This is a genomic window from Nocardia nova, assembly GCF_002933465.1.
Classification (GTDB): domain Bacteria; phylum Actinomycetota; class Actinomycetes; order Mycobacteriales; family Mycobacteriaceae; genus Nocardia; species Nocardia nova_B.
The window spans coordinates 1-107,184 of the sequence record NZ_PSZE01000022.1 but is presented as its reverse complement, the minus strand read 5'-3'; the positions used below and the strand labels follow the sequence as shown (position 1 = coordinate 107,184).

The 107,184-nt window shown below is 68.1% G+C and carries 100 protein-coding genes and 4 pseudogenes; 60 read left to right on the top strand and 44 right to left on the bottom strand.

The genetic code is table 11. From position 1 onward, the window contains the following. From C5E41_RS23670 to C5E41_RS34070, 7 genes are all read left to right on the top strand, one after another. Window positions 1–930: CPBP family glutamic-type intramembrane protease (locus C5E41_RS23670; protein WP_219823234.1), on the top strand; the 930-nt coding region annotated here is incomplete at its 5' end. 324 nt (window positions 931–1,254) lie between these two features. Next, window positions 1,255–1,800, top strand: coding sequence for an excalibur calcium-binding domain-containing protein (locus C5E41_RS34535; protein ID WP_258081202.1), 546 nt, complete (start codon window positions 1,255–1,257; stop codon window positions 1,798–1,800). Between the two features lie 304 nt (window positions 1,801–2,104). Then, window positions 2,105–2,326: a hypothetical protein gene (locus tag C5E41_RS34075; RefSeq protein WP_181063390.1), complete on the top strand. Its 222-nt coding sequence runs from the start codon at window positions 2,105–2,107 to the stop codon at window positions 2,324–2,326. Window positions 2,327–2,894: 568 nt separating this feature from the next. Beyond that, a complete protein-coding gene (locus tag C5E41_RS23650) occupies window positions 2,895–4,007 on the top strand; it encodes a fatty acid desaturase family protein (RefSeq protein ID WP_258081201.1) in 1,113 nt (370 codons plus the stop codon). A 408-nt stretch (window positions 4,008–4,415) separates the two neighbouring features. Beyond that, entirely contained in the window at window positions 4,416–4,859 is a 444-nt protein-coding gene (locus C5E41_RS23640; protein ID WP_104377971.1) for a PPOX class F420-dependent oxidoreductase, read from the top strand. A gap of 22 nt (window positions 4,860–4,881) precedes the next feature. Beyond that, complete coding sequence (locus tag C5E41_RS23635; protein WP_104377951.1) at window positions 4,882–5,808, top strand: haloalkane dehalogenase; 927 nt, start codon at window positions 4,882–4,884, stop codon at window positions 5,806–5,808. Window positions 5,809–6,060: 252 nt separating this feature from the next. Next, the gene (locus C5E41_RS34070; RefSeq protein WP_181063393.1) at window positions 6,061–6,345 is read left to right on the top strand and encodes a hypothetical protein; all 285 of its coding nucleotides are present in this window, start codon (window positions 6,061–6,063) and stop codon (window positions 6,343–6,345) included. Window positions 6,346–6,381: 36 nt separating this feature from the next. Here the strand turns inward: C5E41_RS34070 and C5E41_RS23630 are convergent. After that, window positions 6,382–6,502: pseudogene (locus C5E41_RS23630) on the bottom strand (VOC family protein); the annotation flags it as partial. A gap of 140 nt (window positions 6,503–6,642) precedes the next feature. Between C5E41_RS23630 and C5E41_RS23625 the strand changes: the two are divergent. Next, entirely contained in the window at window positions 6,643–8,007 is a 1,365-nt protein-coding gene (locus C5E41_RS23625; RefSeq protein ID WP_104377950.1) for a CYTH and CHAD domain-containing protein, read from the top strand. A gap of 6 nt (window positions 8,008–8,013) precedes the next feature. Here C5E41_RS23625 and pip read toward each other — a convergent pair whose 3' ends face one another. The 3 genes from pip to C5E41_RS23610 form a co-directional block, all read right to left on the bottom strand. Continuing rightward, window positions 8,014–8,973 carry a prolyl aminopeptidase gene (gene pip / locus C5E41_RS23620; RefSeq protein ID WP_104377949.1) on the bottom strand — a complete coding sequence of 320 codons (960 nt, stop codon included), beginning with the start codon at window positions 8,971–8,973 and terminating at the stop codon, window positions 8,014–8,016. A gap of 42 nt (window positions 8,974–9,015) precedes the next feature. Next, window positions 9,016–9,354: a hypothetical protein gene (locus tag C5E41_RS23615; protein ID WP_104377948.1), complete on the bottom strand. Its 339-nt coding sequence runs from the start codon at window positions 9,352–9,354 to the stop codon at window positions 9,016–9,018. An 85-nt stretch (window positions 9,355–9,439) separates the two neighbouring features. Then, window positions 9,440–10,624, bottom strand: a complete 1,185-nt coding sequence (locus tag C5E41_RS23610; protein WP_104377947.1) for a citrate synthase — start codon at window positions 10,622–10,624, stop codon at window positions 9,440–9,442. Between the two features lie 54 nt (window positions 10,625–10,678). Between C5E41_RS23610 and C5E41_RS23605 the strand changes: the two genes are divergently transcribed. After that, entirely contained in the window at window positions 10,679–11,767 is a 1,089-nt protein-coding gene (locus C5E41_RS23605) for a DUF2332 domain-containing protein (protein ID WP_104377946.1), read from the top strand. A 68-nt stretch (window positions 11,768–11,835) separates the two neighbouring features. Here the strand turns inward: C5E41_RS23605 and C5E41_RS23600 are convergent, their stop codons facing one another. Further along, window positions 11,836–13,266: an FAD-dependent oxidoreductase gene (locus C5E41_RS23600; RefSeq protein ID WP_181063388.1), complete on the bottom strand. Its 1,431-nt coding sequence runs from the start codon at window positions 13,264–13,266 to the stop codon at window positions 11,836–11,838. Window positions 13,267–13,681: 415 nt separating this feature from the next. Continuing rightward, window positions 13,682–14,974: a glycosyltransferase gene (locus C5E41_RS23595; RefSeq protein WP_104377944.1), complete on the bottom strand. Its 1,293-nt coding sequence runs from the start codon at window positions 14,972–14,974 to the stop codon at window positions 13,682–13,684. A 91-nt stretch (window positions 14,975–15,065) separates the two neighbouring features. Between C5E41_RS23595 and C5E41_RS23590 the strand changes: the two genes are divergently transcribed. Then, on the top strand, window positions 15,066–15,704 hold the full coding sequence (locus C5E41_RS23590) for a TetR/AcrR family transcriptional regulator (protein ID WP_104377943.1): 639 nt from the start codon (window positions 15,066–15,068) through the stop codon (window positions 15,702–15,704). A 157-nt stretch (window positions 15,705–15,861) separates the two neighbouring features. Beyond that, window positions 15,862–16,968, top strand: coding sequence for a 4Fe-4S binding protein (locus C5E41_RS23585; protein ID WP_146097656.1), 1,107 nt, complete (start codon window positions 15,862–15,864; stop codon window positions 16,966–16,968). A 6-nt stretch (window positions 16,969–16,974) separates the two neighbouring features. Here the strand turns inward: C5E41_RS23585 and C5E41_RS23580 are convergent, their stop codons facing one another. Further along, complete coding sequence (locus C5E41_RS23580) at window positions 16,975–17,601, bottom strand: DedA family protein (RefSeq protein WP_104377942.1); 627 nt, start codon at window positions 17,599–17,601, stop codon at window positions 16,975–16,977. Window positions 17,602–17,655: 54 nt separating this feature from the next. Next, on the bottom strand, window positions 17,656–19,395 hold the full coding sequence (locus C5E41_RS23575) for a hypothetical protein (RefSeq protein ID WP_258081200.1): 1,740 nt from the start codon (window positions 19,393–19,395) through the stop codon (window positions 17,656–17,658). 279 nt (window positions 19,396–19,674) lie between these two features. On the opposite strand from C5E41_RS23575, the gene C5E41_RS23570 reads away from it, so the two are divergent. Together C5E41_RS23570 and fmdA are read left to right on the top strand one after the other, a co-directional pair. After that, complete coding sequence (locus C5E41_RS23570; RefSeq protein ID WP_104377940.1) at window positions 19,675–19,950, top strand: FmdB family zinc ribbon protein; 276 nt, start codon at window positions 19,675–19,677, stop codon at window positions 19,948–19,950. A 17-nt stretch (window positions 19,951–19,967) separates the two neighbouring features. Next, window positions 19,968–21,221, top strand: a complete 1,254-nt coding sequence (fmdA, locus tag C5E41_RS23565) for a formamidase (protein ID WP_104377939.1) — start codon at window positions 19,968–19,970, stop codon at window positions 21,219–21,221. 27 nt (window positions 21,222–21,248) lie between these two features. On the opposite strand, the gene C5E41_RS23560 is transcribed toward fmdA, so the two are convergent. Next, entirely contained in the window at window positions 21,249–21,713 is a 465-nt protein-coding gene (locus C5E41_RS23560) for a MarR family winged helix-turn-helix transcriptional regulator (protein ID WP_104377938.1), read from the bottom strand. A gap of 63 nt (window positions 21,714–21,776) precedes the next feature. Between C5E41_RS23560 and C5E41_RS23555 the strand changes: the two genes are divergently transcribed. Next, window positions 21,777–22,868: a substrate-binding domain-containing protein gene (locus C5E41_RS23555; protein WP_104377937.1), complete on the top strand. Its 1,092-nt coding sequence runs from the start codon at window positions 21,777–21,779 to the stop codon at window positions 22,866–22,868. A 91-nt stretch (window positions 22,869–22,959) separates the two neighbouring features. On the opposite strand, the gene C5E41_RS23550 is transcribed toward C5E41_RS23555, so the two are convergent. Then, on the bottom strand, window positions 22,960–24,678 hold the full coding sequence (locus C5E41_RS23550; protein ID WP_219823232.1) for a purine-cytosine permease family protein: 1,719 nt from the start codon (window positions 24,676–24,678) through the stop codon (window positions 22,960–22,962). Between the two features lie 424 nt (window positions 24,679–25,102). On the opposite strand from C5E41_RS23550, the pseudogene C5E41_RS35310 reads away from it, so the two are divergent. Continuing rightward, window positions 25,103–25,351, top strand: a pseudogene (locus C5E41_RS35310) (amidohydrolase); the annotation flags it as partial. 85 nt (window positions 25,352–25,436) lie between these two features. On the opposite strand, the gene C5E41_RS23540 reads toward C5E41_RS35310, so the two are convergent. The 4 genes from C5E41_RS23540 to C5E41_RS23525 form a co-directional block, all read right to left on the bottom strand. Then, a complete protein-coding gene (locus C5E41_RS23540) occupies window positions 25,437–26,657 on the bottom strand; it encodes a cytochrome P450 (RefSeq protein ID WP_104377936.1) in 1,221 nt (406 codons plus the stop codon). 40 nt (window positions 26,658–26,697) lie between these two features. After that, window positions 26,698–28,161: an aldehyde dehydrogenase family protein gene (locus tag C5E41_RS23535; protein ID WP_104377935.1), complete on the bottom strand. Its 1,464-nt coding sequence runs from the start codon at window positions 28,159–28,161 to the stop codon at window positions 26,698–26,700. A gap of 23 nt (window positions 28,162–28,184) precedes the next feature. Continuing rightward, window positions 28,185–29,045, bottom strand: a complete 861-nt coding sequence (locus C5E41_RS23530) for a mycofactocin-coupled SDR family oxidoreductase (RefSeq protein WP_104377934.1) — start codon at window positions 29,043–29,045, stop codon at window positions 28,185–28,187. A gap of 116 nt (window positions 29,046–29,161) precedes the next feature. Further along, the gene (locus tag C5E41_RS23525) at window positions 29,162–29,350 is read right to left on the bottom strand and encodes a ferredoxin (protein WP_104377933.1); all 189 of its coding nucleotides are present in this window, start codon (window positions 29,348–29,350) and stop codon (window positions 29,162–29,164) included. A 407-nt stretch (window positions 29,351–29,757) separates the two neighbouring features. On the opposite strand from C5E41_RS23525, the gene C5E41_RS23520 reads away from it, so the two are divergent. Both C5E41_RS23520 and C5E41_RS35305 read left to right on the top strand, forming a co-directional pair. Next, window positions 29,758–30,411: a TetR/AcrR family transcriptional regulator gene (locus C5E41_RS23520; protein ID WP_258081199.1), complete on the top strand. Its 654-nt coding sequence runs from the start codon at window positions 29,758–29,760 to the stop codon at window positions 30,409–30,411. Next, window positions 30,402–30,631: pseudogene (locus C5E41_RS35305) on the top strand (transposase); the annotation flags it as partial. The gene C5E41_RS23520 and the pseudogene C5E41_RS35305, both read left to right, overlap by 10 nt. A 50-nt stretch (window positions 30,632–30,681) precedes the next feature. On the opposite strand, the gene C5E41_RS23515 reads toward C5E41_RS35305, so the two are convergent. After that, window positions 30,682–31,188, bottom strand: a complete 507-nt coding sequence (locus C5E41_RS23515) for a DUF6194 family protein (RefSeq protein WP_104377970.1) — start codon at window positions 31,186–31,188, stop codon at window positions 30,682–30,684. On the opposite strand from C5E41_RS23515, the gene C5E41_RS33415 reads away from it, so the two are divergent. After that, a complete protein-coding gene (locus C5E41_RS33415) occupies window positions 31,189–31,416 on the top strand; it encodes a hypothetical protein (protein ID WP_146097654.1) in 228 nt (75 codons plus the stop codon). Window positions 31,417–31,560: 144 nt separating this feature from the next. On the opposite strand, the gene C5E41_RS23510 is transcribed toward C5E41_RS33415, so the two are convergent. Together C5E41_RS23510 and C5E41_RS23505 are read right to left on the bottom strand one after the other, a co-directional pair. After that, window positions 31,561–31,980 carry a group I truncated hemoglobin gene (locus C5E41_RS23510; protein WP_104377931.1) on the bottom strand — a complete coding sequence of 140 codons (420 nt, stop codon included), beginning with the start codon at window positions 31,978–31,980 and terminating at the stop codon, window positions 31,561–31,563. A 161-nt stretch (window positions 31,981–32,141) separates the two neighbouring features. Further along, entirely contained in the window at window positions 32,142–32,921 is a 780-nt protein-coding gene (locus C5E41_RS23505; protein ID WP_104377930.1) for an NADPH-dependent F420 reductase, read from the bottom strand. A 90-nt stretch (window positions 32,922–33,011) separates the two neighbouring features. On the opposite strand from C5E41_RS23505, the gene C5E41_RS23500 reads away from it, so the two are divergent. The 4 genes from C5E41_RS23500 (at window position 33,012) to C5E41_RS23485 (ending at window position 37,230) form a co-directional block, all read left to right on the top strand. Next, window positions 33,012–33,425, top strand: a complete 414-nt coding sequence (locus C5E41_RS23500) for a winged helix-turn-helix transcriptional regulator (protein WP_104377929.1) — start codon at window positions 33,012–33,014, stop codon at window positions 33,423–33,425. Between the two features lie 63 nt (window positions 33,426–33,488). After that, window positions 33,489–34,589: a glycine cleavage system aminomethyltransferase GcvT gene (gene gcvT / locus C5E41_RS23495; RefSeq protein WP_104377928.1), complete on the top strand. Its 1,101-nt coding sequence runs from the start codon at window positions 33,489–33,491 to the stop codon at window positions 34,587–34,589. A 248-nt stretch (window positions 34,590–34,837) separates the two neighbouring features. After that, window positions 34,838–35,938: a branched-chain amino acid aminotransferase gene (locus tag C5E41_RS23490; RefSeq protein WP_104377927.1), complete on the top strand. Its 1,101-nt coding sequence runs from the start codon at window positions 34,838–34,840 to the stop codon at window positions 35,936–35,938. A gap of 311 nt (window positions 35,939–36,249) precedes the next feature. Continuing rightward, window positions 36,250–37,230 (top strand): formylglycine-generating enzyme family protein, encoded by a 981-nt coding sequence (locus C5E41_RS23485; protein WP_104377926.1) that lies wholly within the window; start codon window positions 36,250–36,252, stop codon window positions 37,228–37,230. Window positions 37,231–37,425: 195 nt separating this feature from the next. Here C5E41_RS23485 and C5E41_RS23480 read toward each other — a convergent pair whose 3' ends face one another. The 6 genes and pseudogenes from C5E41_RS23480 to C5E41_RS23455 all read right to left on the bottom strand — a co-directional run bounded on the left by C5E41_RS23480 (window position 37,426) and on the right by C5E41_RS23455 (window position 42,052). Beyond that, window positions 37,426–38,034 carry a TetR/AcrR family transcriptional regulator gene (locus tag C5E41_RS23480; protein ID WP_104377925.1) on the bottom strand — a complete coding sequence of 203 codons (609 nt, stop codon included), beginning with the start codon at window positions 38,032–38,034 and terminating at the stop codon, window positions 37,426–37,428. A 120-nt stretch (window positions 38,035–38,154) separates the two neighbouring features. After that, window positions 38,155–38,888 (bottom strand): annotated as a pseudogene (locus C5E41_RS23475) (ABC transporter ATP-binding protein). Then, window positions 38,885–39,592, bottom strand: a complete 708-nt coding sequence (locus C5E41_RS23470) for an FtsX-like permease family protein (RefSeq protein WP_104377924.1) — start codon at window positions 39,590–39,592, stop codon at window positions 38,885–38,887. Before C5E41_RS23470 ends, C5E41_RS23475 begins: the two are co-directional and overlap by 4 nt. Window positions 39,593–39,777: 185 nt before the next feature. Next, window positions 39,778–40,491 carry an MBL fold metallo-hydrolase gene (locus C5E41_RS23465; protein ID WP_104377923.1) on the bottom strand — a complete coding sequence of 238 codons (714 nt, stop codon included), beginning with the start codon at window positions 40,489–40,491 and terminating at the stop codon, window positions 39,778–39,780. Between the two features lie 104 nt (window positions 40,492–40,595). Next, window positions 40,596–41,567, bottom strand: coding sequence for a carbohydrate kinase family protein (locus C5E41_RS23460; protein ID WP_104377922.1), 972 nt, complete (start codon window positions 41,565–41,567; stop codon window positions 40,596–40,598). A 134-nt stretch (window positions 41,568–41,701) separates the two neighbouring features. After that, window positions 41,702–42,052: a HesB/IscA family protein gene (locus tag C5E41_RS23455; protein ID WP_062966281.1), complete on the bottom strand. Its 351-nt coding sequence runs from the start codon at window positions 42,050–42,052 to the stop codon at window positions 41,702–41,704. A 313-nt stretch (window positions 42,053–42,365) separates the two neighbouring features. Between C5E41_RS23455 and C5E41_RS23450 the strand changes: the two genes are divergently transcribed. The 6 genes from C5E41_RS23450 to C5E41_RS23425 all read left to right on the top strand — a co-directional run bounded on the left by C5E41_RS23450 (window position 42,366) and on the right by C5E41_RS23425 (window position 50,432). Then, complete coding sequence (locus C5E41_RS23450) at window positions 42,366–43,034, top strand: DUF3043 domain-containing protein (protein WP_063027507.1); 669 nt, start codon at window positions 42,366–42,368, stop codon at window positions 43,032–43,034. A 224-nt stretch (window positions 43,035–43,258) separates the two neighbouring features. Further along, window positions 43,259–45,046 (top strand): nicotinate-nucleotide--dimethylbenzimidazole phosphoribosyltransferase, encoded by a 1,788-nt coding sequence (cobT, locus tag C5E41_RS23445; RefSeq protein ID WP_104377968.1) that lies wholly within the window; start codon window positions 43,259–43,261, stop codon window positions 45,044–45,046. Between the two features lie 298 nt (window positions 45,047–45,344). Beyond that, window positions 45,345–46,085 carry an adenosylcobinamide-GDP ribazoletransferase gene (locus tag C5E41_RS23440; protein ID WP_104377967.1) on the top strand — a complete coding sequence of 247 codons (741 nt, stop codon included), beginning with the start codon at window positions 45,345–45,347 and terminating at the stop codon, window positions 46,083–46,085. Between the two features lie 520 nt (window positions 46,086–46,605). Continuing rightward, window positions 46,606–47,646, top strand: coding sequence for an ATP-grasp domain-containing protein (locus tag C5E41_RS23435; protein WP_439956381.1), 1,041 nt, complete (start codon window positions 46,606–46,608; stop codon window positions 47,644–47,646). A 38-nt stretch (window positions 47,647–47,684) separates the two neighbouring features. Continuing rightward, window positions 47,685–49,688, top strand: a complete 2,004-nt coding sequence (locus C5E41_RS23430; RefSeq protein ID WP_104377921.1) for a hypothetical protein — start codon at window positions 47,685–47,687, stop codon at window positions 49,686–49,688. Window positions 49,689–49,709: 21 nt separating this feature from the next. Then, window positions 49,710–50,432: a maleylpyruvate isomerase N-terminal domain-containing protein gene (locus C5E41_RS23425; protein WP_104377920.1), complete on the top strand. Its 723-nt coding sequence runs from the start codon at window positions 49,710–49,712 to the stop codon at window positions 50,430–50,432. 169 nt (window positions 50,433–50,601) lie between these two features. On the opposite strand, the gene C5E41_RS23420 is transcribed toward C5E41_RS23425, so the two are convergent. From C5E41_RS23420 to asnB, 4 genes are all read right to left on the bottom strand, one after another. Beyond that, the gene (locus C5E41_RS23420; protein WP_104377919.1) at window positions 50,602–52,368 is read right to left on the bottom strand and encodes a purple acid phosphatase family protein; all 1,767 of its coding nucleotides are present in this window, start codon (window positions 52,366–52,368) and stop codon (window positions 50,602–50,604) included. Window positions 52,369–52,550: 182 nt separating this feature from the next. Further along, window positions 52,551–52,820 carry a DUF2277 family protein gene (locus C5E41_RS23415; protein ID WP_104377918.1) on the bottom strand — a complete coding sequence of 90 codons (270 nt, stop codon included), beginning with the start codon at window positions 52,818–52,820 and terminating at the stop codon, window positions 52,551–52,553. A gap of 52 nt (window positions 52,821–52,872) precedes the next feature. Continuing rightward, a complete protein-coding gene (locus C5E41_RS23410; protein WP_104377917.1) occupies window positions 52,873–53,223 on the bottom strand; it encodes a hypothetical protein in 351 nt (116 codons plus the stop codon). 259 nt (window positions 53,224–53,482) lie between these two features. Next, complete coding sequence (asnB, locus tag C5E41_RS23405; protein ID WP_104377965.1) at window positions 53,483–55,408, bottom strand: asparagine synthase (glutamine-hydrolyzing); 1,926 nt, start codon at window positions 55,406–55,408, stop codon at window positions 53,483–53,485. Between the two features lie 457 nt (window positions 55,409–55,865). Here asnB and ctaC point away from each other — a divergent pair, with 457 nt between their 5' ends. After that, a complete protein-coding gene (gene ctaC, locus C5E41_RS23400; RefSeq protein WP_104377916.1) occupies window positions 55,866–56,864 on the top strand; it encodes an aa3-type cytochrome oxidase subunit II in 999 nt (332 codons plus the stop codon). 18 nt (window positions 56,865–56,882) lie between these two features. After that, window positions 56,883–57,299 carry a cytochrome c oxidase subunit 4 gene (locus C5E41_RS23395; RefSeq protein ID WP_030514776.1) on the top strand — a complete coding sequence of 139 codons (417 nt, stop codon included), beginning with the start codon at window positions 56,883–56,885 and terminating at the stop codon, window positions 57,297–57,299. Window positions 57,300–57,427: 128 nt separating this feature from the next. Here C5E41_RS23395 and C5E41_RS23390 read toward each other — a convergent pair whose 3' ends face one another. Then, window positions 57,428–58,711 carry an FAD-binding oxidoreductase gene (locus C5E41_RS23390; RefSeq protein ID WP_104377915.1) on the bottom strand — a complete coding sequence of 428 codons (1,284 nt, stop codon included), beginning with the start codon at window positions 58,709–58,711 and terminating at the stop codon, window positions 57,428–57,430. Window positions 58,712–58,739: 28 nt separating this feature from the next. Continuing rightward, window positions 58,740–59,651, bottom strand: a complete 912-nt coding sequence (locus tag C5E41_RS23385) for a CPBP family intramembrane glutamic endopeptidase (protein WP_181063385.1) — start codon at window positions 59,649–59,651, stop codon at window positions 58,740–58,742. Window positions 59,652–59,953: 302 nt separating this feature from the next. On the opposite strand from C5E41_RS23385, the gene C5E41_RS23380 reads away from it, so the two are divergent. Beyond that, entirely contained in the window at window positions 59,954–60,721 is a 768-nt protein-coding gene (locus tag C5E41_RS23380) for an SDR family oxidoreductase (protein WP_104377913.1), read from the top strand. 72 nt (window positions 60,722–60,793) lie between these two features. Here C5E41_RS23380 and C5E41_RS23375 read toward each other — a convergent pair whose 3' ends face one another. Continuing rightward, a complete protein-coding gene (locus C5E41_RS23375) occupies window positions 60,794–61,267 on the bottom strand; it encodes a PASTA domain-containing protein (protein ID WP_181063384.1) in 474 nt (157 codons plus the stop codon). Between the two features lie 206 nt (window positions 61,268–61,473). Beyond that, window positions 61,474–62,355, bottom strand: coding sequence for an IclR family transcriptional regulator (locus C5E41_RS35780; RefSeq protein ID WP_308706040.1), 882 nt, complete (start codon window positions 62,353–62,355; stop codon window positions 61,474–61,476). 416 nt (window positions 62,356–62,771) lie between these two features. Between C5E41_RS35780 and cysD the strand changes: the two genes are divergently transcribed. Genes cysD through C5E41_RS23345 form a run of 5 tightly spaced genes read left to right on the top strand, consistent with a single transcriptional unit; the run spans window position 62,772 to window position 68,862 of the window. Next, window positions 62,772–63,716 carry a sulfate adenylyltransferase subunit CysD gene (cysD, locus tag C5E41_RS23365; protein WP_258081204.1) on the top strand — a complete coding sequence of 315 codons (945 nt, stop codon included), beginning with the start codon at window positions 62,772–62,774 and terminating at the stop codon, window positions 63,714–63,716. Next, the gene (gene cysC, locus C5E41_RS23360; RefSeq protein ID WP_104377911.1) at window positions 63,716–65,605 is read left to right on the top strand and encodes an adenylyl-sulfate kinase; all 1,890 of its coding nucleotides are present in this window, start codon (window positions 63,716–63,718) and stop codon (window positions 65,603–65,605) included. The genes cysD and cysC overlap by 1 nt, the downstream gene beginning before the upstream one ends. Before the next feature lie 35 nt (window positions 65,606–65,640). Beyond that, on the top strand, window positions 65,641–66,879 hold the full coding sequence (locus C5E41_RS23355) for a hypothetical protein (protein ID WP_258081198.1): 1,239 nt from the start codon (window positions 65,641–65,643) through the stop codon (window positions 66,877–66,879). After that, window positions 66,876–67,667: an SDR family oxidoreductase gene (locus C5E41_RS23350; protein WP_104377910.1), complete on the top strand. Its 792-nt coding sequence runs from the start codon at window positions 66,876–66,878 to the stop codon at window positions 67,665–67,667. Before C5E41_RS23355 ends, C5E41_RS23350 begins: the two co-directional genes overlap by 4 nt. Window positions 67,668–67,725: 58 nt before the next feature. Next, window positions 67,726–68,862, top strand: coding sequence for a sulfotransferase family protein (locus C5E41_RS23345; protein ID WP_104377909.1), 1,137 nt, complete (start codon window positions 67,726–67,728; stop codon window positions 68,860–68,862). Between the two features lie 100 nt (window positions 68,863–68,962). On the opposite strand, the gene C5E41_RS23340 is transcribed toward C5E41_RS23345, so the two are convergent. Beyond that, window positions 68,963–69,628 carry a TetR family transcriptional regulator gene (locus C5E41_RS23340; protein WP_104377908.1) on the bottom strand — a complete coding sequence of 222 codons (666 nt, stop codon included), beginning with the start codon at window positions 69,626–69,628 and terminating at the stop codon, window positions 68,963–68,965. A gap of 139 nt (window positions 69,629–69,767) precedes the next feature. On the opposite strand from C5E41_RS23340, the gene C5E41_RS23335 reads away from it, so the two are divergent. From C5E41_RS23335 to C5E41_RS36015, 3 genes are all read left to right on the top strand, one after another. Continuing rightward, window positions 69,768–70,919 carry an acyl-CoA dehydrogenase family protein gene (locus C5E41_RS23335; RefSeq protein WP_104377907.1) on the top strand — a complete coding sequence of 384 codons (1,152 nt, stop codon included), beginning with the start codon at window positions 69,768–69,770 and terminating at the stop codon, window positions 70,917–70,919. Between the two features lie 25 nt (window positions 70,920–70,944). Continuing rightward, window positions 70,945–71,703, top strand: a complete 759-nt coding sequence (gene fabG, locus C5E41_RS23330) for a 3-oxoacyl-ACP reductase FabG (RefSeq protein ID WP_104377906.1) — start codon at window positions 70,945–70,947, stop codon at window positions 71,701–71,703. 133 nt (window positions 71,704–71,836) lie between these two features. Beyond that, window positions 71,837–72,151 (top strand): transposase, encoded by a 315-nt coding sequence (locus C5E41_RS36015; RefSeq protein ID WP_104377905.1) that lies wholly within the window; start codon window positions 71,837–71,839, stop codon window positions 72,149–72,151. 20 nt (window positions 72,152–72,171) lie between these two features. On the opposite strand, the gene trpD is transcribed toward C5E41_RS36015, so the two are convergent. Together trpD and C5E41_RS23315 are read right to left on the bottom strand one after the other, a co-directional pair. Then, the gene (gene trpD / locus C5E41_RS23320; protein ID WP_104377904.1) at window positions 72,172–73,224 is read right to left on the bottom strand and encodes an anthranilate phosphoribosyltransferase; all 1,053 of its coding nucleotides are present in this window, start codon (window positions 73,222–73,224) and stop codon (window positions 72,172–72,174) included. A 246-nt stretch (window positions 73,225–73,470) separates the two neighbouring features. Next, a complete protein-coding gene (locus C5E41_RS23315; RefSeq protein ID WP_104377903.1) occupies window positions 73,471–73,905 on the bottom strand; it encodes a hypothetical protein in 435 nt (144 codons plus the stop codon). Between the two features lie 209 nt (window positions 73,906–74,114). On the opposite strand from C5E41_RS23315, the gene ctaE reads away from it, so the two are divergent. From ctaE to C5E41_RS23290, 5 genes are all read left to right on the top strand, one after another. Continuing rightward, entirely contained in the window at window positions 74,115–74,726 is a 612-nt protein-coding gene (gene ctaE / locus C5E41_RS23310; protein ID WP_104377961.1) for an aa3-type cytochrome oxidase subunit III, read from the top strand. An 81-nt stretch (window positions 74,727–74,807) separates the two neighbouring features. Next, window positions 74,808–75,686 carry a cytochrome bc1 complex diheme cytochrome c subunit gene (gene qcrC / locus C5E41_RS23305; RefSeq protein WP_104377902.1) on the top strand — a complete coding sequence of 293 codons (879 nt, stop codon included), beginning with the start codon at window positions 74,808–74,810 and terminating at the stop codon, window positions 75,684–75,686. Beyond that, window positions 75,683–76,855 carry a cytochrome bc1 complex Rieske iron-sulfur subunit gene (gene qcrA / locus C5E41_RS23300; protein WP_104377960.1) on the top strand — a complete coding sequence of 391 codons (1,173 nt, stop codon included), beginning with the start codon at window positions 75,683–75,685 and terminating at the stop codon, window positions 76,853–76,855. Before qcrC ends, qcrA begins: the two co-directional genes overlap by 4 nt. Continuing rightward, window positions 76,852–78,477, top strand: coding sequence for a cytochrome bc1 complex cytochrome b subunit (gene qcrB, locus C5E41_RS23295; RefSeq protein ID WP_104377901.1), 1,626 nt, complete (start codon window positions 76,852–76,854; stop codon window positions 78,475–78,477). The genes qcrA and qcrB overlap by 4 nt, the downstream gene beginning before the upstream one ends. A 195-nt stretch (window positions 78,478–78,672) precedes the next feature. Next, complete coding sequence (locus C5E41_RS23290) at window positions 78,673–78,948, top strand: Lrp/AsnC family transcriptional regulator (protein ID WP_036500227.1); 276 nt, start codon at window positions 78,673–78,675, stop codon at window positions 78,946–78,948. A gap of 122 nt (window positions 78,949–79,070) precedes the next feature. Here C5E41_RS23290 and C5E41_RS23285 read toward each other — a convergent pair whose 3' ends face one another. Beyond that, window positions 79,071–80,906 (bottom strand): DEDD exonuclease domain-containing protein, encoded by a 1,836-nt coding sequence (locus C5E41_RS23285; protein WP_104377900.1) that lies wholly within the window; start codon window positions 80,904–80,906, stop codon window positions 79,071–79,073. 551 nt (window positions 80,907–81,457) lie between these two features. On the opposite strand from C5E41_RS23285, the gene C5E41_RS23280 reads away from it, so the two are divergent. From C5E41_RS23280 to C5E41_RS23235, 10 genes are all read left to right on the top strand, one after another. After that, a complete protein-coding gene (locus tag C5E41_RS23280) occupies window positions 81,458–82,051 on the top strand; it encodes a C40 family peptidase (RefSeq protein ID WP_104377899.1) in 594 nt (197 codons plus the stop codon). 198 nt (window positions 82,052–82,249) lie between these two features. Further along, the gene (locus tag C5E41_RS23275) at window positions 82,250–83,347 is read left to right on the top strand and encodes an NlpC/P60 family protein (RefSeq protein WP_084491868.1); all 1,098 of its coding nucleotides are present in this window, start codon (window positions 82,250–82,252) and stop codon (window positions 83,345–83,347) included. Window positions 83,348–83,400: 53 nt separating this feature from the next. Then, on the top strand, window positions 83,401–84,402 hold the full coding sequence (locus C5E41_RS23270) for a hypothetical protein (protein WP_104377898.1): 1,002 nt from the start codon (window positions 83,401–83,403) through the stop codon (window positions 84,400–84,402). 168 nt (window positions 84,403–84,570) lie between these two features. After that, window positions 84,571–85,743 (top strand): glycosyltransferase family 4 protein, encoded by a 1,173-nt coding sequence (locus C5E41_RS23265; RefSeq protein ID WP_104377897.1) that lies wholly within the window; start codon window positions 84,571–84,573, stop codon window positions 85,741–85,743. A gap of 123 nt (window positions 85,744–85,866) precedes the next feature. Continuing rightward, window positions 85,867–86,250, top strand: coding sequence for a polyketide cyclase / dehydrase and lipid transport (locus C5E41_RS23260; protein ID WP_063030938.1), 384 nt, complete (start codon window positions 85,867–85,869; stop codon window positions 86,248–86,250). Between the two features lie 23 nt (window positions 86,251–86,273). Next, complete coding sequence (locus tag C5E41_RS23255) at window positions 86,274–86,711, top strand: SRPBCC family protein (RefSeq protein ID WP_104377959.1); 438 nt, start codon at window positions 86,274–86,276, stop codon at window positions 86,709–86,711. 47 nt (window positions 86,712–86,758) lie between these two features. Then, window positions 86,759–88,009, top strand: coding sequence for an ArsA family ATPase (locus C5E41_RS23250; RefSeq protein ID WP_104377958.1), 1,251 nt, complete (start codon window positions 86,759–86,761; stop codon window positions 88,007–88,009). After that, on the top strand, window positions 88,006–88,818 hold the full coding sequence (locus tag C5E41_RS34065; RefSeq protein WP_181063383.1) for a hypothetical protein: 813 nt from the start codon (window positions 88,006–88,008) through the stop codon (window positions 88,816–88,818). Before C5E41_RS23250 ends, C5E41_RS34065 begins: the two co-directional genes overlap by 4 nt. Continuing rightward, window positions 88,815–89,846 carry an ROK family protein gene (locus C5E41_RS23240; RefSeq protein WP_104377896.1) on the top strand — a complete coding sequence of 344 codons (1,032 nt, stop codon included), beginning with the start codon at window positions 88,815–88,817 and terminating at the stop codon, window positions 89,844–89,846. The genes C5E41_RS34065 and C5E41_RS23240 overlap by 4 nt, the downstream gene beginning before the upstream one ends. A 324-nt stretch (window positions 89,847–90,170) precedes the next feature. After that, window positions 90,171–90,896, top strand: coding sequence for a lysophospholipid acyltransferase family protein (locus C5E41_RS23235; protein WP_104377895.1), 726 nt, complete (start codon window positions 90,171–90,173; stop codon window positions 90,894–90,896). 97 nt (window positions 90,897–90,993) lie between these two features. Here C5E41_RS23235 and C5E41_RS23230 read toward each other — a convergent pair whose 3' ends face one another. Further along, window positions 90,994–91,509 (bottom strand): polyadenylate-specific 3'-exoribonuclease AS, encoded by a 516-nt coding sequence (locus tag C5E41_RS23230; protein WP_104377894.1) that lies wholly within the window; start codon window positions 91,507–91,509, stop codon window positions 90,994–90,996. 170 nt (window positions 91,510–91,679) lie between these two features. Here C5E41_RS23230 and C5E41_RS23225 point away from each other — a divergent pair, with 170 nt between their 5' ends. The 3 genes from C5E41_RS23225 (at window position 91,680) to C5E41_RS23215 (ending at window position 93,933) form a co-directional block, all read left to right on the top strand. Next, window positions 91,680–93,065 carry a class II 3-deoxy-7-phosphoheptulonate synthase gene (locus C5E41_RS23225; RefSeq protein ID WP_104377893.1) on the top strand — a complete coding sequence of 462 codons (1,386 nt, stop codon included), beginning with the start codon at window positions 91,680–91,682 and terminating at the stop codon, window positions 93,063–93,065. Between the two features lie 13 nt (window positions 93,066–93,078). Then, a complete protein-coding gene (locus C5E41_RS23220) occupies window positions 93,079–93,471 on the top strand; it encodes a hypothetical protein (RefSeq protein ID WP_104377892.1) in 393 nt (130 codons plus the stop codon). Window positions 93,472–93,618: 147 nt separating this feature from the next. Beyond that, complete coding sequence (locus C5E41_RS23215) at window positions 93,619–93,933, top strand: hypothetical protein (protein WP_146097653.1); 315 nt, start codon at window positions 93,619–93,621, stop codon at window positions 93,931–93,933. A 7-nt stretch (window positions 93,934–93,940) separates the two neighbouring features. Here the strand turns inward: C5E41_RS23215 and pknB are convergent, their stop codons facing one another. Continuing rightward, window positions 93,941–95,923, bottom strand: coding sequence for a Stk1 family PASTA domain-containing Ser/Thr kinase (gene pknB, locus C5E41_RS23210; protein WP_104377891.1), 1,983 nt, complete (start codon window positions 95,921–95,923; stop codon window positions 93,941–93,943). Window positions 95,924–96,059: 136 nt separating this feature from the next. On the opposite strand from pknB, the gene C5E41_RS23205 reads away from it, so the two are divergent. Next, window positions 96,060–96,428, top strand: a complete 369-nt coding sequence (locus tag C5E41_RS23205; RefSeq protein WP_063017302.1) for an Rv2175c family DNA-binding protein — start codon at window positions 96,060–96,062, stop codon at window positions 96,426–96,428. 343 nt (window positions 96,429–96,771) lie between these two features. On the opposite strand, the gene C5E41_RS23200 is transcribed toward C5E41_RS23205, so the two are convergent. From C5E41_RS23200 to C5E41_RS23185, 4 genes are all read right to left on the bottom strand, one after another. Then, entirely contained in the window at window positions 96,772–98,016 is a 1,245-nt protein-coding gene (locus C5E41_RS23200) for a phytoene/squalene synthase family protein (RefSeq protein WP_104377890.1), read from the bottom strand. Beyond that, window positions 98,013–99,644 carry an alpha-(1->6)-mannopyranosyltransferase A gene (locus C5E41_RS23195; protein ID WP_258081196.1) on the bottom strand — a complete coding sequence of 544 codons (1,632 nt, stop codon included), beginning with the start codon at window positions 99,642–99,644 and terminating at the stop codon, window positions 98,013–98,015. Before C5E41_RS23195 ends, C5E41_RS23200 begins: the two co-directional genes overlap by 4 nt. A 68-nt stretch (window positions 99,645–99,712) precedes the next feature. Beyond that, window positions 99,713–101,290: a phytoene desaturase family protein gene (gene crtI, locus C5E41_RS23190; protein ID WP_104377889.1), complete on the bottom strand. Its 1,578-nt coding sequence runs from the start codon at window positions 101,288–101,290 to the stop codon at window positions 99,713–99,715. After that, complete coding sequence (locus C5E41_RS23185) at window positions 101,287–102,411, bottom strand: polyprenyl synthetase family protein (RefSeq protein WP_104377888.1); 1,125 nt, start codon at window positions 102,409–102,411, stop codon at window positions 101,287–101,289. Before C5E41_RS23185 ends, crtI begins: the two co-directional genes overlap by 4 nt. A 365-nt stretch (window positions 102,412–102,776) precedes the next feature. On the opposite strand from C5E41_RS23185, the gene C5E41_RS23180 reads away from it, so the two are divergent. Continuing rightward, complete coding sequence (locus C5E41_RS23180) at window positions 102,777–103,769, top strand: methylenetetrahydrofolate reductase (protein WP_104377956.1); 993 nt, start codon at window positions 102,777–102,779, stop codon at window positions 103,767–103,769. Window positions 103,770–103,919: 150 nt separating this feature from the next. Further along, window positions 103,920–104,627: a hypothetical protein gene (locus C5E41_RS23175; RefSeq protein ID WP_104377887.1), complete on the top strand. Its 708-nt coding sequence runs from the start codon at window positions 103,920–103,922 to the stop codon at window positions 104,625–104,627. On the opposite strand, the gene C5E41_RS23170 is transcribed toward C5E41_RS23175, so the two are convergent. From C5E41_RS23170 to C5E41_RS23160, 3 genes are all read right to left on the bottom strand, one after another. After that, complete coding sequence (locus C5E41_RS23170) at window positions 104,611–105,834, bottom strand: glycosyltransferase (protein WP_258081194.1); 1,224 nt, start codon at window positions 105,832–105,834, stop codon at window positions 104,611–104,613. The genes C5E41_RS23175 and C5E41_RS23170 overlap by 17 nt on opposite strands. Window positions 105,835–105,903: 69 nt before the next feature. Continuing rightward, window positions 105,904–106,644 carry an LppM family (lipo)protein gene (locus C5E41_RS23165; protein WP_258081193.1) on the bottom strand — a complete coding sequence of 247 codons (741 nt, stop codon included), beginning with the start codon at window positions 106,642–106,644 and terminating at the stop codon, window positions 105,904–105,906. Window positions 106,645–106,735: 91 nt separating this feature from the next. Next, a partial coding sequence (locus C5E41_RS23160; RefSeq protein ID WP_146097652.1) for a carotenoid biosynthesis protein occupies window positions 106,736–107,184 on the bottom strand: 449 nt, incomplete at its 5' end.

Sequence of the window (107,184 nt, the reverse complement as noted above, 5' to 3'; positions counted from 1 at the left end):
CCACCCCTACGACCAGGAACAACAGTGGAAAAGCTGGGCAGACCAGCGGCTACCCCACGCCCGGGAACGGTTGTCTGCACGCCGCAGGCGCGCAGACAAACCCACAGACCCTGTCGGTGGATCGAGGTTCAGTTCTTCGCTCTGGCGTATGCGCTGACGTGGGTGGTGTGGCTGCCCATGCTTCTCGCGCCCGACCGGCTGCAAGTTCTGCACTACGTGGGTAGCCTCGGCCCTCTGGTCGCGGCCTTCGTCATGCGATCGCGCACCGGTGGCGCACCGGCGGTACGGGAGCTGCTGAACCAGATGGGCCGCTGGCGAGTGCCGTTGCGCTGGTGGCTGTTCGCGATCGGGTTCCCGCTGGCCCTGTTCGCCGTGGGTGCGCTGGTGTCGGCGCTGCTCGGCGACCCGGTCGAGTGGTCGCGCTTTCTCGGGTCCAAGGAATACGCCGACGTCGGGATCTGGCTTGTCGCAATCGAGATCGCGTTCTTCGGCTACGGCGAGGAAACGGGGTGGCGCGGCTACGCCATCCCCAGCCTGGAAGATGCCGGCTGGACCTCCTACGGGGCGACCACACTGTTCGCCGTCGCGTGGGCGGGCTGGCATCTGCCGTTGTTCTTCTACCCGCACGGACTGGCGACGATGGGCCTGCTGATGATCCCCGGCTGGCTGATCAGCATCCTGTTCGGCGCTTACCTGACCACCTTCCTGTTCAACAATGCCCGCGCCAGCATCCTGATCGTCGCGGTCTTCCACGGCATGGTCGACATCGTCTCCATCTCCCGCGCCGCCACCCTCATCGCCGTCAACGCGGGGCTCATCGCCGCCGCGGTACTCGTAGCCATCCGCTACTCGCCAACCCTGCGAATCTCCGCTGCCGCGCAATCACCGAGTGCCACCGTCGACGGCCACGACTCACATCCACGCCGGTAGGCCGCGCTGCCGTAGCGTCCGGACATTGCTCCGGCTTCGCACCCGCGCACAGTGACCCGCCCCGGTCGATGAGTCGCTTCTGCGCGACTTCGAGCCTCCGGCCACTCGGCATGCTGCGTACAACGACACGCAGGTGCGTCCACCGGACCTCGGATGGTGACTTTATCTGCGGTTCAAGGACTTACGCCCACTGCCGGGAAACTCGCTTCAGGGCAACGATCGAATCATCGGCCCTTCCAACCCCTTCGGGCGACGCCGCTGAGTTGCCTGCACGGGTTCGGTTGGTACATCTGCCGATCCCGCAGCGGCAGAAAGGAAACGTTCGTGCAAGCAATCGTGTCGATACTGACGATCGTCTGGATCGCGATGGTCGTCATCGCGGGCATCGGACTCATCAGAGGCCACCTCGACTGGGCACGCCTGCACGGCCGGAAGGCGGCAGGCGTCCTGCTCGCCGCTTCGCTGCCGGTTTTGGTCCTGATCGGGTTGCTCGCTCCGAAAGACTCCGGCAAGACCACAACCCCGGCGATATCCCACATTCCGGTCACGACCGAATCCGCAACCGCGACGTCGGCCGCATCCGCATCGACTGCCCCCACTGCCACAACAGCGGTGACTACGACTACGGCCAATGTTCCGTTTCAACCGCCGGCATCGCCCCCGCCGCCATCGACTGTGCCGGCCCCCGCCCCAGCGCCGGCCTTCGTACCTGCGCCCGCGGGGGCCGAGCCGCCCGCCGCTCCACCCTCCGAGGTGTACTACCCCAACTGCGCGGCAGCGCGCGCTGCCGGTGCCGCGCCCATTCTGCGTGGCCAGCCTGGCTACCGACCAGGGCTGGACCGCGACAACGACGGCATCGCCTGCGAGTGAGAAGGGTATCCGAAAGCAATTTCATGACTTCTCAACGCATATCGCCGAGATGAGCGGTTACCCGCCCGCACGACCCGGTTTCACTGCCCTCGCCACGGTGCACGCGGGACTGGGTATCTGCTCCCGGCCCAACTGCCCTGGGCCGGGAGCACCGCCCTGTCGAAGCTGCCGTGAATGATTCGGCTGCCGGCGTGCCCCACGGCGGCACCTGCACGGGCGGCCCGCGTCTCGCGCGTGCCGCCCCGTCAGCGAGCCGGCCGGAAAGACAAGAGATGCATGCTTCGCGCCGCCGGTGTGGATCCCGGTGAATTCGTTGTTTGGCAGTCCGAATCCCGGGAATACGGGCGCAATGGGAACTGCCTGCAAGTATGTGATCGGTCTCGTCGAATCGACGGGGACCGCTCGAGCAGCCGACTTCGACATCGAGGGCATCGTCAGCAATCTGCATGCCTTGGTCGACGACTGGGACTTCAGCATCATCGACCGTCCTCTGTTCTGGGGCATCGTCGCCAGCTACCAACGGTGATACCGGTCTCCTGAGGGCCCCTCGGCCGGGTGACGCTTTCAACACGCAGCGACGCGCCGGACGCTGTGCACATGGGCGAAACATATACGGTCGTACCGCACTTCCGCCGCCACCTCGACGCGCTGCGGGGTTCCTAGCGCCGATCGGGCTATGACTGGTTGTCGGCCAGGTCGGCGGGTGATCGGTGTCCGCAAATGGCCGCACAAGGTGATCGACGACCACGAAGGTGGCGCTGGCACGCTCGCGGGGGGTTCGAGCGGTGGTGGTCGAACTCGTTTACCCAATGCTGTGCCGCCTTCGTGTGTGAGTCGTTGCGCGCGGCGGTAAGTCGACCGGTCGCTCGGTCCGAGGCTTCAGCTGGAATACCTACCTGCGGTGACGCTCGGTATCACCCCACAGTCTGATGCCATGCCATACCTGGGGATGACATGAAACGAGAAGTCGGCCAATAGCTTCGGTGTATCGACACTGTCACCCGCCCCACCGTGCAACGCACCGGACCGATCGACATAGGTCGGGACCGAGAGCGGGCGAGGTGGCATCCGTGCCTCAGCTCCCAGGAAGAACCATGACCACACCAGCATTGGTCCCACTGCCCTCCCCACAATCATCACGGCGCACCGGCGGCGATGGTGATTACGCCCGCCTGTTACGCCGAATCTCCGACGCGGGCTTGATGAATCGGCGTCCCGTCTACTACGCCATCCGGCTCGGCCTCGTCGGGATTGCGTTCGTAGCCGGTTGGGTGGCGCTCGTGCTCGTCGGCGACTCGTGGTGGACCCTTCTGGTCGCGGCGTTCATGGCCGTGACCTTCGCTCAGGTTGCGCTCGTCATGCATGACGTCGCCCACCGTCAGGTGTTCCGGCTCCGTCGCCCGACCGAGATCATGGGCCGAGTCGTCGGTAATGCCGGGATCGGACTGGCGTACGGGTGGTGGCAGGACAAGCACACCCGGCATCACGCCAATCCGAATCATGAGGAGCTGGATCCTGATGTCGCGCCGGACATTCTGGTGTGGTCGCAGCGGCAGGCGCGGGCCAGTCGTGGGTTGCCTCGGCTGATCGGGCGGGCGCAGGCATTCCTGTTCTTCCCGCTGCTGATGTTGGAGGGGCTGAATTTGCATGTGGCCGGGGTGCGTGCGCTCCGGAGCCGGGCGGTCAAGCATCGCGTACTGGAGGGGGCGCTCCTGTTCGGCCACTTCGCTGCCTATCTGAGCGCACTGTTCGCAATTCTGCCCGCCGACAAGGCGTTCGCGTTTCTCGCTGTGCACCAAGCGCTGTTCGGTCTCTACATGGGGTGCATCTTCGCCCCGAATCACAAGGGCATGCCGACCTTCACCGGCGGCGACCGCCCCGACTACTTGCGTCGGCAGGTGCTGACGTCACGCAATGTGCGCGGTGGTGCGCTGACCGATCTCGCCCTCGGTGGGCTCAACTATCAGATCGAGCACCACTTGTTCCCGAGCATGCCGACGCCGAATCTGCGACATGCGCAAGTGATCGTCCGCGATTACTGTGCCGAGATCGGCGTGCCGTATCACGAAACGGGCCTGATCGCCTCGTACCGCGAGGCGCTGCGGCACCTGCACCACGCCGGTGCGCCGCTGCGCGCCGGCGATCCATATATGGGTCAGGATGAACCGACCTCCGGCCGCCGGGCAGCGAGCGTAGGCCGGGTCTGATCCGAGTATCAGCCGACTGTCCGCTCCTCGTGCCAGATCGCGAATACGCGGCGGGTGTCCCGTGGCCGCGGCGCCGGTCGGCGAGCCCGGCAGAAGCTCGGCCCCGGCCGGATAGCCGGCTCGACGGCTCGCCGCATCAAAGGGATCGTGCCGCGTCCGGGATGGTTGACGCCCATCCCGGGTTGATCATCAACCGATGTGCGAGTGGCTGGTTCGTGCAAACCTCGCGAGTTTTGCGATTTCGGGCTGTTGCGTTTGGTTTGCACGAAGAATTCGGCCCCGACGCCGGTCGACACCGCGCGGGGCGAGTTGCAGCCTGACTTCGCGAACTCGGCGCCATTCGCGCTATTCAGCGGGCGCACAATGGGGCGTGCGAGGATCGGAGTACCCAACACCATGGGAGACGTGATGACCACACTGGAACAAGCGGTGGAACTCGGTCGCGCCGAGAAGGGCCTCGCCGTCGTCTCCACCCTCAGAGCCGACCAGAGCATCCAGTCCACACTGGTCAACGTGGGACTGTTGGCTCATCCTTCGACGGGCGAGCCGGTCCTGGGCTTCGTCACGTACGGCAAGGTGAAACTCGCCAATCTCCGCGCCCGCCCCCAGGTGAGCGCGACGTTCCGGCAAGGCTGGGCATGGGCGACAGTGGAGGGGCGCGCTCAGATCGTGGGTCCCGACGATCCGCAGCCGTGGATCGACGCCGAGGGACTGCGACGGCTTCTGCGTGATGTGTTCACGGCCGCCGGCGGTGAGCACGACGCCTGGGACGAATACGACCGCGTGATGGCGGCGGAGCGGCGTGCGGTGGTCCTGGTCGAACCGACTCGGGTGTACAGCAACGGCGGCTAGTTTCGACGAAAGAGATTGGGCCATGCGGATACTGAGAACGCCCGACGAACGCTTCACAGGGCTGCCCGACTTTCCGTTCGAACCGTATTACGTCGAGGTGCCCGCGGGTGACGGGACCACGCTGCGGGTGCACTATCTGGATGAGGGCCCGGCCGACGGCGAGGTCGTGCTGCTGTTGCACGGTGAACCGTCGTGGTCGTACCTGTATCGGCGGATGATCCCGGTGCTGGTGGCGGCCGGGCTGCGCGCGATCGCGATCGACCTCGTCGGCTTCGGCCGCAGCGACAAGCCGGCCGACCGCGCGGACTACACCTATCAAGCACACGTCGACTGGACCTGGGCGGCGATCGAAGCCATCGGCCTCGACCGGATCACCCTCGTATGCCAGGACTGGGGTGGGTTGATCGGGCTGCGCCTGGTCGGTGAACATCCCGATCGTTTCGCGCGCGTGGTCGCCGCGAATACCTTCTTGCCGACCGGTGACCGCCATCCCGGCGACGCGTTCCTCGCATGGCAGCGCTTCAGCCAGGACACACCCGACTTCCGAGCGGGGAAGATCGTCAACGGCGCGTGCCTGACCGACCTCTCTCCCGAGGTGATCGCCGCCTACGACGCGCCCTTCCCCGACGACACCTACAAGCAGGGCGCCCGCCAGTTCCCGCTCCTGGTGCCGACCAGTCCCGAGGATCCTGCCGCCCCCGCGAACCGGGCCGCGTGGGCAGTCCTGGAGACGTTCGAGCGGCCGTTCCTGTGTGCCTTCTCGGACTCGGACCCGATCACGCGCGGCGGGGACAAGGTGCTGCGCTCGAAAATCCCTGGCGCCGCAGCGCAGTCACCGGTGACCATCACTTCGGCCGGGCATTTCCTCCAGGAGGACAAAGGCGAAGAACTCGCTGCAGTCATCGTCGACTTCATCCGCGCGACTCCACCGGACGAGTCACCCGCTTGATGCGGCGGGATCGGTGACCTCACTCTGACGTCGGCGCGGAGCAAGCGGCCGGCGAGAGTCATGCGCCACCAGTCGAACTCTGAGCGTGGGCCATGACGCGCATGATGGGACCGTGGCTGCGCGGCAGGGTCGGCGGCGTGGCTCGAAGAGCTCCGGACGTGGATCCGCCCATCCTGCGTCGCGAAACCAACCGCTGTATATCTGTCTCTGCTTCCATCGACCTTGCAGTGGGTTTCCAGGCAACTCGACTCGGTGTCGCCGATACCGTGGCCGCTGTGGATCGGCGGGTTGTTCCCGGTCTACGTGACTGTTGTGTCGGTGCTGTTCTGGTTCCTGCGTGGGTCGGTGTGGCCGGTGCAATGCGCGACCCTGGGATTCGTATTGGCCTGGGCGGCAACGAGTGCGGGAGTATCCGGGCGCAGCGAAACCTGGCTCAAAGGCGCATGCCTGAAAGCACTGAAATGGTGGGCGGGCATTTTCGTGCCGGTGGGTCTGCTCAATCTCGCCTTCACGGTCATGAACAAATCTCCCGCATAACGCCGGATACTCGGCCCGGCCCATCGTGACGGGGCCGGTGGCGTGGAGCCAGATCGCGGCGCCGATGCCGGGCTGGGCCACGGATGCGAGATCGGTGCCGGGGGTGATGTCGCGGAGTGCGCACGTTCGTCTCGAAGACGACGGCGTGCGGTGGGCCCGGCCTGACCGAGAGTGAGCAGGCGCCCGCGTCGCGGATCCTGGGGAGCATGATCCGTTCCCTGCGCGAGGACAACCAGGGCGAATAGGTCGTTTCGCTGTAACGCGACTGAAATCGCTCATTCGTGGTAGCCGGAACATATGGCCACACACGTGAACGAAAGGGAACGGAAGTACCAGTTGCCGATCACGGGTGGGGTGCCGCTCGATGATGTGCCCGGTATGACTCTGGACCCGCTGACCGACGAGCAGGTGCTCGACGCTGTTTACCATGACACCGCGGATCTGCGGTTGGCGCACAAGGGAATTACGCTTCGGCGCCGGACCGGTGGGGACGATGCGGGGTGGCATCTGAAGTTGCCGCTGGGGGAGGACACCCGTGAGGAAATTCAGGTCCCGCTGGGGCGAGGGGGTAAATCGGCGCCGGAGGAACTGACCGACATGCTGACGGGCATCACCAGGGGGCAACCGCTCGCGCCGGTGGCGCATGTCCGGACGAAACGGCGGAAATGGCGGCTGCTGGACGAGGCGGGCCGAGTCGCGGCCGAGGTCGTCGCGGACAGCGTGTCCGGTCAGACGCTCGGTGAGTCGTCGTCGGTGATGTCGTGGGAGGAGATCGAGGTCGAGTTGGCCGGCGGTGGTCCGGATGTGTTCGACAGCGTCGAGAAGAGATTGGGCAAGCCATCGGATGCGCCGCCGAAGGCGCTGCGCGTCCTCGGTGTCCGTAGCGAGCGGCGTCCGCCCGAGCCGGGCGTGCAGGGCTATATGCGCGAGCAGGCGGACAAGATGCTCGAGCAGGACGTCCTGATCCGGCGCCGCACCCCAGACTCGATACACCAGATGCGGGTGGCCGGACGCCGACTGCGCAGCATCTTGCAGGCGTTCAAAGGCTCGCGAGATCTGCGCAACGAGCTGAAGTGGCTCTCCGGGGTGCTCGGAGACATGCGGGACCTCGAGGTTCTGCACGACCACCTCGTCGCGGAGGTCAGGGCCTTACCGGACGAACTGGTGATCGGCGAGGTACGCCGACGGCTGACCGAGTCCTTCTTCCCGCGCCGGTCGGCGGCCCGTGCCGACGTGCTCGAGGCACTGAACAGCGAACGGTACTTCGCGCTGCTGGACTGCATCGAAACCAGCCACCGACTGCCGCTGAAGCGCACGAAGGCCAAGGCGCTGCGCAAGACGCGCCGCCGTGTCGACCGCGCCTTCGACAACATCGGCCGGCTCGGTACCGATCGCGGCCTGCACGAGGTGCGGAAGGCGGCGAAACGTACCCGCTACGCGGCCGAGGCGACCGGCAAGAAGAAGCTGGCCCGCCGCATGAAGAAGTTGCAGAAATCCCTCGGTGTCCACCAGGACGCGGTCGTTGCCCGCGCCGAAGTACGCACCCTCGGCGTCCAGGCGCACCTGGCGGGGGAGAACGCTTTCACCTACGGCTTGCTGTACGGCAGGGAGGTACAGCGCGCCGAGAAGGTGCGGCAATCGCTGCGGCTCGGAGAGCGATAGGCGAACCTACCCGCCGTCGGGTTGCGCGAAGCGGGCGCTGGCCCGGGCGATCGCGTCGCTCATGGCGGGGCTACCGGTATGGCCGGAGTCGTCGATGACGTGCAGGCGAGCGTCCGGCCAGACCTTCGCGAGTTCCCAGGCGGTTTCGAGCGGCGCGCTGAGGTCGAGGCGGCCGTGGATCAGGTCGCCGGGGATCCCCGTCAACCGCCCGGCCTCGCGGAGCAGCACACCTTCGTCGAGCCACGCCGCGTGCGCGAAGTAGTGCGTGCAGATGCGGACGAAGGTGAGCATCGCGGTGTCCGGCTTCGCGCTGTATTGCCCTGGGCGGCCGAGTGATTCGTGTGCGATCACCGCGTCCTCCCAGCGGCACCACTCGATCGCGGCCTCGCGGCGCACCGCCGGATCCGGGTGTTCCAGGAGTTGCCGGTAGCCCTCGACCAGGTCGCCGTCGCCGGGCAGGCCGGCCCGGAATCGTTCCCATTCGGCGGGCAGCAGCGGTGCGACACCCCGGTACAGCCAATCGATTTCGCGGCGGCGGGTCGTGGTGACGCCGACCAGCACGATTCCTGTGACCCGCTCCGGATACCGCTCGGCGTAGGCGAGGATGAGCGTCGAACCCCAGGAGCCGCCGTACATCAGCCAGCGGTCGATGCCGAGATGGGTGCGCAGCCGCTCCATATCCGCGATCAGGTGCTCGGTGGTGTTCACGGCCATGTCGGTGTCCGGGTCGGCGGCGCTCGGAAGGCTTCGGCCGCACCCGCGCTGATCGAACTGGACGATCCGGAAGATGTTCGGGTCGAACGACTTTCGTGGTCCCGGAGTGCTGCCGCTGCCCGGCCCGCCGTGCACCACGAGCACCGGCCGCCCCGTGGGGTTGCCGCTGGTGCACCAGTACACCTGATTGCCCTGGTCGACCTCGAGCAGGCCGTCGGCGTACGGGTCGATCGGGGGAAAGGAGGTCGGCACGGTTGCCGAGGTTAGCGGAACAGGGGTGACGGCGTCGACGACTCAATCGGGGATCAGGGCATACACCTGCACGAGGAATTCCTGGGTCGCCCCGGAAGGGTCGGCGATGTAGAAACCGCGGCGGGACAACGACTTCCGCTCCAGCGGCATGCGGGTTCTGCCGCCGGAGACGATGTTGGAGAGTACGCGCTGGTCGTAGTTGGCTCGGACGTCGACCATCACACTGAACTTGATCACTTCGGTGCCGGGGCCTGTCCGCCAGAGCAGTTCTTCCGCTTCCGGCGGCACGGTCGCGAACGAGAAGTTGTCACTCGATCGCGCCTTCTGATTGCGCCGAGGCTGTGGATCCGATCGGACCTCGGCGACCAAGACCTCTCGCATCGCTGCCCTCCCTGTATGTCTTGCGCCGCTTCGGGGTGTCATCGAATCTTAGCGGTTACAGCTGTCCGATCCCCGGTTCGTGATGTCATCGGTGTCGCGGGACGGCGCGGGGGCGGATGAGCGTTCCGGATTCGTACTCTTCCATCGCGTGGGCCAGCCATCCCGCCGTTCGCGCGATGGCGAAGATGATTTCGCCCGCGCCGGGAATCATGTCGAACACCGTGGCGAGAACGCCGAGTCCGAAGTCGCTGTTGATCGCGGGCAAGCGCCGGTGCCGTAGCTCCGCCGAAATCGCCTCGGCCACAGGGAGAGCCGGGTGATCCGGTGCGATCGTGCGGATCGCATCCACCAGGTATGTGCCGCGCGCGTCGCCGGATCGGTAGACCGCGTGGCCGGCGCCGGGAATGCGTTCACCGCGGCGCAGACGCTCGTCCAGCGCCTTGGGTACGGCGCCGGGATCGGTGGTCTCGGCGAGCATCCGCTCCACCGCCAGTGAGGCGCCGCCGTGCATCGGACCGCCGAGAACTCCGAGGCCGCAGCCGACCACGGCGTAGGGGTCGGCATGCGCCGAGGCCGCGATCCGGGCCGCGAATGTGGAGGACGCCAGCTCGTGATCGGCCAGCAGAACCATTGCGGCGCCGAGTATGTGCAATCGGCCGTCATCGGCAGGCGCGGTGGCGGACAGCCGTGACCACAGCATCGCGGCAGCGGATCGTCCGACCGGGATGGACAGCTGGGGCAGGGCCTCGATCATGCTGGCGATCATGGCGCGCGCGATGGTGACGACGGTCGCGCGGTCGCGGTGGAAACGCAGGGGTTCGCTGACGGCCAAGGTGGTCACGATGAGTTGCAGCCGGTCGATCGGCAGCAGGCCGTCGGGCAGGCCGGCCTGGGTGGCGCGTGCTGCCGCCACCGCCTCTTCGGAGGATTCCCAGGGGCCGCTGTCGGTGAGGTCGCCGTCCCACAACCATTCGGCGACGGCCTCGAAGGTGTGCGAGGCGGCCAGGCCGACGGCGTCGCGACCGCGAAAATACGGCCGGTCGGCGCCCAGGGTCGTGATGCGGGAGGCGATGTCGATCTCGGTCGGCGCGGGTTTGCGGCGTGGTTTGCCCCGCCGGGCCAGTTTCTCGATCTCGGCCGGATCGAACAGGCTGCGCCGCCGGACCGGGTCGTAGCGGCGTTTCAGCACGCCACGGCTGACGTAGGCGTAGAGGGTCGCGGGCTTCACCCCGAGCCGTTCGGTGGCGTCGGCGGTGTCTATCCACTCCATGGGTTGACCATAATCAATATTGATTACGGTGGGGAAGGGGCGCACAGTTCACTCATGCACCTGGTATCGCAATTCGAGCTGCAGGCCAAGGCGTGCGACAAGCTCGGTTCACCGCTGTACGGCTCCCTGCTGCGCGATATCGCGCGCGATATCGACGATCGAGGACCCTGCGCCGCGGTTCTGGAGGGCTACGAGACCATCGACGTCGATTCCGCGGTGCCGTTGCGCTTGCTGGCCGGCGTGCACGCATTGGTATTGTCCGGCGCCGCAGCCGATCTCGCGCCCTTCTACCCAAGCTCGGGCGCTTCGGTGCGGGCCCACGATCTCGCCGGCGCATGGGCGCCGTTCCGGCAGGTCGTGGCGGAACGGGCCGAGTGGATTCGGGACTGGCTGACTCGTCCGCCGCAGACCAACGAGGTCGGCCGGGCCGTTCCGCTGCTGGCCGGGTTGCTCGCGGCCGTCGATGCGACTCCGCTGCCGATCCGGTTGTTCGAATTGGGCGCCAGCGGCGGACTCAACCTGCGCGCCGACCACTTCCGTTGGGACAGTGGCGATATCGGCTGGGGACAGCAGGATTCACCGGTCACGATCGCGGACGCGTGGCGAGGACCGGTCCCGCAGTGGCTGGCCGAGGCCGTGCGACGCCATCCGCGGCTCACGGTCGTCGAGCGGCGCGGGTGCGATCCGACGCCGCTGGATCCCTTGTCGCCGCGCGACGCACTCGCGTTGCGCGCATATGTCTGGCCGGATCAGCAGGCTCGTGCGGCCCGCCTCGACGGGGCGTTGCGACTGGCGGAGAAGATTCCCGTGGAGATTGCCGTGACCGGCGCCCGCGACTTCCTCGCCGGCATCGAAGTGGAGCCCGGCGCGCTGACCGTCGTCTGGCATTCGGTGATGCGCCAATACGTGCGCAAGGACGAATGGCAGGCGGTGACCGCCGAGCTGAACCGGCTGGCCGCGGCCTCGCGTGCCGACGCCGGATTCGCCTGGGTCGCTTTCGAACCCCAGAACAACTCCGACGACCGCAACGGGTTCCGGCTCACCGTCCGGATCGGTGCGAACGAGCCGGTGATACTCGCCCGTGCGATGCCGCACGGCGTTCCGGCGTTCACCTATCCGCTCGACGAGCCCGGCAACACTTAGCCGTCTGCCCGCTTCCCGGCTGCACCCCTCCGGCAGCCGGGCCAGCGGAAACCTCTGACGCCAGTATCTCAGTCCACGAACGGGTTTCGCACGGAATGGTTGGCGTGGATCACGTCCGCCGGATCCCAGCGATCCTTTGCCGCGACCAGCCGAGGCAGGTCGGCGCCGAACAGGTGTTTCGGCGCCGTTGCGCTTTCGGTGAAACTGCTGATGTCACGGTCGAAACGCACGGGGGCGACGGCGGCCGTCAGTGCGCGGAAGCCGCTCGTGGCCGCTTCGGCCGCATCCGGGGTGGGGACTACGGCGACAGCGAACAACAGTGCTGTGGATCCGAGGGTGGGGCTCGCCTCGGTGCGGTCGAGGGCGCCGCCGAGGTGGCGCAGTTCGACCGAGGTCAGGGTGTCGGCGGGGCCTTCGGTGACGGCGGTGACGACGGCGTCCACCACGTCTGCGGGCAGTGTGCGGAGGAGCGCGCTGCAGCCGAGGGCCGGGACGGGAGTCGGCGGATCCATATGCAGTCCGGCGAGCGCCGACGGCGCGACCACGTCGAAAGTGTCGATGAGAGGCGATAATTCACGCAGCGGCGCGAGCAGATCGTGTGCCGTCGCCGCGTCGGCTTGCACCACGGCCTCGATGATCGCGAAAGTTCGCCCTGCGAACATCGGTGGCACCTCGGGTGCATCGGGGAAGCGGAGGACGCGTGCCACCGACGTCACCGTCTCCGGTGCGGTCGCGGTCCATGTCGTCCAAGCGTGGAAGATGTCGCGGGTCGATTCGACCGGCCAGAACAAGGCGCCGGCGACCACATCACCGATGGCGTGCAGGCGCAGCGTGAGGGCGGTGATCACGGCGATATCGGCGCCGGCGAGGACGGAATCGAACAGGTCGTCGCCTGCTCGGACGCGGCGGATCACGCCGTCGGCGGTGACGAGTTCGAGCTCGAGCACCGAGGCTCGGGAGGGTCCGTGCGAGCGGGCGAACCAGCCCAGGCCGCCGCCCAGCACGAGACCGACCACGCCGACGTCGGCGGAGAAACCGCCGATCGGCACGAGTCCGGCAGCTGCCGCGGCAGCCGTGAGGTCGGCGCAGCGAGCCCCGGCGTCGACATGCGCGATGCGTGCGTCGGCGTCGATCTCGACCCGGTCGAGTGCGCCGGTGCGCAACAGGATCGTGCGTGCGAGGTCGCCCAGCGGGGTGGCGTTGTGGCCGATGGACTGCGGTGCGACGCGCAGTCCGAGTGCGGCGGCGGCGCGGACGGTGAGTGCCACATCGTCGGTGGTCGCGGCGGTCACCACGGCGATCGGTCGTTGATCGGCCAGCAGTTGCCATGCGGCGCGGGCCTCATCCCAGTCGGCGTCACTGGGGCGAATGAGGGCGCCGGTCAGTGCCGTCGCGAGATCGTCGAGGCCGCGAAAGATGGTCGGCAACTCATCGTTTCGATCGCCGACAACGCCGGGTCTGCTGTTCGCGTGGCGGAGGGTTTCGTGCGGAAGGGTCATGGTTTCTCCTTGTCGCGTGGGCTGTTGCGGCCCGATACGGGTGCGACGGATCGTCCGATCTGCGGGAAGTGCAGGTCGGATGAAGCGAAAAATGATGTGTTCGAACAGAATTGGCCTTGTGAGGCAATGCGAGATACACGGTGCCATCGCGATGATCGGTTCGTCACGCTCGCCGGAACTCCGGAAGCGGGAGAACAGGATCGGAAAAGCTTGGGCCAGCAGCAGTTGCGGCCGTGTGAACCGTTTGCGATACACAGCCCGGATACCTGGGCGTCGAGCGACCGGATCCGGCTTCGGAGGCTGAGTGCACCGGCCGCACACCGACTCCTGGCTACCAGGTCCGCGCCGCCGCGGTCGCCATGGCCCGCGAACTCGAGCGCCGCCACTCCGACCTGGTCACCGAGGTTCGGTAGCTCTATGCCCGAGTGGCGGTTCGCACTGCCTCGGTGATGATCTCGTGCACGGCCCCGGGACCGGGGGATCGGCGGATCGCGTCGCCGATTGCCTCGGCACGCAGGCGATAACGCTCGTCGGTCAGCACGGTGCGGACCGCGCCGGCGACCTTGTCCGGTGCAGGGTTGTCGGTGCGCAGGTCGATGCCGACTCCGGACCATGCCACCCGCGCGCTGACCTCGGTCTTGTCCTCGGTGCGGCCCGCGACCACGATCGGCACTCCGTGTTCGAGCGCATAGTGCACGCCGCCGTAGCCCCCGTTGGTGACGAAGACGTCGGTATGTGGCAGCAATCGGTCGTAGGGAAGGAACTCCGCGACACGCACATTGGCGGGCAGGTCGTCCGGCAGCGTGTCGACCGGCCGCCCGCCGGTGCTGACGACGACGATGACGTCGTCACCGGCGAGTGCGCGCAGCGTGGGCTCGATCAGAGTCCATTCACCGGTAGCGACCGTGCCCTGTGTCACGTGCACGACGCGGCGGCCCGCGAGATCGTCCCACCACTCCGGCACCGGGATCGCCGACGGCCGCGACCGGGCCACCGGCCCGACGAAATGCACGGTGTCGGGCAGGCCGCGACGCGAATACTCGAATTCGGAGACGGTGAACTGCACGATGTGGTCGGCTCCGGCCGGCCAGTCGAGGAAGAACCGCGGTAGTGCGCGCCCGGTCTCCGCCCGCGCGATCTCGTTCGCGAAGCGCTGCACAGGAGCGAACACGACCCTCTCGGCGCCGAGGGTGAGTACCGCGTTGCGCAGACGTCCCAGCGGTCCGCGCATCGGTGTGATCCCGAGACCGAACGGTGCGACATCCGGATGCTTCAGCGCGAGGGGCAGAATCCCGAGGTTGACCAACAGTGGTCGTTGCGCGCGTGGAATACCGCTGAGGACCGCGGCGGCGGCGAACATCGACTCGGCCAGAACGGCATCCGTGGACTCGGCGGCGATGGCCTCCCGGACTGCTCGCAGCTGGGCGGGTACCGGGCGGAGGAAGATTTCGATCATGTCGTATCGAATCCCCGCGGGGCCCGACAGCCCGCGACGGCCGGGGAAGGCGGCATCGATATCGCGGTCGTCGTAGTCGGCCTCCGGCGGAAGTGGCAGGAAATCGGCGCCGGTGGCGAGGACGTCGTCGCGGAAGCGGGTACCGGTGAGGAACCGCACGCGGTCGCCCGCGGTGACGAGCGCCTCCGCGATGGACAGCAGGGGCACGACGTGGCTGCGCACGGGTGTGGCGGCCAGGAGAACGGAGGTCATGGGCAGGTCTTCCGACGTGTGAAGCGAAGTAAGATTGGTGACACCGAGAAAGTATTCACTACCTTGCAAGGGTAGTCAATTAGGAATTGAGATGAGTGACAAGACCGCCACCCGGACCTATCGATCCACCCTGCGCAGTGAACAGGCCGCGGCGACCCGCCGGCGCGTGCTCGACGCCGCGGCGACCTGCTTCGTGGAGCGCGGCTACAGCGGCACGTCGCTGTCCGATATCGGCTCGCGCGCCGGAGTCTCGACCGAAACCGTGAAGGCCAACGGCCCCAAGCGCAATCTGCTGCTGGGTGCCTTCGAGCAGGCGTTCGCGGGCGAGGAGGGGGAGGCGCCGGTCTCCGACAGCGATGCCGCGGTCGAGGTCAACGCCATCGCCGACCACGACGCCTTCCTGCGGGCGGCCGCGAGGTTCGTTGCCGCGGCCAACGCTCGCACCAGCGTGCTGTGGACGGAGTTCCTGAGCGCCGCCAACGCCGATGCCGCCGTCGCCGAGGCGCTGGCCGGACTGCTGACGCGCCGCAAACAGGACTACCGCGCGGTGGTCGGCATGTTGCTCGAACGCGGAATCGCCCGGGACGAGGTCGATCCCGAGACCGCGGCCGACGAACTGTCCTTCCTCTGGTCGCCCGAAAGTCATCAGCAGCTCGTCCTGCAGGGCGGATGGAGTATGCAACGCTACGAAGAGTGGCTCGTCGCCGCGGTCCGGCGTCAACTGGGCTGAGAGCCGAAAGCCGTTGCTCTGCAGTGATCTTCGACGTCTCCGCCCCGGTTGCGATTCGGTAACGTCTGCGGCCGAAGCGGATATCGGCGATGAATTCCGGTCATCGGATTCGTCTCTCTCTTCGAGGCCATATGTCTCGTGGAGATAGGAGGGCGCGATGTCGTCGACTGACCGGGAGCCGACCGAGGCGGGGCGCTACGCGGAGCATCCGACCGTGAAACACCTTGCCGCACAGGCGAGAAAGGCGCCGGATCCGGTGCTGAGCGCCGCGCGGCTGCGGGAGATCTGCCTCGCCGCCGGAGCCGACGATGTGGGCTTCGTGTCCGTCGACGACCCGAGGGTGTCGGAGGAGCGCGAGCCCGCGCGCGGCATCCTGCCCTCGGCCCGTACCTTCGTGGCCTTCTGTATCCGGATGAACCGCGACAATCTGCGCAGTCCGATGCGCAGCCTCGCCAACGCCGAGTTCAACCATGCCGACGATGAGACGAACGTGGTGTCGCGGCGCATCACCCGAGCCCTCGAGGAGGCCGGATACCGCGCGGTCTATCCGGCGCCCGGATATCCGATGGAGGTCGAACAGTTTCCGGGGCGGGTCTGGGTGCTCGCGCACAAGGTGGTGGCCGAGGCGGCGGGCTTGGGAGTCATGGGAATTCACCGCAACGTCATTCATCCGAAGTTCGGTAATTTCATTCTGCTCGGCACCGTGGTGACCGACGCGGTGGTCGACGAGCCGAGTGCGGCGCTGGAATTCAATCCGTGCCTCGAATGTAAGTTGTGCGTCTCCGCGTGCCCGGTCGGCGCGATCACCAACGACGGTGGTTTCGATTTCCAGGCCTGCTACACCCACAACTATCGCGAGTTCATGGGCGGCTTCACCGACTGGGCCGAAACCGTCGCCGACAGCGCCGACCGCGACGACTACCGCGAGCGGGTGACCAGGGGTGAATCGTTCTCGATGTGGCAGAGCCTGTCGTTCAAACCCAACTACAAGGCCGGCTACTGCATGGCCGTATGCCCGGCCGGCGAAGACGTGATCGGCGCCTTCCTCGACGACCGGAAAACGCATCTCGACGAGGTGGTGCGCCCGTTGCAGAACAAAGCGGAAACCGTCTACGTATTGCCGGGATCCGCGGCCGAAGAACACGTCACGCGCAGGTTCCCCAACAAGACGCCGAAGCCGGTCGGCAACGGGTTCGGCGACGAGGTCAACGATCTGCTCGATCAGATCGGGCCGCGCCCGCGCCGGGGCGCTACGCCGCAGTGACCTCGGCTACGAGCGTTTGCGCAGTTGCCCGAGCAGCGGCAACAGCGACACCACGACGATGACCGCGACCGCGGGCAGCAGATACTTGTCGACGTTCGGCACCGACGCCCCGAGCCAGTAACCCAGCAGGACCAAACTCTGCGACCACATGATCGCGCCGACGATCTGCCACAGCGTGAACGTGCGCGTGGGCACGTCGAGCACCCCGGCCACCGGGCTGATGACCGTCCGGACCATCGGCACGAAGCGGCCGATCACGATCGCCCGGCGCGCGCCGTACCGGTCGAGCCAGCGTTCGCCGCGGGCCACGACGGTGTGCAATCGGGAGTTCGATGTGCGGTGCAGGACGGCTCGCCCGCCGTGCTTGCCGAAGGCGTACCCGGCCTGCGCGCCGGCGATCGAACCTACTGCGGCGCAGAGCAGTACCTGCCACAGGATGAGGTGGGGACCGGAATGGGTCCCGCCCGCGCACAGCATGCCGGCGGGGAAGATCAAGGTGTCGCCCGGAAGGAAGAACCCCACCACCAGCAGCCCCGACTCGGCGAAGGTTCCGGCCAGTACGGCCAGCGCCCCGAAGTTCGCCAGCAGCGAGGACCCACTCGTCGGGTTGAGTGCGGTCCACGTGCCGGTCACGGGACAACCGTAGCGGTTTGCCGGATTCGGGGCCGGAAACAGGCGTCCGCCACTCTAGGAAGCGTTCCCCTCCCGCCTGCGCTCGACCGTCTGACCTGGTCGTAGCACCGTTCCGCAGTCACCGGTCTGCTGGTAGTCGGACAACAGGTGCGGAAGGACCTCGCTCGAGTACCGGCGCAGTTGCCCGAGTTGCTTATCGCCGCGCACCACGTCCTTGCGGACCCAGTCCTCGTCCGGACTGGAGAGGTTCTGAGACTGCTGAATCCGGTAGTAGTCGCGGTCCATACGCGGATCGACGGTCAGTCCGTTCCGCATCCAGACCCCGTGGGTGTGGACGAACGTCGGCTTCAGATTCTCGAATACGTAGTCGGCCAACCCGATGTCGGCCTCGCCCGCGTAGATGTCCGCGATCTGCGCATCGGCGAGTCCCGCCATATCGATCAGCCGCAGTCGAGAGGTCAGCGCGCTTCCTCCCATGTCGGGGGCGAGCAACGTGCCCTGCCGCAGGTCGAGGATGTCGGCGTAGCCGTTGAAGTATCGACCGAAGCGAAAGGCTATCCAGCACAATGGGATATCCGAATCGGCACGGTACGACTCGGCGGCGTCCGCCAGGGCGACACCGGAGGGGATCATGGCGGCCACCAGCGTCAGCGCGACGAGGGTCCGGCCCCGGGTGCGCAGCCGAGCCAGAACCTCGGTCGCCGAGAGCACGACGACGAGCGCGGCGAGCGCCCACACCGGAGTGGCGAACCGGAACTGCCCCATCCAATCCGGTTGCAGCACGCAGTAGCCGGTTATCGCCAGCGTCAGCGGAACCAGCAGGGCGACAAGGCCGTTACGGATTCTGCTGGGGCCGGCCAGGGCGAGCCCGACCACACCGACGGCCGCGACCACCGCGGGCGCGCCCGCGTACTGCACCAGGTCGCCTGCCCTGGTGAGGTCGTGCGCGGTCGGCATCGCCTGATTCTTGGCGACCGCCGTATTCGCGACGAACCGGCCGAACTCGCTGACCCGCCACACCAGGTATGCCCCGAACGGAATCGCGAACGCAGCACCGGAGTACAGCACATGACGAAGTGCGATAGGCCAGGTGGCACGGCGAACCAGGATCACCGAGACCAGCGGGTACGCCGCGAGGTAGATCAGGCCGTCGGGCCGGGTCAGCGCAGCGAACGCCGCTATCGCACCGGCCGTCACGGCCACCGCGGGTGTCCACAACCGCTCGTCCAGCACCGCCAGGAACAGGTGGACGGCCAGAGCGCATGCCGCCAGCGCGAACAGCGAGTTCTCCAGGCCGGAAAAGCACCAGATCACGAACGACGGAATCGCGGCGAGCACGGCGCCGGTGACGAATGTCACCACCGCGGGCCATCGCGACACCCGCCGCGCGGCGACGTAGCAGCAGAGGAGGATCCCGGCGCAGCACAGTGCCGCGATCGCCTTGGGATAGAAGACGAAGTCCGGGATGCCGAACAGGGCGCCGGAGTCGAACAAGCCGCACCATTTGCCCAGCACCAGCACCGCGAGCCAGGTGGGATCGGAGAATCCCTCGACGGGTTGCGCGCCGGGTTGCAGTACCGGGCCCGCACCCTCGGCGACACTGCGCGCGTAGGCGAACGTGATTCCGGCGTCGTCGACCAGCCAGATGCCGTACCGCGTCGCCTGCCATACCAGTAACAGCACGCCGCTCGTCACCGCGGCCGCCGCGCCCCACCATGATCGCCCGCGACGCTGCCGCGGGTTCTCCCGCTGCCCACCGGAGGTTTCCGGCCGCGCTGTTACTACCTCAACCATTCACCAGAACCCATACTCGAAAGATTCGCCAAGGGGCGCAACAGCTTTTGCGCCCCTCGCGAGTCCATCTACAGACGTCGGTCGATCTTGAATCCGGGTGTGGACAGCTGTCAATCCGGCGAGACCGGCCAGGGGTGGGGAGGGGCGCGTGCCGGGTGCTCGCCATTGCGCGCCGTCATCGAAACGAGAAGTTCACGCACGACCAATGAACCGGTAACACCCGGAACCGTAGATTCTGTCCAGAAAATATTTCATCTGAAAGCAATGGGAGGTGGGTCCATGCCGCTGTATCAGTTCAGCTGTCGCGGATGCGGGCTGTTCGACCGGTCCTACCGCATGGCCGAGGTGCCCGCGAGCGTGGCGTGCCCGCGGTGTGCGCAGACGGCGGTGCGGCGCCCCGGGGGTGGGTTCGTGCGGCGTTCGGCCGCCGTCCGGATGCTCGACGCGACCGCGCGCACCGCATCCGAGCCGGCCGTCGTCGGCGCCGTACCGCAGCGCCGGACTTCTCGCCCGACGACCGCCGACCCCCGCCATCGTCGCCTGCCGCGTCCCTGATCGAAAGCAGAACCGCCATGCCCGAGCTGATCTTTCCCCTCGACTCCAGCAAGAAGTTCACCGAACAAACGCTGGTCGGCCACAACCGGTGGCACCCCGACATCCCGGCGGTCGCGACCGTCAAGCCGGGCGACGAATTCCGCGTCCACGTCCGCGAATGGTTCGACGGCGCCATCGTCAACGACGACTCCGCCGCCGACATCCTCGACGCCCCGCTCAGTACCGTGCACTGCCTGTCCGGTCCGTTCGCGATCGAGGGGGCACAGCCGGGCGACCTGCTGATCGTCGACATCCTCGACATCGGGCCCATTCCGCAGGAGGACTCCGGGCCGCTGGCCGGGCAGGGCTGGGGATACACCGGGATCTTCGCCACCGACAACGGCGGCGGCTTTCTCACCGAGCAGTTTCCCGATGCCTACAAGGCGATCTGGGATTTCAGCGGCCACACGGCCACCTCCCGGCACATCCCGGGCGTCAGCTTCACCGGCATTCAGCATCCCGGCCTGATGGGCACCGCGCCGTCGGCGGCATTGCTCTCGTCGTGGAATGCTCGCGAGGCCGCGCTGATCGCCACCGACCCCGCGCGGGTGCCGCCCCTGGCGCTGCCGCCGCTGCCGCGCGATGCCGTGCTCGGTTCGCTGACCGGCGCCGACTTCGACCGGGTCGCCGCCGAGGCCGCGCGCACCGCCCCGCCGCGCGAGAACGGCGGTAACCAGGACATCAAGAATTTCACCCGGGGCAGCCGGGTGTTCTATCCGGTGTTCGTCGAGGGCGCGAACCTGTCGGTGGGCGACCTGCACTTCTCCCAGGGCGACGGTGAGATCACCTTCTGCGGGGCGATCGAGATGGGCGGCTACATCGATCTGCGGGTGGACCTGATCAAAGACGGGATGAGCCGTTACGGCGTCACCGAGAACGCGATCTTCCTGCCCGGCAACGAGGGACCGGTCTATTCGGAATACCTGGCCTTCTCCGGCACGTCGGTGACGCTCGACGGTGAGCAGCGGTATCTGGATTCGCAATTGGCGTTCCAGCGTGCCTGTCTGCACGCGATCGACTATCTCAGCTCGTTCGGCTACAGCCGCGAGCAGGCGTATCTGATCCTCGGGGCCGCGCCGATCGAAGGCCGGTTCTCCGGAGTGGTCGACATCCCGAATGCCTGTGCGACGGTGTACATCCCGACCGCGATCTTCGATTTCCCGGTCACCCCCACGGCGTCCGGGCCGGTCGCCGTCGACCCCGGCCCCGGCGTGCCGCATGCCGCACGCTGACGGCCGGTGAACGACAGGCGGGGTCGGTCAACCGGTGGGCCGGGACGCGCCGATCGCCGCGTCGGGGTGCTCGGCCCGCAGGAATTCGAGTACTGTCGTGAGCTCGCCGATCAGCTGTGGCCGGGCGCCGGGGATCGTCTCGAGGGCGGTGCCCTCGAGGCTCCGCCGCATCTTCTGATAGGCGAGAGTCCCACGGCGCGTGCGGGATACGAGCACGCGGCGGCGATCGAGCGGATCCACCTTGCGTTGCACCAGATTGTCCGACACCATCGCGTCGATCAGCCGGGTGAGGCTGGCGCCGGTCAGCGGGGTGAGTTCGGACAGCTCCGACATCGACAGGCCGGACCCGCCGTACAGCGCCGCCAGCACGTGCCAGCGGGCGACGGTCGGCTCACCGAGCCGCGCCGTGATCGCCTCGTCGAGCTGCTGTGATGCGCGTCGTAACAGGCGCGCGAATTCTTCCAGTGCGTCCCCTGCGCTGCTACCGTCCATTGGGGACGAGTATACAGCGCCGTATGGGTAATTTTCAGATGAAAATATACGGTGGTGGTTGCGATGCCGTACGGGCAATCGGCACGTGCTCGCCGGCCGACCGTGGATATCGCCCTCGTGGTGCCACTCAGTGGTCCGGCGGGCATGTTCGGGCCGTCGTGTGAAGCGTGCGCCGCCCTCGCCGCCGCCGATCTCGATGCCGCGGGCGGGATTCTGGACCGGCCGGTGCGGCTGCATGCCGTCGACGCCGGTGCTCCGCTGCCGGTGCTGGCCGCTCGCGTGCGGCGCTTGGTGAGTTCCGGTGCGGTCGACGCGGTGGTCGGCTGGCATCTGTCGGATGCCCGGCGCGCGATCACCCCGCATACGGCGGGACGGGTTCCCTATATCTACACGACGTTCTATGAGGGTGGGGAGGATGCGGCCGGGGTGTACATGGTCGGGGAGACGCCCGATCGGCAGTTGTTCCCCGCACTGCGATGGCTGCGCGCCGAATCTGGCATCCGGCGCTGGTGCATCGTCGGCAACGACTACGTCTGGCCGCGCGAGACCGCCCGTGTGACAAAGGATTTCGCGTCTCTACTCGGAATCGAGGTGGTCGGTTCGGCATTCGTGCCACTCGGTGGGCGGGAGTTTCGTGGTGTTCTCGACACGATCCGGACCTCGTCCGCGGAGGGGGTGCTCATGCTGATGGTCGGCGCCGACGCCGCGGCGTTCAATCGCGCCTACGGCCGTGCCGGCCTGGATCGCGACCGCATCCGGCTCGCCATGATGATCGGCGAGGATGTGCTGTATGCCAGCGGTGCGGCAGGTACGCGCGGCCTGTTCACGGCGTGCGGATATCTCGAGGGTGTCGCGTCGGCGCCGTCGATGGAGTTCGGCGCCCGATATGAGCGGCTGTTCGGTGCGGAGGCGCCGACGTTGAACAACATCGGCGAATCCTGTTACGAGGGAATGCTTCTGCTGGCCGCGCTGGCCGAACGGGCGGGCAGCCTCGCGGTGGGTGCCATCGAGCGTGCCGCCGCCCGGGTCAGCTATCAGGGCCCGCGCGGCGAGGTACGGGTTCGTGGTGCGCACACGACGCAGCCGGTGTATCTCGCCGACGTGGATGCGCTCGACTTCGGGCTGCTGGCGGACCTGACACCGCGAGGCTGGTAGTCCGGGCGCCGGGGATCGAGGTTCGACAGCCTCGATCGCCGGCGTTTCCGACCACACGCGGACGTTTCCTATTCCTCTGTCGCTGCGGGGATTACAGCGCGGGTGTGGATTGCCGCAAGCCGAGGTCGGCGGAGGTGGCCACCGGATCCTGATGGGTGGCCGACTGGCACTGCTCGTGGCAGCCCTTGGTGAGCGTGCATGTCAGCGAGGACACTGTGCCGCCGTGGAAGGGGCAGTCGTGCACCATGTCGGGAAGTTCGTAGCGCTTGCCGTCGACGATGTCGAGCAGCGTCTGCCCGGCCCACAGCGGTTCCCGCTCGATCTCCTCGCGCAGCGGATTCTTGCGTGCCAGATAGTATTTGCCCTTCGTGGCGACCGCGATGACCGGGGCGAGCACCATCGCGACCGCCAGCGCGAGGTACGGCGACCAGGCCTGGCAGAACTCGCCGAACGCGCCGAAGAACGCGGCGATCGAGACCGCCGAAGCCACCAGCATCGAGACGAAGCCCACCGGATTGATCGCGTACAGATACGCCCGCTTGAACTCCACGTACGGCGGGCTGATCTTCAGCAGTCCCTTGTTGATCACCAGATCCGCGACGATAGCGCCGATCCAGGCGATGGCCACATTCGAGTAGAAGCCGAGGATCGTGTTGAGCAGCGAGAACATATTGCACAGCATCAGTGTCAGCGCGATCGCGATGTGCAGCGCCAGCCACACCACCCGGCCCGGATGGATGTGCAGGGCCCGGCTGAAGAAGTTCGACCACGACAGCGAACCCGAATAGGCGTTGGTGACGTTGATCTTCACCTGCGACAGCAGCACCATCACCGTCGCGACGCCCAGCGCGACGCCGTGGTTGTGCAGGACCGAACCGTAACCGCCCAGGAACTGCTCGATCGGTTCGGTCGCGCGGGTGAACCCGACCTGGTCGACCACGTAGAAGGCCAGGAAGGCGCCCGAAATCTGTTTGGCCGCACCGAGAATCACCCATCCCGGGCCTGCCAGCAGCACCGCCGACCGCCATTTCAGCGGCGGGGTCTCGGACTTCTCCGGCATGAACCGCAGATAGTCCACCTGTTCACCGATCTGCGCGATCAGCGACAACGCGACGCCGGCTCCCGCACCGACGGCGATCGCGCCGACCCGTTGGCTGCCGCCGTCGCCGGTCCAGGACAGGAAGCCGTCGGCCCCGTGCGGGTCGGCGATCAGAATCATCGCGATCGGCGCGACGAACAGCACCAGCCACAGCGGCTGGGTCCACACCTGGAACTTCGCCAGCGCCGACATCCCGTACAGCACAAGGGGAATGATGAGGACCGAGCCCAGGATGTAGCCGATCGGCAAGGGTATGTGGAAGGTCAGCTTCATCGCCTGCGCCATGATGGCGCCCTCGAGCGCGAAGAAGATGAAACAGAAGCTGGCGTAGATCAGGCTGGTGAGCGTGGATCCGAAGTAGCCGAAACCCGCGCCGCGGGTCAGTAGGTCCATGTCCACGTTGTATTTCGCGGCGTAATACGCGATCGGGATGCCGGTGAGGAAGATCGTGGCCGCCGCGACCAGAATCGCGACGATCGCGCTGGCGCTGCCGTGGCTGACCGCGATGGACGCGCCGATGGAATAGTCGGCGAGATAAGCGATTCCGCCGAGGGCGGCGACCCCGCACGCCATCGGCGTCCAGCGGCGGAAGGTGCGCGGGGCGTAACGCAGCGAATAGTCCTCGATGTTGTCCTTGGCGGCCCACGTCTGGAAGCGGTTCCATCGCGTCGGTGGAACACCGGAGGCCGGCGGTGTCGGGGAAGTGTTCATCGTCAGATCTCCTTGCAACGAACGCTGCGACGCTTCGGAACTCTGTCGACCGCACTGTCCTACGTCATCCGATCAGCAGCAAAACTCAAGGTAGGAGAGCTGATTCCGTTTGACAACATTCAAATGAATATTTTTCGAACGGGCAATCTGTTGGTTACAAGCGGGCCCGGCGCCGTCCTCGCGCGCACTGTCGCTCGATCCTGGCGCGCGACACCGTCTGCGCAGGTGCGGCCTGGATTTCATTGCCGCCGTGCTCAATCCGAGCGTTCGGGCCACCATGCCGCCCGGCAGGCGGTTACGCGGGCCTGGGTTGCCCGCACGGTAATGAGAGCGATCGAGGGCGGCAAAGGATTCAGGGCGGTTTCGAGTGGGTGCGCGAGGCCGGCCGGGCACCACGAGGGCCTGCCGGTTCCCGGGCGATTCGCTGACCGGCGGGTACCGTGCCGACGATATCCGTGGGTGGCAGGAGGAGTTCTACCGCGACTTGCACGCCCATCCGGAGCTGTCGCATCGAGAACATCGCACGGCCGGACTGATCGCGGAGAAGTTGCGGTCGCTGGGTTACGAGGTGCACGAGGGGATCGGCGGAACGGGAGTCGTCGCAATCCTGCGCAACGGTGACGGGCCGGGGGTGCTGCTGCGCGCCGACATCGACGCGCTGCCGGTACGTGAGGCGGACGGAAGCACTGGTCGTGGCCGCGTTGGCATGGTTGGGACGGTAGGTCACGGCCGGACGGCGACCTCAGTTGTCCGCGGTGTCAGGCCGGATCCCATTCGAGCGGTAGGGAAGTCAGGCCGAGCTGGCCGCCGGTCTCGGTCAATTCCGCGTCCGGCGCCAGACGGTAGTCGGGGACACGCTTGTGCCACTCTTCGATCGCGATGCGCAGTTCTCGCCGGGCCAAATGGGAGCCCAGGCAGCGGTGCGGACCGGCACCGAAGCCGATGTGGTTGTTCGCGGTGCGATGGATGTCGACCTTGGTCGGGTCGTGGAACGCGGCCTCGTCCCGGGTCGCGGCGCTGAGCGGAAAGCCCACGATATCGCCGGCTTTGATCGGGCAACCCTCGAGAACAGTGTCCTGCATGGCTTTTCGAGCCGGCACGACAATGGCGTAGGCGCGGACGAACTCTTCTACCGCGGTAGGAATGATTTGGGGGTCGGCGACGATGGCGGCCCGGTCTTCGGGATGGGTCGCCAAATGCCAGAACGACCAGCCCAGAGTGACGGATACGGTGTCGAGCCCGGCCATGAACATCAGCAGGCAGAAGGCCAGGAGATCCTGGTCGGACACCGGCTTGTCGTCGATCCGGAAGGTCAACGCCTTACTGACGATATCGTCGCGAGGCTCCTCCCGGCGCTCGGCGATGATCGTGGCGAAACGCCCCATCACGGCCATCATCGCGGCGCCCTGCTCCTGCCGAAGCCGGTCGACGTCGTCGTTGGTGTTGTGCAGGATGGCGTGCACCCACTCCATGAACTGGCCGAGTTCGTCGACGGGCAGACCCATCAGTTCGAGGAAGATCGTAGTCGGGTACTTCTGGGCGAACTCGGTCATCAGATCGGCCTTGCCGGTGCCCTTGGCGAGAATCGCCTCGATCAGATCGACTGCGCGGGCACGCACCTTGTCCTCGAGGGCGTCGGTCACCTTGGGCGAGAACAGTGGAGCGAGCTGCTTGCGCCACTGTCGGTGTTCCTCACCGTCGAGCATCTCCGGAATCCACCTGAACGCCGGCTCCGGATCCAGCGGGGTGACAACACTATTGGAGTAGATTGCTGGATTCTGCAACACCTCGAGGATGCCCTCGTAGCTGAGCACGGTCCACCAGCCGGGGCCGAATTCGTTGCGGTAGATCGGAGACTCTTCCCGCAGTTCGTCGTAGGTGGCGAACCAGGTGCCGGCGGGCTTGTTGTCGGTGTAGTTGAAGTTGTGCACCGGGCATGTGGCGTTGGCGCCGACCTGGCTGCTGCCGATCTGTGTCATCGAATGTCCTTGTGGGAGAAGTTGTTCGGTCTGAGAAGGGCTACCGCGCACTCCAGGTCACGGCTTTGGTCTGTAGATACTCTTCGAGGCCGGCCGCACCCCATTCACGACCCAGGCCACTCTGCTTGTAGCCCCCGAAGGGCACATGCGGTGTGACACCGCCGCCACCGCCGTTGATGTTCACCATGCCGGTGCGGATGCGTTTGGCGATGCGGTACGCCCGCGCCGGGTCCGCGGCGTAGACCCCACCCGCCAGTCCGTAATCGCTCTCGTTGGCCAGGCGCACCGCGTGGTCGTCGTCGTCGAACGGAATGATGACACCGACCGGGCCGAAGAATTCCTTCTGCGCGATCTCCATGGAGTTCTCTGCGTCCACGAACAGGGTCGGTTCGACGAAGAACCCCTTGTCCAGTCCGGCGGGCCGGCCGCCACCGAATGCGATACGCGCGCCCTGCTCGACTCCCGTGGCGATCAAGGCCTCGACCTTGGCACGCTGAGCTTCGCTGATCAGCGGCCCCATCCCGATGCCAGGGTCCGCAGGATCGCCGACGGTGAGCTGTCCCAGGCCGCCGGTGACGATGGCAACGAGTTCGTCGTACCGCGAACGGTGTACGAAGGTGCGGGTCAGCAATGCGCACCCTTGGCCCGCGTGGGTGACCATGTTGATGATCACCGATTCCGCCGCCGCGGCCAGATCGGCGTCCTCACAGATGATGTTGGCGGACTTGCCGCCAAGTTCGAGAACCACCTTCTTCAGCGTCGGCGCGGCCTGCTCATACACGAGTCGTCCCACGGTGTCCGAACCGGTGAAGCTGACCAGATCCACCTTCGGATTCGTGGTCAGCTCCTTGCTGGCCTCTGGATCGCCGGTGACGATATTGAGCACCCCCGGCGGCAGGCCGGCCTCCTCGGCCGCGGTGCCCAGTACGAATGCCTCGAGCGGTGTGGCAGGCGCGGGTTTGAGCACGACGGTGCAGCCGGCGGCGAGCGCGGGGGCGACCTTCATCAGGTTGAGGAACAACGGAAAGTTGTAGGCCGAGATCAGGGCAGCGACGCCTGCCGGTTCGCGCAGGACGACGCCCTGAGCGATGCCCTGGCCGATGGTGGGCTGCGCCGCGCGCTCGAACTCGAATCCGGGCAGGATCCGTTCGGCCATATCCCGTAGATGCTGCAGCGGAATCCCCACCTGCAGGTACTCCGCCAGCATTCGGGTGGAGCCGGCTTCGGCGATACTGAGATCGACGAGTTCTGCGCGCCGCTGCTCCAAAGCGTCGGAAAAACGCAGTAAAACCTGCGCACGATCGCGGGGGGACATAGTCGGCCACGGGCCTTCGTCGAAGGCCCGCCGCGCGGCCTCGATCGCCCGCCGGACGTCTGTCACGGTGCCCTGCGGAACGCGGCCGATGACTTGCTCGGTGGCGGGGTTTATCACGGCGGTGACCTCGTCGCCGTCGCTGTCGACCCAGGCGCCGTCGATGTAGAACTGGGAAGTAGTGATTGTCACGGTGTTCTCCGGAGTCGGTGAGGTCAGAAGGTTGGCTGCTGGAGGCGGTGGCGGACGTAGCCGCCGGAATCGACTCGCATCTGCATGCCGGTGACGTAGCGCGAGGCGTCCGACAGCAGGAACAGCACCATGTCGGCGATGTCCTCGGGTTCGACGAACGGCACCCCCATGCCCGACATCGCAGGGAAGGCGGGCATGGCGTCCTCGCGGGTGGGCTTCTCCAGATCCGGCCGGAACTGTCGGTACATGACGTCGCTGTTGAGCATGTCGGTGTTGCAGTTAGTGGGATGCACCGCGTTGGCTCGAATTCCCTTGGGCCCTACCCAGATTGCGAGATCGTTGATGAATGACGCGATCATCCGCTTGGCGAGGGTGTAGCCGCCTCCACCGGCTCCCATGGCGGGGTTGTCGGTCGCGCCGGGAAGCAGTGCGGCCAAACTGCCGGTGGCGACGATCGACGCGCCCTCACGCAAATGCGGCAGGGCGGCCTCGACGGTATTGACCACGCCGACGAAATCCACCGTGAACGCGTCCATGAACGCTTGCGGGTCAGGTGTGCCCAGCGGGCAGATGCCGGCTTGAGCGACAACCCCATCCAGCCGGCCGAATTCGGCGACGCCCCGCTCCACCGCCGCGAAAACCGCTCGGCGGTCGCGGACGTCCGCAGTTACCGACACCATCTTCGCGCCGGCGCTCTGAACGAGGCGGGCCGTTTCGTCGAGGTCCTCAGGGGTGGCCAGCGCATAGTCGTTGGTCTTGATGTCTTCGCAGAGGTCGAGGCCGATGATGTTGGCACCCTCGTTGGCCAGGCACACCGCGTGCGCCCGTCCCTGCCCACGCGCGGCACCGGTGATGAAGACGACTTTGTCTTGCAGAACAGCCATTGGAGCGAACTTTCTATTCGGATCCGGAGACGGTTTGTCTCGGATGTATGTCCATCGGGCACAAGTGGGTCGCTTGCACGAGCGTCGTGATATCCACCATGTGCCTGGCGCTCAAATCAGTGAACGGAGATCGCCCGCTCGGGACATGCAGCGATGCCGGCGGCGATGTTCTCGTCGAGGGGCTCGCTCACTTCGCGGTCGATCGGCAGGGCGTAGCCGTCATCGTCGATGTCGAAAACATCCGGCGATACCGCGAAACAGCGAGCATGTCCTGAGCATTTGGCGGTGTCGATGGTGAGTTTCATCAGGTGATTACCTCGGGTCGTGTATCGAAAGGTCGTGAGTCAGAGGGACTCGTAGGTCCGTCGATCGCCGTCTCGCCGGTGCGCAATCCCGGGTGGGATGGCCTGCGTCAATTGAGATCATTTGCGCGTTGTAGTCTCAATTGATGAGACTTCGCGGGATTGAGAGTAGCATCACCTCTCGAGGGTGTCGAGATGTAGCTCACAATTAATAATTGGTTAGATCATTCACTGAGGTGAGCCGATTGTGCGCGGCGGTCTGCTGCCGGTTGCGAGGAGGAGTTCGGATGTCGGGGTGTGACACGGGCACGGGCCACGCTGGTGAACGAGGTCTGGATTCGGGTGTTCGGGGTCGGTTGATTCGTGCTGCTGATGAGGAGATGCGGGTTCGGGGTACGGCGGTGGTTCCGATGGCTGCGGTGGCTGCGCGGGCGGGGGTGTCGCGGGCGACGGCGTTTCGGCAGTTGGGTGGGGCGGGGGAGATGGTGGTGCAGGTGGGGCTGTTGCGGGCGCAGCGGCATGTGGAGCGGGCGCAGGCGCGGATGGCCGAGCAGGATGATGTGTTCTCCAAGATCGAGGACGTGCTGGTGTATGCGGCGCGTGAGTTGCCGCGGGATCCGGTGATCGCGGCGTTGATCGCTCAGCATTCGGCCTCGGCGCGTCATCCTGATACTCAGCGGGTGACCGCGACGGTGTCGGGTCCGGTTCTGTTGGCCGGTCAGCGGGCTGGTGTGATTCGGTCCGATGTTCCGGTCGCGGATTTGATCGAGTTCTTGACCGAGCAGACCTACCTGGCCGCCGAAGACCCCAAACGTTCGGAAGAAGCCGCGCGGTTGCGATTCCGGCGCTTCGTCATGCCGGCATTGCAGCCCCAATGGCCGGTGGTGGGGACCGAGGAGCTCGGGACGGCACTCGAGGCGGCGTCGGATGCGATAGCCGCGGCCGGCCGGGCAGTTGCGCGGATCCGCGGCTCGGTGTCGGCCGGAGTATCGGCCGACACCGACAGTGCCGTTCCTCTGCTGGGCGGGAATGGGGTCGGTGATCATGGCCACGGGGCGAAATGACGATCGGCAACCGTGCCGCGTTGGAGGGCATTCTGTTCGTGACGCGTACGGGAATCGGTTGGAACCGGTTGCCGACCGGGTTGTTCGGGGCTTCGGGGGCGACGTTGCTGGCGGCGGTTGGCCGAGTGGCGGGGAAGCGGGAGTGCGGCAGCAGTTGCACGAGAATCTGCTTGTCGAGTTGCGTGCGGCCGGGAAGCTGGAGCTGTCGTCGGTGCTGGTCGTGGCCGCGTTGGCATGGTTGGGACGGTAGGTCACGGCCGGCCGGCGACCTCAGTTGTCCGCGTGTGATTCTCGGCGCTGGTATCGGCTGCGGGCGAGGTGATGGGCCGAGCGCAGGAGGTCGGCGACGGCGGTGGCGGTTCGCGGGCCCGGGTTCACGACGGCGAGCCAGGCCTGTGCGCCGTAGACGGGGTGAGGGAACAGGGTGTCGGCGATGCTCGGGTCGGCCGGGTTCGCGGCGTGGTCGTGCGGGGTGTGGCCGGTCCGCTCGATGAATGCCTCTTTGCCCGCGAAGATGTTGAGGCGGAACGTGTTCGGGCGGTCCAGGCGGGATGATCCGTCGTCCGGATAGTCCTTGGTGACGATGGTGGCGAAGGGTTGGGCGCGGGGCACCACGCCGTCGGGGGCGTAATAGAAGAAGGTGTCGCCCCAGCTGATTTCGGGGGTGCCGTCGCCGGGCCGGGGGCTCAGCGTCAGGACGCCGCCGAGGTTTTCGACGACCTGGTCGTGCCCGGTCGGGCCGGAGCGCGCGGTGCGCGGGTGTACGCGCCGGAGGATGTGCGCGATGCGCGGATCGCCCACCAGCTCCGGCTCGCCGGATATCGCATTCCGGCGCTGCGCGATCTGCTGTCCGCCCTGCGGGCCTTTCGAGGTGGTGACGTGTCGGCCGCACTCGCCGCGCGGGAGGCCGAGATCGACACCCGCTCCTGGGCTTTGTTCGAGGCGGCCGCCCTGCTGTTCCGGATCGTCTCCCCGTCCGGCGACGACTCTTTCGAGATCGGATGAACGGCCGTCGGCGCTGTGTCTCGTTTCCGCGGTCGGCCAGGGGCGTCTGCGGTGAATACCCGGTCTCGCTCGGCCGCCGCCGATCCTGTGCGCGGGGCAGGAGCGGGCGGCGGCCGATCCGGCGCGGTCACCCGTGAGCGCAGCTCACGACACGGGTGCGTCGGAGGCGATCTCCGGTGCCAAAGGTGCGATGGCGCCGATGATTTCGCCGACGGTCGGCTCCGGAACTCCGGCGCCCGTCAGGGCGTCGGTGAGGTGGCCGGCGACGAGGTTGAAGTGGTGCATGGTGATGCCGCGGCCCTGGTGAACCTGTTTCATCGGGGCGCCGGTGTACGGTTCGGGGCCGCCGAGGGCGGCGGCGAAGAATTCCACCTGGCGCCCTTTCAACCTCGACATGTTGGTGCCGGTGAAGAAGCCGGCGAGATCCTCGTCGGCGAGGACGCGGACATAGAAGTCCTCGACGACGGTTTCCAATGCTTCGTGCCCGCCGATCTGCTCGTAGATGGATGGGGCGGGCGCGGGCGGGGCCGCGGACGATTTCGAGAAAAGTGACGAGATTCGCATGAAAACAGGAAATCAGCGGCGTGTTTCACCTCCGTTAGTTGTGTGTCGCCGACGGGTTGCCCTGTGTAGAAAGGCGGTTGCTCCGATCTCACCTCCGCCGCGGCCGGGCTGCGAGGTTTCTCTCGCTGCGGTGACGAGCAAGCGGGCCGCGGCGCAACGAACTACGGGGTGGGCATGGCCGGCACCGCCCGGCTGGGGTCCACGCCGGAGAAGGCCAGCGAGATGACGAAACCGGCGGCCTCCTCCAGTTGACGTGCGCGGTCCAGACCGCCCAGCACCACCGGTGCGGCGCCGACATCGCGCACCAGCTGTTCGGTGGTGCGCAGGGCGGCCGGGTCGTCGCCGCAGATCGTGACCGAGGGCGGTCGGTGCGCGGTTCCGATATCGGCGGTTGCGGGGGCTTCGGTTGCGGCCCACTGTTCGCTGGGGAACAGGTGGAACGCCTTCACCACGTGGGCCCCCGGCGCGAGTTCGGCCACGCGCTGCGCATGCGAGGTGCCGGGTGGCAGGCGCAGCACGCCGACCCCGTGGTCGATCGCATTGGTCGCGTCGATGACGGTGAGACCCGACAGCGCACCACCGGGTGCGCCCACCGCGCGCAGAACCTCCTCGACTCCGGTGTAGGCCACCGCCAGTAAAACCGCCTCCGCATCGGCCCGCGCCTCGGCGCCGGTGCTTGCCGTGGATTCGGCTGCTGCCTGCGCGCCTGCGCCGCCCGCGATGTTCGCGGGGTTCGGCGTCGCCGGGGTATGCGGGACGGCCTTTCCGCCCGCCGCGATCTCCGTCAACGGCACGCCCCGCACGTCGGCGCCGAGGCGCCGCGCGAGCGCCTCGGCCTTGTCCGCCGAGCGCCCCGCCACCGTGATCTCGTGTCCGGCGCGCGCCCACCGGCGGCCTAATGCCTCGGCCAGGGTGCCGGTGCCGAGAATCGTGATTCGCATCGTGTGCTCCTTCGAGTTGTCGATCCGGCGCTACGGTAGGACGGCCGATACGCACCGATCGGTGCGCGACGGATAGGTGATCATCACGGGATGAGCGGTTACGACGAGCATGCGGGTGAACTGGTCGCCGATTGCCGGTTGCGCGCGGCCACAGACCTTTTCGCGCATACCTGGGATCCGGTGGTGCTGGTCGGACTGCTCGGCGGGACGCGCCGGCGCAGCGAATTGCGGGCCGAGATCGGCGGCATCAGCGACAAGGCGCTCACCGAGGCCCTGCACCGGCTGCTCGGCCGCGGGCTGATCGAGCGTCACCGCTACGCCCAGGCTCCACCGCGGGTCGAATACGCGTTGACGCCGCTCGGGCTGAGCCTCGTCGAGGGCCCGATGCGAGCGCTCGGCGAGTGGGTGGAGGAGCACGGGGACGCACTGCTGGAGGCGGACCCGCTCGCCGAGTTCGACAGAGGCGAGCACGGCAGACCCGCCGCCACCCGCGGCGCACAGTGACCGACCCGACACAGCCGCCCGGGCGCGAACCGCGAGCCGCCGGCGCTCGATAAGCTCCCCGGGGTGACCGACGAGACGCTGCAGCAGGGCCCCATCCACGCCGTCCACGCGGAGCTGGGCGCGACCTTCGCCCCGTTCGGGGGGTGGGAGATGCCGGTGCAGTACGCGGGCACCGTCGCCGAGCACACCGCGGTACGGACCACCGTCGGTGTTTTCGACGTGAGCCACCTCGGTAAGGCGACCGTGCGCGGCGCGGGGGCGGCGGCGTTCGTGAATGCGGCGCTGACCAACGATCTCGGCCGCGTCGGGCCCGGGAAGGCGCAGTACACGCTGTGCTGCACCGAGCACGGCGGGGTGATCGACGATCTGATCGCCTACTACGTCTCCGACGACGAGATCTTCCTGGTGCCGAATGCGGCCAATACCGCCGCGGTGGTGGCGGAATTGCGCAAGGCCGCGCCGGAGGGCATCATGATCACCGACGAGCACCGCGAGTACGCGGTCTTCGCGGTACAGGGTCCGAGATCGGCGGAAGTGCTTGCCGCGCTGGGGCTTCCGACCGATATGGAGTACATGGCGTTCGCCGATGCCGAGTGGGACGGCCGTCCGGTGCGCGTCTGCCGAACCGGATACACCGGTGAGCACGGCTATGAACTGCTGCCGCGCTGGGCCGACGCCGAGGCGGTTTTCCGCGCTGTGGTGGCCCGGGTCGAAGCGGCGGGCGGGCAGCCGGCCGGACTGGGTGCGCGCGACACGCTGCGCACCGAGATGGGCTATCCGCTGCACGGCCACGAACTGTCGCTGGAGATTTCGCCGGTGCAGGCCCGCGCGGGCTGGGCGGTCGGCTGGAAGAAGCCGGAGTTCTGGGGCAAAGCGGCTCTGACGCAGGAGAAGTCGGCGGGCCCGCGGCGAATCCTGTTGGGGCTCAAAGCGCTCGATCGCGGTGTGCTGCGCCAGGGGCAGACGGTGCTTCGTGGTGAGGAGGCCGTCGGTGAGACCACCTCGGGCACCTTCTCGCCGAGTCTCAAGGTCGGCATCGCCTTGGCATTGCTGGATACCGAGGCCGGGCTGGAGCCGGGGGACGAGGTCGAGGTCGATGTGCGCGGCCGCCGGTTGCGCGCCGAGGTGGTGCGCCCGCCGTTCGTGACGCCGCACACTTCCTGAACGGCGGTCGCGGACCTCCTGCGTGTGTCGGAAATCATCACGCGTCCGGAGTGGAGGGGCCGGCAAGTCCGCTGCACGAAGGGGGGAAGCAGCTCTCTCGAAGGGGCCGTTGCGAGACAAATGACTCGCATCGGACGCCGTCGAGGGGGGACTATGCCGCGATTGCCGGGATCCGTGATCGCTGCCCGGCCGATCGCCACGCAGGTCCGAGCATCGGTGTCGACGACCGCAGTTCTAGTATCGAGGCCATGACAGTCGCTGCACAGTTCACTCGTACCCCGCATCCCGCCCCTGTTCCGGCGGATCGGCGCACGGAGATTCTGGCGGCGCCCGGGTTCGGTCGCTACTTCACCGACCACATGGTGTCGATCGACTACCTCGACGGGCAGTGGACCAATGCGCGGGTCGAACCGTACGGGCCGTTGTCGATGGATCCGGCGACGATGGTGTTCCACTACGGTCAGGCCATCTTCGAGGGTCTCAAGGCGTATCGGCAGGCCGACGGCAGTATCGCCACCTTCCGCATCGATGCCAACGCGGCGCGGTTCCAGCGGTCGGCCCGGCGGCTGGCGATGGCGGAGCTGCCGGAGGAGTTGTTCATCGAATCGGTGCGCCAGCTGCTCGAGGTCGACGCGGACTGGGTGCCCGCGGCCGGTGGCGAGGAGTCGCTGTATCTGCGGCCGTTCATGTTCGCCACCGAGGCGGGCCTGGGCGTGAAGCCCGCCTCCGGCTACAAGTACCTGCTGCTGGGTTCGCCTGCGGGAGCGTATTTTCCGCGTGGCGTGAAGCCGGTGCGGGTGTGGCTGTCCACCGAATACGTGCGCGCCGCCCCCGGCGGCACCGGTGAGGCGAAGGTCGCCGGCAACTATGCGTCCTCGCTGCTGGCGCAGCAGCAGGCCACCGACAAGGGCTGCGACCAGGTCGTGTGGCTCGATGCCTGCGAGCGCAAGTACGTCGAGGAGATGGGCACCAACAACCTGTTCTTCGTCTACGGTTCCGGTTCCGAGGCCCGGTTGGTGACCCCGGAACTGTCTGGGTCGCTGCTGCCGGGCATCACCCGCGACAGCCTGCTGACCCTCGCCGCCGACTCCGGTTATCCGGTCGAGGAACGCAAGGTGTCGGTCGAGGAATGGCGCGACGGCGCCGAATCCGGCGACATCACCGAGGTTTTCGCGTGCGGTACCGCCGCGGTCGTCACCCCGGTCGGCTGGGTGCAGTCCGCCGAGGGCGAATTCGAGATCGGCGGCGGTGAGCCCGGCGAGGTCACGATGGCGCTACGCGACACGCTGACCGGAATTCAGCGGGGCACGTTCGCCGACAACCACGGCTGGTTGCGCACCCTGGCGTGAGCCGGGAGAAGAACGGGCTGGGGCGCGGGGCCTTTCGGCACGCGCCGCAGGCGTGCACCGGAACCGGTGCGCGAGCGGCCCGCGCGGCAGGTCAGCTGCTCATGTGAGCGGTTGCCGTGCCGCGTGTGCGACACGTTCGCGGCTGTGTGCCGCATCCGCCGAGGGTGAATTCGATGTCCCTCCGCCCGAGCCGTCCGAAACAGTTGCCGAATACTGCCCCCCACGGGGTGAACGGCGCTGTACCGTCGGCTCAGCGAACGTTCGGCTACCGCTGCCGGCGTTGACGTTCGGACAGTGAGGGAGAGGTAGTCATGCCACATCGCACCGACTCCGGCACCCACCACGCCTGCTGTGCACCCTCCGCGGAAAAGAACGCCGAGCCGACCGGGCACGATGACATCGCCGGTCACTCGGCCGAGGGAGACCACCGCCGCGACTTCGAGCTCGCCCTGGTCGCCCTTCCCGGCGGCACCTTCACCATGGGAGACGAGAGCCGCTGGGCCTACCCCGGCGACGGGGAGGGGCCGTGCCACCCGGTCACCGTCGACGCCTTCGCCATCGGCCGGTACGCGGTGACCAATGCCGACTTCGCCGCGTTCGTGGCCGACACCGGCTACCGCACCGACGCCGAGAAATACGGCTGGTCGTTCGTCTTCGCCGGTGTGCTGCCGCCGGATATGCCGCCCACTCGCGCGGTGGTCAACGCCCCGTGGTGGCGGCAGGTGGAGGGCGCGGACTGGGCTCATCCGTTCGGGCCCGACTCCGACGTCGGCACCCTGGCCGACCATCCCGTGGTCCACGTCTCCTGGGAGGACGCCCGAGCCTTCTGCACGTGGTCGGGCACGCGGTTGCCCACCGAGGCCGAATGGGAGTACGCCGCCCGCGCCGGATCCACCGGCCCGTTTCCCTGGGGTGAGGACTTCGAGCCGGACGGGCAGCGGCGGATGAATGTGTTCACCGGTGAATTCCCCCGCACGGCCCCCGGCGCGCATCTCGGCACGATGCCCGTGAACGCGTACGCGCCCAACGGTTTCGGGCTCTACAACACCACCGGGAATGTGTGGGAGTGGTGTTCGGACTACTTCTCGCCGGACTACTACCGGCACAGTCCCGAAGCGAATCCCACCGGACCCGATCTCGGCCGCGACCGGGTGATGCGGGGCGGATCGTATCTGTGCCATCTGTCCTACTGCCGCCGCTACCGGGTCTCGGCGCGACAGGGCAGCGAGCCGGTCTCCTCGACGGGGAATCTGGGCTTCCGGGTGGTGGCGGAGAACGCGGCCACGCGCTGAAGCGTTCGCCGTTTCGCCGCACTACCCGCTCGCAACCCGGCCACCGTGGACTGGGCGGTCGCCGCGCCCAGGACAGATCGACGATGCCGCGGATGAAGAGGGCGCCGAAGACCAGCAGTACACCGATCGACAGCAACCGGGTATGGCCGATCATCCAGATCTCGGCCGCGTCGGGCCTCAGTGGCCGAGCAGGAACTACGCGCCGTCGGGTGTGTGCGTGCCGGCCGCCGCGTGATGGAGATACGGAGTCAGTAGCTCTCGGACGCGCGCCGCCACCGTGTCGACGGGGGCGTGGTTTTCGACCATGCGCGAGGCGGTGAGGACGACGGCGTTGATCAGTTCGGCGGTCGTCGCCGGATCTAGTGCGCCGAGTTCGGTCAGCGCGGCGATCAGCGGCGTGCGGAGTTCGTCGTGGGTGGCGCGGCCCTGGGCGGCGAGGGCATCGGGCGCGATATGGGTCGAAAGCCCTTGTACCACCGCGTGTTCGCCCTCGTCGACCAGTTCGAGGTTGACCAGCGCATAGGTCAAGACCTTGGCGCCGGGGTCGTCGGCCGCGGCCATGCGCTCGGTGATCCGTGCGCTCCAGCGGGGTAGCGCATCGGCCAGTACCGCCTCGAACAGTTCGTCTCGTGAGCCGAAATACTGATAGACGCTGGGCCGGGCCAGACCGGCGCGGGCAGCCACCTCGACGAGTGTGGGTGCCGCACCGGTCTGTTCGGAGAGGAGCGCGCGCGCGGCGTCGAGGAGGGCACGCCGCTGCGCCTGCCGGTGTTCCGCGACCGTCGCCGCCTGAATCCTCGGCACGAAACCTCCTTCTCGCCGCGGCCGGGAAGGTGTTTCACCCGGCCGGGCCGCATCCGACCCTGTGCGACAGTGCTATCACATCCTGTCGCGGTCACACTCGGTCGCGGTGTGCCGTGACCTTCAGCGCTCGGGGGTGAGGCGGCCGTCGACCATGTGCAGGACGCGGTCGCAGCGGTCGAGGATGTCGTGGTCGTGGGTGACCATGACGGTGGCGACCGCCGCCGCGCGGGTTTCGCGGGCCAGCAGTTCCACCACCTCCGCGCTGCGGGCGCGATCCAGAGCGGCGGTCGGCTCGTCGACCAGCAGGACTCGCGGCGAGCCCATCAGCGCGCGAGCGATGCCGACGCGCTGGCGCTCACCGCCGGACAGTTGCTCCGGTCGCCGATTCGCCTTCTCGCCCATGCCGATCGCGCCGAGCAACTCCCGCGGATCGCGGCGGGCGCCGGTGAGGCGGGCGACGAGGCGCAGCTGATCGGCGGCCGTCAGCGCGGGCAGGAGGTTGCCCGATTGGAAGACGAAACCGATGTGGCGCAGCCGGAATCGGGTGCGCTCCCGCGCGCTCAGGGAGGTGAGATCGGTGCCGCCGATGCGAACACGTCCGGTATCCGGGTGGTGAGACCGCCCGCCACGGCGAGCAGGCTCGATTTGCCCGAGCCGGAGGGGCCGATGATCGCGACGAATTCCCCAGGCGTGACCGACAGGTGCACGCCGTCCAGCGCGGTCACCGTATCGGCGCCGTCGCCGAGGGCGAGGGTTACGCCGTCGAGTTCGAGTCCCGTATTCGAGCCGGAAAGGTTGGCGCCGCGCGTATTCGCTTGTGTCGCAGTGCCTTTGCGTGTGGTGAAGCTGCTCATCGGTTGGCTCCCAAGGCCGCGAGGGGATCGATTCTGGTGACACGCACGATGGCGGCGGCCGCGCCCAGCACACCGAGCAACACCAGCAGCCCGGCTCCGGTGGCGATGGCCGCGGGATCGAGGGTGAACGGCATGCCGTGAATGAATCGGCTGCCGCCGACGGCGATCAGCACCCCGATGGCGGTCGCGCCGACCAGCACCACCACGGCCTGAGTCAGTCCGTCCGCGAGCAGGAACCGCGTCGGCGCGCCGATCGCCCGCAACACCGCCTTGTCGAGGGCGGTCGCGCTCACGACGATGCCGTCCGGTCGATCCAGTCCTGCGCCCTTCGCCGGTTCCGGGGCCAGGAACGACTGCGGTTCGACGCCGAAGAGCGCGAAGTCGACCGCGACTCCACCGCTGGTCTTGGCGTTGACCAGCGTATTGCCGAAGGGGGCGGCATCGGCCACGCCCGGCTGGGATCGCCACGCCGCCACCTGTGCGGTGTCGATCGTGCTGCGGGTGAATGCCGAGTCGGTCTTCGTGCCGTGCGCGAAGGCGAAGGCGTCGACCGGCAGGGCGCGCAGGCCGGAGACACCGTCGTCGACCAGTCCGGACGACAGCCCGGACAGCATCACGGTCAGGATCGAGATGAGCGCGACCACGCCGCCCATCAGGCCGAATCTCACTCGCGCGTACCACAGTTCGCGCAGTGCCAGGAACATGACAACACTCCTCACGGCTGCCGCCGGGCGGACCGGCGGCGAGACAGCACCGTCTTTCTGACGGCGCGTCGGTAAGATGCCAACGCAGCGTCGGCAAAAGTTCCGCCCGGGGTGGTGAACCGCCCAGGAAATGCGAAAAGCCCTCTCGCGCAAGGCGAAAGGGCTTGGAGGATGGAGGCGGTCGCTCAGCCGGGCATGAGCATATGCCACTGTTCCAGGGTGGTCGGGCGCATGACGTAGTTGTTCTCGCGCACCGACGACAGGGCCGCGCTGGGTTCTTCCGAGTACCAGTGGCCGGGGTAGACGACCGGGTCGCCGGACAGCTCGGCCAGGTGGCGCAGGCTGCGGAACATGGCGTCGGAATCCCCGCCGGGGAAGTCGGTGCGGCCGCAGCCGTCCACGAACAGAGTGTCACCGGCGACGAGCCGGTTCTCGAACAGGAAGCACTGGCTGCCCGGCGTGTGGCCGGGGGTGTGCAGGAATTCGATCTCGACGCCACCGACGGCGAGGGTGTCGCCGTGGTCGTGTCCGGTCAGCTCGCTCGGGGCGATACCGGTGACGTTGGCGACCCAGGACAGTTCCTCGTGGTTCACGTGCACCGGAACCTGTACCCGCTCGAGCAGTTCCTTCACCCCGCGCAGGGTGAAACCCATCATCGCGCCGCCGACGTGGTCGGGATGATGATGAGTTGCCAGCACACCGGTCAGCCGCAGGCCGTCGGCCTCGGCGATATCGACCAGATCACTCGCCGCGTACGCGGGATCCACCACCACACATTCGCCGGACTCGCGATCGCCGATCAGATACGAGAAGTTCCGCATCTGGGTGGCAATCGGATCGCCGACGGCCCAGTCCCGGCCCGCCAGCAGCTGACGAAAATACAAACGATCGGATCCCATACGCACACCCTATTGTTCGCCGGCGAACTCCGCGCATCCGGACGCAATGTTGTGAATCGTCACGGCCGCCGGCCGCCGGATGACTCGGTCTCTCGGGCCGGCGCTCAGTTCAGCAGCGCGCCGAGTTCGTCCGCGGCCTCCGGGCCGTACGCGCCGCGCAACCGCCGCAATGCGTCGTCGCGGTCGAGCGACCACTCCTGGGTGCCCACGGTTTCCAGCACCAGCACCGCGGTCAGCGAACCCAGCTGGGCCGAGCGCTGCAGGCTGAGTCCGGCGGTGTGCCCGGTGAGGAAGCCGGCCCGGAACGCGTCGCCGACGCCGGTCGGGTCGACCTGCGAAAGTTCCGGCACCACTTCGACATTCACCTCGACACCGTCACTGTCGACGATCAGCGCGCCCTTGGCGCCGAGGGTGGTGACGCGAATGCCGACCCGGCGGCCGATCTCCTCGGGGGACAGCCCGGTCTTCTGCAGCAGCAGGCCCCACTCGTACTCGTTGGTGAAAAGGTATGTGGCGCCGTCGATCAGGGCGAGCGCTTGGTCGCCGTCGAGGCGGGCCAGTTGCTGCGAGGGGTCCGCGGCGAACGGGATGCCGAGCTTGCGGCACTCCTCGGTGTGGCGCAGCATCGCGTCGGGATCGTTCGCGCCCACCAAAACCAGGTCCAGCGAACGGTTTTCGGCCACCTCGGCGATCGAGATGTCGCGGGCCTCGCTCATCGCGCCGGGATAGAACGACGCGATCTGGGCCATGGTCTCGTCGGTCGTGCAGACGAAGCGCGCGGTGTGCGCGGTCTCGGAGATCCGCACCGCCGAGCAGTCCACGCCGTGGCGCTCCAGCCAGTCGCGGTACTCACCGAAGTCGGGGCCGACCGCGCCGACCAGCAGCGGGTTCCCGCTCAGCAGACCCATCGCGTACGCGATGTTGCCGCCGACACCGCCTCGGCGAATCACCAGATCGTCGACCAGAAAACTCAACGACACGTGCTGCAACTGATCGGCAAGCAGGACGTCGGAGAATTTCCCCGGAAAACGCATCAAATGGTCGGTCGCGATGGAAGCGGACACAGCGATGGTCACGAAGCCCGGTCCTTGTCTGTCGAGGGCGGAGTCTGTCGAGGGCGGAGTCTGTCGAGGACGGAATCAGCCTTACCGTACCGTGTGCACGACACGACGCGGAATCTCCGCAGAGATTCCGCGCCGGGAGCAGATCGTCAGTTGAAGCTGTCGCCGCAGGCGCAGGAGCCGGTGGCGTTCGGGTTGTCGATCGTGAAGCCCTGCTTCTCGATCGTGTCGACGAAGTCGATGGACGCACCCTGGACATAGGGGGCGCTCATCCGGTCGACGGCCAGCGTGACCCCGCCGAACTCGGCGGTCAGGTCGCCGTCGAGAGTGCGATCGTCGAAGAACAGCTGGTACCGCAGACCCGCGCAACCGCCCGGCTGCACCGCGATGCGCAGCGCCAGATCGTCGCGGCCCTCCTGGTCCAGCAGCGCCTTCGCCTTGGACGCGGCGGCGTCGGTCAGGATCACACCGTGGGTGGTGGTCTCGTTCTGCACAGTCATGAAGTCTCCTCGCAGACCCTCGTTACCCGTGAACGTTGTTTCCGTGAACAGCGCACGGCTCGGTAGCTGTCAACGCCACGTCGCGGGTGGCTATTCCAATCTTGCCACTGCGCGCGCCGCCGTGGGCCCCTCGGCCCCGGAATTGCCGGGTCGACGGCGCTCGAACGTGCGAATCGCCACACCCGCGGGGCGTGTCGCGGGGTACAGACCGGCCGGTCGGAGCCAGTTTGCCGGTATGGGTGGTATGACCGATCACACAGGCCAGTGGAGACCGTATTTCCAGGCCGGTATGCCATCCAATAGCCTGGTCGGCGTGAAGTTCCTGCGCCGTGGCGATGCCAGCACCACCGACGACCACGTCGACGACACGTCGGCCGCGACCGACGATGACACGGCCACAGCAGCGCAGCGGCCCGCACCGACCGCCGGCAAGGGGCGCCCGACACCCAGACGCCGCGACGTCGAGGGCAGGCGCCGCGGGCCGGTCGCGCCCGCGCCGCTGACCGCCAAGGAGGCCCGCGCCCGGCGCAAGGCCACCCGGGGCAACCGCGAGGAACGCAAGGTCGCCTCGGCCGAACGCCGGGCCGCCGCCGCCGATCGCCGCGCCCGGATGCTCGCCGGTGAGGACAAATATCTGCTGCCGCGCGACCGCGGCCCGGTTCGTGCCTACGTCCGGGACCTGGTCGACGCCCGCCGCAATCTGGTCGGACTGTTCATGCCGCTGGCGCTGGTGCTGATCCTGACCATGTTCCTCACCCCGCAGGTGCAGGCCTACGTCACCCTCGCGATGATCGTGATGATGCTGTTCATGGTCGCCGAGGGCTTCGTGATCGGACGCCTGATCAACAAGCGGGTGCAGGAGCGCTACCCCGACGACACCACCTCGAGCTGGTCGCTGGGCTGGTATGCCTTTGTCCGGGCCTCCCAGATCCGCCGCATGCGTGCCCCGAAGCCGCGGGTGTCGCCCGGCGACGCGGTCTGAGTTCGGGAATCCGGCGCCGGTCGGCACGATCGTTCTCCGCACGGGCAGCCGTATGTCCGGTCGGCGGGGCGGTTGCTGTGTGCTTCCGGTCGACTGCCGCCGCGAGTGTGCCCAACAGCGGCGCTGCGCGGATCGAACTCGGCCGTTGCGGGGCCCTGGGCTCGGAGAGGCCGGGCCTCGGGTGGGCGGCGGTCGGGGTGCGGGCCGATTGGTACCGTGCTGACGTGGTGAACGATGCTGCGGGCGGCCGAGGGCTGCGGACGCTGGTGCTCGGTGGGGCGCGCTCGGGGAAATCCGCCTATGCCGAGGAGGTGGCCGGCCACAGCGGACCGGTGCGCTACGTCGCGACCGCGGTTCCCGATCCCGCCGACGCCGACTTCGCCGATCGTATTGCCGCCCATCGCGTTCGGCGCCCCGGTACCTGGCATGTGGTGGAGGGCGATCCGATCACCGTGCTCGGTGACTCGGCGCCGGTGACGTTGATCGACGACCTCGGCACCTGGTTGACCGCCCGCATCGACGCGCGCGCGGCCTGGGATTCGCCGCGCGGAACCGTCGGCCCCGATATCGATGCGCTGGTCGCGGCGGTGACCGGCTATGCGGACCGCTTGCTGATCGTGAGCCCGGAGGTAGGACTGGGTGTGGTTCCGGCGACCGCGTCGGGACGACTGTTCCAGGACGAGATCGGAACGCTGAATCAGCGGCTCGCGGCGGTGTGCGACGAGGTCGTGCTGGTTGTCGCCGGGGTGCCGGTCGTGCTGAAGGGGGCGGGTGCTTCGACCGGAAGCGGTATCGCGGCGGCTTCCGCGGCGGCGGAAAAAGCGTTGTCAGCCGGTCACGACGCGGACGGCGGCGGTTCGACGGCCTCGGGCGCAGGAGCTACCGCCGTCGGCTCGGTGGCGGGTTCGACCCCGCGCGGCCTCGCCGAATTCGACGGCACCACACCGGCATTCGGTCCGGTCGCCGCTCCCGATGCGCGGGTGCGGGCCGAGGCCGAGCAGCGGCAGCTGCAATTGACCAAACCGGCGGGTGCGCTCGGACGGTTGGAGACGCTGGGGAACTGGGTGGCGGCGTGCCAGGGGCAGTGCCCGCCGCAACAGTTCCGGCGCGCCCGGGTCGTGGTGTTCGCGGGAGACCACGGTGTGGCGCGACACGGCGTTTCGGCGTATCCCAGTGAGGTGACCGCGCAGATGGTCGCCAACTTCCTGGCCGGTGGGGCGGCGGTGAACGCGCTGGCGCGCCTGGCCGATGCGACCGTGCGAGTGGTGGACATCGCGGTGGACGCCGACACCGATCCGTCGGTCTCGGCACACAAGATTCGCCGCGCCAGCGGAGCCATCGATCGCGAGGACGCCCTCACCGAAGCCGAGTTGTACGCCGCGCTGGCCGCGGGGCGAGCGATCGCCGACGAGGAGATCGACAGCGGAGCCGACCTGCTGATCGCCGGCGATATGGGGATCGGAAACACCACGCCGGCAACCGTTCTCATCGCCACGCTCACCGATACCGAGCCGGTGGTGGCGATCGGCCGCGGCACCGGCGTCGACGATGCCGGATGGATGCGCAAGGCCTCCGCGATCCGGGACGCCATGTGGCGCGCGCGTCCGCACCGGCAGGACCCGTTCGCGCTGCTGCGGATCGCCGGTGGCGCGGATTTCGCCGCCACCGCGGGCTATCTCGCGCAGGCCGCCGCACGGCGCACGCCGGTGATTCTCGACGGTGTGGTGGTCACCGCCGCGGCGCTCATCGCCGAAATGCTCGCCCCCGGTGCGAAGCGGTGGTGGGTGGCCGGGCATCGGTCCACCGAGCCGGCGCACCCGCTGGCCCTCGCTAAACTCGATCTGGAGCCGCTGGTCGAGCTGAACATGCGGCTCGGTGAAGGCTCCGGTGCGGTGAGCGCGCTGCCGCTGCTGCGCGCGGCCATCGCCGCGCTGTCGGAGATGTCGACGTTCGGTGAGGCAGGGGTGAGCACCGCCGAATCCGATTCGGCCGCACCGGAAGTCGTGTCCTGAACGAGGGGCGTGGACCGGATCGCCCGGCCCGCACCGTGTGGCCGGGTCGCCGGATGGCCAATGTCCGCGGCGCCTCCGCGCGCGCGGAACTGCGGTCCTCACCTCGTCGAGCCCGCCCCGGGCCCCGCTGCGGTGTGCCGGACCACACCGCCGGCCCGCTGAGCACGCACCGGAAGGCCGGTCGGATCGGGTATTTCGCCGATCACCCGCGCGCGGGGTGTCGTGATCTTTCGGCGGCACTGCGCGCAGCATCGAGAGGTGCGTCCTGCGGCATCGCCGAATCGAGGTTCCGGCCGTGATCGCGGCGGCTCGTCTCGCGATCTCGTGGTTGACGGTGCTGCCGGTGCGCGGACCCGAGACGGTCGACCGCAGGGCGGCGGCGGGGGCCATCGCGGCGGCACCCGTGGTCGGAGCAGTGCTGGGTGCGGGCGCCGCCGGACTGCTGTGGATATTGACTTGGGCCGGAATGGATTTCGCGCTGGCGGGGCTGATCACCGTCGGTGCGCTGGGGCTGGCGACCCGAGGGATGCATCTGGACGGGCTGGCCGATACCGCGGACGGGCTCGGCAGTTACGGGCCGCCCGAACGTGCCCGGGAAATCATGAAGAGCGGCGGGGCGGGGCCCTTCGGGGTGGCCGCGTTGATTTTCGCCATCGGCGTGCAGGCGCTGTCGTTCGCCGCGCTCGCCGAGCACGGCCGCTGGTTCGCGGTCGGGCTCGCGGTGGCCGTCGGGCGGGTTGCGGTCGTCCTCGCCTGCCGCGGATACGCACCTGCTCCCGGCGCCGGATTCGGTGCGCTGGTGGCGCGCACGCAGTCGGTGGTGACACTGGCGGTCTGGACTCTCACCGCGCTCGTCGCAGGCGTCTTCGCCGCGCCCGCGTCGTGGCTCGGGCCGGTCGCGGTCGCCGTGGCTCTGGCGGCCGTGGCTCTGCTGGTGTGGCATTGTGTGCGGCGTTTCGGCGGGCTCAACGGTGATGTGCTCGGTGCCGCCGTCGAGGTGACCGTCGCGGTCACCGCCGCGGTGCTGTCACTGTCCTGAGTTCGAGCCGAACTGTCCATCGGCCGTACCGTTTTCTCCGTCTCCGGAGGCCGACGGCCGGCGAGAACGATTGTGTGTCAATAACGCAACGGCCTTGCCCCGGTTTGGGAATAAGGCATCGGGGTATCCGTGGGCAATGACGGTAATAGAGCGAATCGCCGTTGTTGCCGCCCGTCGACGATGCCGAGCGCACGCGCGGCGATACCGGAGCCCGCCGAATTCGCAGCCCCCGGTATCGAGCGCAGGACCACCGCGCGATAAGACGACCTCGCGATCGACGAACGGTGCACCGAGGTCGAAGAGGGGAGCAGGTTTGTCGATTTCATCCCGTGAATCGAAGCGCAGGAACCCGGACAAGGGCTATGTCGCCCTGCTGGGTTGGAGTCTGAACGCGGTCGAAGCGGTGGACCGATTCGACCGGCGTTATGTCGTGGTAGCTCCGGAGTGGGCGGAGAAATACTGCACTGAACACGAAATCCCTTATCTCTGCTGGAATTTCGAGCGACTCAACGACCGGTCGATGGAAATCGCGGAGACCCTGAAGGAGATGGGCGTCGACGTCGCCATCCCGATCTTCGAGGAGACCGTGGAATGGGCGGGTGCGATCAACTCGGTGCTGCTGGACAATCCGCGGCTGCTCGGCCAGGCCATGCTGCTGCGCGACAAGTCGCTGATGAAGCGGCGCGCGCAACTGGGCGGTATCCGGGTGGGCATCTTCGAGGAGGCACACGAGCGTGACGACGTCATCCGGTTCCTCAAACGCGTCAACCAGACCCTGCTCAAACTCGACGGCGATCCGAACGATCCGATCCATATCAAGGCCTTCGACAAGGCCGGCTGCCTCGGTCACCGTGTGATCCGCACCCCCGACGAGATCGACGCCATCCCCGACGAGGAGTTCCCGGTCCTGATGGAATCCCATTTGGACGGCTGGGAATTCGCGGTCGAAGCGTGGATCCACGACGGCAAGATCCGATTCCTCAACATCTCAGAATACGTGCGGCTCGGCTACTCCGTCTTCGTCCCCGCGACACCGGAACTGGAAAAGTACCGGCCGGAGATCATCCGGCAGGTCGAAAAGCTGATCAAGACCTTCGATATCGAATTCGGGTTCGTCCATCCGGAGTATTTCGTTACCAGCGACGGTGAGATGTACTTCGGCGAGGTCGCCTATCGCCCGCCCGGGTTCAAGGTCTTCGAATTGCTCGAGCGCGCATACGGATTCAACGCCTATCACGCGCTGGTACTTGCATTCGATCCGAAGACCACCGAGGAGGAGATCGTGGCGTTCTTCCCTCGCGAAGTGGTAGACGCGAAAGGACATGCCGGTTCGTTCGGCGTCTACCCGCGGCGGCGGGTGGTCAGCCGATTGTCGATCCCGGAGGAGACGGAAGACCACGAGTATTTCGAAACCCACGAACTCACCGCCCCACTGTCGGAAAAGGTCACCAAGCGAACCGCATTCGGCAATCACTGGGGTCTGCTGTACTTCTTCGGCGATGACCCGTACGCTCTGCGGGACCTGCTGAAGCGACAGGAAGAACTCGACTTCTACGTATGAATCCTTCTCGGCAGGAATGGATCACGGGAGGGTCCTGATTGACTTCACTCGGCAGCGACGACGACACTCTGGACATACGTCTCGCCACGCTGGACGAAGCCACGCGAATTCTGGGCGCCACCAGCGATTTCGGTAAGCAGGTGAAGCTGTCCAGGGTGCTGGGTGCGCTGCGGCGGGTGCTGCTGCTGCCCGGCGGCTGCGCGGCGGTGCGGGCGCGGGCGAGCGGTCTCGAGGCGGCCGGGCTGTTCCTGGGCACCGACTGGGCGCATCCGGAGATCCTGATCCCCGCGTTGAGTGTGGGCTCCCTGCGCAGCGCCAACGCCGACACGGTGGTACTGGAGGCGGCGAGCGATCTGCGCCTGCTGGCGGTCGCCAAGGGCGAGTTCCCACATCCGTCGGTGAGCGCGGAGCAGGCGCTGGGGCATCTGTCGCAGGTGCTGGCGGTGAACCTGCGCCTGCTGTTCACCCCGCCCGGCGAGGCCGAACGCGAACGGCAGGGGCGGATGGCGCGGGTCTCGCGGGAGCTGCTGCATCACCTGGTGGAGGAAATCGGCTACGAGAAGGTGCTCGAGCATCTGGTCGACGAGATCTGGCGGATTCTGCGCCAGCGCCCCATCCAGGTCGAGCAGGTGAAGCGGATGATCACGCAGATCGCCGTCGCCCGCAGCAATCCCGATATCGATCTCGGCGGCACCGGGCTGGGTGCGGACCGGCTGATCAGCAGCCTCTACGGCACGACCGACGCCTGCCGGGAGGATCCGGGCGTCGAGGTCTACCGTACGCGCCTGGACAGTATGGACGACAGCGCATTGCAGTACGAGGCAACGGGTTTCGCGCGCTCGATGCACGACACCGGACTGGTGTCGCCGTATCACGCGGTCCTGCTGCGGTTTCTGCTGAGCAAGGGGGAATATCTGCTCGGTGAGGCGCTGGGCCTGTCCAGTACCGGGCGCGACAGCCTGCTGTGCTACCACGAACTCGTGCGCAACCTGATCGAGGAGGCCGTGCACGTCGAGACCGCGCAGGGCATCTACGGGCTCGCGCTGCTGCTGGAGCGGGGAATTCTGTATCAACCGCCGGTCGCGCCCGCGCTGTGGCGGCAGCTCGCGCTGCCGGTATCGCCGCGCTCGCGGGAGCGGCTGCACGAGGTGTTCGGGCCGGTGCCGGACGCACGGGCGCGGTTGCTGTCGGGGATGTTGTCGATTCTGGGCCTGCCGCTCGGCGTGGGCCAGGGCGACAATCCGACCTGTCAGTCGGCGCGCGCCCTGTCGATGTGGGCCTACAACGATCCCGACTATCTGTTGCAGACCGTGGCGTGGGCGGCCCGCGACGACGAGATCGTCATGCATTTCGAGGGGCAGGCGATCTCCTCGAAGGAGGCCGGGGCCGGGGTCGCGACCTCCCTGCCGATGGACCTGGACCCGGTATCGCTGCTGGTCGTTCCGCATCTCGATCGGATCTACGCCGAAATGGGGCGGCGCTGCGCCGGCCGCGAGGGCGATCCCCATCGATGGATCAATCCCGAATTCCACGGCTGGTGGTCCGGGCGCGGATTCCGCATCAATGTCGACGTCGAGACCGGGCGGCTGATCGACGTCGACGAATTCCTGCGGCACTTCTATGCCAGCTACCACCCCTTCTACAACGGCAATCAGCCGCTGATCCACCCGCAGCCCGCCGGCATCGCGGTGACCGACAGCGCAGCCCGGTTCGTCGGCTGGCATGCGATCACCATCCTGCGGGTCAGCCTCGATCCGCAGGACACCATGCGCGTCTACTTCTACAACCCGAACAACGACAGCGGCCAGGACTGGGGCGACGGCGTGGTCGTCGGCACGGCCGGGCACGGGGAGCGGTTCGGTGAGGGGTCGCTGCCGTTCGAGCAGTTCGCGTCGCGGCTCTACATCTTCCATTTCGACCCCCTCGAACGCGGCGAACCGGCCGCGGTGGAGCGTTCCGAACTGGATCGGGTCGTCGGCTACATCCACCGCAGCTGGGGTGCGGACCGGTTACCGGAGATCGTCAGCGATGCGCCGTCGTGACGCGGCGGATAAGTTGTGTGCATGGACGATTCACGGTGGCGAGCGGCACTCGTGGCCGAGGGCGATGCGATCGCGGCGATACCAGTGGAAGCGTACGGGGCGCCGGTGGCGGCCTGTCCCGGATGGGATGTGGCGCGGCTGATCTCCCATGTGGGCCAGGTACATCGGTGGGCGGTGGGATTCCTGCGCGGTGAGGATGCGCCGGTGCCGCGCCCCGGCCCGGACAATCTGTCGGACTGGTACCGCGAGAGCCGCGATCTGTTGCTGCGGCAACTGGACGGGATGGATCTCGACGCCGAGGTCGACACCTTCATCGGACGTCGGCCGGTGAGGTTCTGGCTCCGGCGCCAGGCCCATGAAGCGGCGATGCACCGCTGGGATGCCCAGGATGCGGTGCGGCCGGGAGCGGCGGCGCCGTTCGACGCCGAATTCGCCGCGGACGGTATCGACGAATGGCTGCACGTTTTCGTGCCGCGATTCCTCGCGCGGGTGGAGGTTCCCGACGACCTCGCCGATGCCGCACTGCACGTGCGTTGCACCGACGTCGAGGTCGCGCCGTGGACGCTGCGATTGACCCGGCCGCAGCCGACGATCGAATCCTGCGCCGCTTCTGCCGGTACCACCTTGTCCGGGACCGCCGCGGATCTCCTTCTCACCGTGTGGCATCGCGCGCCGGCGACAACGCCCGCGGCCACCGATGCCGAGCTCGGACGCCGGGTGCTGGACCTCGTGCACGTCACGTAGCCGTCGGACCGCGCTGGATACGTCGTTCGCCGGCGGGCTGGTGACCGTGCGGGAAGGCTTTTCGCGTGACCGATGCGGCTAGGAACGCGCGGGCAGAGCCGCGGGGCGGACAGGCGCCGAACGGTCACGCAACCGCCGGGTGATCATCGTGTCGCGGGTCCGCGGGCGGTCAGTTGTCGGAGCGGGGGCGGGTGAGGATGAAGGTGTCCACCGGTTTCAGCGTGTCGGTGACGGCGTAGTAGGTGGCCGTCATGGTGGTGTGGCCGCCGGGGGAGCCGGGGTTCACGTCGAAAGCGCAGAAACCGTAGGGATGTTCGGGGTCCTTGAAGGCCGACCAGGGCGCCTGCTCCATCACGTAGACCGGCGTCTTCTTACCCGTGGCAGCGTCGACGGCGCCGACACCGGTGATCACCCGGCACTGCTGTCCGGGGAAGAACAGCCCGTTCGAGGGGACGGAGGTTCCGCCGCCGCCGATCACGAGATGCACTGTGCCCTTGGAGGTGTCGATGATCTCGGGTGCGGTCGCGGTGGCGGGGGTGACCGCTTCCAGGACCGGTTTCGGGGTGAGGGTGTCACTGCCGAGGACACCACGAACGGGATGTGAACGCTCGTAATGGTGTTCGTGGCCGCACAGCACCAGATCGACCTGGTAGCGGTCGAACAGCGGCAGCCACTCCTGGCGGATCCCCAGGTCGGCGCCGTTGGCCTTGTCGGCCGAGGAGATCGCGGTCTGGTGCATGAACACGACGATCCAGTCGATGGCGCGGTCGGCCCGGGCGGTGGCCAATTCCTTGTCGAGCCATCGCTTCTGGGCGCCGCCGGAGTAGCCGTGCACGTAGGAGTTGCCGCCGTCCTGCAGGCAGATGTCGTCGTTGGCCACCGCGATCACCCGGACCGCGCCGACCGTGAAGGCGTACCAGAGCCCGCGCGCGAGATCCTCGGCCCCGCTGTCGGGCACGGTGAAATACGTTTGGAATGCCTCGTAACCGATCGGACCGTTGCCGCGTTCGTTCTCGTGATTGCCGGGCGCCGGCATCCACGGTCGGTGGCGAGCCGAGCGAGAATTGTTGGCCCACCAGTCGTTCCAGGTGCGGATCCGGTCGCTGGCGAGATTGGCGTAGCACAGGTCGCCGTTGACGAGATTGAACAGCGGGGCGAGATGTTCGATCCCCGCGGTGACATCTCCGGCGACGGGGGAGCCGAGGTTGTCGTTGACGTAGCGGCCGTTGTCCAGTTTGCCGAGCGTCGGGGTGCCCTGATCGCCGAAACTGGTGAAGCGAAACGCGGCCCGGCCCGCCGGTGCGGTGCGATGGGTGCCTAATTCCGGGGTGGCGCCCTCGTGTCCGACTGCGTAGATGTAGTCGGTGTCCGGCGTGAGCCCGGTGAGTACGGCGTGATGGGCATACACCTCCGTGCCCGAGGCGGCGTCCCGGTAGATCCGGGTCTGCGCTTGCGCGGTCGCGCCGAAACCCGTTGTGGCCGTGCCGAATCGCACCACCGGGTTGTGCACCGAGCCCGGGCTCTGCCAGCTCACCACGGCCTCGCGCGCGGCGTCGGCGCCGAACTGCAGGTGCAACCCCGTCACCGGTGGTGCCGCTACCCGGGCCGGCCCGATCGCCAGTTCCGGCGATAGCGGCCAGAATCGCCCGCCGCTGCCGGTCGACGATCCGTCGCCGTGCAATGCCGCCGTCGTCCCCGCGCCCACGGCCAGCCCGGCGATCGCCGCCGCCCCCGACGCGCCGAACAGCCACCGCCGGCTCACCCCGCGCGATCGGTCGGGGCGAGCGCCGTCACCCGCTGGTCCGCCTAACGGATCGGCGGCTTCCAGCCCGGCGGTGACATCGCGGTGGGGACCGCCACCCGGCGTCGAACCAGGCCCAGCCCCGGCACTACCCGCCTGCTCCGATACCGGCTCCGACGCATCCCGCTCGTCCATACCTCCAGCCAACCGTGCGCGGGTTCAGAAAACCCCACGCCACGGCGAACACCGGGTGAATCACGAGCCGGAGCCATCGAGCACTTGCTGGTGCCGATGGGCACCGGCCGCCGGTCGGCTCGCCCGGACTCCTGCCTTATGACAGTGAGCGGCGAACCGGTAATACCGCGCGCGAGCCGTGCTCAGGCGCGTGCGGCGATGCGCGCTTGCACCTGCGGGCGCCGCAGCGGCGGAACCGACTTCGGCGGGACCTTGCGCTCGGGCAAGGCCGCCAGCAGCCGAGTGGTCGCCGCGGCGATCTCGGCTACGGCCTCCTCGACCGCGGGGCGGGTGGCCTCGGAAATGCTGCTGAGACCACCCACCTTACGGACGTACTGCAACGCGGCCGCGTCGATTTCCTCGGGTGTCGCGGCAGGGTCCAAGCCGCGCAACGCGGTGATGTTTCGGCACATGCCTACGAGGGTAGGCCGCGTGCCGGTTGCGATCGAGCCGTGTGATACCGGCTCAGGCGGCGCTGCCGCTCGAGAACGGCGAATAGCCGTAGCCGTAGCCATACCCGTAACCACCTGTCCACGGGCTGTACCACCCGGGATAGACGCCGCCGTAGCCTCCGCGCGGCCCACCCCAGCCGGGCATTCCCCAGCCGCCGTGATGGCCCCAGCCATGATGCCCCCAGCCGTGGACGAACTGGATATCCGTTCCGGGTGCCCGGACTTCCTGGGACTGGGCCGGGGCCGCCGCCGGATCGGCGAGAGCGGGGGCGGCGGCCACGATCGGGGCCGCCGCGATGGCGACCGTGATCACGGTGCGTGACGTGCGGGTGCGGATCTTCGAGAGCAGTTTGTGTCGAACCATCGGGATTCCTTGTGTACGTGTCTCGGTATGTACGTGTCTGGTATGTACGTGTCTCGGTCATATCCGTCCACGGCTCGATCCGAGCCGTTCAACTTGCTTGACGCCGTTTAATGTACCGCTATCTAACGGTACGTTCAAGACCGTCGAAAAGATGACGTGACGTCGATGCACGCGTGTGCAAGGAATCGCTCCGGTCAGGGCGATCGCCGCACCGCCGGGCCGTGATCGGCCGCGGTGCGACGCCGCCTCGGGGTAACGGCTAGAGCCGCACGGGGTAGGTGGGCTCCTGAATATCGGGCTTGATCCGGTCCTCGACGAAGATGCCGTGCCAGATCATGAACACCAGCAGCGTCCACAGGCGACGGCTGTGGTCGCCGTTGCCGGCGCGGTGTGCCTGCAGCATCGCCGTGATCGCGGACTTGTCCAGCAGATGGTCGGTCTGCGATTCGGCGATCTGGGTGGCGGCCCAGTCGTAGAGCTCGGGGCCGCGCAGCCAGTGCCGCAGCGGCACCGGGAAGCCCAGCTTCGGCCGGTGCAGCACATGCGGGGGGACGATCGTCTCGAGTGCGCGACGCAGCGCGTACTTGGTGGTCTCCTTGGTGATCTTCTGCTGATACGGGATCCGCTCGGCGACCGCGAACACCTCGGGGTCCAGGAACGGCACCCGCAGCTCCAGCGAATTGGCCATGGTCATCTTGTCGGCCTTGACCAGGATGTCGCCGCGCAGCCAGGTGAACAGGTCCAGATGCTGCATGCGTGCCACCGGATCCCAGCCGCGTGAGCGCGCGTAGATCGGGGCCGTCACATCCTGATGGGTCCATTCCGGACGGAATTCGCGCAGCACCGATCGCAGCTGGGCGTCGTTGAAGCTACGGGCGTTGCCGTAATAGCGCTGCTCGAGCGGCAGCGAACCGCGATGCAGCAGGCTCTTTCCGCGCGTCCCGTCCGGAATCCGGTCCGAGAGCTTGCCGGCCAGCCGCCGCACACCCTTCGGCAGGTATTCGAAGGGCTTGAGCGACAAGGGTTCCCGATAGATCGTGTAGCCGCCGAACAGCTCGTCGGAACCCTCACCGGAGAGCACCACCTTGACGTGCTTGCGGGCCTCCTGCGCCACGAAATACAGCGGCACCAGCGCCGGGTCGGCCACCGGGTCGTCGAGGTACCAGACGATCTCCGGGATCGCGCCGGCGAACTCCTCGGGGCTGACGGTGCGGATGAAATGTTTCGCGCCGATCGCCTCCGCGGTCTCGGCAGCCACGTCGGCCTCCGAATACCCCTCCCGCTCGAACGCGGAGGTGAAGGTGAGCAGATTCGGGTTGTGCCGGATCGCCAGCGCCGCGATCGCGGTGGAGTCGATGCCACCGGACAGGAAGGCACCGACGGTGACGTCCGCGCGCATGTGCTTGGCGACCGAATCCTCGAGCACCGCCGCGATCTCGCGGTAGCGGGCCTCCTCCGAGCCGGCCGCGAACGGGCGCACCCGGAAGTTCGGCTCGAAGTAGCGGGTCACTTCCGGCGTGGCGCCGGGGCGCAGCGTGGCGTAGCAGCCCGATTCCAGGCGGCGGATGTTCGCGTGCAGCGATTCCGGCTCCGGCACGTACTGCAGCACCGTGTAGTGCTCGAGCGCGCGCGGGTCCAGTGCGTCCGACAGATTCAGTGCGGGCAGCAGTTCCAGCAGGCTCTTCTTCTCGCTGGCATAGGCGGTGCCGCCCGGGCCGGTGGCCACAAACAGCGGCTTGATGCCGAACGGGTCGCGGGCCAGCACCAGCTCCTGGGTTTCGGTGTCCCAGATGGCGAAGGCGAACATGCCGCGCAGCTTGGAGAATGCCGCGGTGCCCCAGTGGTGATAGGCCGCGACGATCGCCTCACCGTCGCCCTCGGTCGCGAACCGCGCACCGAATTCGTCGCTCAGCTGCGCGCGCAACTCCAGATAGTTGTAGATCTCACCGTTGAACGCCAGCGCATAACGCTGCGAGTTCTCCGGCGGACCCCAGCGCAGCGGCTGATGCGAATGCTCGATGTCGATGATCGACAGGCGGTTGAAGCCCAGGATGATGTGTTCGTCGTGCCAGGTGCCGCGCTCGTCCGGGCCGCGATGGCGCCCGCACTGCAAGGCGTCGTACACCTGCTGTACGACGGAGTCGGTGGCCACATCGGCGGTCAGAAATCCCAGCAGTCCACACACTGCGTCGAGAACCTCGTTTCCGGATCGGGTACGCGGAGAACATTCGAAACCAGTCCCCGAGTATGCCGCACCGGGGCCCGGCTCGTCGCCTCGCTGGGCGGCGGTCGCGCTCGCCTGGGATTTCGCGCCCGCGCGCGTGTGCGGCCCCACCGATCGGCCGGGGGATCGCACCCGGTGGCCGGTGTGTCGAAAGCGACCCGGGCACAACGCGGGAGGCGGTTTGGTCTACGCTGCGTAGTACTCGGGAACTCTCGTGGTCGGCCGTGCGTTCGGTGCGGCTCGCGGAAGGCTCCCGAACGTGCTGAAAACGCGCCGCCCGGCATCCGGGTGGCGCCGTGTCGGATGGACGACCAGGAAGGCGTTGAGCGTGGCGCACAAGGCGAGCGAAGCGATAGGGGCACGACCCGCCCGGGTACGGCGGGGCCGCATCCTTCGGCGGGCCGGGCTGGCGGTGTCCATGGGGATCACCGTGATGCTCGTCTCGGGCTGCTCGATCGACAATCCCGTGCTTCGGTTCGGCTGGCCCACGGGTGTGACCCCGCAGGCGACCCGGATGCGGGAACTGTGGACGTGGTCGGTCGTCGCCGCCCTGGCGATGGGTGTGCTGGTCTGGGGTCTGACCTTCTGGACCGTGACCTTCCACCGCAAGAAGAAGACCTCCCCGGAGTTCCCGCGGCAGACCGGGTACAACGTGCCGCTGGAGTTGACCTACACCGCGATTCCGTTCGTGATCATCGCGGTGCTGTTCTACTTCACCGTGGTCGTGCAGAACTACGTGCACGAGAAGACCTCGAATCCGGATGTGGTCGTCGACGTGACCGCGTTCCAGTGGAACTGGAAGTTCGGTTACCAGAAGGTCGTCGGTCAGAACGGCCAGGTCTACGAGGGTGTCGACCAGACCCGTCAGGCGCTCAACGAGCAGATCCAGGCCGAGTACAAGGAGCGCACCGCCGACGGCCACCCGCAGCCGGGTCCGGTGCACGGCCTGCCCGCCAACGACATCTCCTACCTGCACTACGACAAGGTCGAGACCGTCGGCTCGTCCAACGAGATCCCGGTGCTGGTGCTGCCGACCAACAAGGTCGTGGAATTCCAGCTGGCCTCCGCCGACGTCATCCACTCCTTCTGGGTGCCGGAGTTCCTGTTCAAGCGCGACGTGATGCCGAACCCGAAGGAAAACCACTCCGACAACACCTTCCAGATCACCAAGATCGAGCACGAGGGCGCTTTCGTCGGCCGCTGCGCGGAGATGTGCGGTACTTTCCACTCGATGATGAACTTCGAAGTGCGCGCCGTGACGCCGGACAAGTTCGACAAGTACATCGCCGCCCGCGAAGCGGGTAAGACCAATGCCGAGGCCCTGTCGAGCATCGGCGAGTCGCCGGTCGCGACGACCACGCACCCGTTCGACACCCGTCGCACCGCGCGTGAAGCCAGCCAGGCCGAGAGCAAGTAAGAAGGGTACGGAACTGACATGAAGGTCGAAGCACGCATCTTCGAGCTGCTCACGGTGTTCTTCATCATCGTGGCGGTCGTCTACGGATTCTTCACCGGCCAGTCCCGCACCGGCGTCGAGTGGGCGGGTACCACCGCCATCGTGCTGACCGCCGGACTGACGCTGATCGTCGGCACCTATTTCCGCTTCGTGGCGCGCCGCTTGGACCTGCGTCCCGAGGACTACGAAGAGGCCGAAATCGTCGACGGCGCCGGCGACCTGGGCTTCTTCTCGCCGGGCAGCTTCTGGCCCATCCTGCTGGCCGGTTCCGCCTCGGTCACCGCGCTCGGCTTCGCGTTCTTCCAGTACTGGCTGATCGGCCTGGGCGTGCTCTGCATCCTGGCCTCGGTCGCCGGCCTGGTGTTCGAGTACCACGTGGGACCCGAGAAGCACTGAGCATCCAACGCTCGAGCGCCCCGGCTTCGGCCGGGGCGCTTCGTCGTTGAGGGAGTTGTCCCGAGATATCGCCGGAAAAGCCGAACGCCCCGACATGTCTGCCGGGGCGTTCGGTCTTCGCAACGAGTTCAGTCCGGGGTGTGGTAGCGGCGGGCGCGTTCGGAGCGGCAGATGTCGTCGATGCCGGAGGTGATGTCGCGCAACAGTTCCGGGGCGCCGGAGCGGCCGGAGTAGGTGCCGGTGGGACGCAGCCGGCAGGTGAAGGTGATGAAGCCGTGGTCCTCCCCGGCGGACTCGTGCAGATACGGAGACCGCACGCCGTAGGTCATGGCGGAGATGACCGTGATGGCGCCGCTGCGTTCGCGATGCTCGACGAACAGGTCGTGCAAGCGGTGGAAGACGGTGCTGTAGCTGCTCATGGGCGCGAAGACCGCCACCCGGTAGGCGGGGCCGCGCTCGGAGGAGCTGATCACCGTGTCGGCGAGGTATTCGGCGTCGCGCAGGGTGAGGACCTTGGGGGCGAACATCAGCGCACCGGCGGCGGCGTTGCGCACCGGCATACCGGCGCGGCCACCGGCGGCCGAGGCGATGGCGCCCAACGACTTTCGCGCCCGCGCACCCAGTTCGCGGCGGGCCCGCAGCGAGGGGGTGGCGGTGGTGGGGTGCAGACTCGACCACTGGCCGAAGCGGACCGTGCCGAGCTGGATGTTCCCGGTGCCGACCGGACGCGAGACGCGCAGCGGGGCCGTGTCGACCCAGCGGCCGACCTGCAGCAGGGCATCGCCGGGTCGGGTGATCTCGGCGTGCGAATGTTCGACGAAGGTGTCGAAGTCGAGGAAGCGGTGCGCGTCGGAGGTGAGCCAGGTGTGGTCCTTGTCGACCTCGATGGCTTGCAGCGTCAGCGCCGTGATGATGCCGGTGCGCCCGGCCCCGCCGAGGATGCGGCGGAATCGGTCGGCGTGGTGGGTGCGCCCGCAGGTGCCGAATCTGCCCTCGGGGTCCACGTATTCGAGGGCGACCACGTTGTCGCTGAACATGCCGTAGCGGTGCGAGGCCGCGCTGAGGCCGCCGACCGCGGCGAAACCGCCGGCGGTGATCTCGCGGTGGTCGCCGACGATCGGCAGGCCCAGGCCGTGTGCGGCCAGGGTGCGATCGATATCGGACAGTCGTGCGCCGGCCTGCACGCGCACCAGCCGCGCATCGGCGTCCACCGCCTGCACCCGGTTCATCCGCCGCAGCGACATCACGATGCGACGGTCGGGCGGGGCCGGTTCGTCGTCGAGCTGCTCGCTGGTGTGGTCGCCGCCGCGCACGGTCAGCGGTTGCGGTCGTGAATCCCGCACTGTGCGAACGACATCCGCGGTGTCGCGGGGCAGATATTCCTCCGGCAGAGCAGCGAGCGTGGTACTCATGGCCTCAAAGCTAACCACAGTAGCGGCGCTACGTCTGCACCGAAGTTCGCAGTGCAGGTGCGGGGGTTCTCGCTACCGGTGCGAAGACGAACAATGCGGCCGCGACGGCCGCCCACAGGATCCACCCGGTGACGCCGGAACCTGTCAGCAGCGTATGCGGTTGCTCGTCGGGGGAGGTCGATTTCAGCGCGCCGAACACCACGACCCCGGCGTTCCAGGCGGCGTGGCCGACCGCGGCCGGCCAGATGCTTCCGGAACGCAGCCGCAGCCAGCCCAGCACCGCGCCGAAGGTCACGCAGAACGGGATGTAGGCCAGGGCGGACCAGGCGCCGATATCGGTGAAGCCGTAGCCGAGCAGAGTCAGCGGTGCGTGCCACAGCGCCCAGATCACTCCGGTGGCGATCAATGCCACGGGGGTGCCGAAGCGGGAGATCACATGGGGCAGCAGCCATCCGCGCCAGCCGATCTCCTCGCCGAGAGTCAGCGGGACGGCCCCGACGATCATGGTGGTCAGCGACTCGATGATCATGGCGACGACCAGATTGGTGCCGACGGTGCTCAGGTCGAAGTGGAACCAGCCGAGCGCGGCGCTGATCTCGTAGGCGATCCACGCGACCATCGGAACGCCGAACCAGGCGGCCACGATGAGCCGGGCGGTACGTGCGGGCGAGGGACCCAGACCCAGGCCGATGTCGGCGGCGAAGCCCGATGCGGGCGGGAGTCCAGGTGCCGCGGGTCGGGCGAGCAGTGGCTGATGTTGTCGCCACCGGACCACCAAAACGGCCACCGTTGGCGCGAACATCATCAGCGCCGCGCCGTCGTGGAGCCACGGTATGGACTCCAGCCCCTTCCCGTCGATCCAGGGAATCGACGCGAGCACCCATGCGAGTGCGTACGCCACCACGATGTAGGTGGCGATATCCGAACGCCGAGCAACCATATGTCCGTCCTTGCGATTGAATCCGATGCCGATCGGGATCGGCCGCCACCGGTCTCGGCATTCGGCGCCCCCGGATACTTCGACGCGGTCGAAGTGAGATCGGTTCCCGCGCAAGTCCTGTGCGGCGAACGGGGCTTGGCCTTGCGCTGAACCCGCGAGAATCCGTCGATAGGGTGCCGACCCGATCGGCATTCTGTCGGCCTCCCGCACTCGATCATGGGCCGTGGTCCGCCGCTGCGGAGGTGATGGTCATCGGCTCTCTGGTGCTTGCCCAGCCGCCGGGTGCGGGGTTGGGTAGGGGAATGAGCACAGTGCTGGTAACCGGTGGGACAGGCGCGCTCGGGCGGCACATCGTGGATCGGCTGCGGGAACGGGGCCACGACGTGCGGGTGCTGTCGCGGCGCCCGGGTGCGGGGACGCATGTGGGGGATCTGACGACCGGTGCCGGGGTGCGTGACGCTGCCGAGGGGGCGGAGTCGATCGTGCACGCGGCTTCGGATTTCCGGCGGTTCGGTAAACCCGATATCGAGCAGACCCGGAACCTGCTCGCGGCCGCCGGGGGAGCGCGGCATCTGATCTATGTCTCGATCGTCGGCATCGACCGCATCCCCTTCGGCTACTACCGCAACAAACTCGCCTGCGAACAACTGATCGCCGACAGCGGTGTGCCGTACACGATTCAGCGCGCCACCCAGTTCCACGACCTCATCGCCGCGGTCCTGTCCGGGGTGCAGAAGCTCCCGATTGTGCCGCTGCCCTTGGATTTCCGTTTCCAGCCGGTCGCCACCGATGATGTGGCCACCCGCCTCACCGACCTGGTAGAAGAGCAACCACGCATGCGCGCAGACGATTTCGGCGGCCCACAGGTTCTCACGCTGAAGGAGCTGACGAAGATCTGGCAGCAACACCACGGTCGCCCGCGCCGCACGGTGCCCCTTCCGCTACCCGGCACGATCGCCCGCGCCTTCCGCGCCGGTTTCAACACCTGCCCCGACCACGCCGACGGCACCCGCACGTGGGCGGAGTATGTGGCCGCGGATCCGAGCCCCAGCTACCGGCTGCGTGGTTGATCCCCGGGGGACCAGCGCTCGAGCAGGCCTCCGGCAAACTCCCTTGCGCGACCGTAACGCGATACCTGTGGTTCAGCAGGGACTCTGCCCGCCGACCTCGCCGGTGCTCAGCTCGACCGTGGTGCCGGTGGGGACCGAGGCGCCCGCGTCGGGATTCTGAGTGGTGATCACGCACTGGCCGCCGCCCGGGCCGCGGCCGGTGGCGCCGGTGATGTGTGCGTGCAGGCCCGCGGCGGTGAGGAGTTGGTCGGCGAGGGCCGGGCGGTCGCCGCGGACATCGGGAACGCTGACCGTGCCGGCCGCGGGGGAGGTGGTCGTGCGGGCGGGCTGTGTCGAGTTCGCGGCATTCGGTGCGTCGGTGGCGTCGGTGGACTCTGCGGTGGCGGCCGACGTGGTCGCGCCGGTGGTAGACGTTGCGGGCGTGGCGGTTTCGGAATCGCAGCCGGACAGTGCCGCGGTCAGTGCGAGTGCGGCGATCGAAATCCGCAGGGGGAGAACGGCACGGCGGTGGTGGTTGGAACGGCGTGGGAAGGTTGTGGTCGGCACATCCCGACCGTAGTTGCTGCCGCGTCGGTGCGCGCGGACTGGTTGTGACATGGTGACGCCAGGATGGGCCGGCGCCTCCCTCGACGGCATTCGTCGGCCCTGAATCGAGGTGCCGGTGGCCGCCGAGATGATGGGAACCGTCGGTGCCGAGCAGGCCGCTGTTGCGTTTGTTGGATGGGCGGCATAACTGTGTGCACGGCGGTCGGTCAGGTGCCGGTGGTGGTTCGGGTGATCTTTTCGGCGGTGCCGGTGATCGCGGTGCCGAGGTCGGTGAGGTGCTGGGCGGACAGGCGGGTGTCGGGGCAGGCGACTACGGCGGCGATGACGCGGTCGCCCGCGAAGATCGGGGCGGCGACGGTGACTACGGCGTTTTCGGCGCCGAGTTCGTCGGGGAGGTAGTCGATGGTGATCAGGTCGGTGATCATGCTGCCCAGGCGGTTGCGGAGTGGATCGGTGACGGGGGAATTGCGCAGGGCGGCAAGGGCTTCGAGTACCGGTGCGGATTCGTCGGCGAGGCGTTCGACGGAATAGCCGCGGTCGCGCACGGCGTCGAGGACCGCGAGCAGGCGTTCGCGATGGGCGGGGTCGGCGTGGTCGATCCAGGCGGTGCGTTCGGAAGCCGGTGCCCAGGCGATGAATTCACGGGCCACCGGCGGTGCCACGGGCAGGCGGCGGCCCTGCCGGATCCACGGCACCGACGGGGTGCCGGCGACCTCGGTGATGATGATCGAACCGTCGTCGCGCTCAGCCAGGAAAACCGGAAAGCCCTGTTCGGCGACGAATTCCCGCAGCAGGTCGACAGCCAGGCGGCGCAGCGGGAACGCCGCCTCCGCGCGCCGTGCGACAGCGAGCAGCCCCATCCCGAGACCGTAGTTGCCGTCGAGATCGCGCACCGTCCAGCCGTCGGTCGTGAGCTGGGTCAGCACCGCATGTGCCGTCGCCCTCGACAGTCCGGTCTCGCGCACGATCCGCGCCAGCGACAAGTGCTCGGCGGGCCGGCGCGACAGCAGGTCGATCACCCGCACCACGCGATGCGTGGGTGGTGAACCCGCGGAGGCGGCAGCAGCGACCTCGGTGCTCTCGGACATCGCGCCCTTTCTGGTCGATAGATGCGGTGACTGGTCACACCGGTCCGCACCGCCGCTCACCGTACCGGTCGCCGCAGGCGTGGTGCTTCGAGTGCGGTGGTCCTTCGAGCGCAGTAGTCCTTCGAGCGCGGTGGTCCTTCGAGCGCAGTGGCGTGGTTCGGTGCCTTCGTCGGTGCGGATTCACGATGCAGCGACTTCGCACCGGTATGGCGGCCAGGTGCGGCGGCTGCGAAACCCGCGCCTCGTCAACAACCCCTTGACCGACAACCCCTTGACCCCGACAACCCCTTGACCCCGACAACCCCTTGACCGACGCGCAGCTGTCCGCTTATCGTCGGTGTCACAATATCGAACAATAGCGTCGAATATTCGACATTGCAACCCCGAGGTGGTCGAGAATTCGGCTCGTGGATGCGATGCGATGCGATGCGATCGATGCGGACAAGGCGAATGTGATGCGGACGGGATACGAGCTGTCGCATCTGTCGGCCCTCGAGGCCGAATCGGTGCACATCTTCCGAGAGGTGGCGGCCACCTTCGAACGACCGGTGCTGCTGTTCTCCGGCGGCAAGGATTCGGCGGTGATGCTGGAGCTGGCGCGTAAGGCGTTCTGGCCGGCGGCGCTGCCGTTCGCGCTGCTGCACGTCGACACCGGGCACAACTTCGACGAGGTGATCGACTTCCGCGATCGCACGGCCGCCAGGCTCGGTGCGCGGCTGCTGGTGGCGCGGGTGCAGGACGATATCGACGCCGGGCGGGTGACCGAACGCCCGGGTGAGAGCCGGAATCGGTTGCAGACCACCACATTGCTGCGCGCGATCGCCGAACACCGCTTCGACGCGGTATTCGGCGGCGCGCGCCGCGACGAGGAGAAGGCGCGCGCCAAGGAACGGGTCTTCAGTTTCCGCGACGAATTCGGCGCCTGGGAGCCGCGGGCGCAGCGCCCGGAGGTGTGGAACCTCTACAACGGCAAACACCGTGCGGGCCAGCATATTCGGGTGTTCCCGCTGTCGAACTGGACCGAACTCGACATCTGGGAGTACATCGACCGCGAGGCGGTGGAACTGCCGCCGTTGTACTACGCGCACCGCCGTCCGGTGTTCCGCCGCGACGGAATGCTGCTGGCCGCCAATCCTTTCCTGACTTCGGGGCCGGACGAACCGGTGTTCGAGACGACGGTGCGGTTCCGCACCGTCGGCGACGCCACCTGCACCGGATGTATCGAGAGCGAGGCCGGCGATCCGGCGGCCGTGATCGCCGAAACCGCGATCACCCGGCTCACCGAACGCGGGGCCACCCGCGCCGACGACCGCATCTCCGAATCCGGGATGGAAGACCGCAAGCGGGAGGGCTACTTCTGATGAGTCGCAATCTGTTACGTCTCGCGACGGCCGGCAGTGTCGACGACGGCAAGTCCACCCTCATCGGCCGCCTGCTCTACGACTCCAAGAGCCTGTTCTCCGATCAGCTGGCCGCCGTCGAACGCGCCAGCGCCCAACGTGGTGATGCCGCGACGGATCTGGCGCTGGTGACCGACGGCCTGCGCGCCGAGCGGGAACAGGGCATCACCATCGACGTGGCCTACCGCTACTTCACCACGCCGCGCCGCAAGTTCATCATCGCCGACACCCCGGGCCACGTGCAGTACACGCGGAATATGGTGACCGGCGCCTCCACGGCCGATCTGGCGTTGATCCTGGTCGATGCCCGCAAGGGCGTGGTCGAGCAGACCCGCCGGCACGCGTTCCTGGCCTCGCTGCTCGGGGTGCCGCACCTGGTGGTGTGCGTGAACAAGATGGATCTGGTGGACTGGTCGGCCGCGCGATTCGACGAGATCCGCGAGGAATTCGCCGATTTCGCGGCGAAACTGACCGTCGGCGATCTGAGTTTCGTGCCGGTCTCGGCGCTGCACGGCGACAATGTGGTCACCGATTCCGCGCATACGCCGTGGTATGCGGGCCCGCCGCTGCTGAGCCACCTGGAACAGGTGCATATCGCCTCGGACCGCAATCTGATCGACGCGCGGCTGCCGGTGCAGTACGTGATCCGCCCGCATGCCGCCGGAGGGGCCGGCGGGGCCGGCCATCGTACCTATGCCGGAACCATCGCCGGCGGCATCTTCAAACCCGGCGACGAGGTGGTCGTGCTGCCGTCCGGGCGCTCGTCGCGGGTCGCGCGGATCTGGGGGCCGGGCGGGGTGAAGGTCGACGAGGGGTTCACCGGGATGGCGGTCTCACTGGAACTCGACGACGAGGTCGATGTCGGGCGCGGAGATATGCTGGCCCGCCCGGGAAATCGGCCGCATATCGCCGATGAGGTCGACGCCATGGTGTGCTGGTTCTCCGAGACCACCGAACTGCGGCCCGGTGCGCGCTATGCGATCCGCACCGCCGCCCAGACCACCCGCGTCCAGGTCCACGACCTCGACTACCGGCTCGACGTCAACACCTTGCACCGGGTCACCGACGCGAATGCGTTGGCGCTCAACGACATCGGCCGACTCACGCTGCGCGGCCAGCGTCCGCTGATGGTCGACAGTTACCGCGACAATCGCCGCACCGGCAGTTTCATCCTGATCGACGAGGACACCGACCAGACCGTGGCCGCCGGTATGATTTTGGCCCGCGATACCGGACCGGATTCGGTGCCCGACGCCTCGGCCGCACCGGCGGTGGTGCGCGAGGACGTCGTCTGGCACGGCTCGTCGGTGGGGCGCGGCCAGCGTCCGCACGCCGGTGCGACGGTGTGGTTGACCGGTCTGTCCGGCTCCGGAAAGTCCACGATCGCCGTGGAATTGGAGCGCCAGCTGGTAGCCGCCGGCCGCCCGGCCTATCGGCTCGACGGCGACAATCTGCGGCACGGGCTCAACGCCGACCTCGGCTTCACCGACGAGGACCGGCGCGAGAACATCCGCCGGGTGGCCCAGGTCGCCTCGTTGTTCGCCGACGCCGGTCTGTTCGCCATCGTCTCGGTGATCAGCCCGTTCGCCGACCAGCGTGAGCAAGCGCGCCGGGTGCACGCCGCGAGCGGCCTGGACTTCCACGAGATCTTCGTCGACACCCCGCTGGAGGTGTGCGAACGCCGGGATCCGAAGGGGTTGTACGCCAAGGCCCGTGCGGGCCGGCTGCCGGATTTCACCGGTATCGACTCACCCTACGAACGTCCCGAACACGCCGAGCTCGTGCTCACCCCCGACCACGGCTCACCCGCCGACATCGCCGCGCTGATCCGCCGCGAACTGAGACTGTGAACCGCAGTTCTGCCCGCACAACACGCTAGGACGACATGAGTACATCGACAGGATCGTCACCGGGAACCGAAACCGCCGCCGGAAACGGAATTCCGGGCGGCGAACTGCTCACCGAACCGTTCACCGCGGCGATCGCCGAGGCCGAGAAGCTGATCGCGGCAGCGGATTTCATCCACGACGAGCAGGACCTCGCCGAGGGATACGCCTACCTCGCGGGCAGTATCGCCGCCTGCCTGCAGCTGTCGGGCACGCACGGCACCAGCCACCCGTACTTCGTCAGCTCTACGGGTCCGCACGCGAAAATGGGCCTGGACAACCCGGATACGCTCTACTACCACGCCAGCATCGAGCCGGGTGCGGAGTACCTGATCACCGGCGTTCGCGGCAGTACCGTCGACCTCAGCTTCCAGGTGCTGCGCGGTGATTACACCGCCACCGACGTGCCCAACGGTGACGACGCCTTCGACGACCGCCGCCTGCGGATCGCCGCGGACGGCAGCTATCGGCTGCGCTTCGGCCCGCCGAAAGCCGATGCCGGGCAGAACTACTTCGCGCTCGGCGAGGGTGCTTCACTGCTCGCGGTGCGCGAGGTCTACGGCGACTGGAACGCGGAGACGAAGGGCAGTATCCGGATCGAGCGTCTCGACACCGTCGGGACCGCGCCCGCCGAACCCGGTGTCGACCAGTTGCGCAAGCGGTATCGCGCCGCGGCGCGGGCGTTGGTGCAGCGCATCCACACCTGGTTCAACTTCCCCAAATGGTTCTACCTCGATCTGCCGGTGAACACCCTCACCGAACCGCGGCTCACCCCGGGCGGGCTCAGCACGCAGTACTCCTCGGTCGGTCATTTCGATCTCGACGACGACCAGGCGCTGGTGATCACGGTGCCGAAATCCCACGCGCCGTATCAGGGGTTCCAGCTCGGTAGTCGCTGGTACATCTCGCTCGACTACGTCAACCACCAGACCAGCCTCAACAGCGCTCAGGCCCAGGTCGATCCCGACGGGATGATCCGCATGGTGGTCTCGGCTCGCAACCCGGGCATCACCAATTGGATCGAGACCACCGGGCGCCGCCGCGGCATCCTGCAGTTCCGGTGGCAGCGCGTCGCCCGCGAGATGACCGCCGCGGATGGGCCGCAGTTCGCCCTCGTGCCGTTCGACGAGGTGGCGGCGCAACTGCCGCACTACGAACTCAACCGCATCGACGAGGCGGGCTGGCGAGCGCGCATCGCCGACCGCCAACGCGGTTTCGCCGATCGGATGCTCGGATGAGCGACGGAACGGGTCTGCTGGCCGACAAGGTGGTCGTGATCAGCGGTGTGGGCCCCGGACTGGGCCGCTCGCTGTGCGTCCAGGCGGCCGCGGCCGGCGCGAAGGTGGTGCTGGCCGCGCGCACCGAATCGCGGCTGCGGGAGGTGGCCGACGAGATCGACGGCGCCGGCGGGACGAGCCTGATCGTGCCGACCGACATCACCGACGACGCCGCGGTGGCGAATCTGGTCGAGCGCACGGTCGCGACCTTCGGCCGGGTCGACGCGCTGATCAACAACGCGTTCGCGATGCCGTCGATGAAATCGCTGGCGCGCACGGACTTTCAGCAGATCAGCGACAGCCTGGAGTTGACCGTTCTCGGCACGCTGCGAGCGACCCAGGCCTTCACCGATGAACTGGCCAAGACCCGCGGCGCGGTGGTCATGATCAATTCATCGGTGCTGCGGCATTCCGAGCCGCGCTACGGCAGTTACAAGGTTGCCAAGTCGGCGCTGCTGGCGATGTCGCAGACGCTGGCAACAGAACTGGGCGCCAAGGGGATTCGGGTCAACAGTGTGGCGCCCGGCTATATCTGGGCCGATCGGTTGAAGTGGTATTTCGGGGAGGTCGCCAAGAAATACGGCATCACGGTCGAGCAGGTGTACGAGCAGACCGCCTCCCGATCGGATCTCAAACGTCTGCCCGAACCGGACGAGATCGCCAGGGCCGTGGTCTTTCTCGCCTCCGAGTGGGCCAGTGCCATCACCGGCCAGACCCTCGACGTCAACTGCGGCGAATACCACGCTTGAGTTTGCCGCGCCGCCCTTCGCATTCAGTGCCGCCCTTCGCATTCAGTAAGGACAATTCATGACTGCACGCACGAATGTCGGTACCGTCGCCGATCTCCATGCTTCGGCCACCAAGTTCTGCGGCCTCACCGATTTCGGCGACGACGACTACACCGAGGCGCTCGGTGTGCTGCTCGACTCCTATCAGCGCGACGCCGACCTCACCGAACTCGGTTCCAAGATGAACCGCTACTTCCTGCGCGGCGCATTGGTCGCGCGGGCGCTGAGCGAGGCGTCCTGGAAGGCCAATCCCGGGTACGCCCAGACCGCGATCGAGCGGCCGATCTTCGTCACCGGCCTGCCCCGCACCGGCACCACCGCGCTGCATCGGCTGCTGGCCGCCGACCCGCGGCATCAGGCGCTCGAGATGTGGCTGACCGAACTGCCGCAGCCGCGCCCGCCGCGGGAGACATGGGCCGACAATCCGGTGTTCCAGCAGATCGACGCCGGTTTCGCGCAGCATCACATCGAGAATCCGGAATTCATGGGCCTGCATTACATGAGTGCCGCCGAAGTCGAGGAATGCTGGCAGTTGCTGCGTCAGACGGTGAAGTCCATCGCCTACGAATCGCTGGCGTATCTGCCGACCTATTCGCAGTGGTTGCAGCAGCAGGACTGGACCAACGCCTATCAGCGGCACAAGCGCAATCTGCAGCTGATCGGCCTGGGTGACACGCGCGGCTGGGTGCTGAAGAACCCCAGCCACCTGTTCGCGCTGGACGCGCTGATGGAGGTCTACCCCGATGCGCTGATCATCCAGACCCACCGCGACCCGGTGACCATCGTCGGTTCGTCGTGCAGCCTGTCCGAACAGGCCACCAAGGGCTGGTCGAACATCTTCGTCGGTGAGACGATCGGCCGTTCCCAGCTCGAACTCTGGTCGCGGGGCCTGCGCGAATTCAATTCCGTGCGTGCGCGATACAACCCCGATCAGTTCCTCGACGTCCAGTTCGAGGATCTACGGGCGGATCCGTTCGGTACCGTCGAGAGGATCTATTCGACGTTCGGGCTGGATTACACCGAGCCGGCCCGGAACGCGATGCAGGCGCTCGACGAGGAGAGCAAATCGGGCGACCGCAAGCCCGCGCACACGTATGCGCTGGCCGACTACGGATTGACCGAGGACGAGGTGAGGTCGGTCTTCGCGGACCTCTGAGACGGTGGTACAGCGGACGGACCGGCACGGATCACCACTACCGTGCCGGTCCGTGGTGTTGTTCGGACGAATCCCGTAGCTCTCACCGGCGGGGGCCGGCTCAGCCCTCGGCCGATTTCTCCCGGCGCCGGGCGCGCCGCTGTTCGATCGCGGCGAAGCGCAGCTCCAGCCCCGCGACGAACGATTCCAGCGCCAATTCGAAACTCTCCGAGTCGATTTCGTCGGCCTTGGCGCGCAGTAGATGGGCCTGCTCCAGGTGCGGGTAGCGATCGCGGTAGACCTGCACGTCGTCGACGAAGCCGCGGGAGAACGAGCCGATGGTGGAACCCATCACCACATAGCGGGTGGCCGCTCCGATCATCGTGGCCTGGCGGGGCGGCCAGCCGGCGCCGACCAAGCCGCCGTGTACCGCGTCGGCGGCGCGTAGATTCTCGTCGCGGTTTCCGGGGCCGGAGGCGAGGTACGGCACGAAGTTGGGGTGGCGGACCAGGGCGGCGCGATACGAGCGCGCCCACGACATCAGCCCCGTCCGCCAGTCGGCGGTCTCGAAGGCCGAGGCGTCCACATGGGACATGATGCGGGCGGCGATATCGTCGAGCAGATCGTCCTTGGTGGGGTAGTGGCCGTACAGCGAGGGCGCCTGAACGCCCAGCTCGGCGGCCAGTTTCCGCATCGAGAGTTCGGGCAGTCCGTCGCGGTCGATCAATTCCAGTGCCGTCTCGCGGATGCGTTCGCGACTCAGTAGCGGTACCCGTGGCCGAGGCATCCTCGCCACCTCCTTCGCCGCGAAACCGGACCGTGCCGAGTCAACCTACAGGTTGGGCACCGGGGTCTTGAACATCCGAACACTGTTAGTTTATCCTAGCGGTAGATACCTAACAACGTTCGGTTAGGAGATGTCCGTCATGGACCTGCAACTCGGCGATGCCCACCGCGAGCTGCGCGAGGTTGCCCGCGCCTGGGTCGACAAGGAGGTCGTGCCCTACGCCGCGGCCTGGGACCGCGCCGAATCGGTGGATACCGCGATCGTGCGCAAGCTCGGCGACATGGGCTTTCTCGGTATCGAGATCCCGGAGGAGTACGGCGGCTCCGGTGGTGACGCGCTGTCGTACTGCCTGCTGCTCGAGGAGCTCGGTCGTGGCGACAGCTCGGTGCGCGGCATCGTGTCGGTCTCGCTCGGCCTGGTGGGGAAATCGATCACGAGCTACGGCAGTGAACAGCAGAAGCGGGACTGGCTGCCACGCTTGTGCGCGGGGGAGTCGCTGGGCTGCTTCGGCCTCACCGAACCGGGCACCGGGTCCGACGCGGCGAATCTGACCACCCGTGCCGTCCGCGACGGCGAGGACTGGTTGCTCTCCGGCACCAAGATGTTCATCACCAACGGCACCTGGGCCGATGTCGCGCTGATCTTCGCCCGCACCGGCGAACCGGGGCCCAAAGGGGTCACCGCGTTCCTCGTGCCCACCGACACAACGGGTTTCGGCCGCACCGAGATCAAGGGCAAACTCGGTCTGCGCGGACAAGCGACCGCGGAAATCGTGCTCGACGGGGTGCGGGTGCCGGATGCGGCGCGACTCGGCGGCGAGGGGCAGGGGTTCCGGATCGCGATGGCCGCCCTCGACAAGGGGCGTATGGGCGTGGCCGCGGGATGTGTCGGGGTCGCCCGCGCCTGCCTCGAGGCCGCCGTGCGCTATGCCGGGGAACGCGAACAATTCGGTAAACCGATCGCCTCCTACCAGCTGGTGCAGGAGTTGATCGCCGATATCGCCGTCGATGTGGAGGCCGCGCGGCTGTTGGCCTGGCGGGTCGCCGACCTGGTCGATCGCGGCGAACCGTTCGGCACCGAGGCGTCGGTGGCGAAGCTGTTCGCCAGTGAGGCCGCGGTGAAGGCGGCGAACAACGCCATCCAGGTATTCGGCGGGTACGGGTACATCGACGAATACCCGGTGTCGAAGTATCTGCGCGACGCGCGGGTGCTCACCCTCTACGAAGGCACCAGCCAGATCCAGAAACTACTCATCGGACGCGCCCTCACCGGCGTGAACGCCTTCGTGTGACAACCGATTTCGAGGAGAGAATTCGATGACAGATCAGCGCAGAGTGGCCGTGGTGACCGGGGCCGCCCGGGGCATCGGTGCGGCCACCGCGGCCCGCCTGGCCGCCGATGGGGCGGCCGTGGCCATCGCCGACCTCGACGAGAATGCCTGCAAGGCAACGGCGGACGAGATCGTCGCGGCCGGTGGAGTGGCCGTCCCGCTGGCCTGCGATGTCACCGACGAGGCGGGCGTCGACGCCGCCTTCGATCGGGTCGCCGCGGAGCTGGGATCGCTCGACATCCTGGTCAACAACGCCGGCGTGCTGCGCGACAACCTGCTGTTCAAGATGTCGGCCGACGACTGGGACACCGTGATGTCGGTCCACCTGCGCGGCGCGTTCCTGTGTTCCCGTGCGGCACAACGGCATATGGTCGCCCGCCGCTACGGCAAGATCGTCAACACCTCCAGCGTCTCGGCGCTCGGCAACCGCGGACAGGCGAACTACTCGGCCGCCAAGATGGGCATTCAGGGACTCACCCGCACCCTGGCCATCGAGCTGGGCCCCTACGGCATCAACGTCAACGCCGTCGCGCCGGGCTTCATCGTCACCGAGATGACCGCCGCCACCGCGGCCCGCGTCGGCGTGTCGGTCGAGCAGTGGCAGGCGAAATCGGCCGAGATCACTCCGGTGCGCCGGGTCGGACGCCCCGAGGACATCGCGAACACCGTGGCCTTCCTCGCCTCCGACGAGGCGTCCTTCATCACCGGCCAGACCATTTACGTCGACGGCGGCCGTCGGCTCTGAAACCCCCTCCGGGAGTCTCAATGAAGTTGTCAAGCCATCATGCGCAGAACCAGCGTCACCGAGGACCACGGCACCTTCCGCGGCACGGTCCGCGCATTCGTCGAGTGCAGTCGGGTCCCGAGCCCTTGCCGGAATCGACACCGAGGTCGGCGTCGATCTGGGGCCGCGTGCGTGCGTTTGCCGTACTGACGGGACACAGATCACCTCACCGAGGTTTCTACGCCGGGCCGAGCCTGGACTACGACATGCTCAGCGGGAGTCGTCCAGGAAGCAGCCCGGCAGCTCGAATCGTGCGCGAGCCCGCCGACGGGTGGCGAAATGTGATGCGCGGGCGCGCGATTCCCGTGCGGACTGGTTGCAGAAGCGGTCCAGTGAAGTTATCCGCGATAACCGAGCGGTGTATGTCGAGGACCTCTGCGTGAACGGCCGAGTCGCCCGGTCGGCGTGACCGGGCGTTGCTGTCCCGGTTCAGTCCCCGAGTTCGTTGCTCACTTTCACCCAGCGGTCGAGCAGTTGGGTCGCCGCTCCGGTGTCGACCGAGGCGGCCGCCCGTTCCAAGGCCGGGCGCAGTAGCTCGTGGATATCGGTGCGGGCGGTCTCGGGGGTCAGCTCGAAGGCGACGATCGCGGCGGCGGAGTTGAGCAGGACGGCGTCGCGGACGGGCCCCGGGGCGCCGTGGAACATGTCGCGGGCGATCGCGGCGTTGACCGTCGCATCGCCGCCGCGCAGCGCCGCCGGATCCACGCGGGGGATGCCCAGGCGCGTCGGATCGATGACGGTCTCGTACTTTTCACCCGCGGAGACGACCCAAACATCGGTGGTGTCGGCGGTGGTGATCTCGTCGAGGCCGTCATTACCGCGCACCACCAGCGCATTGGCGCCCCGTTCGGCGAACGCCCCCGCGATCACCGGGACGAGCTCGGGGAAGGCGCATCCGATCAGGCCCGCGCTCGGCTGCGCCGGATTGGTCAGCGGGCCCAGCACGTTGAAGACCGTCGGAATGCCGATCTCCTTGCGCGCCGGACCGGCGAACCGCAGCGCCGGATGAAACAGCGGGGCGAAGCAGAAGCCGATGCCCACCTCGCGCACACACTGAGCCACCGACTCCGGGCTCAACGCGATCCGCACACCCAGCGCCTCGAGCACGTCCGCGCCGCCGCTCTTCGACGACGCCGCCCGATTACCGTGCTTCACCACCGGAATGCCCGCCGCGGACACCACGATCGAGGACATCGTGGAGATATTGACCGTGCCGGAGCGGTCGCCGCCGGTGCCGACGATGTCGACCGCGCCCATACCGAGCGACACCCGCCGGGCATGGCTCAACATGCCGGTCGCCAGTCCGGACAGCTCGATCGCGGTGGGGCCCTTCATCTTGATGGCCACGCCGAAGGCCGCGATCTGCGCCTGGGTGGCGTTGTCGGAGAAAATCTCGTCGATCGCCCACGCCGCCTCCTCCGCGGTCAGATCGACCCCGTCGGTCAGGGCACCGAGAATCTCGGGCCAGCTGCGCGCGCTCATCACATCTCCCGTTCGCGATCGGACACCCGCATCGCTCGTCCACGCGGGCGTGGGGGCCGTCGGATCGTCGTCGGCCGCCCGGCTAGCAGCCTAATCGGCGGAGGCAATTTCTTTGTGCTCGGCGTCTTTCCCGCGAGCGGCGCCGGCCCGGTGCGGGCGGGCATGCGTACGCGCGGCGGAAGGAGACGGCAGAAGAGACTACGGAGGACAGAGACTACGGAGGACAGAGACTACGGAGGACAGAGACTACGGAGAACTCGGCCCGGCCCCGCTCGGCTGAAGTGCGTCCCAGCCCACCGCCGTGCCTTCGTGCCGCTGTGCCAATCCGGCCATCCGCGACCGCTCTTGCGAGCAGTGCAGCGCATCGAGGACCTGCACCCGCTGTAATACCAATTCGGTATGACTGCCGTTCGCAAAGGCCTCGGACGCCGCGACGGGGGAGTAGCCGTCCTGGGCGGCGATGGCCACGACCTCGTCCCGGGCCGCCGCCGGGATACGCAGATGATGACGCAGCAGGGCCTGCTCCTCGGCGCGCCAGCCGGTCGCGCGCGCGAGTGCGCTCGAGCAGGCTTCGGCATCGTCGAAACTGGACACGACGACCATCAGATCCGTTCGTGCCGGATCCAATTCCGCCGCCGCACCCCGGCCCGACAGGCGCTGCCACACCGATCGAATTCCCATTCCATCCGCCTTCCTCCGTGCTTCGACGCAGCATCGCATATCCGGGATTTCCGCTGGTCACCATGGTCGCATCGGCGCTCGACCTGCGGGTTCACCGGACACGCCGAACCGGGCCCCAGACCCGCACGCGCGCTGACGATTCCGAGTCCGACACCCCGAATTCGCACCCGGCTACGCCTGTCGTACTACGACGAGTCATACTTACCGGCGTGACGACCGCAGTAGGGACCCCAGGATCGGCCATTACTCAGCGTGTGCATTCGCTGAACCGGCCCAACATGGTCAGCGTCGGAACCATCATCTGGCTGTCGAGCGAGCTGATGTTCTTCGCCGGCCTCTTCGCCATGTACTTCGTCGCTCGTGCCCAGGCTCATGGCAACTGGCCGCCGGAACCGACCGAGCTGAATCTCAAGCTCGCCGTGCCGGTCACGGCCGTGCTGATCGCTTCCTCGTTCACCTGCCAGATGGGTGTGTTCTCGGCCGAGCGCGGCGATGTCTTCGGCCTGCGCCGCTGGTACCTGCTCACCTTCCTCATGGGCGCGTTCTTCGTGGCCGGTCAGGGCACCGAGTACCACGCGCTCTACCAAGAGGGCACCACCATCTCGAGCAGCATCTACGGCTCGGTGTTCTTCATCACCACCGGCTTCCATGGTCTGCACGTCATCGGCGGTCTCATCGCGTTCATCTTCCTGCTGATTCGCACCAAGGTCAGTAAGTTCACGCCCGCCCAGGCCACCGCGGCCATCGTGGTCTCCTACTACTGGCACTTCGTCGACATCGTCTGGATCGGGCTGTTCGCCACGATCTACTTCGTCCGCTAGCCGGGCGGCGGCCGTCACGCGCGGTCCGCGACAAATACACACTTTGCACAAGTCGGTTCCGTCTACTCCAAAGGGACACAGATGAGTTCATCTCCCCCGTCAGCGCCAGATCCCACGAGCGGGATCGGCAGCGCTGAGAACAACCAGGCCATCAAGACCCGCAAGCAGCGCCGGATGCGCCGCAAGCTCGCCGGCGGTCTGGTTCTTCTGATGGGCCTCGTCGGAGCCGGCTTCGCGGCATCGGCGCTCACCCCGCACGCACAGGTCGCGACGGCCAACGAGGATCAGTCCGCGCTGATCCGCGAGGGTAAGCAGATCTATGAGACCTCCTGCATCACCTGCCACGGCGCCAACCTGCAGGGTGTGCAGGACCGCGGCCCCAGCCTGATCGGTGTCGGCGAGGCGGCGGTCTACTTCCAGGTGTCCACCGGCCGCATGCCCGCCGCGGGTAACGGCGCGCAGATCCAGCGCAAGCCCCCGAAGTTCGACGCCCGCCAGACCGACGCGCTGGGCGCGTACGTGGCGGCCAACGGCGGCGGCCCGACCGTGGTCCGCGACCCGAACGGCGAGATCGCGCAGGATTCCCTCATCAAGGGAGCCGACCTGGGACGCGGTGGCGAGTTGTTCCGCCTCAACTGCGCGTCCTGCCACAACTTCACCGGTAAGGGCGGTGCGCTGTCCTCCGGCAAGTTCGCGCCGCCGCTGGAGCCGGCCAGCTCGCAGCAGATCTACACCGCGATGCTCACCGGCCCGCAGAATATGCCGAAATTCTCCGACCGGCAGCTGTCTCCGGAGGAGAAGCGTGACATCGTGGCCTATGTGAAGGACCGCACCGAGACCAAGCCGGAGGCCGGATACGGCCTGGGCGGTTTCGGTCCCGCGACCGAGGCCATCGCCATCTGGGTCGCCGGCATCATCGTGCTGGTCGGCGCCGCGATGTGGATCGGATCGCGATCATGAGCGAACAGGAGCGAAACGAGATGAGCCGGCCTGAGGATGGCGGCGGTAAGGGCGTGAACCTGAACCCCACCGAGGAGCAGCTCGACGCGATGTCGACCGCCGAGCTGGTCGAACTCGGTACCGCGCGCGACGGTGTCGACGTCGTCTACCGCGCTCCGCGCTGGCCGGTTCCGGGCACACGCGCGGAGAAGCGGGCCGAGCGCCACGTGACGTTCTGGTTCGCCATCTCCGCCCTGGCGGCGGCCGGGCTGATCGGCGTCTACCTCTTCTGGCCCTGGGAATACAAGGGCCGCAACGAGGACGGCAACGGCCTGTACTCGCTGGCCACGCCGCTCTACGGCCTGCTGCTGGGTATCGCGGTGCTGGCCATCGGCGTCGCCGCGGTCATCATCCGCAAGAAGTTCGTCCCGAACGAGATCTCCATCCAGACCCGCCACGACGGTCCCTCCGACGAGGTCGACCGGCGGACCCTGGGCGCGCAGCTGTCGGACGCGCTGGAGACCTCGACGCTGGGTCGTCGCAAGATGATCACCCGTACCGCCGGACTGGGCGTGGGTGTGCTGGGTATCGGCGCACTGTTCCTGTTCGTCGGCGGCATGATCAAGAACCCGTGGGCCAAGGGCATGAAGTCCCCGCTGTGGGTGTCGGGCTGGACTCCGGACTACCCGGGCCAGACCATCTACCTGCGCAAGGACACGGGCCGGCCCGAGGACATCGTGCTGGTGCGGCCGGAAGACCTCGACGCCGGTGCCATGGAGACCGTGTTTCCCTGGAAAGAGGAGTGGCGCGGCAACGAGGAGGAGACCCTCCAGTCGCTGCGCGGCATCCGCAACGCGGTCATGTTGATCCGCCTGCGCCCCGAGGACGGGCAGAAGGCGATCAAGCGCAAGGGCCAGGAGAGCTTCAACTTCGGTGACTACTGGGCGTACTCGAAGATCTGCACTCACCTGGGCTGCCCGACCTCGCTGTTCGAGCAGCAGACCAACCGGATTCTGTGCCCGTGCCATCAGTCGCAGTTCTCGGCGACCGAGTGGGGTAAGCCGATCTTCGGTCCCGCCGCCCGCGCGCTGCCGCAGCTGCCCATCACCGTCAACACCGACGGCTACCTGGTCGCCAACGGCGACTTCATCGAGCCGCTCGGTCCGGCCTTCTGGGAGCGTCGTTCATGAGTCCGAGCAAAGTGGTCGCACAGGCCAACGAGATGGACGAGCGGTATCGTGCCGCGGCGTTCGTGAAACGGTCGATCAACAAGGTCTTCCCGACCCACTGGTCGTTCCTGCTGGGTGAGATCGCGCTCTACGCCTTCATCATCCTGATCCTGTCGGGTATCTACCTGACGCTGTTCTTCGATCCGTCGATGAGCGAGGTCGTCTACCACGGCGCCTACCAGCCGCTGCGCGGCGTAACCATGTCGCGGGCGTACGAGACGGCGTTGAACATCTCCTTCGAGGTGCGCGGCGGTCTGTTCGTCCGCCAGGTGCACCACTGGGCGGCGCTGCTGTTCGCGTGCTCGATCATCATCCATCTGTTCCGCATCTTCTTCACCGGTGCGTTCCGCAAGCCGCGTGAGGCGAACTGGGTGATCGGCTCGTTGCTGCTGATCCTGGCGATGTTCGAGGGCTTCTTCGGCTACTCGCTGCCCGACGACCTGCTGTCGGGTACCGGTCTGCGGGCCGCCTTCGGTGGTATCACCATGGGCATTCCGCTGGTCGGCACCTGGATGCACTGGCTGATCTTCGGCGGTGACTTCCCGGGCACGATCATCATCCCGCGCCTGTACATCGCGCACGTGCTGCTCTTCCCGGGCATCATGCTGGCGCTGATCGCGGCGCACGTGGCGATCGTCTGGTACCAGAAGCACACCCAGTTCCCCGGGCCGGGCCGCACCGAGAACAACGTGGTCGGTGCCCGCATCGTGCCGGTGTTCGCCGCCGACCAGGGCGCGTTCTTCATGTTCACCCTGGGCGTGCTCGCCGTCATGGGTGGTGTGCTGCAGATCAACCCGATCTGGAACCTGGGCCCCTACAACCCGTCACAGGTTTCGGCCGGTTCGCAGCCCGACTTCTACATGATGTGGACCGACGGTATGGCCCGTCTGATGCCGCCGTGGGAGCTGTATCTGGGCCGTTACACCGTTCCGGCTCCGTTCTGGGTCGCGCTGATCATGGGCCTGGTATTCGTGGTGCTCATCGCCTACCCCTGGATCGAGAAGCGCCTCACCGGCGACACGGTGCACCACAACATCCTGCAGCGTCCGCGTGACGTGCCGGTGCGCACCGCGATCGGCGCCATGGCCATCGCCTTCTACCTGGTGCTGACCCTGGCCTGTGTCAACGACATCATCGCGCTGAAGTTCGACGTGTCGCTGAACGCGACGACCTGGTTCTTCCGCATCGCCCTGCTCGTCGCGCCGCCGATCGCCTACTTCCTGGCGTACCGGTTGTGCCTGGGCCTGCAGCGCGCCGACCGCACGGTGCTCGAGCACGGCATCGAGACCGGTGTGATCAAGCGTCTGCCGCACGGTGAGTACATCGAGGTGCACCAGCCGCTGGGCCCGGTCGACGATCACGGCCACCCGATTCCGCTGGAGTACCAGGGCGCGCCGGTGCCGAAGAAGATGAACAAACTGGGCTGGGCCGGCAAGCCGGGTTCGGGTTCGTTCCTGCGGGCCGATCCGGCCGCCGAGGCCGAGGCGCTCACCGCGAGCGAGCACGAGGCCGAGCACAAGCAGCTGGAGGTCCTGGCCACCTACCAGGAGCAGAACAGCGGCGGCGGCAAGCACAGCCACTGAGTTCGCTGTTCCGGAGCCCCGAGTCGACCTTCGACTCGGGGCTTCGTCGTATCTGTGGGCGGTGTGGGATCTGCGGGCGGTGGCGTATCTGCGGCCGTGTCGTGTGCGGGGCCGGTGTCATGTGCGGCGACCGCGTTCCGGCGGGACGCGGCCACGGTGCGGGCTCGTCCGCGGCGCGCAATTAGACTCACGCTCATGATTACCGCGATCGTTCTGATCCATGCCGAGGCGGCCCGGATTCCCGAAACCGCGCAGGCACTGGCCGATCTCGACGGCGTCGCCGAGGTCTACTCGTGCGCGGGAGACGTCGACCTCATCGCGGTGGTGCGGGTGCGCGATCACGAACAGATCGCCGAGGTGGTGACCGGTCGGGTGAACAAGACCGCCGGAGTTTTGCGCACGACGACCCATATCGCCTTCAAGTCGTATTCGAGTGCCGATGTGGAGGCCGGGTTCTCGCTGGGGGAGTGAGTGCCGACGGGAGTTCCGCATATCCGGACCGAGCTCGCGCCGTCTCGGAGCACTGACGTGGCAGCAGGACCGAGGCTCCCGAGTTTCCGGGCTCGAGGACGGAGTCGGAGAATCTGGGCGGTTCAGGCGATGGTGCGTGAAAGGTACTCGCCCGCCGCCGATTCCGTGCGCAGCGCGGTGTCCGCCCTTTCCACCCATTCCAGCCAGGGGCCGGCGCCCAGACGCGGTTCCCGGTAGCCGTCGCTGGTGCGTACGATGCGGGTTCCGGGTTGGTCGAGCCAGCGGGCGATCACGCCGGTTTCCTCGGGCGGGGCGCCGCGCAGCGGCGGGTGGTCGGGATCGTGCAGATCATCCGTGTCGGTGGGGATGCGCGGCTCCGGGGACGGGCCCGGCGCGATCGTGGTGGGCCGGACCGTCTCGGCGGCGGCGACCAGGCTGTCGACCACCGGCATCGGTGGGATACCGCGCGCGGCGGTCCCGGCGGCGGCGAGCCGGCCGTAGCGGATCACCGCGAACTCCCAGCCGCCGCTGCCGTCGGGACGGGCCGCGATCAGCTCGGCGATCCGGGCGAGGGCGGCCAGGCGCTGAGTGCGGCGTAGCGCCCGCACCACGGCGCAGGTCCGATCACGCAGCCGCGCGGCGGCCTCGAAATGCTCTGCGGCGACGTACTCGTCGATGCGGGCGGCGATAGCCCGCAGGGGTGCGTCGTCACGGCCGGTGAACAGATCCCGCACCGCCCGCGGCGCGGCCGCGTACTGTGCCGCCGGCACCCGCTCGCCGAAGATCGCCGCCGGGCACCCGCCCACGGCCGCGGGCGGACAGTCGTTGCCGTGCACACCGCCGCGGGGGATGCGCGTCGTGCAAGTGCGCAGGCCGCTGTATTCCGCGAGGGTCGCCGCGACCTCGGTGGCGTCGGTGCGGGAACCGAAGGGCCCCAGGGCATAGGCGGTCGGTGTGCGGCTCACCGCGAATCGAGGGAAGGGCTCGTCGGTCATCGTCAGCCACCATGCGCGCTGGGGGAATTTCGAGCGCCGGTTGTAGGGCGGGGTGTGCGCCACCAGCAGGCGCAGCTCGCGCACTCCCGCTTCCAGTCCGTGCGCGCAGCGGACGTGATCGACGCGGGTGGCGAGCATGACCATTTCCCGCATCCGGGTGCGGGTTTCGGAGCCGGTGAAGTAAGTGCGCACGCGCCGGCGCAGATTCACCGCCGTCCCTATATAGAGGACTTCCTCCGAGGGCCCCCGGAACAGATACACCCCCGGTGCGGCGGGCAGATCGGCGGCGAGGATGCGCTTGGAGCGCTGGCGGCGGGTGACCTCGGGCAGATAGTCCATCAATTCGGGCAGGGTCTGCACACCGAGATTGCCCACCCGTTCGAACAGCGCGTGCAGGACGTCCACGGTGGCGCGCGCGTCGTCGAGGGCGCGGTGCGTGGGCCGGGTGGAGGAGCCGAGGAGTTGAGCCAGCGCCGAGAGCCGCACCGTCGGCGCCTCGTCCCGATCGAGAATGCGCCGCGCCAGCTGAACCGTGCACAGCACCTGGAAGGCCGGCCATGCGGTATCGCAGCGTTGGGCCGCCGCCTTCAGGAAGGACATGTCGAAGCGGGCGTTGTGGGCGACGAGCACTGCGCCCGAAGCGAATTCGAGAAATCCGGGTAGCACCGCCTCGATCCGCGGGGCCTCCAGGACCATCGCGGTGGTAATGCCGGTGACCTGCACGATCTGCGGGGGAATCGCGCAGCCGGGATCGACCAGCGTCGCGAATTCGCCGAGCACTTCGCCGCCGCGCACCTTCACCGCCCCTATTTCGGTGATGGCGTCCCCGTCGGGCCGGGTCCCGGTGGTCTCGAGGTCCACCACGACGAAGGTGACGTCTCGTAGTGCGATCTCGGGCTCGTCGCCGCCGTGACCGGGGAGTTCGAAGGCCAGCTGGGCCGGTCGCGGAACGGGGGAGGGCACGGCGAGCAGCGTATGCGCGGGGTCCGACAGGATCGGTCCGGACGCCGGCCGACGGCCGGACCGGCGCGAAGTTTGCGCTCTGCGAGGTTCGGATTGCGCGAGTATGCCTAAAAGTGACCAGGGTCACGGTAATTCGATATAGCTATGAATAGTGGCGAATGGGTGAGGTCTGCGACGGTCGCGGAGAGGTGGGACTCGACTGCCTGGTGTCGATCATCAAAACCTGCGGACTGTTCGGTTGGTTTCTGGCCGGCACGCCCTGGGCTACTTGCGGTTTCCCGCCCGGAGTGACTCCTGGCTCCGGCGTCGGCACGCCCGATCGCGGGGCGGGCTGCACCTGGGTAAACGCAATCACCGAGAGACATCGTTATCTTTTCGTGATTGATGTGATCCATCTCGCACGCCGGCGAGCGGGAGCGCGTATTCGAACCCGTTCCGGAACGCGGGGGCTTTACAACGCGCCGTTATGTCCTCGTAACCTTTTCGAGACCTCACGGAGTCCGACGCACCACCGGGTGCGGCGTCGTGGGGCAGATGAGGAGTACCGCATCATGGCGATCAAGCGACAGGTTCAGGGGCTGCCTCGTACCGCCCGCCGGGCCGTTGCGGCCGGAGCCGTTGGCGCAGCAACCCTCAGCGCTCTGCTGCTCCCGGCGACCACCGCCGGGGCGGCGCCGGTCACCGTACCGGGCGTCGGCACCTTCGATGTTCCCGATCAGGTCCTCGGCGCCGTTCCGCCGGGCGCCGTTCCGCCGGGCATTCAGATCCCGGGGATCGCGCCCGCGCCGTTCGCGCCGCAGCCGACCGTCGGCCAGCGCGCGGCCGATGCCGCCCTGTCCAAGGTCGGCGCCCCCTACTCGTACGGTGCCGCGGGCCCGAACGCCTTCGACTGCTCGGGTCTGGTGAAGTGGTCCTACGAGCAGGCCGGTCGCGAACTGCCGCGCACGAGCTACGAACAGCTCGAGGAGGGCACCCCCGTCTCGCTCGACGCGCTGCAGCCCGGTGACGTGGTGTCCTTCTACGGCGGCAGCCACTCCGCGCTCTATGTCGGCGACGGCAACGTCGTGCACGCCTCGACCGCCGGTGAGCCGGTGAAGGTCGCCCCGATCTCCTCGATGCCGGTCGCGGGCGCTCGCCGCTACTGATTCGACACGCCGCGAAGCGGCTTATCCACGACCCCCGGATCGGCGCATTCCGCACAGTTCGGACCGCCGATCCGGGTATTCGGGGTATACGGCGTGATCGTTTCGTGCTCTGCTGGACACGGGCGGTCGCCGTTCCGTAACCTTATCGAGACCTTCGTGGTTTCCAGCTCGGGACGAGAGAACGGGGCACGGCAGGCCGTGACAGCGCACAAGGGCAACGCGCAACGCAACAACAGAACCAGACGCCTGGTCGGCGGCTCACTGGCGGTGGGCGCGCTCGTGTTCGGAGCGTCTTCCGGCGGCCTGGCGACGGCCGATCCGGCGCCCGCGGAACAACCGGCCACCGCCGGTGACGCGGTGCAGCGGCTCATCGAGTTGTCGCATCAGTCCGAGCAGCTCAACCAGCAGGCGCTGGCCGCGCAGGGCGATCTGGAAGCCAAACAGGGCGTGGCCCGCGACGCCGATGCCAAACTCGCGACCGCGACCCAGGCCCTCGATGCCGCCAAGGCCGAGGTGCGCAAATATCAACCGGCAGTGGACCGGACCGCGATCGCCGCCTATCAGGGCGCCCGGACCAACCGGCTGTTCTCGGTGCTGGTCTCCGATTCCCCGCAGCAGCTGCTCGACCAGATGTCGACGCTGGACGTGCTGTCCACGCAGACCGCCGATCAGCTGGCGCAGTTCTCCAAGGCCACCGATTCGGCCACCGCCGCCGAAACCGCCGCCAAATCCGCCTCCGACGCCGCACAGGCCGCCGCGCAGAAGGCCGACCAGGTCCGCGCGGATCTCGAACACAAGCGCGCCGATCTGCAGGGCGCGATGGCTCAGGTCATCCAGGCCTGGGGTGCGCTCTCGGCCGGGGAGAAATCCACCCTCGCCGGATCGCTGTTCCCGCCCGGCTTCGACCGCGACACCCTGCTTCGCGGTCTGGTCCCGGGCAGCGGTACCAGCGCGCTGGCCGCGGGATTGACCCGCGTCGGCGACCCGTACGTCTGGGGTGCGACCGGCCCCGATCAGTTCGACTGCTCCGGCCTGGTGCAGTGGGCTTTCCACCACGTGGGTATCGATCTGCCGCGCACCAGCCAGGCGCAGGCGACCGTCGGCACGCCGGTGTCCCGGGACTCGTTGCAGCCCGGCGACGTGGTGTTCTTCTATTCGGACGCCTCCCACGTCGGCATCTACGCCGGGAATGGCATGATCCTGCACGCCTCCACTTTCGGTGTGCCGGTCGCGGTGGCGCCGATGGGAAACACCCCCTTCCATTCCGCGCGCCGATACTGGATCGGAATGCCGTAAACACTGCGAGAATCTGGCGGCGAGTCATCACTCTGACGTGAGGATCGTGTCGTATGAGCGGATTGTTGCGGGTCCGGACATGGCTGGCGCATCGTGGGCGCTTCGAGTTCGTCACCACCCTCGCCATGGTGGTGGCACTGACCGCGGCGGGCGGCGCATTACTGCTGCTGCCGAAGACCGGGCTGCACACCGTGCCCGCCGCCGCGGAATCCGATTCCGCGCCGGCGCACGCCGATCCGCAGCTGCCCGAGTTGCGGCGCATCATGAGTTCGTACGGACCCGTTGTCGCACAACACGTTTCGGGTGACGACGGCAAGTTGTCGGTGGTGCTGGGGCATCCGTACCAGCGTGGCGACGTCGACCAGCTCGCTCGCGAGGTCGGCCCGGCGGTCACGGCAGTCTCCCAGGTGTGGGGTACCGACTGGGCCCACGAAGCCGTGGTGGCCGTCGCGTCGAGCAGTTCCGAATTCGCGGCCCTGACCCACGCCACCGGTCCGGTGTCCGACGAGGTCGCGGCGGCCTCGGTCTCGGATCCGTTCGTGCCCGGCACCCAGCCCACCGGTCAGCGGATCGTTTTCTCGCCCGATGCCGGGCGCCGGCTCGGCCCGGACGGTCTGCGCGAAACCCTGCGCCACGAACTCACCCACGTCGCCGCCCGGGCCGGGACCGTCGACGGTTCCCCGCAGTGGGTGCTGGAAGGGCTCGCCGAATACTGCGGCCACCGCGGAAATCAGCGGCGATTCGCGCAGCTCGCGCCGACCGTCACCACCCGCGCCCGCTCCGGTGACCTGCCCGTGGACCTGCCGTCCGATACCGCGTTCACGCCGAGCTCGGGCGCCGATGCCGCCCTCGCCTACGAACAGGCCTGGTCGGCCAACGCGTTCGTCGCCGACCGATTCGGAGAGCCGAAACTGGTCGCGCTCTACCACCGGCTCGCCACCGGCCCCCAGGCCCAGGCCGCGCTGGATCGCGGCCTGCGCGACACCCTGGGGCTCGGCCACACCGAATTCGTCGCCGCCTGGCGCGACTGGATCAAGGCCCGCGTCGCGGCCTAGGAACCCGCCCGGCCGCGGCGGGCGCCCGAGAGCCGGCCGCGGAGCCACCGCGCGGAGGCGGCTGCGGGGCCACCCGCATCGAGCGGCCGCGGGCCACACCGATGGAGCCGGAGACGGGCCGCACCCCGTAGAAGCGGACGCGGCGGCCGCACCCATAGACTCGCCCCCATGGGCCGCACGCTGTTGATCACCAACGACTTTCCGCCCCGGCCGGGCGGCATTCAGTCGTATGTTCATTCGCTCGCGCTGCGGATGCCGCCGGAGGATCTGGTCGTCTACGCGCCCCGCTGGCGCGGCGACTCCCATCAGCGGTTCGATGCCCAGCAGCCGTTCGAGGTGGTGCGCCACCCGACCACGTTGATGTTGCCGACGCCGCTGGTGCTGCGCCGCGCCGCGAAACTGCTGCGCGAGCAACGATGCGACACCGTCTGGTTCGGTGCGGCCGCGCCACTGGCCCTGATGTCGCCGGCACTGCGCCGCTTCGGCGCGGATCGAATCGTCGCCAGCACCCACGGCCACGAGGTGGGCTGGTCCATGCTGCCGGGCGCCCGGCAGGTCCTGCGCGTGATCGGCGACCACACCGATGTCGTCACCTACGTCAGCAAATACACGCGCCGGCGCTTCGCTGCGGCCTTCGGCGCCCAGGCGGCCCTGGAATATCTGCCGCCGGGTGTGGACAGCACTGTCTTTCGTCCCGATCCCGCCGCGCGGGCGGAACTGCGCGCCCGATACGGCCTGGGCGAGCGGCCCACGGTGCTGTGCCTGTCGCGGCTGGTCCCGCGCAAGGGCCAGGACATGCTGATTCTGGCCATGCGCGAGATCCGCCGCCGCATCGACGGCGCGGTGCTGGTCATCGCGGGCGGCGGCCCGTACGAGGAGAAGTTGCGCGCGCTGGTGCGCTCGCTGGACCTGGAGGCGGACGTGGTATTCACCGGTCGCGTCCCAGCCGCCGAACTGGCCGCCCATCACACCCTCGCCGATGTCTTCGCGATGCCCTCGCGCACCCGCGGCGCCGGGCTCGACGTGGAAGGTCTCGGCATCGTCTATCTGGAGGCGTCGGCGACCGGCGTGCCGGTGGTGGCCGGAAATTCCGGCGGCGCACCGGAAACCGTGCTCGAGGGCCGCACCGGCACGGTGGTCGACGGGCGCGACGAACGAGCCGTGGCCGCCGCCGTCGTCGACATCCTGTCCGACCGCGACGCCGCGGCGCGAATGGGCGCCGCCGGTCGCGAATGGGTCGCCGACCAGTGGCGCTGGGACGTTCTGGGCGGCCGGCTGCGTAGTCTGCTCGATCCCGGCGCGCATTCCGGCGTCGCGGGATCCGACGGCTCCGTCCGGTGAGCCGCCCGGCGCCCGGGCCGCGCGTGGCGGCAGGTCGCGCGGGCTCGGCACTGCGTTACCGCCTCCGGGCTCGGACCCAGTAGGCTCGGGCCTCATGAGCGAGCGCAGCAGCGAGCCACAGCCGTGAGCAGCATCCAGGTGGCTGACCAGACCTTCGTCGCCGCGCCCGGCGCCGCGGTCGCCGAGGTCCTGGCGGATCGGTCGCGTTGGCACCGCTGGTGGCCCGACCTCACCCTCGAGGTACGAGAAGACCGGGGTGACAAGGGAATTCGCTGGTCGGTCAGCGGGCCGCTGACCGGCACCATGGAGGTCTGGCTGGAGCCGTCCCTGGACGGGGTGATCCTGCACTACTTCCTGCACGCCGAACCGCCGGGCGCGGCCGCACTCTCGCCCCGAACCCTGATGGCCGCCAACCGTTCCCGGCGGGTAGCCGGCAAGAAGATGTCGTTCGAGGTGAAATCGCGGCTGGAGGCCGGCCGTCCGGCCGGTGTGGCGCCGTCACGCTAGGTCGAAAGGAAACGCTGTCAGTCATGGCCGACCGGACCCAGAGGTCGATCACCATCGATGCCCCCTCGGATCGGGTGATGGCCGTCATCGCCGATCTACAGTCGTATCCGGACTGGGTGTCGGCGGCACGATCGGTGGACGTACTGGAGACCTTCCCCGACGGACGGGCCCGCACGGCGAAATTCGTGCTGGACGCCGGCGTCGTCAAGGACACCTACGTGCTGTCCTACACCTGGCGGGCCGACGGCCGGGCGGTGAGCTGGAAGCTGGTCAGCGGCGAACTGCAGAAGGCGCAGGACGGCACCTACGAGCTCATCGACCAGCCCGACGGCACCACCCAGGTGGTGTACGAGCTGACCGTGGACCTCACCATCCCGATGATCGGGATGTTCAAACGCAAGGCCGAGAAGGTGATCACCGATACGGCCCTCAAGGAACTCAAGAAACGGGTCGAAGGCTGACCCGGCCTCCGCAGCGCGGTCGTGGTGCCGTCACGACCCGTCTCGAACTGTTCATCGGCAAGGGCGGAGTCGGTAAGACCACGCTCGCCTGTGCGGCGGCCATCGCCGCGGTGCAGGCCGGACAGCGCGTGCTGGTCGCCTCGGTGGACCAGGCTCATTCGCTCGGCGACGCATTGGGTTTCCGCTTCGCCCACGATCCCGGCACGGTTGCCGGGGTGGTGACCGTCGCCCCCGGATTCGACGTCATCGAGATCGATTCGCTTGCGCTGCTGGAGGATCGGTTCCGCGACGTCGCGCGGATGCTGTCCGGGGCCGGCCACGATCACGGCATCGACCTCGCCGCGCTCGACCCGGCCGAGCTCACCGGACTGCCGGGCGTGCAGGAACTGCTCGCATTGACCGAGATCGCGCAGTTCGCCGGCGAGGACGACTGGGATCTGATCATCGTGGACTGCCCGCCCTCGGCGGATATGTTGCGCATCGTCACCGCCCCCGACACCCTGCTCGGCTACCTCGAGCGAATCTGGCCCACCCATGCCCGGGTGATGAGCGCGACCGGTACGGATATGCGGCGCGCGGTGCTGGCCGCGACGGTGGAGCGGATCGCGGCCGCGGTCACGGCGATTCGGGATCTGCTGGCCGATTCGCAACGCACCGGGGCCCGGCTGATCACCGGCGCCGAACGGGTCGCGCTGGCCGAATCCGCGCGGGTGCGTTCGGCGGCGGCGCTGCTGGGTATGCGTCTGGACGCGGTGGTGGTGAACAAAGTGCTGCCACCGGTGCCGCCGGCCGACGGCGGCGCGCACCCCGCGGTGCAGTGGTATCTGCAGCGGCGCGCGGAACAACTCGACGTGATCGCGGACCTGCGCCGCCGGATGCCGGATGTGCCCGTGGTGATCGCCCATCACAGCGGGCCGGAACCGGTCGGGCCGCGGGCGTTGTCGGCGCTGGCACAGGCATTGCCCGTTCGTGGCAACCCGCCGACTGCCGAGCCAGACCCTATGCTGGGCGACACGACGCCGGAGCCGGGTACCGCGGCAGGGGAGCCGGAGGTGCGGTGGGAGTCGGGCACCGGGCTGGATTCGGTATTCACGCTGCGGATGCGTCTGCCGGTGGTCGACCCGGCCACGCTGCGACTCGGACGAGTGGAGGACGATGTGATCGTGGGAGCGGACGGGGTCCGGCGGCGGCTACGCCTGGCGCCGGTATTGCGGCGGTGCACGGTCGACGGCGCCGAACTCGACGGTGAGCAGCTCATCGTTCGTTTCCGGCCCGACCCGGGGGTCTGGCCGCAATGACCCACGCCCACGCGGACAGTTTCGGCGAATTCGCCCAGGAACTGCGCGCCCTCGCCGAAACCCTGCTCGAACGAATCGAACCCGCCCTGCGTCGTGCGGCCGCCGACGGCCGCGAATGGGACAGCTGCAGCTGGTGTCCCGTCTGCGCGGCCGCGGCGCTGGTTCGCGGCGAACACCACGAGGTCGTCGCCGCGGTCGCCGACCACGGCACCGCGATCGTGACCGTGCTGCGTGAAGCGCTGGCCGGAGTGCCCGTCGAACCGCTGCTCCCGGACGACATTCCGGATGCCGACGACGCGTCGGATGAATTCGATTCCGCGGCAACGGAAGTCGGTGCCGATCCGAGTTCGGTCCGCACCGAGCATGACGGCTGGATCGCGGGCGGGGCCAGTGCTCAGCACCGGGATCCGCGCGCAGGCGCCCGAAGTGACGACCCTGATCGTCACGGCGCCCGAGCAGCCGAAGGCGGCGGGGCGGAGGATGCCCACGGTGCCGGGGCGGCGGTGCGCGGCAGTGGGCACGGTGGAGACGACGAGCATGGCGGCGCCGGAGCTTCGGGTCGGCGCGGTGACCGGGCCGGGCGCGGGCGAGAAGGGCGGCCCGCGAGGGGATCGACGGCGCGGAAAGCGCGCGCGGCGAAGGGCGGCACAGCGGAGGCTGGGAGTGTGCGGGGGCCCGCACAGGCACGCGACGAGCAGGCGGGCGAGGCGCGGCGGAGTGATCGGCGCGCAGCCAAACGTGCTGGGCGGGGGCGGGATTCGGTCGAGCGACCCGGATACGTTCCCATCCCGGTGCGGATCAAGAAATGACCACCAGGGTCGCAAGAGAGGCTCCGCTCACTGTCGGCATCGATGTCGGCGGGACGAATATCCGGGCGTCGGTCGTCGACGGGGACGGGGAGGTTCTCGACACCGTCCAGGCGCCCACCCCGCATTCGGCGCAAGCACTCGAGGACGGTCTCGACCGCACGGTGCAGGAACTGTGCGCGCGCCACGACATCGGCGCGGTCGGGCTGGCGGTCGCCGGATTCGTCGACGAATCCCGCTCCTCGGTGCGTTTCGCGCCGCATCTGCCGTGGGAGGACACCGCTGTCGCCGGTCGGCTCGGACGCCGGCTCGGGTTGCCGGTGATCCTCGAACACGATGCCAATGCCGCGATGTGGGCGGAATACCGGTTCGGCGCGGCCGCGGGCGCGCACAACGGCGTGCTGGTCGCCATCGGCACCGGCATCGGCGCGGCGCTGCTGGTGGAGGGGCGGCTGTATCGTGGAAGTTACGGTGTCGCACCGGAATTGGGACATCTGCAGGTGGTGCCGCACGGCCGGATCTGCCCGTGCGGCAAACGCGGCTGCTGGGAGCGCTATTGCAGTGGTACGGCCCTGGTCGACACCGCGATCGAAATGCTGGCGACCGATCCGATGCCGTCGACGATCCTGGCGCGCGAGGTGGTCGGCGATCCGGGATCGCTGACCGGGCGCCGGGTCGCGGGCGCGGCGCACGACGGTGATCCGGTGGCGCTGCACGTGATGGCCGACTTCGCCCGCTGGCTCGGGCTGGGACTGGCCTTCGTCAGCGACATCTTCGATCCCGATCTGATCGTCGTCGCGGGTGGCGTCAGCTCCTCGGCACCGTTGTTCCTCGACGACGCGCGCGAGCATTACGCCGCCGCCATCACCGGCGGCCGTCATCGCCCGCTGGCCCGCATCCGCACCACGCAACTGGGTGAGGCGGCGGGGATGATCGGCGCGGCCGAACTCGCGCGCACGGCGCTCGCGGCCGGCCGAGGTGTCGATTCGGCGGCCGTGAGCCGGTCGCGCTCCGCCGCGGGCCGCGAATAGTCGTCGTCCTCCTCGGCGCCGATGCGCGCGACGGGAAACGGAATCGGCTTCTCGCGCCGGGGCGTCGAACGGGCGGATGGGTCGCACGAGGTGGGGAGCAAACGGTCCGCGGCGTCATACATCTCGCCGATTCGCTCGACGCCCGGTCGGTTTTCGGGCGGCGGAAGTACCTCAGGTGTACCCGATTTCACCGATGTGATTGCGGGCATGTGAAATACCTCGTGTGGGGTTGGTCGCAGCAGGTCGGCGACGGTAGAGTCGGTGCCGACGGAGGTGCCTGCGACGAGGCCGGTCCCGTTCGACAATCACAGGGGAAAGGACGCAATGTTCTACTGGCTGCTCAAATTCGTGCTGGTCGGGCCCTTCATGCACATCTACAACCGGCCGAAGGTCGAGGGCGTGGAGAATATTCCCGCCGACGGAGCAGTCATCCTCGCCGGCAATCATCTGTCGTTCACCGACTGGTTGTTCACTCCGCTGCTGAGCCCGCGTCGCATCACCTATCTGGCCAAGGCCGAATACTTCACCACGCCCGGACTCAAGGGCCGGCTGCAGAAGTTCTTCTTCTCCGGCACCGGCCAGTATCCGATCGACCGCAGCGGCGCCAGCGCCGCCGAGGATGCGCTCAACACCGCTCGTAGACTGCTGAGCGAGGGTCGCATGGTGGGCCTGTACCCGGAAGGTACCCGCTCGCCCGACGGTCGCCTGTACAAGGGCAAGACCGGTGTGGCACGCCTTGCCCTGGAGACCGGTGTGCCGGTGATCCCGGTGGCGCTGATCGGGACCGACGAGGTGTGTCCTCCCGGCCCGTTCCGGTGGCGCCGCCGCCGCGTCACCGTGAAGTTCGGCGCGCCGATCGACTTCTCCCGTTACGAGGGAATGGGCGGTAACCGCTTCGTCGAGCGCGCCGTCACCGACGAGATCATGTACGAGTTGATGCGGATGTCGGGTCAGGAGTACGTCGACGTCTACGCCGCCAGCCTGAAGAAGGGCGTACCCTCCGGCAGCCGCCCCGAGGCCGAGCGGATCCCGGAGTCCCTGGCGAGCTGACTTCCGCCCTTACGGTCTCGGCACGAACCTGCCGCGCGAGCGGCCGTCGCGGTCGCCGAGGGCCTCGCCCCGCAGCGCCGCGCGCCGAAGTCGTCGACTAGCGGCGATCGAGACCGGTGATCGCGCCGCTGCGGCGGAACGCCTCGATGGCCTCGTACTTGGCGAGATTGTGCCGGGCGTCGGCGAGCGCGTCGTGCGCGTCGGCCGGCACCGGCGGCAATTCCGGTCGGCCGTGGTGATCCCAGTGCTGGCGCAGCTCGTTGGTGTAGCGCGGCAGGGCCGCCGGCAGATCCACCATCGAACCCCACAGCTGGCAGAACGCCACATGGTCGTAGGCCCCCACCCACGCCCACAATTCCGGACGCACGGTCGGTCGCGGTATCAGGAATTGATAGAGGTCGTCGCGAATGCGCTGCCGACTGCGCCACAGCGGCGAGGAGGGGGAGGGAAGTTTCGGCAACACATTGCGCCGCACCCACTGCCCGGCTCGTTCGGGGTCGAATTCCGTTGACACCGCGTAATATTCCCGACCGTCCTCGCAGACCACGCCGATCGAAATCAGATCGATCGTCACTCCGTCCTCGATGAATTCGCAGTCATAAAAATATTTCACGCGGTCGTGCCCTTTCCGATTCGGCGTTCACCGGCGCTCGCGGTGATATCTCGGCCGAACCGCCCGACCCGGCCCCGCGCTCGAGGGTACGGCCCCGCCGGCGCGGTCGTATTCATCGCCCCTACCCTCCGGGTTACCCCGCGGTTGCGGAAGGTCCGTATTCTGAACTGGTGAACTGGACCGTCGACGTACCGATCGATCGCTTGCCGGAACTGCCACCGTTGCCTGCCGAGCTCCGTCGGCGACTCGACGCCGCGCTCGCCCGCCCCGCCCTGCAGCAGCCGTCGTGGGATCCCGAGCAGGCCGCCACCATGCGCACCGTCCTCGAGAGTGTGCCGCCGCTGTGCGTGCCCGCCGAGGTCGAGGAGTTGCGCCTGCACCTGGCCGAGGTGGCCCGCGGCGAAGCCTTTCTGATGCAGGGCGGCGACTGCGCGGAGACCTTCGCCGACAACACCGAGCCGCATATCCGCGGCAATATCCGCACCCTGCTGCAGATGGCGGTGGTGCTCACCTACGGTGCGAGCCTGCCGGTGGTGAAGGTAGCCCGAATCGCGGGCCAGTACGCCAAACCCCGCTCGGCTGACGTCGACGCGCTGGGCCTCAAGTCCTATCGCGGCGACATGGTCAACGCGCTGGTCGCCGACGCGGCCCAGCGCGAGCACGACCCCTCGCGGCTGGTGCGCGCCTACGCCAACGCCAGCGCCGCGATGAACCTGGTGCGCGCGCTCACCGGCGCCGGGATGGCCGATCTGCACAAGGTGCACGACTGGAACCGCGATTTCGTCGCGCAGTCGCCGGCCGGCGCCCGCTACGAGCAGATGGCCTCCGAGATCGACCGCGGCCTGGCGTTCATGAACGCCTGCCGGGTTCAGGATCCCAGCCTGCAGTCGGCCAAGATCTACTGCAGCCACGAGGCGCTGGTCCTCGATTACGAGCGGGCGATGCTGCGGCTGTCCCACAACGCCGCCGGCGATCCGGTGCTCTACGACCTGTCCGCGCATTTCCTGTGGATCGGTGAGCGTACCCGGCAACTCGACGGCGCCCACATCGCCTTCGCCGAACTGCTGGCCAATCCGATCGGTATCAAGATCGGCCCGAGCACCACGCCGGATCAGGCGGTGGAATATGTCGAGCGGCTCGATCCCACCAACGAGCCGGGCCGGCTCACCCTGGTCGCGCGGATGGGCAACACCAAGGTCCGCGACGTGCTGCCGCCGATCATCGAGAAGGTGCAGGCCACCGGACATCAGGTGATCTGGCAGTGCGATCCCATGCACGGCAACACCCACGAATCCTCCACCGGCTACAAGACCCGCCACTTCGACCGCATCGTCGACGAGGTGCAGGGCTTCTTCGAGGTGCACCACGCCCTGGGCACTCATCCGGGTGGCCTGCACATCGAGCTCACCGGCGAGAACGTCACCGAATGCCTCGGCGGCGCCCAGGACATCTCGGATCTGGATCTGGAGGACCGCTACGAGACGGCCTGCGATCCGCGCCTCAATACCCAGCAGTCCTTGGAATTGGCATTCCTGGTCGCCGAGATGCTGCGGTGACGGATCGGCCGTAGTGGACGTCGTATTTCGCAATGACGAGGGCCCCTCGCGCGGTGACGGCCGCCCGCGCGGGGAAGGTCCGGCCAGCGCGCAGAGCGCGCTGCGGATCGGCAACGCCGATCGCATCATCCTGCGCTTGCTGCGCGACCGCGACCGCGACGGGATTCCGTCGGAGGTCGTGCTGCGCGACGGCAGTCGCCTGCTGATCTTCAACATCTGCTGGGGCTACGAGATCTCCTGGGAGTTCGACGTTTCCCACGGCTACGCGCCTGCCGCTGCCGCCGCGCAGATCACCACCAACATCAGCCCGAGTATCGGCGGGGTGCCCGTGGAGGTGTTCACCACCACGGCGGTGGTGGCGGTCAACGATCCGGAGACCGGTGACCCTTTGCTGGCGGTCGGCTGAAACCGCTCGCCCGGGAAATCACGCGATCGTGACATGATCCGCAAAAGTTAGCTGTTCAGTTGCTGAACGTCCGAACCTGCACTAGGTTTCCAGGCGTGACACTGCAGCGGCAACGGGCTGTGCGGGAAATGTGCTGAGAGGATCGCTATGCAGAGCGCATCGGTAGCCAGGGGATTGCAAACCGCGAGCAGGCCGATCGCCGCCCTCGCCGAACACGTGCTCGAGATCGACGGTGTCCCGGTGACGATCGTGATCGAACGCCCGGAGGTCGACCGCGCCGGAATCGCGTGGCGCTGCCGAGTGCGGGTAGTGCGCGGCAACGGCCGGCTCGAACATTCCCAGGTAGTGGGCGCCAGTGCCAGCGCGGTGCTGCAGCAGGCGCTCGACCTGGCCAGTCGGCGGCTGGGCATCAGCGAGGCCGAACTGCTCGGCGGCGCCGATGTGGGTGGCGTGCTCGGCTGAGCTCGGATCAGAACGGCAGGACGGTGAGGGTGACCGTGGATCCGGGCGCCACATTCGAACCGCCGAACGGTGACTGCACGCGGACCGTGCCGCGGTCGCCGCTGAACACCTGGTTCAGCACGACCTTGAGGCCCATCCCCTCGAGTTCGGAGCGGGCCACGGCGGCGTTCTTGCCGGTGACATCGGGAAGCTGGATGGCGTCGGAGACGATCAGCGTCACCGTGGCGCCGGAGAGCACCTGGGTGCCGGCGGCCGGATCGGTGGCCGCGACCTGACCCGACTTGATCCTCGCGTCGAAGTCGGTGCGAGTGTCGCCTACGGCGAGCCCGGCGTTCTGCAGCGCCGCCTTCGCCTCCTCGACGGTCTTTCCGCGCACGTCGGGCAGCTTCACCGGCTGCGAACCCTTACTGCGGTAGACCTTCACCTGCGCGCCGGTCGGCAGGACCGTGCCGGGTGCCGGATCCAATTGCGCCACCGAGCCTTTCGGGGCGGTGCTGGGTTTCTCGCCGCCGTCGACGGGGGTGAGCCCGGCATCGCGGATGAGCTGGTTCACCGTCGTCATGTCCTGGCCCGGCTGAAACTGCGGCACGTGCGGCTGTCCGCTGGACACCAGGACGGCGACCGTCGACCCCTTCAGCACCTTCGCCCCGGCGGAGGGATCGGTGCCTACCACGCCGCCCACCGGAATGATGTCGGACGCCTTGTCGCGCACCGTCGTCCCGAATCCGGCGTCCTTCAGCTTCGCGGTCGCCTGTTCTGTGGTCATCCCCGCGATCGCCGGCACCGACGAATAGCGGCCGACCCCCAGCCACCAGCCGCCGATGCCCAGCAGCAGCGCGAGCACCACCACCACGGCCGCCCAGATCAACACCCGGCGCCGGGACCTGCCGCGATCGGGTACGAATTCCGGCCGATGCGGCGGCGCCGGCGGCTGGTGCGGACGCTCCGGTTCGGGCTCGGGCATCGGATGGGCCGCGGTCATGACCCGGGTGCGCGACGGTTCGGACGCGAGCCTGGTCGTCGCCTCGGTGACCGGCTGCGGGGTGTGGGCCGGTCCGGCGGCCGCGGCCGGGGTCTGCACGACGCGGTATCGGGCGGACACGTGTTCGGCCGATTCCCGGGGGGCCGGTACCCGGTAGTCGGGCAGATGCAGCACGGTGGCGATGCGATGCAGTTCGGCGGCCATTTCGGTGGCATCGGCGAAGCGGTGCGCGGGTTCGCGGGCGGTGGCGTGCGCGACCAGATCGTCGAACTCCGGCGGCACGCCCTCGATGAACCGGCTCGGGCTCGGCACGTCCTTCTCGACCCGCTGATACGCGATCGACAGCGAGGTGTCGCCGGTGAACGGCGCACGGCCGGTGAGCATTTCGAAGATCAGGATGCCGAAGGAGTACACGTCGCTGCGGGCGTCGGCGTTCCCGGCGGTGACCTGTTCCGGCGACAGATACGCCGCGGTGCCGAGGATGACGCTGGCCGAGGTCATATTCGAGCCGGCCACCGCCCGCACCAGGCCGAAGTCGGCGATCTTGACCTCACCGGCGTCGGAGATCAGCACGTTCTCCGGTTTGACGTCGCGGTGCACCAGTCCCGCGGCGTGCGCGACACCGATCGCGCGCAGTACCGGTTCGGCGACCGCGCGCACCGCGTGCGGGGGCATCGGGCCGCGTTCGCGCAGCAGTTCGCGCAGGGTGCCACCCTCGACGAGCTCCATGATGAGGAACGGATACTCCCCGTCGATGCCCTGGTCGTAGACCGCCACGAGCGAGGGGTGCTTCAGCTTGGCCACCGAGCGGGCTTCGAATTCGAAGCGGGTCAAAAACTGCGGGTCGCCGGCGAACTTCGGATCCATCACCTTGATCGCCACGGGCCGGTCCAGCCGGGAGTCGACTCCCCGGAACACCATCGACATCCCACCACGCGCGATCGGCGCGTCGATGCGGTAGCGCCCGTCCAGCATCTGGCCGATCAACTGCTGTCCTCCGAATTTCACCTAGCGGTTGCCGCCCCCGTGACGGCACCACCGATCGTATAGGCGTGCGCCGTCACGGTCGCTGATGACGTGCTTACGTCCCCGCCGAAACCGGGCGTACGCTGTATCCGGATGCCGACGGACTACCGTTGTGCAGGTGAGTGCATTTCCTTGCAGCGACGATGTCGTTCCCGAATCGGTGACCTTGCTCCCGTTGCCGGATGTGGCCGAACAACTCGGCATCGCGGTGACCAGAGTGCATCAGATGCTGCGCGATCATCAATTGATCGCGATCCGCCGCGGTGGTATCGCCGGTATCCCGAAAGATTTCTTCGATTCCTCGGGCGCGGTCGTCAAGCCCCTGACCGGCCTCATCACGGTGATGCGTGATGCGAAATATACGAACGAGGAAATCCTCGAATGGATCTACGCCGAGGACGACACCCTGCCCGGCCGTCCGATCGACGCCATCCACGGGCCGCTCGCCCGCGAGGTCGTCCGCCGGGCCGCGGCCGAACCGTTCTGAGGCGAGCGTTCGGCCTCGGCTCGGGAGCGCGGCCGCTCGACGCCGCGAGGTAGTCGGTTGTGGCGGTCATGCCCGCCAGGTTCGAGTGGTACGAGCTGAACCACCCTGGCCGGATCGTCGAGGCTCGGCCCGTCCGTCCCGGCGTCCGCCACGAGCGGACCGGGGCCGTCGGGGCGCGGTTTTTTTCGGCGCTGAGCTGGAGGCCGCACTTGTCGAGTACTGCTCGGTGGCTGTGCTGTGCGCGAAGCGCAATGCCGGGTCGTCGCGCAGCGCGCCTGCTCGTGCGAGGCGACTCGGCCGTTCGCGGGTGCCGGAGTTCTCGTGGGGCGCGGCCCGTTCGGCGTCAGATGTGTGGCGCGTTCGGTTGTGCTGTGCGGAATGTCCGGTGGAACGGGGTGTGGAGAGGCGGGGCCGGACTTCTCGGCCGGCGCAGCCCGGAACCGAATTCGGTGACCGCGACCCGGAGCCGCCGCGAGGTGGGAACCGTTGCGCGGCGGTCGAATACGGCGTAGTCGTGGCGCTCGATCTCGTCGAGGATTTCGCCGTACAACACGGCCGCGGTGCGAATGGCGGGGCGTACGCGCGGACGGAGCAGATCGATGCCCGGCGCGGCGGTCCGATAGACCGCGCGGTTGATCGCGATCAGATGTGCCAGGGCGCGGCGTACCCGGGGATCGGTCCCGCCGGTACGCCGGCAGTGGGCGAGCAGACCGGCGTCGACGCCGAAGGCGGCGAGTTCGTCACCCGGCAGGTAGATGCGCCCGCGATCGAGATCTTCGGCGATATCCCGCAGAAAGTTGGTGAGCTGGAATGCCTCACCCAGCGCGGCGGCCGCCGGTTCGGCCTCGGCCACCGGTACCACCGTGCCGAGAACCGGGAGCAGTTGCAGCCCGATCGCCGCCGCCGAACCGCGCATGTACTCCCGCAATTCGCCCATATTCGCATACCGATTCCGGAACAGCGGACTTCCTGGCACATCCATCCGCATGGCATCGAGGAACACCCGGAAGTGTTCGGGCGCAATGCGATACCGGGCAATGGTGTGGACGAGGGCGGTGAGTACCGGGCCGTCGATCGCCACGCTTGCGGCGCGCGGGAGCTCGGCCTCCGTTGTTCCGGCAGCGGTCCGGCAGTCGGCCGCACCGATGCGCCCGCCCGCGCGGGTGGCGCCGAACCCGCGGACGGGCTCGTCCCGCCTGATCTCTGCGAGCAGCCCCGCATCCTTCAGTGCTGTGTGAAGTTGCGTGTCGATTCGGTCCAGGCGCAATGTCGCAGTGAGATCGGCAGTTCCGGAATCGAACGCGGCCTGGCCGGTCGTGCGATCGGAGTCGGTGGAGGCGAGATCCCGCGCCGCGCTCGAGCTCCGGTGACCGAGCCCACCGAAACCGGCCGCCTCGCATGTGCTTTCGGCATGATCGACGATGTCGTCGACGGTACGTGCGAACGCGTAGAGCGCGTGTACCGCGGCCCGTTGGGGCGGGGACAGTAGTCGGGTGGCCAGGAAATAGGTGCGGCCGTGTTCCGCCGCGATGGCTCTGCAGTGCCGGTATGCGGCCGCCAGTTCGGCGTCGGGGCCGCGGCCGGTCATTGCTTGGGTCTGCCCGAATCCGCGCGCAGCCGCAGCGGATCCACCTTGCGCAACGACAGCGCCGCCACCACGGCGACGAAGGTGGCCGCCGCGACGTGCCAGACGTTGTACAGGCCGATCGAGCCGCCCGGCTGGAACACCAGCATCAACCAGGTGCACAACCCCACCAGGATCATCAGGGTGGTGGTCGACATGGCGAATCCGGCGGCCAACGCCAGCGGCCACGAGTAGTACCAGGGCAGTGCGGCGGGGGACAGAATCACGATCGCGACGAAAGCGATGAGAATGCCCATCACCGCATCGCGTTCGGAGCTCTTGTAGCGCCACCAGGTCCATACCAGGATGGCGACCAGTGCGAGCGCGCAGAGTCCGCGCGTCCACACCAGCACCTCACCCAGATTCAGCGGCGTTACCCAGGTGACCATGTGCGCCATGATCGTCGGCAGCGAGAGCCAGTTGATGATCTTCTTCGAGCCCGACAGCGCCGTCAGCCAGCCGATACCCACGCCCGCGGCCGCGGAGGCGGCCACGAAGACCACAGCGAACACCGACACGCCGAGGCCCGCGATCTTGACGAAGGTCCGAATCGGGTGCGGCAGCGGCCCCTTGTTCTCCGCGGCTCGCCGCTCGCGTTCGTGAATCATCCAGATCCACACCAGGAACGGCAGCGCCACCCCGGCCGTCGCCTTGATCGCCACCCCGATGGCGACCACCACGATGCCGGCCGCGTGGTGCCGCTCCAGCACCAGAGCGATGCCGGCCGCCATCAGGCCGACCATGAGCATCTCGTTGTGCACACCGCCGATCAGATGGATCAGCACCAGGGGGTTGAGCACCGCCAGCCACAGCGCGACCGTCGGCTTACCGCCGAGGTGTTTGGTCATATGTGGGACGGCCCACATCATCAGGGCCAGTCCCGGCAGCATGACCAGGCGCATGGCAATGGTGCCGGCCACCACGTTGTCACCGGTGATGCTGGTGATGGCCTGCCCCATCAGCAAGAAGATCGGGCCGTAGGGTGCGGTGGTGGTGGTCCAGACCGGGCTCACATTGTCCAGCAGCACACCGGGATTCACCACCGGCCCGACCTTGTACGGGTCGAAACCGTCGCGCAGCAGCGCGCCCTGCGCCAGATACGAGTACACGTCCTGGCTGAACATGGGCACCGCGAACAGCAGCGGCAGAATCCAGATGCCGACGATCACTCGCAATTCGTTCAGCGTCACGGTGCTGCCGGGGCCGCGACGCGCGCCGGTCCCGATGGTGATGCGCCCCAACCGAACCCAGGCGATGATCATCGACAGCACACCCAGCCACACCACGATGGTCGCCAGCGCGTAGCCGTGTCCGAATCGCAGCCAGGACAGGTGGGCCGCTTCCAGCAGGGGATCGCTGCGGCGCACCGCGCCGGCACCCAAGCCACCGAAGGTGATCAGAACCGCGCCCCAGAAGCCGAGCAGAGCGGCATGGCCCTCGGGGCTGCGGAAGAAGTCGCCGCCCCAGCGCACCCACCAGCGCACCGTGTGCACGGCCGGTTCGGGAACCGGCACGGCGGTCACCGGCACCGTGGCAACTGTGCTGGTCACCGGCGCTGTCGCGGGGGCAGTGTCCATATCGGGGGTCGGCATGGTTCGTCTTCCCCCCGGGAATGTCGGTGCGGTGCGGAACCGCGGGAGTGGTCAGTTCGCGCGCCAGTTTAATGGGTTGTCGGCAACCCTAGCGCGTCGGTCGGCGGAGCGGCACCGTCGGCGTGCCCGAAGGCGCCGGTAATGCGTTCGGCGGCCAGTTTTCCCGACAGCAGCGTGGTCGGCACGCCGACTCCCGGCGTGGTCCCGCATCCGGCCAGCACCACGTTGGCCGGGGTGCGAGCGAGATTGCGGGTGCGGAACGGTCCGGTCTGGCGGAACAGGTGCGCCGCCGAGAACGGAGTTCCGGCGATCATCCCCTGCTCGTACCATGTCTGCGGCGTGTCGAGGTGATCGACGGTGAAATGTCCGGCGATACCTCGGTATCCGCGCCGCTCCAGCTCGGCCAGCAGTTCGCGCAGGTACGCCGGGGCCAGACGCGGCCAATCCAGGGGTGCGGCATCGAGATTCGGGCACGGTGCCAGCACCGACAGCGGTTCGTAGCGGCCGGTGGGTCGTTCGACGAACTGGCCGGGATCGCTGATCGCGGGCCGGGTGATCAGCAGCGACGGATCGCTCATCAGTCGCCCCCGGCCGCGCCGGGCGGCGATTTCGGCGAAGGTTTCCTCCCAGGCCCGGCCGAAATCGATGGTGTGGTGGGCCTGTAGCCGCCACCGCGCCGCCACCTCGGCCGGGATGGTGCCGTGCGCCACCACCGCGGAGGGTGCCGCCCGCAGCGGGCGGTGCCGGCGAATGCCGAAGCGACTGAGCGAACCGAGGTCGGCGGTCAGGACCACGGCATCGCACTCGAAGCCGCGCCCGTCGGCGGTGCGGACCCGCCGGGCGCGCCCGGCGTGATAGTCGATACTGCTGACCTCGCAGTTCAGTTCCAGCTGCCCACCGGCGCCGGTGAACGCGGCAGCCAGCGTCGCGGTGATCGCCCGCATGCCGCCGACCGGGAAGTAGACGCCCAGCGAGGTGTCCATATGTGGAATCGCGCCGTAGACGGCCAATGCCTGCGCGGGTGCGGTCCCAGCGTAGAGAGCCTGAAAGGTGAACAGCCGCGCCAACTTCGGATCGCCGAGGATGCGCTCGACCCGCGGGCCGAGCCGGCCGAACGCGCCCAGCCGCACCAGTTTCCACAGGGCCGCGCGCTTCTCGGGTACGCGGACCATATCGAGCGGGGAGTCGAAATTGGTGTCCATGAACTGGTCGTAGGCGCCGGTGTAGATCCGGGCCAGCCAGTCCCGCAGATCCCGATAGCGTTGCGCTTGCGAGGCTCCGCATGCGCGGCGCACCTCGGCCGCCATCCGCTCCGGATCCGAATACACTCCGATCACGCTGTCGTCGGCGAAACGCGCCTGGTAGGCGGGATCGAGGCGGTGGATCCGCAGTCCGTGGGCCGCGGCATCGGTGCCGACCGCGGCCAGCGCCTCGTCGATCAGCCCGGGCAGAGTGAGAACCGTTGCCCCGGAGTCGATCTCGTAATCCGGCCCGCGATAGACGCCGACTCGCCCACCCGGATGATCGGCGCGTTCGAGCAGGGTGACCCGGCGCCCGGCTCCGGTCAGATACAGCGCCGCCGCCAGCCCGGACAGGCCGGCGCCCACGACGACGATCCGATCGCACCGTCCGGCAACGGTTTTCATGACACCCGCCTGGTCGCGGCCAGCGCCATCGCACGCAGCCGGTCGCCGGCCTCGGGGGTGACCGAACTAGCCGCGAGCGCGCCGAGGCCGCGGTCGGTGAGCTCGGTGATGCGGCGCTCCACATCGTCGACGGCACCGAGTCCGGTGATGAGATCGCGCAACCGGGTGACCTGATCGGGAGCGAGGTCGGTGCCCAGCGACGAGCGCAACAGCCGCGCCGCGGCGGGATCGGTGGCGTCGGCGCGGCGCAGTGCCTCGGCGACCAGGACCGTGCGCTTACCCTCGCGCAGGTCGTCACCCGACGGTTTGCCGGTGACGGCCGGATCGCCGAAGACGCCGAGCAGGTCGTCGCGCAACTGGAACGCGATGCCGATATCGGTGCCGAACTCCCGGTAGGCCGCGATCAGTTCCGGATCGGCCCCGGCCAGCGCGGCGCCGAGGTGCAGCGGCCGCTCCACGGTGTAGGCGGCGGTCTTGTACCGGTTGATCCGCAGCGCGGCGGCCACCGAATCGTCGGCGCCGGCCTCACCGTGCACGTCGAGCAGCTGGCCGCCCATCACCTCGGTGCGCATCGCCGCCCACACCGGGGCGAACCGCGCCCGGGCCGCGGCGTCCAATCCGGCCGCGGCGATCATGTCGTCGGCCCACGTCAGCGCCAGATCGCCGATCAGGATGGCCACGCTCACTCCGAAATGCGCCGAATCGCCACCCCAGCCGTGGTCGCGGTGGCGATCTTCGAAGTCCACGTGCACGGTCGGGAAGCCGCGCCGGGTACGTGAGGAGTCGATGATGTCGTCGTGGATCAGCGCGCACGCCTGCACCAGTTCCAGTGCCGCGCACGCGGTGAGCACCGATTCGGCCTGGTCACCGGACGGATCGCCGCCCGCGCCGAGCCATCCGGTCCAGGCGAACGACGGCCGGGTCCGCTTGCCGCCGCGCAGCACGAAATCCTCGAGGGCGGCCGTCGCGGAGACGACGACCGGTCCCAGTTCGGCGATCAGTTCGCGGCGGCCGGCGAAGAATCCGGTCAGCGCCTCGTCGACCGCGCGCACCAGCGCCGCGGAGTCGTTCGGCGCCGGACGTGCCGGGCTGGCCGGACCAACGGACAACGCAACCTCCAGGTAGTTCGTCGTATCGGCGAGCCGTTACCGGGCACGCCGGGGCGGCTCCGGCGTGCCGAGGATGTGGCCGGGGCGAGAGCCTGTGTATGCACCGGCGACGGCTGCGGCGGTCCCGGCCGGTCGTCGCGGGAAAGTCGTATCGCGGCGTCCAGCGGCCCATCGTGCACCTTACTGCGTCCGCTCCGTCGCCCGACAGGCCCGTGGCCCGCACGTGACCGGCGCCGCACGCGGTGCGAACGGCGGCGGCGCGAGCATCTCGGCCGAGGCGGGAGCCGTCGGCGCCCGCGAACCGAACCGGCAGCTGGACCGGCGCGGATCCGGGCCGGGCGGCCCGTCGGGGGAGGGTGTCCTACTACACTGGACCGGTGAGTTTCGACAACGTACGGGGACGATCGACCCCAGGCCGACCTTCCCGGACGCCGTCCGGAACTCCCTCGGTGGTGGGGCAGCTGGGCCGCCGCCCCGACGGCACCATCCCGTTCTCGGTCGAATTCAATCCGCCGCGCGATGCCGAGGCCGAGGCGCGGCTGTGGCGCGCCGCCCGTGAATTCGAGCGGATGCATCCGGCGTTCGTCTCGATGACCTACGGGGCGGGCGGATCCACCCGCGATCGCACCGCGCGCATCACCGGACAGCTGGCCCGCGAAACCACACTGCTGACCGTCGCGCATCTGACCGCGGTTGGGCACAGCGTGGCCGAACTGCGGTCCATCGTCGGCAGCTACGCCGATGCCGGTATTCGCAACATGCTCGTGCTGCGCGGTGACCCGCCGGGCGATCCGCTGGGGGAGTGGCGCAAACATCCCGACGGTGTCGAATACGCCGAGGAACTGGTCCGCATGGTCTGCGAGCTCGGCGACTTCCATGTAGGGGTGGCGTCGTTCCCGCAGGGGCACTACCGGTCTCCCGACCTGGACCACGACACGCGCTATCTGGTCTCGAAACTGCGTGCGGGAGCGGAGTATTCGATCACGCAGATGTTCTTCGACGTGGAACACTATCTGCGCCTGCGGGACCGGGTCGCGGCCTACGACCCCGAACAGGGCGCCAAGCCCATCATTCCCGAGCTGATGCCGATCACCTCGCTGCGCACCGTGCAGCGCGCCGAGGAGTTGTCGGGTCGGCCGCTGCCCCCGCGGGTCATGCAGCGGCTCGAGCAGGCGGCCGGCAACGATCCGGAGGCCAATCGCACCGCGGTGCGCGCGGTGGGCATCGAGATCGCCACCGAGATCGGGCAGCGACTGATCGACGAAGGCGCGCCCTGCCTGCATTTCATCACCTTGAACTTCGCCAAGGCGACCACCGAGGTGCTCACCAACCTCGGCTATACGGTAACCCCGGCCGTCGTCAGCGCCTGATCGGCGTTTCGCGGGCGAGTTGCCGCGCATTCGCCTCTGCCGGCGGTACCCTCTCGTGCACCGTGACGACGCGGAGGTCCCCGAGTCATGCTGTGCGGCCCGGCGGACCGACCCTGGTGCGGATGTTCCGCTGAACTCAGGAGAACCTCGATGGCCGTGGTGACCAGTCTCGTCCGTCTTTCCGCAGCGCTCACCGTGACCGGTGCGCTGACCTTCGCCGGCGCCGCCGCCGCGACCGCCGCCCCGCCCGACCCCGCCGCCACCATCGCCGCCGTGGGCCAGAACCCGGCAGCGGCGACGGATTTGCTGACCGCCTATCAGACCGCGGTCGAATCGCTGAAACAGCTGGGTATCCAGCCGTTCCTGTATCCGTCCGGGTCGGCGTTCTGCCAGGACGGCAGCACCCTCGGTCTCGTCCCGGCACTGGCCGGCGCGGTGCCCGGGCCGTGGCCCAAGCTGGCGGTGCCGGTGCCCGGACTGGATCTGTCCGCGGTGAAGGCGGGGCAGACGATGTTCGCCTTCGTCCCCTACGGCATGGGCCCCGACGGCACCGACACCACCGGTATGCAGGTGGCCTGGTTCAACGTGTCCAACGGCCGCGGCGGATTCGCCGCCATGGGCCCGATGTCCCAGGTCGTCGGCTCGATGGTGCCGCCGAATCTGCCGCCGGAGGTGCGCCCGGCGTTCGAGCAGGCGATCCGCAACTTCTTCCTGGCGGCGCTGCCGGTCGGCGGCGTGCGGGCGGTGCCGGTGGACACCGGCTCCGGAACGGTGCTGGCGGCGGTGTTCGGCACGGTCCGCAACGGCGCCAACACCTGTGCGTTCCTGCCGACGGTCGGTGTTACCTCGGTGCCCTGAGTTCGACGCGCCCGGGCCGGGAGCGGTCCGGGCCGTCCGGCACCGGGCGGCCCTTCCAGCGCAGCGCCCCACGCCGATGCAACAGCCACGACCGGCCCGACAGTCGCAGATACGCGCCGATCGACACCGGATGTGCCAGCGCCGCAGCGATATCGGCGCCGCGCGGAAGCGTCCCGGATTCCAGTGAGCGGGCCAGCAGCCGGCTCGCGACGCCCGAGCCGTAGCCGGCGACACCGATCCGCCGGATCCGGTCGTGACCGAACAGCGCGGCGAGGGCGGGCAGCACGTAGGCGACCGCGGCCACCGTATCCACCGCCAGGGCACCGGCCGGGCCGCCGTAGGCCGACCACAGCCAGCGGGTGTAGCCGCCGTCGACTTCGGCCGCGCCGCGGTACATGCGGGTACTCGCCAGCGTCCCCGCCGCCACCAGCACTGTGCGATGTCCGGCGCGCCGTAGTACCCGTGCCAGCGCCAGATCTTCGGTGATCGAACCGGCCACCGCCGCATGCCCGCCCACCGCGCGATAGACCGCGGTGTCGAAGGCGAGGAACTGCCCGCACGCCACCGCGGTCGAGGGCCGCAGGCCGCGATCGGCCAGCCGCACCGGCAGCGTGGTGGCCCACGACCAGCACAGCAGCGGCTGCACCAGCGCCTCCGCGAGCGATCCCGCCCGCTGATACGGCCAGGGCGACACCGAACCCGCACCGCTGCGGCGCAATTCGCTCACCGCCGCGGCGATCGCCTGCGGGCGCAGCCGTACGTCGGCATCGAGGAAGATCAGGACGCCGGGTGGCGGGTCGGCGGCGACGCCCGCGAGTTCGGCCAGGCGCGCGCAGGCCGCGTTCTTGCCGGTCCATCCGGGTTCGGGGTCGGTGTCGGCGGCGACCACGGTGAATCGATCGTCGTCGCCGATCGCCTCGACGGCGGCCGGGAAGGTGCCGTCGGTGGATCCGTCGTCGAGGATCCAGATCCGCATGCGCGAAATACCTTGCTGCGCACGCAGATCCGCGATCAGTCGCGGTAGTCGTGTTGCTTCGTCGCGGGCCGGGATGGCGACGATCACCGGCTCGATCACCGGGGTGGCATCGGCCTGCAGCCGCCGCATGCCGAGCCGGTTCACCAGTGCCACCGCCCATCCCGCGCCGGCCACGATCGCGCCCGCCGTGACGAGCGGCTCGACGACCGACCGCGCGCCGCGCGGCCTCACGTGGCCGCTCCCGGCGGCTGGGCCGAGACGGCGGAGGCGGTGCTCACGGGCGCCCATCATGGTCCCGGATCAGGCGTCCTGCTTCACCCGCGGCCGCCACGGCGGCGTGGGGTTGCGATTCAGATACGCCAGCACCGCGACCATGGCGGCCACCGCGAGGGTGATGCCACCGACGATGCCGGCCCATCCGGCGAAGGAGCGGGTGTTCGGGTCGGCGTAGCTGACCTCGGCGCGCACGGTGCTCACATCGCCGGCCGGCAGCTTCCACGAGACCGTCGAATCGCCTTGGCGAGTGCCGTTGGTGGTGGCCACCCGGGCCGGGAAGGCGACGGTGAACCGCACGTCGGAACCCTGCGGCGGAACGGATTTCAAGTCGACCCGGCCGGTGAGGGTGACCTTGTCGCCGGTACGGATGAATTGCAGGTTGAACATGCCCTGCGTCTGATCCGACAGCGCGCCCAACTGCTGCACCTCGCCGAAGGTCAGGTCGTCGAAGTAGACCTGGCTGCCGACGTAGCCGTCCTGGCTGTAGGGCTCGACCCGGATCTTCGCGGCCAGGGTTTCGGGGGACTTCAACTCGGGGCCTTTGTCCTTGTCGTTGGCCGGGATCACGGCGGCCACCAGATGGCCGGACACGCGGTCGTTGGAGGACACGCCCATCGATACCTGGACCCGCAGGCAGCCGGTCAGCAACGGCGCCAGCAGCAGCGCCAGCAAGGCTACGGACCAGAGGCGATGACGCCGGGTTCGCCGCGGCGGGTGGGTCGACTCTGGCCTCGATGGTGTCGGACTCGGCTGCACGGCACACATCGTGCCATGAGCCGCGGTGATCGTCGGCACGCGACGGGCGTTTGCGGCGGGGTGCGGGCCGCGGTCGCGCGACTCGCCCAACCCGTGCGCGCTACGGTCCGGTTTCGGATCTGCCGGTAAACCGTGGTCGCTCGGAGTCGGGACCGCCCGTGTGGCCCGGCGCGAGCGGCCGGGCCCGGTCGCTCGCCGCACGTAGCACCCAGACCACTGCGGGTACGGCAATCAGCCCGAGACCGAGTGAGCCGTACCCCGCGGACGCGGGCAGATCCAGGAACACCGCATGGGCCAGGGCCGATCCGAACCAGGTCCACAACAGCACCGCGATCGGTACCGCGGGTCCGGCGCCACGCGGTGCGCAGCGGCGTTCGAGCGCCACGAGCAGTGTCGCCATCAGGGCGCCGACCGCGAACCAGCCGAGGTAGTTCGTATACGGGATATCGCGGATTCCGGGCAGGCCCGGCTGAGCCGAACACCAGGTCCACTGACCGTCGGCCACCATCTGCGGATCGAGATAGAGGTCCCAGCCCACCGCCCCCGCCG

Excerpts from the sequence above, each read along its gene's own strand:
- C5E41_RS23650 (WP_258081201.1), top strand. The coding sequence starts at position 2,895 with ATGACCACACCAGCATTGGTCCCACTGCCCTCCCCACAATCATCACGG.
- C5E41_RS23640 (WP_104377971.1), top strand. The coding sequence starts at position 4,416 with ATGACCACACTGGAACAAGCGGTGGAACTCGGTCGCGCCGAGAAGGGC.
- C5E41_RS23635 (WP_104377951.1), top strand. The coding sequence starts at position 4,882 with ATGCGGATACTGAGAACGCCCGACGAACGCTTCACAGGGCTGCCCGAC.
- C5E41_RS23625 (WP_104377950.1), top strand. The coding sequence starts at position 6,643 with ATGGCCACACACGTGAACGAAAGGGAACGGAAGTACCAGTTGCCGATC.
- C5E41_RS23615 (WP_104377948.1), bottom strand. The coding sequence starts at position 9,354 with ATGCGAGAGGTCTTGGTCGCCGAGGTCCGATCGGATCCACAGCCTCGG.
- C5E41_RS23610 (WP_104377947.1), bottom strand. The coding sequence starts at position 10,624 with ATGGAGTGGATAGACACCGCCGACGCCACCGAACGGCTCGGGGTGAAG.
- C5E41_RS23605 (WP_104377946.1), top strand. The coding sequence starts at position 10,679 with ATGCACCTGGTATCGCAATTCGAGCTGCAGGCCAAGGCGTGCGACAAG.
- C5E41_RS23600 (WP_181063388.1), bottom strand. The coding sequence starts at position 13,266 with ATGACCCTTCCGCACGAAACCCTCCGCCACGCGAACAGCAGACCCGGC.
- C5E41_RS23595 (WP_104377944.1), bottom strand. The coding sequence starts at position 14,974 with ATGACCTCCGTTCTCCTGGCCGCCACACCCGTGCGCAGCCACGTCGTG.
- C5E41_RS23590 (WP_104377943.1), top strand. The coding sequence starts at position 15,066 with ATGAGTGACAAGACCGCCACCCGGACCTATCGATCCACCCTGCGCAGT.
- C5E41_RS23585 (WP_146097656.1), top strand. The coding sequence starts at position 15,862 with ATGTCGTCGACTGACCGGGAGCCGACCGAGGCGGGGCGCTACGCGGAG.
- C5E41_RS23575 (WP_258081200.1), bottom strand. The coding sequence starts at position 19,395 with ATGGTTGAGGTAGTAACAGCGCGGCCGGAAACCTCCGGTGGGCAGCGG.
- C5E41_RS23570 (WP_104377940.1), top strand. The coding sequence starts at position 19,675 with ATGCCGCTGTATCAGTTCAGCTGTCGCGGATGCGGGCTGTTCGACCGG.
- fmdA (WP_104377939.1), top strand. The coding sequence starts at position 19,968 with ATGCCCGAGCTGATCTTTCCCCTCGACTCCAGCAAGAAGTTCACCGAA.
- C5E41_RS23560 (WP_104377938.1), bottom strand. The coding sequence starts at position 21,713 with ATGGACGGTAGCAGCGCAGGGGACGCACTGGAAGAATTCGCGCGCCTG.
- C5E41_RS23555 (WP_104377937.1), top strand. The coding sequence starts at position 21,777 with ATGCCGTACGGGCAATCGGCACGTGCTCGCCGGCCGACCGTGGATATC.
- C5E41_RS23550 (WP_219823232.1), bottom strand. The coding sequence starts at position 24,678 with ATGAACACTTCCCCGACACCGCCGGCCTCCGGTGTTCCACCGACGCGA.
- C5E41_RS23540 (WP_104377936.1), bottom strand. The coding sequence starts at position 26,657 with ATGACACAGATCGGCAGCAGCCAGGTCGGCGCCAACGCCACATGCCCG.
- C5E41_RS23530 (WP_104377934.1), bottom strand. The coding sequence starts at position 29,045 with ATGGCTGTTCTGCAAGACAAAGTCGTCTTCATCACCGGTGCCGCGCGT.
- C5E41_RS23525 (WP_104377933.1), bottom strand. The coding sequence starts at position 29,350 with ATGAAACTCACCATCGACACCGCCAAATGCTCAGGACATGCTCGCTGT.
- C5E41_RS23520 (WP_258081199.1), top strand. The coding sequence starts at position 29,758 with ATGGCTGCGGTGGCTGCGCGGGCGGGGGTGTCGCGGGCGACGGCGTTT.
- C5E41_RS23510 (WP_104377931.1), bottom strand. The coding sequence starts at position 31,980 with ATGCGAATCTCGTCACTTTTCTCGAAATCGTCCGCGGCCCCGCCCGCG.
- C5E41_RS23505 (WP_104377930.1), bottom strand. The coding sequence starts at position 32,921 with ATGCGAATCACGATTCTCGGCACCGGCACCCTGGCCGAGGCATTAGGC.
- C5E41_RS23500 (WP_104377929.1), top strand. The coding sequence starts at position 33,012 with ATGAGCGGTTACGACGAGCATGCGGGTGAACTGGTCGCCGATTGCCGG.
- C5E41_RS23490 (WP_104377927.1), top strand. The coding sequence starts at position 34,838 with ATGACAGTCGCTGCACAGTTCACTCGTACCCCGCATCCCGCCCCTGTT.
- C5E41_RS23485 (WP_104377926.1), top strand. The coding sequence starts at position 36,250 with ATGCCACATCGCACCGACTCCGGCACCCACCACGCCTGCTGTGCACCC.
- C5E41_RS23470 (WP_104377924.1), bottom strand. The coding sequence starts at position 39,592 with ATGTTCCTGGCACTGCGCGAACTGTGGTACGCGCGAGTGAGATTCGGC.
- C5E41_RS23465 (WP_104377923.1), bottom strand. The coding sequence starts at position 40,491 with ATGGGATCCGATCGTTTGTATTTTCGTCAGCTGCTGGCGGGCCGGGAC.
- C5E41_RS23455 (WP_062966281.1), bottom strand. The coding sequence starts at position 42,052 with ATGACTGTGCAGAACGAGACCACCACCCACGGTGTGATCCTGACCGAC.
- C5E41_RS23435 (WP_439956381.1), top strand. The coding sequence starts at position 46,606 with ATGGAAATCGCGGAGACCCTGAAGGAGATGGGCGTCGACGTCGCCATC.
- C5E41_RS23425 (WP_104377920.1), top strand. The coding sequence starts at position 49,710 with ATGGACGATTCACGGTGGCGAGCGGCACTCGTGGCCGAGGGCGATGCG.
- C5E41_RS23420 (WP_104377919.1), bottom strand. The coding sequence starts at position 52,368 with ATGGACGAGCGGGATGCGTCGGAGCCGGTATCGGAGCAGGCGGGTAGT.
- C5E41_RS23415 (WP_104377918.1), bottom strand. The coding sequence starts at position 52,820 with ATGTGCCGAAACATCACCGCGTTGCGCGGCTTGGACCCTGCCGCGACA.
- C5E41_RS23410 (WP_104377917.1), bottom strand. The coding sequence starts at position 53,223 with ATGGTTCGACACAAACTGCTCTCGAAGATCCGCACCCGCACGTCACGC.
- ctaC (WP_104377916.1), top strand. The coding sequence starts at position 55,866 with ATGGGGATCACCGTGATGCTCGTCTCGGGCTGCTCGATCGACAATCCC.
- C5E41_RS23395 (WP_030514776.1), top strand. The coding sequence starts at position 56,883 with ATGAAGGTCGAAGCACGCATCTTCGAGCTGCTCACGGTGTTCTTCATC.
- C5E41_RS23390 (WP_104377915.1), bottom strand. The coding sequence starts at position 58,711 with ATGAGTACCACGCTCGCTGCTCTGCCGGAGGAATATCTGCCCCGCGAC.
- C5E41_RS23385 (WP_181063385.1), bottom strand. The coding sequence starts at position 59,651 with ATGGTTGCTCGGCGTTCGGATATCGCCACCTACATCGTGGTGGCGTAC.
- C5E41_RS23380 (WP_104377913.1), top strand. The coding sequence starts at position 59,954 with ATGAGCACAGTGCTGGTAACCGGTGGGACAGGCGCGCTCGGGCGGCAC.
- C5E41_RS35780 (WP_308706040.1), bottom strand. The coding sequence starts at position 62,355 with ATGTCCGAGAGCACCGAGGTCGCTGCTGCCGCCTCCGCGGGTTCACCA.
- cysD (WP_258081204.1), top strand. The coding sequence starts at position 62,772 with ATGCGATGCGATGCGATCGATGCGGACAAGGCGAATGTGATGCGGACG.
- cysC (WP_104377911.1), top strand. The coding sequence starts at position 63,716 with ATGAGTCGCAATCTGTTACGTCTCGCGACGGCCGGCAGTGTCGACGAC.
- C5E41_RS23355 (WP_258081198.1), top strand. The coding sequence starts at position 65,641 with ATGAGTACATCGACAGGATCGTCACCGGGAACCGAAACCGCCGCCGGA.
- C5E41_RS23350 (WP_104377910.1), top strand. The coding sequence starts at position 66,876 with ATGAGCGACGGAACGGGTCTGCTGGCCGACAAGGTGGTCGTGATCAGC.
- C5E41_RS23345 (WP_104377909.1), top strand. The coding sequence starts at position 67,726 with ATGACTGCACGCACGAATGTCGGTACCGTCGCCGATCTCCATGCTTCG.
- C5E41_RS23340 (WP_104377908.1), bottom strand. The coding sequence starts at position 69,628 with ATGCCTCGGCCACGGGTACCGCTACTGAGTCGCGAACGCATCCGCGAG.
- C5E41_RS23335 (WP_104377907.1), top strand. The coding sequence starts at position 69,768 with ATGGACCTGCAACTCGGCGATGCCCACCGCGAGCTGCGCGAGGTTGCC.
- fabG (WP_104377906.1), top strand. The coding sequence starts at position 70,945 with ATGACAGATCAGCGCAGAGTGGCCGTGGTGACCGGGGCCGCCCGGGGC.
- trpD (WP_104377904.1), bottom strand. The coding sequence starts at position 73,224 with ATGAGCGCGCGCAGCTGGCCCGAGATTCTCGGTGCCCTGACCGACGGG.
- C5E41_RS23315 (WP_104377903.1), bottom strand. The coding sequence starts at position 73,905 with ATGGGAATTCGATCGGTGTGGCAGCGCCTGTCGGGCCGGGGTGCGGCG.
- qcrC (WP_104377902.1), top strand. The coding sequence starts at position 74,808 with ATGAGTTCATCTCCCCCGTCAGCGCCAGATCCCACGAGCGGGATCGGC.
- qcrA (WP_104377960.1), top strand. The coding sequence starts at position 75,683 with ATGAGCGAACAGGAGCGAAACGAGATGAGCCGGCCTGAGGATGGCGGC.
- qcrB (WP_104377901.1), top strand. The coding sequence starts at position 76,852 with ATGAGTCCGAGCAAAGTGGTCGCACAGGCCAACGAGATGGACGAGCGG.
- C5E41_RS23290 (WP_036500227.1), top strand. The coding sequence starts at position 78,673 with ATGATTACCGCGATCGTTCTGATCCATGCCGAGGCGGCCCGGATTCCC.
- C5E41_RS23280 (WP_104377899.1), top strand. The coding sequence starts at position 81,458 with ATGGCGATCAAGCGACAGGTTCAGGGGCTGCCTCGTACCGCCCGCCGG.
- C5E41_RS23270 (WP_104377898.1), top strand. The coding sequence starts at position 83,401 with ATGAGCGGATTGTTGCGGGTCCGGACATGGCTGGCGCATCGTGGGCGC.
- C5E41_RS23265 (WP_104377897.1), top strand. The coding sequence starts at position 84,571 with ATGGGCCGCACGCTGTTGATCACCAACGACTTTCCGCCCCGGCCGGGC.
- C5E41_RS23255 (WP_104377959.1), top strand. The coding sequence starts at position 86,274 with ATGGCCGACCGGACCCAGAGGTCGATCACCATCGATGCCCCCTCGGAT.
- C5E41_RS34065 (WP_181063383.1), top strand. The coding sequence starts at position 88,006 with ATGACCCACGCCCACGCGGACAGTTTCGGCGAATTCGCCCAGGAACTG.
- C5E41_RS23240 (WP_104377896.1), top strand. The coding sequence starts at position 88,815 with ATGACCACCAGGGTCGCAAGAGAGGCTCCGCTCACTGTCGGCATCGAT.
- C5E41_RS23235 (WP_104377895.1), top strand. The coding sequence starts at position 90,171 with ATGTTCTACTGGCTGCTCAAATTCGTGCTGGTCGGGCCCTTCATGCAC.
- C5E41_RS23215 (WP_146097653.1), top strand. The coding sequence starts at position 93,619 with ATGCAGAGCGCATCGGTAGCCAGGGGATTGCAAACCGCGAGCAGGCCG.
- C5E41_RS23200 (WP_104377890.1), bottom strand. The coding sequence starts at position 98,016 with ATGACCGGCCGCGGCCCCGACGCCGAACTGGCGGCCGCATACCGGCAC.
- C5E41_RS23195 (WP_258081196.1), bottom strand. The coding sequence starts at position 99,644 with ATGCCGACCCCCGATATGGACACTGCCCCCGCGACAGCGCCGGTGACC.
- crtI (WP_104377889.1), bottom strand. The coding sequence starts at position 101,290 with ATGAAAACCGTTGCCGGACGGTGCGATCGGATCGTCGTCGTGGGCGCC.
- C5E41_RS23175 (WP_104377887.1), top strand. The coding sequence starts at position 103,920 with ATGGCCGTGGTGACCAGTCTCGTCCGTCTTTCCGCAGCGCTCACCGTG.
- C5E41_RS23165 (WP_258081193.1), bottom strand. The coding sequence starts at position 106,644 with ATGTGTGCCGTGCAGCCGAGTCCGACACCATCGAGGCCAGAGTCGACC.